We start from the raw sequence: 115,343 nt of genomic DNA on the forward strand, positions 1-115,343 counted from the left end.
TGTATTCACGTTTACAGTGAGCAACTTGGGTGCAAAGTAGTAGAGTTAAATGTTCAGGTAGACCATGTTCATTTAGTTATAAAAGTTCCGCCAAAGTTATCGATATCAAGACTGATGGGAGCGCTCAAAGGCAAAATAGCACTAAAACTATTTAGTAAATATCCATACTTGAGGAAGAACAAAATGTGGGGTAACCATTTTTGGCAGCGAGGATACTTTGTCAATACGGTTGGAATAAATGAAGAGATAATAAGGCGTTATGTCCGGCATCAAGAGAAAGAAGAAAAGCAGGAGCAAACTCAGTTAACGCTGGAGTAAACAACGCCCCCTTTGAGGGGGCATATATAAAGCCACCTTCTTCAGAAGGTGGATTCTTTACTGGTGAATTCAAAGGTTGAGGATACGTTGACCTTATTCCTTGTCAGGTGCTAATCGAATAAGTTCTTCATCGCGTGGTTGATTTCCGGGTAGTTGAATTCAAAACCATCGGCCTGGGCATGAACCGGTAATACAAACTGGCCTTCGGTCAGCAGGGTCGACATCTCACCCATTGCCAGTTGCAGCGCCAATGCCGGTGCCGGCAGACAAGCGGGGCGGTGCAGCGCTTTGCCGAGAGCCTTGCTGAAGTCGCGATTGCTGACAGGCTGCGGCGCGGTGGCATTGTATATGCCGCGGCAGGTTTCATTTTCCAGCAGAAATTCAATAAGGCGCAGCAAGTCTTCGCGCATGATCCAACTCATTCCCTGACGACCATGGCCAATCGGGCCACCAAGGCCCAGTTTGAAGGCCGGCAGCATCTTGGCCAAGGCGCCGCCATCTTTGCCAAGTACTATGCCGATGCGAAAGATACAGACCCGAGTGAGATCGGCAACCGCCAGGGCTTTTTGCTCCCATTGGGCACAGACCCTGTGGCTGAACTCATCATGGGGCGTGGCGTTTTCGTCTATGGGCTCCGGCCCCTGACGGCCGTAAAAACCCACCGCCGAGGCGCTGAGAAAAACTTGGGGTTTCTTTTGGCTGTTGCGGACAAGCCTAGCCAACTGCTCTGTGATGTCCCAGCGGCTGTGGCAGATCCGCTGTTTCTGCTTATTGCTCCAGCGTTTAGAAACTATGGGTTCACCGGCGAGGTTGATGATGGCATCTATCTCCTCAAGCAGTCCTGGTGTTTGCAGCGAATCTATGTACCGGGTCTGTGCCAGCGCCAGCTTTTGCTCTGCCGCCGCGGGGTTGCGGCTCAAAATAGTCAGCCTATGACGTTTTGCCAGCCGCTGCGCCAGTTCTGAACCGACAAATCCGGTTGCACCTGTGAGCAAAATATTCATGCCTTCTCCCTGACTTATTGAATGTTTCTCCAGAGTATAGACTGGCTTACGCCGGTTTACGGTAGTTCAGCTGCAGTGAAACCGAGTCGGCGTACCTCAAGGCGTGAGGCTTGTCGATTTCAACGCTGGCGTACTCTACCCATTCATGTTCGCTGGCTATTTCCAGCACTTTACCAGTGAGGTGCTCCAGCAAGGAGAAACGGTTGTCCTCCACCAGGTTAATGATCGCCTTGGTGATGGTGCGATAATTGAGCGCGTGCTCCATATCATCACTCCTGCGCGCCTTGTCGGCGCAGTAATGGATGCAAACATTGATGATCACATCCTGACGGTTGTTGATTTCCTCTTCCTTGATACCGATAAAAGTGCGCAGGCGCAGGTTTTTAATGCGTATAATAGCTAGTTCGGGTTTCATCATGTCACTACTTTTTGTTGTTGATGCAACGGCTGATTGTGACAGAGAACAACAAGGAATTTCAATTATGTCATCAGCCTACCGTCCGTCCATGGCGCTGAAAGGATTCGCTATCATGGCTTGCCTGGTCATAGTACTGGCTGGAATTAAGGCCGCCAGCGCCATAGTGGTGCCCTTTGTGTTGTCGGCTTTTATTGCGGTTATCTGCAGCCCGGCGATCAATGCCTTGAGCCGTTATCGCGTGCCCCGCGCCCTGGCTGTATTTGTGCTGGTGGCGATTATTTTGTTGCTCGGGCTCTGGCTGGCTTCTGTAGTGGGCAGTTCCATCAATGAGTTTTCCCAGCAATTGCCGCAATACCGCTCACAGCTGGTGGAGCAATTTGCCTGGATATTGGACAAGCTCAAGGAGCTGAATATCCATATCTCCAAAGACAAGGTGTTGACCTATTTGGACCCCGGCATGGCCTTGTCTTTGACCACCAATACGCTCTCCGGCGTGGGCAATGTGATGGCCAACCTGTTTCTGATAGTGCTCACCATAGTCTTTATGCTGTTTGAGGCACAATCTTTGCCGCGTAAGGTGCATCTGGCGCTGGATGACCCTGATATGCGTTTGTCCCAGATTGAGCGTTTCTTGCACTCGGTGAACCAATATATGGTGATCAAGACCCTGGTCAGCCTGGCAACCGGTATTATTGTCGGTGTCGGTCTGGCACTGATGGGGGTGGATTATGCGCTGCTCTGGGGCGTAGTGGCCTTTTTGTTTAACTATATTCCCAATATCGGCTCTATCATCGCCGCCATTCCTGCCGTACTGCTGGCCTTTGTGCAGCTGGGCACCGCGGGTGCCGGTGGGGTTGCCGCCCTGTATCTGGCGACCAACATGGTGATGGGCAATCTGGTAGAGCCCAGATTTATGGGACGTGGCCTCGGGTTATCTACTCTGGTGGTTTTCCTGTCGTTGATCTTCTGGGGCTGGCTCCTGGGCTCGGTCGGCATGTTGCTGTCCGTGCCGCTTACCATGATAGTCAAGATAGCTCTGGAATCGAGCCAGAGTGGCAACTGGTTGGCAATCTTGCTCTCGGACGAGGCCAGTATTGCCGTGCGGGAAAATGCCGATAATGAAGCGGCAGCCGATGCCGAATAAAGGCAGAAATAAGAAGTTGAGGATTTCATGCAGTTATTTTTGGAAGCCATCACCGACCTGACTCCAGGCGATGAGTGTGGCCGTTTGTTTCATGGTCGCGGCGGCCGTTATCCCGGCGCCGAGCACTTATGCCTGGATTGGTTTGAGCCTGTGGTGTTACTGACCGCCTTTAAACCCCTGACGCCGGAAGAGCTGGCCTTGGTTACCGAGCGTCTGCAATTACGCTGGCAAGCTTTGGGATTGGCACTGAATCTGGTCTATCAATACCGCGCCGCCGGGCAGACCCGCACCGAGCTCATTGCCGGCGAGATCCCCGAGCTACATCTGGCCAGCGAGCTTGGTTGCCGTTATCAGTTGCATCTGCTGCGTGGCCAGAATCATGGTTTATTTCTGGATATGCGAAACGGCCGCGAGTGGGTGATGGCCAACAGTGCTCAGCGGAAAGTATTGAATCTGTTTGCCTATACCTGTGCGTTCTCGGTGGCGGCCCTCAAGGGCGGCGCCGATGAGGTGGTCAATATGGATATGAGTAAAGGGGCGCTGGCCATCGGCAAGCAAAACCATTTGCTCAATGGCCTTACTGCCGGTGCCCGCTTTCTGGGGCATGATATCTTCAAGTCCTGGGGCAAACTTAAAAAACTCGGGCCCTATGACTTGCTGATTGTCGATCCGCCCAGCAATCAAAAGGGCAGCTTTGTGGCAACCAAAGACTATCTGCGATTGCTGCGTCATCTGCCGCAACTCTTGAACCCGGGGGCCGAGCTGTTGCTCTGTCTCAATGCACCTGAGCTGGACAGAGCTTTTTTACAGAACCAGGTCAGTGACGCCGCACCAGAACTTGAGTTTGTTAAACAGCTGGATAACCCACCGGCCTTTGCAGACCGGGATCCTGACAGGGCATTGAAGGTGTTGCTGTATCGCTATGAGGGAGAACCGGACTCTAACACTCAATAACCGAGCCGTTCAGAGATCAGGGATTGGCCGCCTTCTTCCAACAGGGCGGCTATGCCTTCGGCATCAAAACTGCTCAAGCAGGATACCTGGTGCAGTAGCCTGTCCTGGACATCCAAGGGCATCTGCATCCTTTCCATAAACATGCGCATTCCCAATATATCGCCACTGGCCAGCAGGGTGGCGAGGGTTCGTGCTTCAAAGTCGACAATATGATTCATGGCGTCGTCCTCTTGCTGATTTACGGGCCGGGGAGGCCTCCTTTAAGCAATAGCAGTTGCAGCGCCCGCCGCTAGACCCAATGTGTTTAAAAAATTTCGCCTCAGAACCCAGGGGCATAAAAAACTGAAAGTCTTTCAGTGCTTCCTACATAACTGGTGGGTATCTGAGCTTTTGAAGGTAGTTTTACCAGTTTGGGGTAACGAAAGTGAAAGTTTTCTGTAACTCCTTCTCTAGCCCTGTTATACTGGCGCCGCCTTAGGGGAAACACCTAAGGCTCCGAAAAGCCGGAATCGGGCATAAAGTGTCGTCGGAACCTGAACTTAACAGGAAACCAAGAAAAAGATACGCCCTGTACCCTACAGAATAGACTGGAGTTGTTATGGAAATTCATGAGTACCAAGATGCTTACTACCAACTGCAGGATGAAGTGATTGAATCACTTCCGGTAGAGAAAGACGAAGAAGCGTTTTTGGATTAGGCCTCAGCCAGGCAGCTCAAATCTTGAAAAAGCGGCAACCTCAGGGGTGCCGCTTTTTTTTTGTTGCCATTGAATTACGTATGAGTCATTCGAGGGTGGAGCCGGGGTAATAATGCTCGACAAGCTGGGTCAATATCCGCTGCTGTTGAGCAAGCTTTTGTCTTTGTGCCTGGCGTAGCAAGCCTTTGAGTGCATGATACTGAGGCTTGATTTCAATTCCCTGGCTCTTGCTCAAGTGCTTGAAGCGACTGACCACTTCAGTCACGCTGAAATCCTCGGCGTAAATATCCAACTGTTGCGAGTGCATCAGCCAGCGAATACCTTGATAGACACCTATGTGAGGCAGGGAGTGGTGATCTTCGTCACTGAAGAACTCACTGTGAAATATAAGTTGCTGAGACGGCAGTGCCGACAGATGTTTGGCCAGCGCCAGATTTCGCTGTTTGTGGTAGTCATTGCGGCCAAGTCCGGGGGTGGTAGCCTGGTTACTTATCGCCATGTACAGGGGCTTGCCTGTTAGCTTGCCCTGAGTGAGTGCCTGCTCGAGCTCATCGGCATAAGTTGGGCTGTCGTACCAGAGACTGGCATCCAGCACCAGGTAAGCATTGAACATAGGCTGTTGTCGGCGCAGCGCCTCCAGTGCCAACAAGCCTCCAAAAGAGTGACCAATAAGCACAGTAGGGCCGGGTTGCCCAAGTCTGGCATTCAGCCAGGGGTTAAGTTCCTGGTCGAGAAAGTCGAGAAAAGCGCCGGCATTCCCCGATTGCTGATAAAGCGATCCTGCGGGTCTACCACCGGGTAGTGTTTCCAGTTTCACCGCAGTGAAGTCCCGAATACGGTTACGGTTGATGATGCCAACTATGACGCCTTCAGGTATCGCAGGATTTACCCCCGAAGCCAGATAATCCAGCATGGGCGCAAGATGCTCAAACTGCTGCTCGGCATCCAGAATCACATAACGGGCAAAGCTCTTGCTCTGCCTGGCGTCCCAGTGTTTGGGAAGGCGCAGTAATACTTCCCGCGATTCCCCTAATATGTTGGAGTTCAGCGTCAATCGCTGTTGTTTCCCGGCGCCTTCTTTGTCCAGGCTTTGGGCGCTGCAGCCTACCAGCATACCGAACAATAGCGTCAGAGGGATAAACAGTGTTTTTTTCATCGAAATATTTACTCGGTAAAGGTGATATTTTCAGCTTGAAATTCAGCCCTGATGGGCTTTTGAGTGGCCTGGCCCACATTCGCACATTATATTGTAAATGATAACTAATATCATTCCTATATTGTAAGAATTATGCTACTTTTTCGCGCTATGGAACCAGGGGCTTTACCTGGATTTACCCAAAAGCAACAAGCTATAGGGCGCAATCTTCGCCGCGATAATCGGGGGAATAGAATGAAACTGGATAAGTGCCGTAAACTGCTTACCTTGAGCCTGATCGCCATGGCTGTCAGTGGTTATACCCAGGCAGATGAAGGTGAAATGGAGCATATGGTCGTTACCGCCAGTGCCAAGGATCAGCAACTCAGTACTGCACCTGCCTCAATCTCGGTGATCGATGCCGAAGCGATTAAGCTGATGCCGGTCAAAGATCTGGGGGATGTGCTGAGAAACAGCGTCGGCGTCAATGTGGTGACCAACGACTCGGGCCGAAATAGCATCTATATCCGTGGTATGGATGAAGACTATATATTGATGTTGATCAACGGCAAACGGGTTTCTTCTTCCAATGGTCTGTGGCGCGGTGGTAACTTTGACTTGACCGCTATCCCCATCGACGCCATCTCCCGGGTGGAGATTGTTCGCGGCCCCATGTCGGCTCTCTATGGTTCAGATGCGGTTGGCGGGGTCATCAACGTGATTACCAAGGCGCCAGATGATGACTGGCAACTGGTACTCGACAGCGAGTACAGTTGGATGCAGGACGGCGAGGGCGGCGATCGCAGCCGTACCAACCTGTTTGGCTCGGGCAAACTCACAGATAATCTGGGGCTGATGTTCACCGCAGAGATGGCTGAGCAGGACGCCTGGCTGATGCCCGAGCTGACCCCGAATCAGGACACCATAGAAGAGCGCAAGACTCGCAAGCTCTATGGCTCGCTCACCTGGCAGTTGGCAGACAATCAATCGCTGGACTTGGATTATCAATACGATAATGACAAGGTGCCCTTAACCACCTTTGCCGCCAATTCAAAACGCGAGCAGAAGATAGAGCGCAACACCTTTGCTCTGACTCACAAAGGCGAGTGGAGCTGGGGTGGCACTGAGCTTTTGGCCAACCTTGAAAAGTCGGATATCTACGACTATAACAGCCGCTATTCGCTGCAGCCCCCTTTGGGACGCGACATCGAAGAGAAAAACACTACCTTCAGAGGCTCGGCCTTCTTTAACCTGTGGCAGCAGGACTGGACAGTCGGCGCCGAGTACTTTGAAACTGAAGTCGACGATCCCGTGCAATATCCGCTTACCGGTGGTGACAGTGTTGAACAATACTCGCTGTTTATTCAGGATCAGTTCGATTTCCTGGATGATTTCACCCTGACCCTCGGCGGCCGCTACGAAGACAACGAAAAGTACGGCAGCCATTTCAGCCCCAGGGCATATCTGGTTTACCGTGCCTCTGATGCACTGGTGCTTAAAGGCGGTGTTGGCACGGCATTCAGGGCGCCGGCACTGTTTGAATCATCTCCGACTTTCTCTTCAGTCAGTTGCCGCGGCGCTTGTACTGTAGTGGGCAATACGGATCTTGAGCCCGAAACCAGTGTCAACTATGAGCTGGCAGCCTTATGGAGTCAGCCTTCCTACGAGCTGTCAGCAACCCTGTTTCATAACAAGGTGGAAGATCTGATCACTGTTTCGGCTTGGGATGGCTCCAGCCCAACCCGTACTTACTACAACGAGTCCAAGGTAACTTTGCAAGGGGTAGAGTTGACCGCCAGCGTGGATATCACAGCAGATCTCGGCCTCAAGGCAAACTACAGTTATCTCGATACCGAGACAGGTGACGGCGGTGAACTCACCGGTCGCCCACGCCAGAGTGCCAATGTGCAACTGGATTGGTATCTCACCGACGATTGGCAGCTGTATGTTGCCGGTAACTATTTCGGTTCATATCTGGATAGCAGTGCCGTGCGTCAGGATGGCTACAGCCGCTTCGATATCGGCAGCAGTTATCGGCTAAACGATCACCTGAAACTACGTGCCGGGGTTACCAACTTTACCGATGAGCAACCGGCTGAGGAAGACACCAACAGTGATATGATACTGCAAGGGCGCGCCTTCTTTGTCGGTGTCAGTTTGAGCCTCTGAATACCTTGAATTATAAAAGATACTCACTATCACAGGTCTTTTAGTTAAAGCCATTATATTACGGCTGTAACTTTAAGCGGACATGAGTTTGCTGCTTGGGTGTTAATTACTTTGTACTGGTCTCATTGTGGTAAGAATTCGGGTTTGCTGTTCATTCATACGGATATGATCTGGTAGGGATAGGTGTTTTTTAGCTAATTCAAGAGAGATTGTCAGCCATATGTTTATTTCACCAAGGTGTTTTGTTGAGTTGGCTCAAAATGATGCCGTTATAGAGTCAACAAAAGGGTGAGTAGGTTAGGCTTAAACTTATAGCAGGAAACGTATTATACTCTGGCGCCGCATTGACGACGGACAGATAGAATGACAGAGAATCGCGATTTACATTGGATGCAATTGGCCATGGAGATGGCGCAAAAGGCGGAAGCTCTCGGTGAAGTACCGGTCGGAGCTGTGTTGGTTAAAGATGACCAGCTTATTGCCTGCGGCTGGAACCAACCTATTGCCGCCAATGATCCCTGTGCCCACGCGGAAATTCTCTGTCTCAGGCAGGCAGGCGGTCAACTGGAAAACTACCGTCTGTTGGATACAACCCTCTATGTGACGCTGGAGCCTTGCGCCATGTGCGCTGGTGCCATGGTACATGCCAGGGTGGGGAGATTGGTATACGGGGCTGCCGATCTTAAAACTGGCGCGGCTGGTTCAGTGTTGGATCTGGTGCGTCATCCCCTGTTCAATCACAAGTTGGCCGTTAGCGGCGGGGTGATGGAACAGGAGTGCAGCGAACAGTTGAGTGCGTTTTTCAGGCGCCGCAGACAGGAGCAAAAAGCGTTGAGGCAAGCAAGAAAGCTTAATCCGCCTGCTGCAGAAAACTGAAGAAGAGTTTGTGACGGTTGAGAATACGCTTGTGACGGGTTTTAACCAGGCTACGACGACGGGCCATTGCATTATTAATAGTCTTTCTTTTCATAAGCTTACCTTAAGGTGTGTTCGTAAGTTTTTTGCAGCAATGACAAGCTAACAGCTTATTTAAGCTTGCGCCAGCCCCAAATGGCGCGTTGTGTATAATAGCCAGACTGTTTGACGCGAAAATGAGTGGTCTGCAGGGTTTTCAGTCGGGCTGGGCGCCACTGAGATCGGTTGCTTCCTCGCTCTGTCGTTGCACCTCAGCCTGGGTTTCTTGCTGGGCCTGTTCTTTAGCCAGCATTTCCTGCTTGGCTTGATTGTCTATCCACACCAGGGTGTCGTAGTAACGGCGGATACTGTCTACATAGTGCACCGCCTCGTTACCTCTGGCATAGCCATAGCGGGTGTGCTGGTAGTATTTGCGCTTTTGCAGCAAGGGTAATACCTGCTTGAGATCTTTCCAGGCGCTGGGATTAAGGCCTCTGGCCTGTGCCAGCTTACGGGCATCCTCCACATGGCCATAGCCTATGTTATATGAGGCGAGGGCAAACCACATCCGCTCCTCCTCAGGAATAGACTTAGGCAGGCGTACCAAAATGTCGCTCAGATAGCGGGCACCGCCACGGATGCTCTGCTCGGGATCGAGGCGATTCTCCACTCCCAACTGTTTGGCGGTTGCCAGGGTCAGCATCATCATACCGCGCACGCCGGTCGGTGAGCGGGCCCTGGGGTTCCAGTGCGACTCCTGATAACTGGTGGCGGCCAGCTTGCGCCAGTCGAGTTCACCGGCATAAGTTTCAAACAGATGGCGGTACTTGGGCAGCTTGCTGTCCACTGCACGGATAAAGGCGCGGGTGTCGACATAGTCGAAACGTTTGACATGGCCGAAGTACTTTTCCACCAGGTGTTCCAGCGTGCCATCTCTTTGTTCCTGATGCCAGAAACGCAGCAGTTGGCTCATCAGTTGATCGCTGCCTCTGGGTGGCAACAGCCAGACCACAGCCTGCTGGCGCTCCAGCACCTGGCCGGATCTCAGCTCAGGCATAAAACGGCGATTGATATTGATGCTGGTGGAGTCAGAGATGGTATAGCTGAGTTCGCCGCTGGCTATCATGCTCAGTAGCTCTTCATTATCTTTATCTGCGACCTGTTGCCACTCCAGGTTGGGATTATCTGTCTTGAGTCGGTTGAGGGTTTCCACAAACGACGAGTCGGCTATTACAGTGACTGGCGCATCCAGGGCGTTGAGATCTCTGGGAACAGGAGTGCCGGCGCGGTAGACCATCACCTGATTGACCCGATAAAGCGGCGGTCCGAGGCGAAATTGCTGTCTGCGACTGCGGGTATCCGACAGCCCGGCGGCAATCAAATCAATTTCGTTTTGCTTCAGCGCCTGGTAAAGCTCACTGATATTGCCGTAGGGCTTCATTTCCAGCGGCTTGCCGAGAAAGTCGGCAAAACGCGCCGCCATCTCATAGTCAAACCCAGTGTTTCCTTGAGTAGAGGAGACAAATATTTGTGGGCCATAAAGGGTACCCACCCTGAGCTCTTTGATTTCTTTCACCGCCGGGCTTACCTGAGCTTCATCCACGACAGGTTGCCGGCAGCCGGCCAGCAAGATGATCAGGGTGAGAGTCGCGGTAATTCGTTTCATTATCTATCGGTAAAAGCCTTTAGCCTATGGTTTGCTGCCGGGATAGGGCTTATCCCTTATGTCTGATATGTTTGTAAACAAATTCAATGAATTGTGTATTGGTTTTCAGCGCTGTTTCCTGCTGATTTAGCCAGAGGTTTTACGCCGGGGGGTATATTACCCCATAGGATTACTTTATATCACAGGAAACACTGTTTTGAGCAAAGTCTGAGGTGATTTGTAGGGCGCATTTACCTATAATAGCGCCACCTCTGACCCTGTAATTATAAATAATAAGGTGATAAGACGTGATGGAGATCATCCGCGGAGCCCCCGCACTCTCGGCATTCAGAGTGCAAAAGCTGATGCAGGCCTGTGAAGCCGCTCAGCTTCCGGTAAAGCAAATCTATGCCGAATACGTTCATTTGGCTTATTTGAGCGAAGCGCTCACCCCCGATGACCAAGCGCAGTTGAGTAAGATTCTCACCTACGGTCCGGCCATCGAATCCCACGAACCCCAAGGCACTCTCCTTTTTGTTACTCCCCGTCCCGGTACTATTTCTCCCTGGTCTTCCAAAGCCACCGACATTGCCCACAACTGCGGCCTCAAGCAGGTAAAACGTTTGGAGCGCGGTCTGGCTTACTATGTGGAATCCGATACTCTGAGCGGCGAACAGCTCAAGAGCCTCAAGGCGCTGCTGCACGACCGCATGATGGAAGTGGTTCTGGACAGCTTTGAAGCGGCCGATATGCTGTTTGCCCGCACTGAGCCCAAGCCTTTTGTCAGCGTCAACATTCTCGGCGAAGGCCGCCGGGCGCTGGAAATCGCCAACCGCGAAATGGGTCTGGCGCTGGCCGATGATGAAATCGACTACCTGGTCACCAATTTCCTGCGCCTTGAGCGCAACCCCAACGATATTGAACTTATGATGTTCGCCCAGGCGAACTCAGAACACTGTCGTCACAAGATCTTCAACGCCGATTGGACCATTGACGGCGAAGTGCAGCCCAAGTCGCTGTTCAAGATGATCAAGAATACCTATGAGAAGACCCCGGACTATGTGTTGTCGGCCTATAAAGACAACGCCGCGGTAATGACAGGTTTTGAAGCCGGGCGTTTCTTCCCCGACAGTGACGGCGTTTATCGCTATCACACAGAGCCGATGCATATTCTGATGAAGGTGGAGACCCACAACCACCCGACCGCCATCAGTCCTTATCCTGGTGCTGCCACAGGCTCGGGCGGTGAAATCCGTGACGAAGGCGCTACCGGCCGCGGCTCCAAGCCCAAGGCGGGTTTGACCGGCTTCAGCGTATCCAACCTCAAGATCCCGGGCTTTGTGCAGCCTTGGGAAGGGGACTACGGCAAGCCGGACCGGATTGTGACCGCTTTTGACATCATGATCGACGGCCCTCTTGGCGGCGCCGCTTTCAACAACGAATTCGGTCGTCCGGCCCTGTTGGGTTACTTCCGCACTTATGAGCAGCAGGTTTGCAGCCACAACGGTGTCGAGGTGCGCGGTTATCACAAGCCTATTATGCTGGCCGGCGGCCTTGGCAACATTCGTGAAGAGCACGTACAGAAAGGGGAGATCTCCTTAGGCGCCAAGCTGATTGTACTGGGTGGTCCGGCGATGAACATTGGCCTTGGCGGCGGCGCGGCTTCCTCCATGGCGTCCGGCCAGTCCAGTGAAGATCTGGACTTTGCCTCGGTGCAGCGGGAAAACCCGGAAATGGAACGCCGCTGTCAGGAGGTTATCGACCGCTGCTGGCAGATGGGTGATGCCAACCCAATTCAGTTTATTCACGATGTGGGCGCCGGTGGTTTGTCCAACGCCTTCCCTGAGCTGGTCAGCGATGCCGGTCGCGGCGGTAAGTTTGAGCTGCGTAATGTACCTTCCGATGAGCCAGGCATGAGCCCGCTGGAGATCTGGTGTAACGAATCCCAGGAGCGTTATGTGCTGTCTGTGGCAGCCGAAAACATCGATACCTTCGCCGCCATTTGTGAGCGCGAGCGTGCGCCATTTGCCGTGGTGGGCGAGGCGGTTGCCGAGCAGCACCTGAGCCTGAGCGACGAGCACTTTGACAACAAGCCTATCGACTTGCCACTGGAAGTTTTGCTGGGCAAGCCGCCGAAGATGAGCCGTGATGTAGTGAGTCAAAAGGCGCAGTCTGCGGCGCTGGATGAAGCGTCCATCGATCTGGCGGAAGCCGTTAAGCGGGTGCTGACTCTGCCAACCGTTGCCGACAAGAGCTTCTTGATCACCATAGGCGATCGCACGGTAACCGGCTTGGTGAACCGCGATCAGATGGTCGGCCCCTGGCAGGTACCTGTGGCGGATTGCGCCGTTACCGCCGCCTCGTTCGACAGCTATGTGGGCGAAGCCATGTCCATGGGGGAGCGCACTCCGCTGGCCTTGCTGGACTTTGGCGCCTCGGCGCGGATGGCCGTGGCCGAATCCTTGTTGAACATGGCCGGTGCCGATATCGGCTCACTGAAGCGCATTAAGCTGTCGGCCAACTGGATGTCTGCAGCCGGTCACCCGGGTGAAGATGCCGGCCTCTATGAGGCGGTCAAGGCAGTGGGCGAAGAGCTGTGCCCTGAGCTTGAACTGACCATTCCCGTGGGTAAAGACTCGATGTCGATGAAGACCGCCTGGGAAGACAAGGGCGAGCAGAAGGCGGTTACCGCACCTATGTCGCTGATCATCACCGCCTTTGGTGCGGTGCGCGACATTCGCAATACCGTGACCCCTGAGCTGCGTACCGACAAAGGCGAAACCGTATTGCTGCTGGCCGATCTGGCCAAGGGCAAGACTCGTCTGGGCGGTTCCTGCCTGGCGCAGGTGTTCGGTGAGCTGGGCGATATCGCGCCGGATCTGGATCAGGCAGCCGTATTGAAAGCTTTCTTCGAGGTGACTCAGCAGTTGGTGGCCGAGCGGAGTTTGCTGGCTTACCACGACAAGAGTGACGGAGGTTTGTTCACCACCTTGGTGGAAATGGCCTTCGCCGGTCACACTGGTCTGAAGGTGGATATTTCTGCGCTGGCCGGCAGCGCCCTGGCGCGCCTGTTCAACGAAGAGTTGGGCGCCGTGCTGCAGGTGAGCAAAGATCAAGCCGCCGAGATTATCAAGGCTTACACTGATGCCGGTGTGGATTGTCATCCGATAGCAGAGCTGAGTGACGATGGCCGCATCCGTATCCAGGATCAAGGTGCTGAAATTTATAGTGCTTCACGTACCGAGCTGCGTAAGCTCTGGTCTGAAACCACCTATAGAATGCAGGCGCTCAGGGACAACCCTGAGTGTGCCCGTGAAGAGTTTGACCTCAAGCTGGATGAAACCGATCCCGGCCTCACGGTCAACTTAAGCTTTGATCCGGCAGAAGATGTTGCCGCGCCTTATATCCTCAAGGGCGCAGCGCCCAAGATGGCGATCTTGCGTGAGCAAGGGGTCAACTCGCATATTGAGATGGCAGCCGCCTTCGAGCGCGCCGGTTTTGAAAGCCGCGATGTGCATATGTCGGATATCCTCAGTGGCCGTATTAGCCTGGAAGAGTTCCAGGGACTGGTGGCCTGTGGTGGCTTCTCTTACGGTGATGTATTGGGCGCCGGTGAAGGTTGGGCCAAGTCCATCCTGTTCAATAGCCGTGCCCGTGAGGACTTCAGCCGCTTCTTCGAGCGCGCCGACAGCTTTGCTCTGGGTGTTTGTAATGGTTGCCAGATGCTCTCCAATCTCAAGGAGATCATTCCGGGTACCGAGCATTGGCCGCACTTTGTCCGTAACCGCTCTGAACGCTTTGAAGCGCGTTTCAGCCTGGTGGAAGTGCAGCCAAGCCCATCGCTGTTCTTCAGCGGTATGGCTGGTTCCAGAATGCCGATTGCTGTTTCCCACGGGGAAGGGCGTGCCGAGTTTGCTTCAGCTGCTGCCATGGCAGCAGCCGAGCAGAGCGGCACTGTGGCGCTGCGTTATGTCAACGGTAAAGGTGAGGTGGCTAGCTTGTATCCACAGAACCCCAACGGCTCGCCCAACGGCTTGTCCGGGATCTGTAGCCTGGATGGCAAAGTCACCATCATGATGCCTCACCCTGAGCGGGTGTTCCGTACAGTCGCCAACTCCTGGCATCCGGAAAACTGGGGTGAAGATAGCCCTTGGATGAGAATGTTCCGTAACGCCAGAGTGAAGCTGGGATAAGGTTGAAAATCATCCTATAAAAGGGAAAAAAAGGCGGGTATTTATAACCCGCCTTTTTTATTTAACTTTTGTTTCATAGTAAAAAGCACAAACCTTCAATAGCTTACATTTTGTTCAGTACATCCTTATGTAATGAAGTGTCAAAATGTAGACTTTACATCACTTAATAGGCTAAAGCCGGACTAAGACGGTAATCTCTTTTTATTAATTGCAGATATGAAAAAGCCCCATAGGGTTACCTACGGGGCTGTTTTGCGCTAACAAAACTTCAAGACAAACAATTGTTCAATTGTGATTAATAAACCAGTTGAGACTTATAAAGTTCAGCAAAAACAGGCTTATACCAGTTAACCAGACGTTCGAAAAATTTTTTCATAGCAATATCTCCACACAAAGTTCAATCATTGTGCGCGGAGGAAGGTCTGCAGATATCGATATCGACCGACCTGAGCGTCTCCTTAACACAGGCTATATAGTAGTCAATTACATCGAACTTATCAAACGAGAAATAATACATAATAAGATTAGTAAAACTAATCCGATTTATGGCTGTGTTTTTCGTTGATTTTTATATGTTTAATTTTGTGTATGTAAAACAGTTATTTATTCCTGGTTGTGTGTGGGGTTTTATTTTTGTTGTTAGTATATTTAACTTTCGAAATTGTTAAAAAGTTTGTTTTATCAGGTTTTTGATTAAATCTTGGTGAAGCTTCCAAAAGTTGTTGTTATATCATATTGAAGTAAAGTGTCTAGCACATATCTGGTGATTGGTCAATGTATTTTATTGGTGCCTGTGTCCCTCACCGCAAAACCCAGCTAAAGGCCGGAGTTTGATTGATTTGCGTCAAATTCAAGTGGTATAAAATCAGGGCAAATCTTAGCTGAACTAATAGCGCAAGTGACTGATATTAAATAATTTGCAAATATTGGAACACTGGCAAATGCTGATGCTGATCGCATAAGTCTGCAAAAGCGTGATTCGCCTCTCGCTCTGGCTGGAAAAAGCCGATTTTTGAGCCTTTGGAAAGCTGGGGAGAGGCAAGGCGGATCATTTGGGTGGTTTATCCGGATATCCGGGTAGATAAGAAATTAATGAACTAAGCTATCCAACTCACCACCCGCTGTCTTTGATGGGGATCTAAAGGCAGTGGGCGGAGCACCATGTAAGGAGTCACAAATGATAGTTGAAGAAGTCGTCGAGCTATCGCGCTTTCAATTTGCGCTGACAGCCATGTATCACTTCTTGTTTGTTCCTTTGACTTTGGGTCTGGCCTTTCTGCTGGCAATCATGGAATCACTTTATGTGATGACTGATAAGCAGATTTATAAGGACATGACCAAATTCTGGGGCAAGCTTTTTGGTATTAACTTTGCCCTGGGGGTTACCACAGGTCTGGCAATGGAGTTCCAGTTTGGTACCAACTGGTCTTATTACTCACACTATGTGGGTGACATTTTTGGTGCTCCTCTCGCCATCGAGGGTTTGATGGCATTCTTCCTGGAATCCACTTTCGTGGGTATGTTCTTCTTCGGTTGGGACAGATTCTCCAAGCGTCAACACCTGGCAGTAACCTGGTTGGTGGCCTTGGGAAGTAACTTGTCTGCGCTGTGGATCCTGGTTGCCAACGGCTGGATGCAAAACCCTGTGGGTAGCGTGTTCAACTATGAAACCATGCGTATGGAAATGACCAGTTTCGCAGACGTGGTACTTAACCCTGTTGCCCAGGTTAAATTTGTTCACACTGTGGCCTCCGGTTATGTGGCCGGTGCCATGTTTGTTCTGGCTATCAGTGCCTACTACATCCTCAAGAAGCGTGACTTACCTTTTGCCCGCCGTTCTTTCGCTATTGCAGCTAGCTTCGGTATGGCTTCTATCCTGTCCGTTATCGTTCTGGGTGACGAATCCGGCTACAAGGTTGGTGAAGCTCAGCGGGTTAAGCTGGCAGCAATCGAAGCTGAATGGCATACAGAACCTGCTCCGGCAGCCTTTACTGCCGTTGGTTTCCCTAATCAGGAAACTATGCATACTGACTATGCCATCAAGATCCCATACGCCATGGGTATTATCGCCACTCGCTCTATTGATGAAGAAGTGACAGGTATCAAGGATCTGGTTGCCGAGCACGAAGTTCGTATCCGTAACGGTATGAAGGCATATGCTCTGCTTGAGCAACTGCGTGCTGCCAAGGCCGACCCTGCTATTGAAGAAGACCCTGCGGTTCGCGCAGCCTTTGAAGAGCAGAAAGTTGACCTGGGTTATGGCCTGCTGCTGAAGCGTTACACAGACAAAGTGGTTGATGCCACCGAAGAGCAAATTAAGGCTGCCGCGCTGGATTCTATCCCAAGTGTTGCACCACTGTTCTGGACTTTCCGTATCATGGTTGCCCTGGGTGTTGTGATGTTGGTGGTGTTTGCTGCCGCATTCTGGCAGAGCACTCGTCACCAGATTGAAGAGAAGAAGTGGGTCCTCAAGGCCGCGCTTTACAGCTTGCCTCTGCCTTGGATTGCCATCGAGTGTGGTTGGTTTGTCGCTGAGTATGGTCGCCAGCCTTGGACCATTTCAGAAGTGTTGCCGACCTTTGTGTCTGCATCCAGTCTGACCGTGAGTGATCTCTGGTTCAGTATCATCAGCATTACTTTGTTCTACACTGTGCTGCTGGTTATCGAACTCTTCCTGATGTTCAAGTTTGCGCGCCTGGGTCCCAGCAGTCTCAAGACCGGCCGTTATCACTTTGAAAAACTAGAAGCCTGAGCAGAGGGATTTCATTATGTTTGATTATGAAATAGTAAGATTTGTCTGGTGGTTGTTGGTTGGCGTTTTGCTTATTGGCTTCGCTGTGACCGATGGCTTTGATATGGGGGTTGGTGCCTTGTTGCCAATCCTCGGTAAAGACGACACTGAACGTCGGATCATGATTAACACGGTTGCTCCTCATTGGGATGGTAACCAAGTATGGTTGATTACCGGTGCCGGTGCTTTGTTCGCCGCTTGGCCAACAGTTTACGCCGTATCATTCTCCGGCTTTTATGTCGCCATGATCTTAGTGTTATTGGCGCTGTATCTACGTCCTGTGGGTTTTGACTATCGCTCCAAGATAGAAGATCCACGCTGGCGCAAGAGCTGGGACTGGGCCTTGTTTGTGGCCGGTTTTGTACCGCCACTCATCATAGGTGTTGCCTTTGGTAACCTGCTGCAAGGTGTACCGTTCAGCTTTGATGAATATATGCGTGCCCATTATGATGGCGGCCTGCTGGGTCTGCTCAATGGCTTTGGCTTGTTGGCCGGTCTGGTCAGTGCCTGTATGTTCATGATGCAGGGTGCTTGCTGGCTGCAGATGAAGACCGAAGGTGAGCTACGCCATCGCGCCGCTGCTGCCGCTCAGTTGACTGCTGTATTGCTGATAGTACTGTTTGGTGCTGCCGGTGTGTGGTTGGCTTATGGCATTGACGGCTATGTGGTGACTTCGGTTCTGGATACTAACGCCGTATCTGATCCAACTCAGAAGACAGTTGAAGTGGTAGCCGGTGCTTGGCTGGCCAACTATGACAAGTATCCAGTGACTATGCTGTTCCCGGCTCTGGGCCTGTTGGCTCCTGCCTTGGTACTGCTGACCAGCCGTTTCGGCCGTAGTGGTTTCGCCTTCCTGTTCAGCTCACTGGCCATTGCCGGTATCATACTGACTTGTGGTGCAGCTATGTTCCCATTCGTGATGCCTTCATCACAGGATCCTAACGTCAGCCTGACCATGTGGGATGCCACTGCCAGTCAGATGGCACTGAACGTTATGACTTGGGTGGCAATTATCTTTGTTCCTATTGTGCTTAGTTATACTTGTTGGACCTACTTCAAGATGTATGGTCGCTTGAATCGCAAGCACATTGAAAACAACAGCGCATCACTGTACTAAGGAGCCTGAATTATGTGGTATTTCACTTGGATACTCGGCATTTTATTGGCTTGTTCTTTCGGCATCATCAATGCTCTCTGGCTGGAAAATACAGAGAACATGGATAGAGATACTGAAGATAAGTGATAGCTTGAGTTAAACTCAAAGGCCTCCGCTCTGCGGGGGCTTTTGTCTTTTTAAGGGGGACTATGGGTGATATACGATGAGTTCGAGCCCAGAGGGTCGCTGCAAGTCAGTGAAACCGAGGCGACTGAGCTGATTGAAAACTGGCTCAGGCAAGACAGGATGCGGATGCAGGCACTTGAGTGTGTTGCAAACCTTGGGCCTATTGATGCCTGGCTGGCGGCGGGGTTTGTTCGTAACCTGGTGTGGGACAAGTTGCACGGCACTGTATCCAGGCTCAGCGATATAGATGTGATCTACTTTGAGCCAAGCGACCACTCGGAAGTCACCGACAGGGCCTATGAGGCCAAGTTGGTCGCCGCGCTCGACTTACCATGGTCGGTAAAGAACCAAGCCAGGATGCACCTTAAAAACAATCATCAGCCCTATGTTTCAGTGTCTGATGCCATGAGTTACTGGCCTGAGCAGCAAACGGCCCTGGCTGTCAGGTTGAGAGCAGGGGAGTTGCAACTGCTTAATCTATTCCCGCTAGGCCCTTTGCTGGCGTTGGAACTCAGCCCTAATCCTAAGAGCACTCCCGGAGTATTCGAGAGTCGGCACAAGGCCAAGAACTGGTTGGCAGACTATCCGTTATTAAAGACTCCGTTATTAAAGACTCCGTTATTAAAAACTCCATTACTCGAAACATTGTTCTAGGCTCACACACTCAAACGCCTGTGGCTCCATTATTTTCGTTGAATCCCTCCTCACTTGAACAATTGGCTTGCCGTTATTGCAGATGAATATCTTCTGTCGAGTGGCCTCCATTTTTGATTTCTGTTCTCAAATATTCGTTGAACTCTCCGATATGTTTTAGTTGAAAATACCGCTTAAATAGTATTTTTCAGCATTTATATCTGACACCAGTTGTTAAGTTTTGGTTGCTTTTCGCTTGGGCGCGTCTGTTCGAAAAATGTACTTTTATTTCACTTTAGGGATAGTGAAGTTTTGAGCTGGCTCACTTAATTTAAAGGTGCAATATCAATAAATCTTTAGTTTGTGTGATCTGTTTCGCGCTTGTGCTATCTCAAACTGGGTATCACTCGAAACGCTTGATGCAGATCAAAAATGTGAAGGGTTAAATCTGGCAGTGTGGCCTCAGTTGTTATGGATGTAATAAAAAACAAAGCGCTGTGTTGTCGCTACGGAGTGAGATGATGAAAAAAAATATCGTATCAGGATTGATTGCCGCCGCCCTTTTTTCTACTGTTGCTGCCCCTGCACTGGCCCACAAGGCCGGTGACTTTATCGTTCGTGCCGGTGCTGTTGTAGTCGCCCCGGATGAATCCAGCCAAAATGTTGTTACCCCGGATCTGGGAAACCTTGGCACCTTTAGTGTGGACAATAACACCCAGTTGGGTCTGAACTTTGGTTATATGCTGACAGATAACTTTGGTATCGAACTGCTGGCCGCGACCCCATTCAGCCATGATGTTTCTCTCGGAGAGCTGGGCAAGATTGCTGAAACCAAACACCTGCCACCTACCTTGGTAGCCCAGTACTATTTCGGTAATGCCGAGTCCAAGCTGCGTCCTTACGTGGGTGTCGGTGTTAACTATACCAACTTCTTCGACAATGAATTTACCAATGATGTCGGTGGCAAACTCTCGGATCTGAGTATGAGTAACTCCTGGGGCTGGGCCGCACAAGTGGGTCTGGATTACCAAATCAATGATAATTGGTTGGTGAACGCTTCAGTTTGGTATGCCGAGATCAGTACTGATGTTAAGTTCAACTATCACTATGGCACCAGCAATAGTGAAGTTGCTGCTGTGACTATCGAAACCGATATCGATCCTTGGGTCTATATGGTCAGCATAGGTTACACTTTCTAACGTCTTCCAAGCCCAAGCTCCCAACCCAAGAGCTCTCAACCATAAAAAAGGCGCCTCCGGCGCCTTTTTTATGGTCAACAATGAGAAGTTTATTTTATCTCTATTGCCCTCTGCGTTTCTTCACCTTCCAGTGGCGGGTATTGTAGATAAACTCAGGCAGTAGTTTGGTGAGCCAGGCAACCGTCGCCCAGCGTTTGGTGACATAGACCCGGCGTTTGCCTTTTTGCAGGGCGCGGATGATTTGCCCGGCTACCACATCTACGGGTGATAACCACAGCTTACTTTGTTGCAGCGCTGCTTTATCCAGCAACCCCAATTGAATATCCGTAATGGTGATCGGTAGCTTGAGCCTTTGAGCATGCATGGACAACCCCTCGAGATAGTTGATTCCAAAGGCTTTGGAGGCATGAAAAGCCACGCTGGGGCCACCGCGAAGACCGGCAATGGAGTTGATGGCAGCGAGTTGGCCATAACCCTGTTCGCGAAACAGCCTGAAAGCTGTGTTGCAGACGGCGGCAAAGCCACGGACATTGACACTGATGATCTCATCTTCAAGCTGCCAGGGCAGATCCGGATGATAGGAGTTGAGTCCGGTATTGACCAACACCAGATGTGCGCCCCCTAACTGTTGCCAAATCTGTTCCAGCTCGGCTATCAAGGTTTGCGGTTTATCTATGTCCAGGCCAAACACTTGAGCCTCGGTTGCCAGGGTGGCGGCAAACTCTTTCAATGAGTCGGGATCCTGTGCCAGCAATGCCAGTTTAGTGCCTTCATCGGCCAGGCGGCGGGCTATTTCACGGCTGAGGAGTGAGCTGGCGCCCACAATAATCGCAGTTGCTTGTGTCATAAGGATATTTGAACTCAAAAATGGAGTCCTATGATAGGATTATCCTCACAGGTTCTCAATGATTAAACTTGGATGTATAGACATCCAGAAGTCTTTGTGTATGATTAGGAGCTAGCAATGAAAATGACAGGCAACTGGCTGCGCATGCCAATGATGGCGGCTGTAGCAGGAATGATGGCACTCACAGGTTGTGCAACCCCGAATGCCACAGTCGAAATTGATGGCGATGTCTGGTACCGCGAGCGCATTGCGCTGCCACCGGAGGCCTTATTGACGGTTCAGGTTCAGGACGTTTCCAAGGCGGATGCTCCGGCAGAAGTGCTGGCGGTTATTCAGCGCGACAGCGTAACCAGTCCAACGCCTTTTAAGTTCATTCTTGCCCGGGATCAGTTCCAGAGTGGCCACAGCTACAGTGTCAGCGCCAGGATCACCCTCAAGGATGACTTACTCTTTATCAATACCCAGGCCTATCCTGTCAATATCGACAAGGTTGAGCCTGTATCAATCATGGTGCAAAAGGTAGGGCGCTAACAGGAATAACGAGCCAAGCGCCTTGCCCTGAAAGTTCAGGAGAGGCGCTTTATGCCCGTAAGAATACCCGATAACCTGCCAGCCGCCGGTGTGCTTGAGTCGGAGAACATTTTTGTTATGTCCGAGAGCCGGGCGGCGATGCAGGATATACGGCCGATGAAGGTGTTGATCCTCAATCTGATGCCCAACAAGATTGAGACAGAAACCCAGTTGCTGCGGCTGTTGGGCAACACTCCGTTGCAGGTGGATATCGATCTGCTCAGGATCCACGACAAAGAGTCGAAACATACGCCGAGCGATCACCTCAATACCTTTTACCGTGACTTTGAAGATGTGCGCCATCGCAACTATGATGGCCTGATCATCACTGGCGCCCCCTTGGGACAGCTCGATTTCGAGGAGGTCACCTATTGGGATCATATCCGCGAGATTATCGATTGGTCACAGGAGCATGTCACCTCGGTACTGTTTCTCTGCTGGGCGGCCCACGCCGGTTTTTATCACCTGTATCAACTTGAGCGCAAGATCCTCACTGAAAAATGCTCCGGGGTATATCAGCATAGGCGTATTCGCGCCCACGTGCCCTTGCTGCGCGGCTTTGATGATGAGTTTTATGCTCCGCACTCCCGTTATGCCCAGATGGATGTGGACGAGCTTAAGGCGCATCCTGAACTGACTGTCCTGGCCGAGTCAGACCAAGCCGGTGCCTATCTGGTGATCAGTAAGGATAATCGCAACCTGTTTGTGATAGGGCATCCGGAGTATCGCAAGTCGACCCTTAAAGATGAGTATCAAAGAGATCTGGCGGCCGGTTTGGCGCCCAAGATCCCGCAAAACTATTTTCGCAACGATGACCCAGAGGCAGAAGCGATTGCCCGTTGGTATAGTCATGGCAGTCTACTGATCAGCAACTGGCTCAACTATTATGTCTACCAGTTGACCCCTTATGACTTATCGGATCTCAGTGCTATTACGCCCTGGGAACAGAGTGGCTGAGCTGTAACATCAAATGTTTTGTTGGCGGGAGTCGCAGTCTTGTGGCTCCTGTCAGGGCTTAGCTCATATCAAGCCAGATGGCGTCAGCCTCTACTGCTTATGCTTCCTTAAACTGATATTTCCTTCTCTAATATTTTCTAAGCCGTAGTGTTTTGGCTTTCTTTCAGGGCACGCGCTGTCATCCTGCTGTAAATCCTCCCTGACAAAAATACCTATAAACAGAGCCTGTATTAGACTAATTATTACTTGCCTTACGTTCGCGTAAACGTCAAAGTGGCAGCAACAGAGTGCAAATTTGCTGCACCTAACACCGCCGGCCTGCTGTTGGGCCGGTGTTTGGGTGCCCAACAAGGGAGTCAACAATGAGTCGTCCTCAGGATATTGTTATCGTCGCCGCCAAACGAACCGCCATGGGCGGTTTTCAGGGCTGTCTTTCCACTGTGCCTTCTCCTCAGCTGGCGGCTTCCAGCATCAAGGCCTTGGTGGAAACTACAGGAGTGAAGGGCGAACAGGTCGATGAAGTGCTGATGGGATGTGTATTGCCGGCCGGCCTCGGTCAGGCCCCTGCCAGACAGGCGGTTTTAGGGGCAGGTTTGCCCCAGTCTGTTGGCGCAACCACAGTCAACAAGGTGTGCGGCTCAGGGATGAAAACCGTGATGCTGGCGCACGATCTTATCAAGGCCGGCAGTGCCAATATCGTGATTGCCGGAGGTATGGAGAGCATGAGTCAGGCGCCATATTTGCTGGATAAGGCTCGCGGCGGCATGCGCATGGGCCACGGCAAGGTGCTGGATCATATGTTCCTCGATGGGCTGGAAGATGCCTATACAGGGGGCGCCATGGGAACCTTCGCCCAGAAAACCGCCGACGATTTTGGCCTGACCCGTGAAGCCATGGACGCCTTTGCCCTGAGCTCACTGGAAAAAGCCAATGCGGCCATTACCTCAGGTGCCTTCAAGGAGGAGATAGTCCCGGTAACCGTAAGCAGCCGCCGCGGCGATACTCTGATTGATACCGATGAGCAGCCCGGCAATGCCCGCCCTGACAAGATCCCGGCGCTACGTCCCGCTTTTGCCAAAGACGGCACCATTACCGCCGCCAACTCCAGTTCGATTTCCGACGGTGCCGCCAGTTTGATGCTGATGAGCCGTGAGCAGGCTGAAAACCTGGGGCTGGCAGTGATGGCTACCATCAAGGGCCATGCTACCCATTCCCAAGAGCCGGCCATGTTTACTACGGCGCCTGTGGGTGCCATGCAAAAACTCTTGGCACAGACCGGCTGGAGCAAGGATGAGGTCGACCTTTTCGAAATCAACGAAGCCTTCGCCATGGTGACCATGTTGGCCATCAGCGAGTTGGGGCTGGATGCCGCCAAGGTCAACGTCAATGGCGGTGCCTGTGCGCTTGGTCATCCGATAGGTTGCTCCGGCGCCCGTCTGCTGGTGACTCTCATTCATGCGCTCAAGGCCCGAGGCCTCAAGCGTGGTATGGCATCGCTGTGCATAGGTGGCGGTGAAGCCACTGCCATGGCGATTGAGATCTGATATCCAGTCGGCCGCGACAGCGGCCGGCAACAAATTAAAGTAATCAACAAGACAGGACACGGCGCCATCAAAAAGCAGCCACAAGAGCTGTAGGTGCGTCGTCCCACTACCTACAAGGAATTCTTATGAGCACACAAGTCAAGCACTACATAGATGGCGAATTCGTCAACGGTTCCGGCAGCAAGCAGATCAATGTTACCAATCCGGCCAACAATGAGACCATCGCCTTTATCAACTGTGCGACCCAGCCGGAAGTTGAGCGCGCCATCGCCAGCGCCAAGGAAGCTTTCAAGAGCTGGAAGGAAGTGGCCGTTTCCGAGCGTGCTCGGGTAATGCTGCGTTATCAGCACCTTTTGAAAGAGCACCATGACGAGCTGGCTACCATTTTGGCCCAGGAAACGGGTAAAACCTTTGAAGATGCCAAGGGCGATGTCTGGCGCGGCATTGAAGTGGCCGAGCATGCCTGCAACATCGCCTCCTTGCTGATGGGTGAAACGGTTGAGAACGTGGCCCGCAGCATAGATACCTACTCCTACACTCAGCCGCTGGGTGTCTGTGCCGGGATTACGCCATTCAACTTCCCGGCGATGATCCCGCTGTGGATGTTCCCGCTGGCTATCGCCTGCGGCAACACCTTCGTTCTCAAGCCGTCTGAGCAGGACCCAATGACGCCGCAGCGTCTGGTGGAGTTGTTTGAACAGGCCGGGGCTCCCAAGGGGGTGCTGCAGCTGGTTCATGGTGATAAAACGGCGGTTGATGTACTGCTGTCTCACCCGGATATCAAGGCGATTTCCTTTGTGGGCTCTGTGGGCGTGGGTCAGTACATCTACAAGACAGGCACTGACAACCTCAAGCGGGTGCAGGCCTTTGCCGGTGCCAAGAACCACTGCGTGATCATGCCTGATGCCAACAAGCAGCAAGTGATCAATAACCTGGTGGGCGCCTCGGTTGGCGCTGCCGGTCAACGCTGTATGGCGCTGTCGGTCGCTGTGTTTGTCGGCGCCGCCAAAGAGTGGATCCCTGAGCTGAAAGAAGCCCTGTCCAAGGTGCGTCCCGGTCTTTGGGATGACAAGGAAGCCGGTTACGGCCCACTCATCAGCCCGGCCGCCAAAGAGCGGGTGCTCAAGCTTATCGCCGAGGGCAAGGCCGAAGGCGCCGAGTGTCTGCTCGATGGTTCCGACTGCACTGTACCTGGTTATGAGTCAGGCAACTGGGTCGGTCCGACCATGTTCGACAAGGTAACCACGGACATGAGCATCTACAAGGAAGAGATCTTCGGCCCTGTGCTCTGCTGTATGGAAGCCGAGTCGCTGGAAGATGCCATTGAGCTGGTTAACGCCAGTCCTTACGGCAACGGCACCTCTATCTTTACTGCCAGCGGCGCCGCGGCGCGTAAGTACCAGCATGAAATCGAAGTGGGTCAGGTGGGTATCAACGTGCCCATTCCAGTGCCGCTGCCATTTTTCTCTTTCACGGGTTGGAAGGGCAGCTTCTACGGCGATCAGCACGCCTACGGCAAGCAGGCGGTGCGTTTTTACACAGAGACCAAAACCATCACCAGCCGTTGGTTCGAGTCTGATATCGCCTCTGGTCCCAACATGACTATCGCCCTCAAATAATAGTGTGAGCCCAAGGGCACCGGCAATGGCCGGTGCCCCTTTTTAATCGCAACAGTAAATAACAAGAGATCCGGCATCACCGGATCACCGCAAGACGCAGAGATCTGCGCACAGGAGTCAAGCATGGATTTCAATCTCAACGAAGATCAGCGCCAATTCGCCGAGCTGGCCCGCCAGTTTGCCGCCGATGAACTGGCCCCATTTGCCGCCAAATGGGATGAGGAGCATCACTTTCCCAAAGACGTGATCCAAAGAGCCGGGGAGCTGGGATTCTGTTCACTCTATTCTCCCGAGTCGGAAGGCGGCATGGGCCTGTCGCGTCTGGATGCCTCGATTATTTTTGAAGAGCTGGCCAAGGGCTGCACTGCCACCACAGCCATGCTGACCATTCACAACATGGCCACCTGGATGGTGACGACCTGGGGCCAGCAAAGTCTGCGGGCCGAGTGGTCTGAAGCACTGACCACAGGCAGCAAGCTGGCTTCTTACTGCCTGACCGAGCCGGGTTCAGGCAGTGACGCCGCTTCACTTGCCACCCGCGCCGAGCGCGACGGCGATGAGTATGTGATTAACGGCTCCAAGATGTTTATCTCGGGCGCCGGCGCCACCGAGCTTTTGGTGGTAATGTGCCGCACCGGTGAGGCCGGCCCCAAGGGAATTTCGGCGATTGCCATCCCGGCTGATGCCAAGGGCGTTATCTACGGCAAGGCCGAGGACAAGATGGGCTGGAACGCCCAGCCAACCAGACTCATTACTTTTGAAAACGTGCGGGTGCCGGTTAATCATCTGTTGGGTGAGGAAGGCCAGGGCTTTACCTTCGCCATGAAGGGCCTGGATGGCGGCCGCATCAATATCGCCACCTGCTCTGTGGGTACTGCTCAGGCTGCGCTTGAGCGCGCCACCGAATATATGCATGAGCGCAAGCAGTTCGGCAAACCACTGGCCGCCTTCCAGGCGCTGCAGTTCAAGCTGGCCGACATGGCCACAGAACTAGTCGCCGCGCGGCAGATGGTGCGTCTGGCGGCATTTAAGCTGGACAGCGGCGATCCCGAAGCCACGGCTTATTGCGCCATGGCCAAGCGTTTTGCCACAGACATAGGGTTTGCCGTGTGTGACAGCGCGCTGCAAATTCACGGCGGTTACGGCTACATCCGCGAATACCCGCTGGAGCGACATTTCCGTGATGTACGGGTACACCAGATCCTGGAAGGAACCAATGAGATTATGCGCCTTATCATCGCCCGCCGTCTGCTGGATGAGCATGCCGGCGAGATCCTCTAAGGCCACACCCATTTAACCGAATTGCAAGGAGTCATTCATGTCTTTTTTGATTGAGCATATCGAAGGCCATACGGCTGTTCTGACCATCAATAACCCACCGGCCAACACCTGGACGGCCGAGAGCCTCAATGAACTGCGCCTCAAGGTGGAAGAGCTCAACAATGATCCCGATATCTATGCCTTGGTACTGACAGGGGAAGGGGAGAAATTCTTCTCGGCCGGCGCCGATCTCAAGCTGTTTGCCGACGGTGATAAAGGCAATGCCGCCACCATGGCACGCTGTTTTGGCGAAGCATTTGAAACCCTGAGCGCCTTTCGTGGTGTGTCTATTGCCGCCATTAACGGCTATGCCATGGGCGGCGGTTTGGAAGTGGCACTGGCCTGTGATATCCGTATCGCCGAAGAGCAGGCGCAGCTGGCATTACCCGAGGCTACAGTTGGCCTGCTGCCTTGCGCCGGCGGCACCCAGAATCTGACCGCTCTGGTCGGTGAGGGCTGGGCCAAGCGGATGATCCTGTGCGGTGAGCGAATCGATGCCGCCAAGGCCCGTGAGATTGGCTTGGTCGAAGAGGTAGTTGGTAAGGGTGAGGCCCTGAGCGCCGCCATTGCGCTGGCGACCAAGGCCGCCAAGCAGAGCCCATCGAGCGTGACCGTTTGCAAGCAGTTGATCCAGGCCGGACGTAATATGCCAAGAGCTCAGGCACTGCCGCTGGAGCGTGAGCTGTTTGTGGCTCTGTTTGACACCCAAGATCAGAAAGAAGGGGTCAATGCCTTCCTGGAGAAGCGCGCAGCCAACTGGAAAAACGCATAAGGAGGCGCTGATATGAGTCATGAAGTGGTATTTCAGACCCTGGGAACCGCCAGCGGCAAGTTGATTGGTGTGGCCACACTTAATGTAGAAAAAGCACTCAATGCACTGAACCTCAACATGGTGCGTTTGCTGGCCAAGCAGTTGGCTGCCTGGAAACAGGATGAACAGATTGCCTGCGTGATCCTCGACGGCAGCGGCGACAAGGCCTTTTGCGCCGGTGGTGATGTGCGGGCGCTGTATCAGGCGCAGCAGGCCAATCCCGGCAGTTACACCCAGGAAGCCCGGGTGTTTTTCGAAGAGGAGTATCGGCTCGACTTTCAGCTGCATACCTTCGGTAAGCCTGTATTGGTTTGGGGTGACGGCATAGTGATGGGTGGTGGTCTGGGGCTGATGATAGGTGCCAGCCACAGGGTATTGACCGAGCGCTCGCGCATCGCCATGCCTGAGGTCACCATTGGCCTTTACCCGGATGTCGGCGGCAGCTATTTTCTCGGCCGCATGCCGGGTAAAACTGGGCTGTTTCTCGGCCTGACCGCCTACAATATGAATGCGGCCGATGCCCGTTATACCGGCATTGGCAATCATTTTCTGGCCTCAACGGATAAAGAGCGCATGCTCGATGCCATGGCGACGGTTAACTGGGGCAATAACACCAGTCTCAACCAGCAGAAGCTGCATGATCTGCTCAATGAATTGGAAACCCAGAGTGAAGAGCGTCCCGGCAGCAGTCGCTTGAAGGGCCATCAGGCTCAGATAGATGAGCTGATGACCGGGGATATGGCGGAAATTCTCGTCAAGATGCAGACCTTGGAAACCGAAGAGGGCTGGTTGCAGCGTGCCCGTGACACCATGCTGAGCGGCAGCCCGCTGAGCTGGGCGCTGGCCTACGAGCAGTCAAGGCTTGGGACTGACATGAGCCTGGCGGATTGTTTCCGCTTCGAGCTGGGTCTCAGCCTCAACTGCTGCGCCATAGGTGATTTTTGTGAGGGTGTCAGGGCGCTGCTTATCGACAAGGACCGTAATCCCAACTGGCGTTACGGCAAGGGCAAGATAGCACCGCAAGAAGCGGTATCTGCCTTGCTCGAGTCGCCATTTGAACATGAACACCCATTGGCCGATCTGTAACAGGCCTAACTGCAAGATTGACCGGTGTCTTTGGTTAAGGCGTCGGCAAACAAGATTCCAACAGGGAGAGCAAACAGATGACAACAGTGGCTTTTATTGGTTTGGGCAACATGGGTGGGCCGATGGCGGTCAACCTGATCAAGGCCGGGATGACTGTTAGGGTATTCGATCTGGTGCCGGCGGCGATGCAGAGCCTGGCAGAGCAGGGGGCTATAACTGCCCAGAGCGCCTGTGGCGCAGCGGCGGGTGCCGATGTGGTGGTAACCATGTTGCCGGCTGGCAAGCATGTGCGTAGTCTGTACCTCGGTAGCGAGCAGCAGCAAGGGCTGCTGGATGTTGTGGCCGAGGGAACCTTGCTTATCGATTCGTCGACCATAGATGCCGACAGTGCCCGCGCAGTGGCGGCTGGGGCGGCCGCCAAAGGGCTTGAGTTTGTTGATGCGCCGGTTTCCGGTGGCACCGCCGGGGCCGCGGCCGGTACGCTGACCTTTATCTGCGGCGGCAGCGACGCAGGTTTTGCCAAGGCTAAACCCGTTCTCGAGTGCATGGGTGCCAATATTTTCCATGCAGGCGGTGCCGGCGCCGGTCAGGTTGCCAAAATCTGCAACAACATGTTGTTGTCTGTCTTGATGGTAGGTACCAGCGAGGCACTGAGTCTGGGGATAGATAATGGTTTGGATCCCAAGGTGCTGTCAGATATCATGAAAGTTTCGAGCGGCGGCAACTGGACCTTGGAGAAATACAACCCCTGTCCCGGGGTGATGCCAAGCGTGCCATCGTCCAATGACTATCAGGGCGGGTTTATGGTGGATCTTATGGTTAAGGACCTCGGTCTGTCCCAGGAAGCAGCGCTGTCCAGTCAGTCGAGCACCCCCATGGGCGCACTGGCGCGCAGCCTCTATGTCAATCATGCCCGCAAGGGTAATGGTCGTCGCGATTTTTCCAGTATTTTTGAACAATTCAAGCAAGAGAAATAAGGATAACCCAATGGATGTAAAAGGTAAGGTAGTCGCCATCACAGGTGGAGCCGGTGGACTGGGTCTGGCGATGGCGCAGGAGCTGGCCGCAGCCGGTGCCCGTCTGGCGCTGATCGATGTGGATCAGGACCGTCTGGAGCAAGCCTGTGCCCTGATGGGCGAGACCGAAGTGCAGGGTTATGCGGTGGACATCACGGATGAAGAAGATGTGATGGCAACCTTTCAGTACATTCTGGAAGATTTTGGTCAGCTTAATGTGCTGGTAAACAACGCGGGTATTTTGCGTGACGGCATGTTGATCAAAGCCAAAGAGGGCCAGGTGACAGACCGTATGTCGCTGGAGCAGTTCCAGTCGGTTATCAATGTAAACCTGAGCGGCAGTTTCCTCTGTGGCCGTGAAGCCGCCGCCGCCATGATAAGCTCTGGTCAGGAAGGGGTGATTATCAATATCTCCAGCCTGGCTCGGGCCGGCAATGTGGGGCAGAGCAACTATGCCGCCTCCAAGGCAGGTGTCGCTGCCATGGCGGTGGGCTGGGCCAAGGAGCTGGCGCGCTACAAGATCCGGGCCGCTGCTGTTGCACCCGGGGTTATTGCCACCGAAATGACCGCCGCCATGAAACCGGAAGCGCTGGAGCGCCTGGAGAAAATGGTACCGGTCGGCCGTCTGGGGGATGCCGCTGAAATCGCCTCGACAGTTAAATTCATCATTGAAAACGACTATGTCAATGGCCGGGTATTTGAAATTGACGGCGGTATCCGCCTGTAATTAAATGCCTTGAGATCAAGGCCAAAATAGATATCATCCCTGTTCTTTACCGGGTTTCAAACAAAGGCAGGGATGATGTTTTCTTCCTCCACCGGGCAGCTTGTTTGTTAATTTTCTTTTGCCATGATGCGCCGCAGCTCTATGTGAACGACGGCGATAAGTTGGTGAATATCTTCTCTGAACTTATGTACTTCTATGAGGATTTGGCCGGTGAGCGGGATGAAACCGGCGAACGCGCCAGGGTCTTGCAAAAGTTATCATTCTGCAATGGTGAGGGGTAGATACTTGTCCGCTTTGTATTACAGACGTTGACAATTCTTGTCTCGGATTGAACAATCCCCCCTAATAAAAGTTAAAAGTACCAGAGGTATCGACACTCACCCATGCATTGGTTGGAGAAACAGATTAAGCGCCTGCTTTTGTTGGTGGGAATTGCGGGTGTCATGGTAATCTATTTCGGATTCTTCTATCTGCTTCTCAGCGGTCGCTCTACTGAACCCATCACCTGGTACTATTTGCTTTCACCTTGGATCTGCATCTTTTTTGGATTATCCAGTTTGCAGCAGTACAGGGTGTTGCAGTGGTTCTGCGCCAAATTTAAATAACAACACAAGACTTAAGTTGTAGTAGTTTCAATCTGCCTGAGGGTGGGTGTTGGGGGGAAACGAAACCATGATTTTCAATCCCGGAAAGCAAATTTTGGCCGTAGCGCTGATGGTGTTCGTGCTGCAGGGTTGCGGTCAACCTGCGCAGGAGCAACAAGCGCCTGCCGACAATGAGCAGAGGATTAGCGCCGCTTATGGCAGCTGGGCCTCGCCTTTGGGGGCCGCCGAAGTCTACGGCAGTGCCTCGGCAATAGGTGAGCTGCAGAGTGTCGGTGATGCGATTTATTTCTCGGAATCCAGCCCGGCCGAAGGCGGCAAGGTGGGGATAAAGCGTCTTGAAAAAGATGGCAGCATTACCAGTGTGGTGGCACCGGCCTTTGGTGTTGGCAGTCGCGTTCACGAGTATGGCGGTGGCGATTTTCTCGGTATAGGTCAGAGCCTGTTTGTCACCAAGGGGCAGGATCAGCTGTTTTACCGGATAGCGCCGAATCAGGAGGCGCTGGCTCTGACTCCCAATGGCACCCGTCACGGGGAATGTATCTCTTACCCCAAGGGCTCACGGATTATTTGTGTTCGGGAAGATCATCGCCAACCGGGTGAGCCCAAGGCCAGTTTGGTGACCATTAACCTGAATTTCTCCGGTGAAGGGGATATCTTTGTCGATGGGCACGATTTTATCAGTTCTCCGGCAATCAATGCCGACAATACTCAGCTTGCCTGGATCACCTGGGAACATCCCAACATGCCTTGGGATAATACTCAGTTGTGGCTTGGGGATCTCAATCGCAAGGGGCAGTTGACTAACATTCGCCAAATCGCACCCGAGCGCAAGGGCGCACTGATGCAACCCCTGTTTAGCCCAAACGGCGTGCTCTACTTTATTGCCGACTATGACAACTGGTGGAACCTCTATCGACTTGATGGCAAAGGCGATATCGAACAGGTTACCCAACTCAAGGCTGAAATTGGCGGCCCTGCCTGGAAGTTGGGGCAGCACGCTTACGCCTTTGAAAATGAAAATACCCTGATAGCCAGCTTCAACAAGGAAGGGGATGCCGGATTGCTGCGACTGGATCTGCAGACCGGGGTTATTGAAGTGCTGGCTGCTGACTTTGCCGATATCAAACAGGTGGTGCAGGGGGCCGACGGGGTTTATTTCGTTGGCAGTAGGCCAACACCCGAGCGCGGCATCTATAAGGTTTCCGGCCGCGGCACAGAACTTGTGTATGCACCTAAAATTTGTGGTCTGGATCCCAGATACATCTCCCGCGCCGTCAATGTTGAGTTCACCACCAAGGGGGGAGGCAAGGCTCACGGCTATTTTTATCCGCCGGTAAATGGTGATTACCAACCTCTGCCGGATACCCGGCCGCCTCTTTTGATGATGTTGCATGGTGGGCCGACCGCCAGCGCAAATAGGGCATACGACAGCGCCATTCAATACTGGACCAGCCGCGGCTTTGCCGTGTTTGAACTCAATTATCGCGGCAGTACCGGCTTTGGCCGCCAATATCGCCAGAGCCTCTATGGCAACTGGGGCAAGGCAGATGTTGAGGATGCTGTCTGGGCTGCAGGTTTTTTAGTTGACCAAGGCTGGGTCAATGCTGAGAAATTGGCGATTCGCGGCGGTAGTGCCGGTGGCTTGAGCGTGCTCTCGGCCTTAGCCTTCCATGATAAGTTTAAGGCCGGGGTGAGCTATTTCGGGATCAGTGATATCGAGGTGCTGGGCAAGGAAACCCATAAGTTTGAGTCAAGATACCTGGATCAACTGATAGGCCCTTACCCCAAAATGAAGGCTGTATATCGTGAACGCTCGCCCCTGTACCACCTGCAGGGCTTCAACGAACCCTTGCTGCTGTTGCAAGGGCTCGAAGATAAGGTGGTGCCACCGAGTCAGTCGCAGCATATCTACAAGGCGCTGAAAGACAAGGGGGTGCCCACAGCATTTATCGGCATAGAGGGAGAAGGACATGGCTTCCGCCAGCCTCACAACAAGATACTGGCGTTGGAATCAGAGCTGGTGTTCTATGGTATGGTGTTTGATTTCACCCCGGCGGGCACACTACCGGCACTGAAGCTGGACAATGCCGCAGCCTTGGCGCGGCCCGGACAACAAGTTGAGTGATAGCTTCAGGCCTGTTTGGCTTCGCTGGACAGGCCATCTATGATGGCGCATTCAGACTGATTGCCGCCGCGGCACTGGGATACCAGTTCGCTCAGTTGGGCATGCAGCGACGCCAGTCTGGCCATTTTGTCTTCCAACGCCTGCAGGTGCCCTTTGGCCAGACGTTTGACATCCTCGGCGCAGCGCTTGGGATTGTGTTTCAGTTGCAACAGATCCCGGCATTCATCCAAGGTAAAGCCCAGCTCGCGGCAGTGCTGCAAAAACTTGAGCGCCTCGATTTCAGCCGCCCGATACTCACGATACCCATTGTCGCCTCTGTGGGCCTCAACCAAGCCTATGTCATGGTAATAGCGGATACTCTTGATACTCAGACCTGTTGCCTTGGCCACTTCGCCTATTTTCATCGCTGAACTCCTGCCCTGTTGGGACTCTTGTGGGCTATTTTGTCGCGCCGCAAGCGCATTGTTGAGAGTCAGAGCACCTTTTCTGTTATGGATAATTATCCGGGCTTGACTCTCCCGTTACTGGAGACTTTAACCTTTATCTCAGTGTTGAGCCAGCCTCGCTTGCGAGGGGCACAGATGGGAGTTTCCAATGGACCAGATACAATTCACCATAGCGAATATGAAGTGCGGCGGCTGCGCCCGCAAGATAAAGGCCCTGTTCGCCGATGATACCGGCGTAGAAGCCGCTACTGAGGTGGCAGATAAGTCGTTGACGCTGACATTCGCCCCGGGCGCTGAGCTTACCCCCGCCGCGGCGTTGGCGAAACTGAAAGACGCAGGTTATGACGCCGAGCAGGCCAAGATTGCTGCTCCCGGTGCCGGTGACAGCGCGCAAGAGCCCAGCCCTGAACCCAGCCCTGAAGCCCCTGCCAGCTTTAACTTCCATGTTGCCGATATGAACTGCGGCCACTGTGAGAGTAAGCTTCGCAAGGCGCTGGCTGATGAGCTTGAGGTAGAAGTCGACCTTAAAGACAAACAGCTACGGGTGAAAAGTCACAAGAGCGCGGCCGAACTGGCCGAATTGATAACCGGCGCAGGCTTTACCCCGCAAACGCTTGCGCCTGGCAATACAAGTGAGCCGGAAAACTTCCGCTTTTATGTTGGCGATATGACCTGTGGCCATTGTGAGGCCAGTATTCGTAAGGCACTCAGCGATGAAGCTGAGGTGACGGTCAATCTGAACCAGAAACAGCTTGCACTGAAAAGCCATAAAACCGCCGCCGAGTTGACCGAACTGTTAAAGGCCGCCGGGTTTACCGCCGAGCCTTGGCGCGATGAGCATGCCGAGACTGATACTGATACTGATACTGATACCGAGACTGAAACAGAAGCTCAGGCTGACGCTTCGAAACCGGCAGTGGCCGCAACTACAACTGAAGCTGAAACTGGCAAGCATGCCGATAAAGCCGTCAAGCACAAGGCCGCCACGGCTTATCCTGCCAACCCCACACTACTGTTTGTGCCGGATATGAGCTGCGCCAGCTGCGTGGCCAAGATAGAAAAAGCCTTTGCCGCCAAAGAGGTCGAGGCCAGAGTCAACTTGGCCGACAAGCAGGTGAGCGTAGCCGCAGGGTTGCCTGTGGCTGAAGCCGTTGCGCTGCTGCTCTCGGCCGGGTATCGCGCCGAGCCAATAACCGACGCCGCCAGTGCCATGGCCGATAAGGCCGAGCATGATGCCAGGGAATATCGCACCCGGATCAGGCAGGCCATTGCCGGTCTTGGGCTGGGGATCCCCTTGATGATCTGGGGCCTGGCCGGTGGTGACATGATGATCCACGATAGCCAAAGCCAACTTATCTGGGGCGCCATGGGGCTGCTGACCTTGTTGTTGCTGGTCACCACAGGGGGGCATTTCTTCAGTGGTATGTGGCGCTCACTCAGGGCCAAGAGTGCCAATATGGATACGTTGATCGCCTTGGGTACGGGCACGGCCTGGCTTTACTCCATGCTGGTGGTGCTTATTCCCGGCTTTTTCCCCGACGGCACCCGTCATGTGTACTTTGAGGCCAGTGTGATGATCCTTGGCTTGATTAACCTTGGGCACGCATTGGAGCTGAGAGCCCGCGGCAAGACCAGTGAAGCGGTGCAGAAGCTTATTGGCCTGCAGAGCAATACGGCTATCAAGATCACCGAAAACGGCGATGAAACCGTGGCCATAGCGGCGCTGGTGGTGGGTGACAAGCTGAGACTGCGCCCGGGTGACAGAGTGGCGCTCGACGGTGAAGTGCTTTCAGGCAATTCGTTGCTCGATGAGTCCATGCTCACAGGCGAACCCATTCCTGTGGCTAAATCCGTGGGCGACAGTCTGAGCGCCGGCACAGTTAATGGTAACGGCAGCCTTATTTACCAAGTTACTGCCGGGCCTGCCGATACCCGCCTGGCGAAGATTATCGCCCTGGTTCAGGAGGCCCAGACCTCCAAGATGCCCATAGGGCGATTGACAGACAAGATAGCCGCCGTGTTTGTGCCTGTGGTGGTGGTTATTGCGCTGCTGGCGGCCATCATCTGGTATTTTGCCGGTCCTGAGCCCGCGCTGTCCCATGCGCTGGTGGTGCTGACCAGTGTACTGATTATCGCCTGTCCCTGCGCCTTGGGGCTGGCGACGCCTATGTCCATCATGGTATCTGTCGGCCGCGCCGCTTCCATGGGGGTGTTGGTGAAAAACGGTGAGGCGCTGCAAACCGCCAGCAAGGTCAGCTGTGTGGTGCTGGATAAAACCGGCACCATCACAGAAGGTAAGCCCGCCGTCACTCAGGTGGATATTTTCGATGATGCCTTTGATGAGCGCGAGCTGCTGCGTGCCGTGGCGAGCCTTGAGCAACACTCAGGCCACCCCTTGGCGGCGGCGCTGCTGGATGCCGCCAAAGCCAAAGAGGTTGTGCTGAGTGAACCGCAGGGGTTTGACTATCGCCAGGGGCAAGGGCTGCTGGGGCAGTTTGAAGGCCGGCAGTGGGCGGTCGGCAACAGCAAGCTAATGGACGCACTGGGCATTAGGCTGACCGAGGCGCACCAGGCAAGGCTGGAGCAGGGGGCGGCGCTTGGACACACCCAGGTGCTGGTGGCCCGAGATAATCAACTGCTGGCGTTGGTGGGGATCAGTGATCCAATCAAAGCCGATGCCAAAGAAGCCATGACCGCGCTCAAGGCCCAGGGCAAGCGTTTGGTATTGCTCAGTGGTGATAACCAGGCCACAGCCGAAGCTGTGGCGCGTCAGGTGGGGATTGAGGAAGTCATCGCCGGGGTGTTGCCGGATGAAAAGCAATCCTGGGTCAGTAAGTTTCAAGCGCAGGGTGAAGTGGTGGCCATGGTCGGTGATGGGATCAATGACGCCCCGGCGCTGATGGCCGCCGATGTCGGCATTGCCATGGGCTCGGGCACAGAGATTGCTATAGAGAGCGCCGACCTGACCTTGCTTAACCCAAGGCTGGGCAGCTTGGCCGGGGCATTTGCCCTGTCGCGGGCGACGCTTGGCAACATCAAGCAGAACCTGTTCGGCGCCTTTATCTATAACACTCTGGGGATCCCGATTGCTGCCGGGGTGCTGTACCCGCTGACAGGGATCTTGCTGAGCCCTGTGGTGGCCGGCGCGGCAATGGCGCTGTCTTCCTTGACTGTGGTGACCAACGCCAACCGCTTGCGGCGTCAGTCTTTGGATTAAGCTTTTTCAGCGTTCGAGCCGGGGAAATTGCCCCGGCTTTTTCTTGTTTTATCGCCTTGTTTTTCCTGTTTAAATAAGGGGTTTGCCTTTGCTCAGCAATAATGCCTGCCGAAAAGAGAGCCTGCGGTCACGGCCTTAGCCAGTTAGAGCCTTTAGTCTAAAGAGCCTTTGGTCAATATAAGCTTGGGGCTGGATATCGCGGGCCAAGCGAGTCACAGCAAGGACAACAGGGAATAAGAAAAGAAATGGGAAAGGAGAAAAGGAATGGGGAAGGAGCCGGAAAATGCAATCCAGAAAATTCACCGCGGCAGCTAAGCTGAGTCTGCTAGGCGGCGCCTTACTGCTTAGTGCCGTCTCTGTACCTGCTCAGGCGGGCTGCGGCGTGAAAAGCACTGAGTGCATAGTGATCAAGGGCGACAGCCAAAAGACCCTGGAGTGTGAAATCACGGTTTGTGCCAATGTGCACTCATTTCTCAGTCGCTGGCAGTTGGCCGATGGCACCACGCTGAGCACGGATTACACCGAGGACAGCGAGAGCATCACTATCAATGGTGAGCCGGGATATGCCTTGCCGGCGGATATTTTGCGCCCCGAACTTGGCTGTTACAGCACTTTTGCAATAAACAAGACGGAAACTACCTTGGTGTGTGGCCGCGATCTGGATTTTTAATCTGCTTGCAGAAGATTTTTAAAGTCTTTTATAAACAGCTGGTTGCACTTTTTTATCTCGATGATCGACCGCGAGTTTGGTTGATAATTCACGCAGGAATGTTATAGTGCCCGGCTTTATTTACCCGGCCAATCATAGGCCTTGGGCTCTTGGACGCGGCTTTACATAGCCCGGTCCCGCATCTGGATATTTTGGAATCATACAGTGATAACGACAGCTAACATCACCATGCAGTTTGGCGCCAAGCCGCTGTTTGAAAACATCTCGGTTAAATTCGGCGAAGGCAACAGATACGGCCTTATCGGCGCCAATGGCTGCGGTAAGTCTACTTTTATGAAGATCCTTTCCGGTGAGTTGGAGCCAACCTCGGGTAATGTTTCGCTGGATCCCAACGAGCGTCTGGGTAAGCTGAACCAGGATCAGTTCGCCTATGAAGAGCACAGCGTTATCGACACAGTGATCATGGGCCACAAAGAGCTGTGGGCGGTGAAGCAGGAGCGCGATCGCATCTACTCCTTACCGGAAATGAGCGAAGAAGACGGCATTAAAGTGGCCGATCTTGAGATGCAGTTTGCCGAAATGGACGGTTATACCGCAGAAAGCCGCGCCGGTGAGTTGCTGCTCGGGGTGGGTATTCCGCTGGAGCAACATTTTGGCCCTATGAGTGAAGTGGCACCGGGTTGGAAACTCAGGGTGCTGCTGGCACAGGCCTTGTTCTCTGATCCCGATGTATTGCTGCTCGACGAACCGACCAACAACTTGGATATCGATACCATTCGCTGGCTGCAGGAGATGCTTAACCAGCGTAACAGCACCATGATCATCATTTCCCACGACAGATACTTCCTCAACTCTGTCTGTACCCATATGGCGGATCTGGACTATGGTGAGCTGCGGGTCTATCCGGGCAACTATGATGAATACATGACAGCCGCCTCACAGGCCCGCGAGCGCCTGGTGGCTGAAAACGCCAAGAAGAAGGCACAGATTGCCGAGCTGCAAACCTTCGTGGCGCGCTTCTCTGCCAACGCTTCCAAGGCCAAGCAGGCCACATCCCGTGCCCGTCAAATCGACAAGATCAAGCTGGATGAGATCAAGGCCTCCAGCCGGGTTAACCCCTACATTCGTTTCGAGCAGGAGAAGAAACTGTTCCGTAACGCTTTGATTGTTGAGAACATGAGCAATGGTTACGATGAGCTGCTGTTCAAGGATGTGAACTTTATCGCAGAAGTGGGCGAGCGTATCGCTATTCTGGGTGAAAACGGTGTGGGTAAGACCACCTTGCTGCGTACTCTGATCCACGAGTTGCCACAAAAGAGCGGTACCATTCAATGGTCTGAAAACCATCGTATCGGCTACTACGCCCAGGATCATGCCAGCGACTTTGAAAATGATATGAACCTGTTCGACTGGATGGGTCAGTGGCGTCTGGAAGGCGATGACGATCAGGCGGTGCGTTCAGTGCTGGGCCGTATGCTGTTCAGCGCCGACGACATCAAGAAATCTGTCAAGGTACTGTCCGGTGGTGAGCAGGGGCGTATGCTGTTTGGCAAGCTGATGCTGCAAAAGCCCAATATTCTGGTGATGGACGAACCAACCAACCACCTGGATATGGAATCGATTGAGTCGCTGAACAACGCCCTCGAGCTCTATGAAGGCACTTTGCTGTTTGTCAGCCATGACCGCGCCTTCGTGTCATCTCTGGCCAACCGTATCATAGAGATAAGCGCTGATGGCGTGAGCGACTTCAAGGGCACTTATGATGAGTTCCTGGCCAGCAAAGGCATTGAAGCCTAAGTCTTTTATGGCGAGCTTGGTTTAACACCAAGTAAAAAAATCACAATAAACAAGGCCGGTTCATTGAACCGGCCTTGCTGTTTTTAAAGGCTTGGATCAGAGGCGCGCTGACTTATTCTTCCGAGGAGTCAAGCTTCTGACTGTGGCCATATTGCTGGTGCAGATCAAAAATCTGCGACCATTGCCTTCCTTAACTAGTAATACCGCAACAATATTGTGTGAACTATATAATCTATTCACTTGAGTTGTCTTTTTTTGCGTTGATTTCCAATAGTTCAATATGAGTCGCTGCCGTTAGCCAAGGTTTAGGTATACAATTGCCGGCTTTCTTGCCTCAAAGGGCGTGTTGTAGGAAATGCTTATATATGTCGGTTGTATTGCCTAAAAAGTTTCGTTATGACATTAACGGACTAAGAGCTTGGGCTGTTGTTGCAGTTATTTTATTTCATTTTAAGGTGCTAGGATTTGCTGGAGGGTTTGTAGGAGTCGATATTTTTTTTGTTATTTCGGGTCTGTTAATGACAAAAATAATAGTGACAGGCTTAGAAAGTAACAGTTTCTCCTATAGCCGTTTTATGTTTGCAAGAGCCAAACGAATTTTTCCCGTATTGGCCGTATTATGTGTAGCATTATTGGTTTTCGGTTGGTTTTGGTTGTCAACGATCGATTATCAAAAATTAGGTACTCATATTGTTGGTGCGGCTTTATTCATTTCTAATCATAAGCTTTACAGTGAGGCTGGTTATTTCGATGCGGCATCTTATGAAAAATGGTTGCTTCATTCTTGGTCGCTGTCAGTTGAGTGGCAGTTTTATTTATTGTTGCCACTGGTATTGATGTTGGCTTGGCGCTGGCGCGGTAAACAAGCTGTATTACTCTCTTTGTTAGCTATTGCGCTGGTTTCCTTTATGTTGTCTGTGTATGCCGTGGAGACTAACCCTAGTGCGGCATTCTATCTTTTACCTTTTAGGGCATGGGAGATGGTAACAGGTGGACTTATTTGGTGGGTGATGAGACATAAGCAACTGGGACAGATGGCCAGTAAAGTCATAGAGTTGCTCGGGTTTACGTTAATTCTAATGGCTATCTTCGGTTTTAATGAGGCAACGCCATGGCCTGGAGGATATGCTTTAGTGCCGGTGCTTGGGGCTGTATTGGTGTTAGCTGCCAACCGTCAAGAGTCTCCTTTGACTGCTAATCCACTTATCGCACGTGTGGGATTGATTTCTTATTCACTTTATTTATGGCACTGGCCTATTGTCGTGTTTCTTGCTTATGCGGGGGAGCAAAATAATCCTACTTGGATTGTTGCTGGTATCTTGCTTACGTTTGCATTCGGAGAACTATCGTATCGATTTATTGAAACTCGCTCTAGTTATTACCTAGGTCAACTTAGCTTTAAAAAGGCTACATGGGTATTATTTTGCGTTTTATTATTGGTTGAGTTATTAGCAGTAACCGCACGACATTTAGAGGTTGAAGGACGGTTACCTAAAAAAGTTGAAAAAGCAAGTCAAGGGTCATTTGATCGTAACCCTAGATTAAATGAATGTCTTCTTGGACCTGGACGAGATATTCCCGAATCTAGCTGTATACATGGCACAGGAAAAGTACAAGCTGTGGTTGTTGGCGATAGCCATGCCAATGCGGTGATATCGAGTGTGGTATTAGCTGCTGAAGACAAAGGAAGTGTTGTGGAGATGACCTATAATGGCTGCTCAACCCTAATTGGAGCCAAGAGTCATATACCTAAATCACAATGTGATCTGTTTAATCAACATGTGCTTGATACCTTATCTACCACCAGTGATATACCTGTAATTTTAATTTCTCGATTAACAGGTAGTGTTTTTGGTTATAACGAACGGCACAAATTCCAAAATAGACCAGTGATCTACTTTGGTGATAATCCTGAACAGACTAGTGACGAGGTATATAAAGACTTTGTGATGAAACAGATCGAAACTGTGTGTCAATTAAGTCAATATCGTCCGGTATACCTGGTTCGTCCGTTGCCTGAAATGGATGTTGATGTACCAACTACTGTTTATCGTAACTTAATGTTTAACAATGGGTTACAAGATGTTTTTATTACTGATCAAGATTATATGCAACGTCATACCCTGATTTGGCAAGCACAGGATAAAGCTGCGGCCGCTTGTGGTGCTAAAGTGCTTAATCCATTGCCTTACCTTTGCGTTAATGGGCGTTGTATGGGAAGTAAGGATGGACTTTCTCTGTATTATGATACTAACCACTTGAGTGAATATGGGAATAAGTTTTTAACACCCATGTTTAAACCTTTATTTCAATAGTAAGACTAATTTTCGCATTGTTCCTAGTATACATGGTAGTGCTCATATGAGCTTGGGGGATTACATCGGATAGATGTAATCCCCTTTTTGATATAATAATGGAACTGTTCGGCATTAGAGGTTTGCAGTATTTTTTAAGCTAATAAGTTAGTGAACTATCGAACTATCCAGATCAATTATCGCTTCATACTGACTAATATAAACTTTGCCTTTGAAGTGTTCAAAGAAGTCCGATTTTTTAATATTATCCATGACCGGGCCTTTAACTTCTGATAAGTGTAGTTGAATATCGGAATCTTTCAGGCGGTCGTGAATTAACGTCAAGCTTTCCAGCGCACTGGCATCGACTGTGTTTACCCCGGATAACATCAATACCAGATGTTGGGTTTTAGGATACTGTTGCAAATATTCCATTATCTGATCTTCCAGATAACGAGCATTGGCAAAATATAAGCTTTCGTCAATCCGCAGGCTGAGTACCGTTTTACTTTGGATTACATTAAAACGAAGAATGTTGCGAAAATGTTGGCTTCCCTCGATTAAACCAACCACTGCAATATGTGGCCGACTGGTGCGCCATAGAAATAGCGCTAGAGATGTAGCCAGTCCCGCTAATACGCCAATCTCAACATTAAATGCCAGTACACCGATAATGGTGAGAAACATGGCGATGGCATCACTCTTGGCACTTTTCCAGGTATGGATAATGGCTTGCACATCAATCAGTGCCGATACAGCAACGATAATAGTTGCCGCTAACACCGCATGTGGCAAATAGGTAAACAGCGGGGTGAAGTAAAGTACGGTAATGCCGATTCCAATTGCGGTAAATGTCCCCGCCATTGGCGTTTCAGCGCCAGCATCATAATTAACGACTGAGCGCGACAGACCACCTGTAACTGGAAATCCCCCATTAATAGCTGATGCGATGTTGGCACCACTTAAGGCAATCAGCTCCTGATTCGGCTCAATTCTCTGGCGACGTTTCGCCGCTAATGTCTGCCCAACTGAAGCTGACTCGACGAAACCGATAACACTCAGCAGAATTGAGGCTGGAAGCAGGTCTCCGATTAGTGCGAGGTCGAGCGAAGGCAGTGAAAAGCTAGGCAAACCGCTTGGGATCTGGCCAACTACGCTGACGCCTTTTTTGTCCAGATCAAATAGGGCTACTAGCACAATACTCAATATCATCACTATCACAGGAGCCAGTTTGATTGCATGACCTGCCAGTTCTGATGAAAGTCCTAGTTTGATTAAATTGGGTTTGAGGCTTTTGCGTGCATAGATAAGGGCAATCAAACTGAATGCCCCAATCATCAGGGTATAGAGATTAGTTTGGGGTAACGCAAGAATCAGATTAGCCACGCGCTGCAGCACATTTTCCCCATGCAGTGGCAAGCCAAAAATATGTTTAAGCTGGCCAATAGAGATAAGAATACCAGAAGCAGTCATAAAGCCAGAAAGCACCGGATGGCTTAAAAATGTGGTCAGAAATCCCAGTCTTAGTACCGACATCAGCAATAGCACGATACCGGAAAGAAATGCCAAGGTTGCAGCGGCGGTGATATAACCCTGGCTACCAGTTTCAAACAGTGGAGCAATGGCCTCTGCGGTCATTAGCGAGATCACCGCTACCGGGCCCACGGCCAGTGTTTTACTGGTGCCAAGCATAGTATAAACAATCAGCGGCAGGATACTGGCGTACAGACCAACAACGGGGGGCAGACCAGCAACCATCGCGTATGCAAGGCTTTGTGGGATAAGCATCAAAGTCACGATAATAGCAGCTAAGCCATCTTTCGTGGCGTCATGACGCGAATAATCAGGCAACCAAGATGATATCGGCAACCATTCCAACCAAGAATTTTTCATGCTTTGGCTATCCTAACCAATGTGTGAATTCGGTTAATCGGGTTGCTTAACCCAACTAAGATCAAAACCCATTTTGGTAGCTTGGGCAATACGTCGATCAAATGAACCCAATTCGGTGCAGCTCATCGACCAGAGTGCGCTGCAACGTGTTCCCGTGCGACAGAAAGCCAAAATAGGTTTAGGGGCGTGCATAAAGAACTGACCAAACTGCTTTCCCTGATCCTGAGTAATATTTCCGGAAATAACCGGCAGGTGAAAATAGGTCATCCCCTGTTCTTTAGCCAGTCGTTCAATTTCTCTATTCAGGGGCTGATCATTTTCTTCCCCATCTGGACGGTTATTGATGATCGACTTAAATCCCATTGATGCCAGACGTGGTATGTCGCTGGGTAAAATTTGTGGTGAAACGGTAATTGATTCCGTTAAATAGATTGGTATTAGCATAATCGCAACTCAGTTTCAGATTTTATTTAATGGTATTTTCAGATAGCGCACACCATTATCTTCTTCCGGTGGTAACTCTCCGGCACGCATATTGACCTGAACCGAAGGCAAAATCAGGGTTGGCATATTCAGTGTGGCATCACGTCCTCTGCGCATCTCAACAAATTGCTGCTCAGAAATATTCTGTTTGACGTGAATATTGTATAGGCGTTCATCACCAATCGTAGTTTCAAACAGGTACTCTTCGCGATTTGGTGCTTTGTAGTCATGACACATAAAGACGCGTGTTTCATCAGGCAGAGCGAACAATTTCTGAATTGAGCGATAGAGGGTTGCTGCATCTCCTCCGGGGAAATCGCAACGGGCGGTGCCGTAATCGGGCATAAATAAAGTGTCGCCAACAAATACGCAGTTACCAATCATATAAGCCATACAGGCAGGAGTGTGGCCCGGAGTATGAATTGCGTGCGCTTCAATATTACCAAGAGTAAAAGTCTCTTGATCGGCAAACAAATGATCAAACTGACTGCCGTCCATCGCGAAATCACTACCGGCATTAAATAGCTTGCCGAACGTATCTTGTATCACAGTGATTTTTTCACCAATACCCAGTTCGCCACCAAGTTTCTGCTTGATATAGGGGGCCGCACTTAGATGATCAGCATGAACATGAGTTTCAAGGATCCACTCGACCTTTAAGCCACTTTTCGTTACAAACTCAATCAGTTTATCTGCTGTTTCGTAAGAAGTCCTGCCTGAAGCGGGGTCGTAGTCTAGTACCGAATCGATAACGGCACATTGCTGGCTGTTTGGATCTACGACTACATAGCTGTAGGTGAATGTTTTCGGATCGAAAAATTCGTAAACGCTGGGGGTCATATTTCCTCCTTGATTCCATAAAAGATGATTAACGTCACGTGGGCCGGATAGCATCCGTTTACATAGCTACTCGCATGGTTTGCGGATTACAGCTTTTTTTACTGAAGTACCAGTCAACCTAGTTATAACCTTGAACTTTAAGTACTTCGGCTTCTTGAGCGGTTGCCGGTGGTGGAACAATCACTTCATTGCCTGGGATCCAGCTTTCTGGAGTTGCACATACGTTTGCATCGCTAGTTTGTAGTGTTTCAGCTAGACCTAAAATTTCTGCCACAGAACGGCCATTGCTCATTGGGTAGTAAAGCATTGCGCGGAGTACGGCTTCAGGGGCGATAACAAAAGTGGCACGAACCGCAGAAGTATTACTCGCACCTGGCTGAATCATGCCGTAAGCACCAGCGATTTTTATATTTAGGTCAGCAATAATCGGGAAGTTAATTTCAACACCCAAGTTATCTTTAATGCTACGAGCCCATGCGATGTGTGCATGAATACTTTCGATAGACAGCCCCATCGGTTCACAATTAAGAGCTGTAAAATCTGCACTTGCCTGAGTAAACGCCATAAATTCAGTGGTACATACCGGGGTAAAGTTTGCCGGATCAGAGAAAAGAACCAACCATTTACCTTTGGAGTCTTCCAGGCTAAGCGTACCCTGGGTGGTTTTTGCGGTGAAAGGCGGAGCTGCTTCATTTAGACCTGGCATCGCAACTACAGTTGTCTGTTCAGTCATATAGCGTTTCTTACTTGTATCAGGATTTTGTCAATAAGATTTTTCTAATAGATATACTATAATAGCATTCGCTACTAAGTACAAATAGAAATTCTCAATTAGTCCGAGAGGGTATAGCGATTAGGGAAGCAGGAATTCAGATAATAAGCACCGGAACAAAAGTGCGTTAAACAGCGCGGCTTCAAACCAAGAACTACGGCTCCGGAGTTACCATAGGGAAGCATATGAAGGATAATTTGCAGCCTAAAGCTGACTTGGCTAAAATTACTGTAATTTTATCCAGTAATACTGTTCAGTGACAGTCAAAGGACGCAGTGGATGATCCTCTATATCGCCGAAAAGCCCAGCCTTGGGCGCGCCATCGCCGAGGTGCTCCCTAAACCCCATCGCAAACATGAGGGCTATATCGAGCTTGGCAATGGTGATTGTGTTTCCTGGTGTATAGGTCATCTGCTGGAGCAAGTTGAGCCGGATGCCTACGATCCCGCCTACAAGTCCTGGCAGTTGGAGCATCTGCCTATTGTCCCGTCCGATTGGCAGGTTAAACCCAAAGCCAGCAGTCGCGGGCAACTTAGTGTCTTGCGTAAATTGGTCAAGCAGGCCAGTGAGTTGGTCAATGCCGGCGATCCGGATCGGGAAGGACAGTTGTTGGTAGATGAAGTGATTGCTCACCTTGGGGTCAAGGGCGATAAGCTGGCGGCGGTCAAACGCTTGTTGATAAGCGACCTCAACCCGCAGGCGGTAAAACGCGCCCTGGGACAGATGCGCAGCAACCGCGAGTTTGTGCCATTGTCGACTTCGGCACTGGCACGCAGCCGAGCAGATTGGCTCTACGGCATGAATATGACCCGTGCCTATACCCTGCAGGGGCGCAAGGTGGGCTATCAGGGCGTGCTTTCGGTCGGTCGGGTGCAAACTCCTGTGCTTGGTTTGGTTGTCCGGCGCGATCAGGAAATCACCGCCTTTGTGCCCAAACCTTTTTATGAAGTGCTGGCCCATTTAAGCACTCAAGAGGGCAGCTGTTTCAGCGCCCGCTGGCAGCCCAGTGAGGCCTGTCAACCTTGGATGGATGAGGAGGGGCGGGTGCTCTCCCGCGGTTTGGCAATGAATGTAGTCGGCAGGATCACCGGCCAACCCGGCCGGGTAGATGAGCTGGAGCGCAAGCAAAGACACCAGGCGCCGCCTTTGCTCTATAGTCTATCGGCGCTGCAGATTGATTGTGCCAAACGCTTCGGCATGAGCGCCAAAGAGGTGCTGGATACGGCGCAGTCTCTGTATGAACGGCATAAATTGATAACCTATCCGCGATCCGATAGCCGCCATTTGCCCAAGGCGCAGTTACAGCTGGCCCCGGTAGTCTTGAATGCTATTACCCAAGGGGCAGCAGAGCTGCTGCAAGGCTGTGAAGCCCCCAATCCCGCCCTTAAGTCCAAGGCCTGGAACGATGCCAAGGTAGATGCCCATCATGCAATAGTGCCTACGGAAAAGACGGCTAACCTCGGTGTGTTGTCACAGCGTGAGCGTCAGGTGTATTTGCAGATTGCCCGTCAGTATTTGGCGCAGTTTTACCCCAATTATGAATACCTTGAAACCCGCGTTGTGATCGACATTGCCGGAGGTTGCTTCGTGGCTAAGGCCAAACAGCCATTAAAACAGGGTTGGAAGCAATTGTTTGGCAAACAAAAAGCCGACGATGAAGCGGAAGATATTCAAACTGTTTTGCCTGAGCTGACTCAGGGGCAGATGCTGGATTGCCTCAAGGGTGAATTAGTGGAGAAGATGACCCAGGCGCCCAAGCATTTTACCGATGCCACACTGCTGGCGGCGATGACAGGCATAAGCCGCTATGTGAAAGACACTGAGATCCGCAAAATTCTCAAGGAAACCGATGGGCTGGGGACAGAAGCAACCCGCGCCGGGATCATTGAACTCTTGTTTAAACGTGGCTTTTTGAAACGTCAGGGCAAGAGTATTTTGGCTACCGAGGCCGGCAGCGGGCTTATTCAAAGCCTGCCCGAAGTGGCCACCACGCCGGATATGACGGCGCTGTGGGAAAGTAGCCTGGATGCGATTTGTCGCCGTGAACTTAAATATCAGGCTTTTATGCAGCCCTTGACGGCTAAATTGGGCGAGCTTATTGAGCAGGCCAAGGCACAACTGCCTACGGCCTTGAGCGGCGTGAAAAGTACAGGCTTTAAAGGACGTAAACGTCGCAGTGGCGCTTATACCGCTAAGGCCGGTGCCTCCAAGGGCGCAAGCACCAAGAAGGGCACTGGCGTTAAGACCGGCACCGCCAAGCGCAACTATCGCTCAGCGACCAAGAGCAAAACCAAAGCCCAGTCCGCAACTTCCTGAGGACTGGCGATTATGTCAAGCGTCGGTATTGGTTGGACAGGGGATGGTACTCGTATCCCAGCGCACTGAGTTTATGCTCGAGCAGGGTAGGTGACAGGTCAAGCTCGTAATAAAGTGCATCTTTGTCCGGACAACTTAGCCTCAGTTTCTCATTGACTATGCCCAACAGTATTTCGGCGGGCAGATGTTGCAGGCTTTCCATATTCCCTCCAAGTGTCAGCTATTGACTGCCCCATAATGCAATAGAGTTGGCTTGGGTTGCAAATCCCGCCTGGGTGCATTTAAAGTTTTAAAAAGATCAACATCTTAATAAAGTAATTTTATTTTCTGTTCAAGGCGGTTTTATCAATCTTTTTACCGGTTCCTGCTAGATCAAATATTCGCAAACACTTTAACTAAATTCAATATAATTGTTTAAAAATCAATCTGTTAATATTTGTTGTCAAGGTACTTGATTCTGCCCTTGTCGATACGCATGCATTCCTTTTGCTGCAGAAAAAGTTCGCTTGTTACAACGATATTTAATTCTTCTCACGGCATTTAACGCTTTCCAATCACGATATTTCACGATTTGTCGATCCAGCGCAGGAAACCAGGGGCTGGAATTGGCTTTTTTACAGCTGGCACGCAAACTGCAGCCCTCGAGTAACACATATAAATATGTCTAATAAATCAGCGTATTAAACGCGTTTTACTTATAAAAGGGTAATGAATATGAACAAGAAGATCCTGGCACTTGTGATCCCGGCTATGCTGGCAAGTGGCGCTTCCCAGGCTGTGGAGCTGTATAAAGATCAGACCAACAGTGTAAACATGATCGGCTGGCTGGGTTTTGCTGCCTTCAATGATGGTCATGAAACCTCTGTTATCGATAATTTCTCTCGCGTAGGTTTCCGTTTTGATCGTCAGGAACGCAATGGCTGGCGCGCCTTTGCCCACACTGAGTGGGGCATCAACATGGTGACCAGTGATGACGGCCTGATCTACACCCAAGGCCAGGGCGGTGGTCAGATGCGCGCCGAGAAGAACAGTGACTTCTTGTTTAACCGCTTGGGTTATGTGGGTATGGCTCACGACAAGTGGGGTACTCTGACTTTCGGTAAGCAGTGGGGTGCATATTATGATGTGGCTTATACCACAGATATCCTGGATGCCTTCACTGGTTGGTCTGTTGGTGCCTACACCTTTGGTGACGGCGGCCTGACAGGTGCCGGTCGTGCCGATGCTGCCTTCCAGTATCGCAACACCTTCTTCGGCAAGCTGCATATCGCCCTGCAGTATGCTTCCAAGCAAAATGACGACGTTGCCCTGTTTGACGAAAACGGCGCCGCTCTGAACGATGGCTCTGAGCTGAGCTTTGACTCCAGCTATGGTGCCAGCGTGACTTACTATGTGACCGATAAGTTCAAGGTTCTGGCCGGTTTCAACCGTGGCGACTTTGAAGGCAACCTGGCCGGTGTTGCCGTTGATGATACCAACCAGATCGTCGGTATCGGTGCCCAGTACGGCAGCTTCTACCAGTATGCTCCAGGCCGTGACGCCGATGGTCTGTACGTGGGCTTCAACGCTCACAAGAGCAAGCAAAACGAACTGGTTGGCGGCAGCCTGTACGACTCCACCGGCGGCGAATTCATCCTTGCTTACCAGTATGACAACGGCTTTGTTCCTTCTCTGTTGCTGAGCTATCAGGAGCTGGACACAGATGCCAACACCGCCATCCAAGGCGATTGGACCCGCCAGTTTGCGGTTCTGGGTCTGCACTACCGTTACAGCCGTGACACTGTGATGTATGCCGAAGCCAAGATTGACTTCAGCACCATGGATGACAAGTCCTGGGAAGATCTGCAGGACAACAACTATGCGGTAGGTATCCGTTACTTCTTCTAAGGGGCTCCCTGTATTTCCCTGCACAGGCCACCTTAGGGTGGCCTTTTTTTTATTCACTTTATTCACGAGCTTATCCATTGCATTGGACAAGGGAAACTAGATGCCATCACGGACATGAGTCCAGGGTGTGAAGGAGACTCTGATTGAACAAGGAAAAGATGAAACTCAATAGTAAAATAGTCGGGTTAGCCGTTACCTTGCTTGGCGGTTTTGGCACGACTGATGCCGGCGCATCGACTCAAATAGAGGCCGGTTATCTGGGGTTTACGAGTGCCACCCGTGACGATAATCCCGGGGCTTTCAACCAAAGCTTTGCGGCGCTCAGTCATTTCAGTCGTGACGAGCGCAATACTTTTTATCAGATGCTCAAGGTGGAAAACCCCGGTAAATGGGTGGCGGATAAACGGGTCGCCTTCAAGTCATTGACAGTTTGGCATTATCGGCTCAACGAAGAGCGTACCGCCCTGTGGCTGCAAAACTTTCTCGGCACCCATAAGCACCTGACCGAGGACAATTTTTATCTCGGCTTGAAGCAGCATTTTGACTGCGGCGCGCTGCGTTTCAACCTGGGGTTGGCGGGGCATTATACTGTGAGTCAGTCCAATCTGACCGATAAAGATTACTCAGGATTATCCGGCGTGGTGCTCAATGGCAACAGTTACTACGATTTGCCAGTGCTCCCCAAGGGCTGGAAACTGAACCTGGATTATACTGCGGCTTTTGGGCGTGACCACGAGCATGCGGCTGTCTTTGGTTATGACGACGATTATGGTCATCAATTGTTTGCCGCTGTTTCCGGCCCATTGGCGCAAGACTTGAGTCTCAAGCTGCAGCTGACGCACTACAAGAGTTGGGGCACTGCACCCAACGATGGCCTTGAGTACAGCTTCTCGCTGCGCTACGCTTTTTAACGCCACTGGTATATGCGCTTTCAAGTCCGTCGATGCGAAAAGATGCAACAGCCAGACCCGGCAGCAAGGTGCAATAAAAAGGCCGAAAGTGATGACTTTCGGCCTTTTATGTTATTTTTCCCCGCCGGAATTAGCTTGCTCCTGCCCAGAGTCGTTTGCTATGTCCTGTTTCTAAACGATCCCCAGTTTTTTCATCTTGCTGCGCAAAGTATTGGGGTTAATATCCAACAGCTCGGCAGCGCCGCCGGGGCCGTAGAGCTTGCCGCCGGTCACTTTAAGGGCGTGCTCTATGTATTTACGGGTCATGGTTTCCAGCGGTACCAGTTGATTGCCCGCATGGCTGGGGTCGACCACTATGGTCTGGCCGCTGGCGGTGGCCACGGCTTCGGTTTGCGGCGCCAGGAAACTGAAGTCCAGTGGTCCGGCCGGGTTTTGAATGATGGCCCGCTCCAGCACATTGATCAGCTCCCTGACATTGCCGGGCCAATTGTACTGACTGAGAATGGCCAACTGCTCAGGGCGGATACAGGGCAGTTTGATCAACTGGAATCGGGCGCTCAGCTGTTCAATAAAATGCTGCACCAACAGAGGGATATCTGTGCGCCGCTGGCGTAAAGAGGGGATGTCTATCGGGAATACCGCCAGCCGATACCAGAGATCCTCGCGAAAATCCCCTTGATGCACCATGGCTTGCAGGTGTCTGTGAGTCGCGGCAATCACCCTGATATCCAAATGCACCTGTTCATGGCCGCCGACCCGGGTAATGGTGCTGTTTTGCAGTACCCGCAGCAGTCTCACTTGAGCCGAGAGTGGCAGTTCACCAATCTCATCGAGGAAGATGGTGCCGCCGTTGGCCTGTTCAAAATAACCGGCCTTGCGCGATTCGGCGCCGGTAAAGGCGCCTTTCTCATAGCCGAACAGCTCTGAGTCGATAAGGGTCTCGGGAATGGCGCCGCAGTTGACTTTGACAAAGGGTTTGCCGGCCCTCGCCGAGAGTTCATGAATGGCGTTGGCAATCACCTCTTTTCCGCAACCGGTTTCCCCCAGCATCAGTACTGTAGTGTTGAGATGGGCGATGGATTGCACTTGTTGCATCACCTGTTTCAGCCCCGAGTTGGCACCGACCACACCGTTTTGCACATCCAGCGTGCGTTTGAGGCTAACGTTTTGTTTGGCCAGCGCCTGATTTTCCAGCAGCAGATTACGACCTCTGAGGTTGAGGGCAGTGATCAGGGCAAAGGTGCTCATCTGCGGCGCCAACATATCTGCGTGTCGGGGGCGGAAGGTACCGGCACTCTTGGAGTAAAAACCTACTATGCCCAAATGGGTATCTTCCATCGACATACGTAAAATGATCAGCGAGCGGATCCCGGGGATCACCTTGGGGGCAACCTGGGATGTCACGGGATCATGATCAATGTCGTTAACAATCCTCACCCTCGGCCTATCGGGATCTTCCAGCGTTTTGGCCAGTCCCTCAGGGAGGGAAACCTGGACATCAAGCGTGCTTGCCTGCGTTTCGCTGGCCTGGGCGATAAATTGTATATCATTGAATTCTTTTCGATAAATATTAATGAACAGGCCATCGAGTGGCACTGAGTCACGTACATAGTCGAAGTAGTGTTTAAGCGAGGTTTCCAACTGCAGGCTACTACAGAGCCGCCTGGTACACTCGTAATAAAAGTGTTTTTCCATTGATATTTCAAATAAACCGCGAAGTTTCGTGATTGTAGATCTTTATATTTCGTGATTCTGTGGCCGTAATCATAAATCTCCCCCTGAGCACCTCTTTTTGGTTAGTTGGCATGGCCAGTGCAACTGGTTGACTGAGTTCTTTCCCTGCATGAAAGGAAAATAAGTACATGACAGAAAAACAGAAAATAGACAGTGGTCGTCGTCAGTTGCTCAAGGGCGGCGCCGCTCTGGCAGTGACCGGGGTGGGGATGGCTGTCAGCAGTGGTGCCATGGCCCAGTGCCGCGAACAGGCGCCGGAATCCTTTGATGAACTGGTAGACGTATTGGTAGTCGGCAGTGGCTTTGCCGGTATGGCTGCAGCCCTGCAGGCCCGTGAAGCCGGTGTCAGCGTAATGGTTATCGACAAGATGCCGGTTTTTGGTGGCAACTCAACCATTAATGGTGGTGCCATGGCGGTTGCCGGTTCTCCGTTGCAAAAGCAGGCCGGTATTGAAGATTCAGTAGATGCCATGGTGGCCGACATGTTGCGCGCAGGTCGTGGCATGAATGATGTTGAAATGCTCAAGCTGGTATGTAACGGCACGGCAGAATCCTGCCAGTGGCTGATTGACTACGGCGTCAAGTGGAAGCCTTTCGTACAGCATTTCGGTGGTCACAGTGTGCAGCGGGTACTGCAGACAGTAGAAAGCTCCGGCGCCGGTATCATACGTCCGCTGGTCAAGGCTGCCCGTGCCAAAGGCGTGATCATGAAAAATCAAACCAAGCTCGAATCTTTTATCCGTGATGCTGAAGGCCGCGTGATCGGGGTCGAGGTTCGTGAAGGTTATTATTTCCCACGGGAGCGGACAGGTAAGATACGCACCATAGGAGCCCGCAAAGGGGTGATCATGGCGACCGGCGGCTTTGGCCGGGATATCGAATATCGCATGATGCAGCTGCCTGAGTTGAACAATGACCTGGACTCAACAAACCATCCGGGGGCGACCTCTGAAGCACTGAAGCAGATGATGCTTCTGGGGGCCAACCCTATCCATCTGGATCAAATTCAGCTGGGCCCATGGGCATCACCCGATGAGAAAGGTTTTGGTACTGCATCCCAGTTCAACACCATTGCCACTTATCCTCACGGCATAGTGGTGGATGTGCGCACCGGTGAGCGTTTCTTCAATGAGCTGGCCGACCGTAAGGCGCGTGCCGATGCCATCATGACCCGCAGAGATGAGCACAACAACCCTGTGTATCCCATTGGCTTTACCAATGCCGAAGGTGCCAAGAATGCCCAGACGCTGGATTGGGGTATCAAGTACAAGGTGATCACCAAGGCCGACACTCTGGATGAACTGGCCAAGGCCTATGGTATGCCGGCCGACAAGCTCAAGGCGCAGGTGGCCCGCTGGAACGAAGCGGTCAAGAGCGGTGAAGACAAAGAGTTTGGTCGTCCAATGCAGGAAGCCATAGTGTTGGATAAGGGCCCATGGTACGCGGTGCGTATGTGGCCGAAAGTTCACTACTGCATGGGTGGTGTCAAGGTTAATACCAATTCTGAAGTCCTGCATCTGGTCAGTAACCAGCCGATTGCAGGCTTGTATGCGGCCGGCGAATCCACCGGCGGTATTCACGGTGCCAGCCGCCTCGGTGCCTGTGCTGTGGCTGAAGGTATTGTCACCGGCCGTAATGCCGGCCGTAACTGTGCCGCTGCCAAGCCGGTAGCACTGAAGCAAGCGTAACAAATTCAATAACAAGGAGTAAGATGATGAACAAATCTCTAATGCTGGCGTCGCTGACGCTGGGCCTGATGTCAGGCAGTGCTCTGGCAATGGAACAAGTGGTTCTGGATGGCAAGCACATGACTCAGGAACAAGCCTGGGCCATTGCCGATGGCGCCAAAGTCAAAGTAGCCTCTCAGGCACGCACCAAACTGGTTAAGTCTCACGAGTTGCTGATGGAAGCTGCGCGTCTGGGTAAGCCTGTCTATGGTCTGACTGTAGGTGTGGGCCTGAACAAAGACCACAAGCTGTTTGATGCCAATGGTGAGCTGAGTGCCGCCGTTATGGATGCTTCCCGTAGCTTCAACTACAGCACGCTGCGCGCTCACAGTGCCGGTGTCGGCGAGCCAATGCCTGTACGTCTGACCCGTGTGGCTCTGGCCGTGCGTCTGAACACCATTTTGGCCGGTCAAACCGGGGTTCAGCCTGTGGTTGCCGACCTTTACGAAGCCTACCTGAACAAGGGTATTACTCCTGTCATTCCTTCACAGGGTACTGTGGGTGAAGCCGACATCCTGCTGGCTTCTCACGTCGGTCTGGCGATGATTGGTGAGTGGGAAGTGTTCTACAAGGGCAAGCGCGTAAGCAGCCGTGAAGCCATGGCTGATGCCGGTGTTCCTTTGCTGGAGCCTATGGGTAAAGATGCCCTGTCTATCCTGTCCAACAACGCAGTGGCTGTAGCCTATGCAATGAAGGGCTATCAGGATGCCAAGCATCTGCTGGAAGTGTCTCCAACCGTATTCGGTTTGAGCCTTGAAGGTTTGAACGGTAACGTGGCGCCTTTCCTGCCACAAACCAATGACATCCGTCCTTTCCCATATATTCAGGCCACGACCAAGGATATTCTGGCGCAGCTGGATGGCAGCTATCTGTGGCAACTGAATGATGAGCGTCCGCTGCAGGATCCTCTGAGCTACCGTACCACAGCCTATACTCTGGCCAGCGCCAAGAAAGCCCTGGTGGATCTGGGTGAAGTGATCGATATCCAGATCAACCACTCAGACGATAACCCAGCCGTAGTACTGGGTGCCTCCAAGGACTACAGCCAATTCCCTCAGGTTGCCAAGTACATGGTTGAAGGCAAGGGCGGTGTGTTCCCAACCACCAACTTCGAGCCTCTGCCTGTCGCCCTGGCGGTACAGAACCTGAGCACTGCTTTGACTCACGTGTCTCACAACAGCGTGATGCGTACTATCCACCTGTCTGATGCTCACTTTACCCGTCTGAGCCGCTTCCTGGCCGGTCCGGAAAATAATGGTCATGCTTTCGGTGCTATCCAGAAAGCCTTCGTTGACATGCAGGTACGTAACAAGCAACTGGCTAGCCCGGTTTCATTCGATGGTGTTCAGATTGCCGGTAATATCGAAGACACTTTCACCAACCTGAAACTGGCTTCTGACAATCTGGTTCAGATTGTTGATAACACCAACACCATCTATGGTCTGGAGCTGCTGCACTCTACTCAAGCTGTTGATCTGCGCAAGATGCACGATAAGAGCTTGAAGCAGGGTAAAGCCACAGGCGCCATGTATGAAGCTTATCGTCAGAAAGTGCCTTTCGTAAGCAAGGATCGTCCTTTCACTCCTGATATTCAGGCGTCACACGACTTTATTGCCAACTACTGATAGAAGAGCGGGGCAGGTCACTGCCCCGCAACAGGAAGCCCAAGATGTTGAAGATGATATCCACTGTTCTTGTAGCCTGCGCCTTGATGCTGCCTGGAGCGGCCAACGCCATGAAGATCAAGGACTACCATAAAGAAGTCATGACGACTGAAAATGGTCGTATTGATTGCGCCGCCTGCCATGGTGACGCTAAGCGCAAGACTATTCCCGATGCGACAGCCTGTGAAGCCTGCCACGGTACTCCTGAAGACGTTGCCAAGCAGACTGCACGTCCGGCCAACGCCGGTCATGATGTTGAACCCAACCCCCATGACAGCCTGCACTATGGCACGGACTTGCCATGTACTTACTGCCATCAGGAGCACAAAGAGAGCAAGGTTTATTGCAATCAGTGCCATGAGTTCACTTATCCAGCAATGAAGCGCTAAGTCGGCGGTTCGAGTCTCCCTGTATTTTTGGATTGGACCCCGTCCGTTTTTTCCACCGCAGCCAAGGCTGCGGTTTTTTTTGGATAAAAAAAGGTCTGCCAAAAGAGCAGACCGGGACGACACCAAAACAAGCGTTTAAGCAAAGCGTCAATGGATGTGGAACCAAGTTCAGTGTGCGCTTTGTAAATTAACCTAAGCTGAAATCACCTGAGTGCCTGGCCACGATTGAGGGCGATAAGCTTATCCAAGATCCGCTCACCATCCATGCGTATGCCATTGTGCTCATACTCAGAGGTCAACCAATACTTGAGGTTGCCCACCTTGGCGGCGGTTTCCAGGCTGTAGGCCTGCTCGACATACATATCTTCGCTGTAGATGGCAGCGGCGACAGGTACGCGGTTGTTGGCGAGAATGTTAGGGTCATAGAGTGAGGGCCAATCGGCTTTGGCGGCCAGCAATTCGGCGCAGGCTTTCAGCGGCTTGAGGTTGGCAAACTGTTCGAACATCCAGGGATAAATCATCTCACCACTGAAAAGCAGCTCTTTGGCGTCCGGGGCAAAAGCCGGATATTCGGCTCGCACCCTGTGGGCAGCCCAGTTGGCGGCTTGCTGCTGGCAGTAGATGGACTCGTGCATGATGGCAAACAGTGGGTTGGTATTGTAATCCAGCATTTGGCAGAACTGCGCCTCAAACAGAGGATTCAGTGCCTTGCCACTTGGGGTATCTATCAAGGCTTGCTCCAGCAGATAGTAGACGGCCTCCGGCCCTTGCTCCATGCCTAAGTTGACCCCTAAAAGTTGCAGCATTTCCTGGGTCAGCCGCTCTCCTGTAGCCAGGCGCGCATCATGGTTATTGATAAAGTCTCTGAGCTCGACCAATAGGGCTTTGGCATCCTTGAAGCGGGCAAAGAAATCCTGGTTTTTGGCCAGCAAGCGCTGATAAGTTGCCCGGTAAACTTCGGCTGCGGTGCGCTCAAGGGAAGGGATACCGCCGGTAATATAGGCTTCCTTGAGTCCTTGCGGTGCGACGCTCAGGTATCTGAGTACGCAAAAACCACCGAAACTCTGACCAAGAATGCTCCAGGGAGTATCAGGACTAAGTTGCGCCCGAATCGCCTCGGCATCGCGGATGATGTTGTCGGCGCGAAAATGGCTCAGATACTCGGCCTGCTCGTCAGGCGTCATGCCGTCCAGCGTCTTGAAGCTGACCGGACTTGAAAGACCAGTACCGCGCTGATCCAACAAGAGTACCCTATACTCCTTGAGTGCTCTTTTAATCCAGCCACCATTGGCAAGGGGGCGGGCGGCACCAAAGCCAGGGCCACCCTGAAAGAACACCAAGAGTGGCAGGGTCGCGGCGTTATCTTGGGTGCCGATAAGCTCCCGGGCAAAAATTTGCAGTTGTTCCCCGGTGGGATGCTGATAATCCAGTGGCAGAGAGAAGAAGTGTTTGCGGCTCAGGATGCCAGCAAGACGGCTGTCTGTTATCATGTAGGGCCTTGGGCTTGACAGTGGATGGCTCAAAATTGTATACAAAAATCCCTGCGCTGCAAACCGGCGCCAGAAAAGCCGCCTATCTGGCGCTTTCCTGCCCGGGATCAATTTTTCTGTTGCAGGGTTGATGGATCATGCACCGAGACGATCTATCGATCATGGAACGATAACAGCCTGCGAGTGTGTGTAATGAAATACCAGATCATCCCAGTGACCCCTTTCCAGCAGAATTGCAGCCTCATCTGGTGTGAGAAGAGTGGCAAAGCCGCTGTGATAGATCCAGGTGGTAACCATGAGCGCATCATGGATGCCCTGGCGCAGCACGGCCTGCAGTTGCAATATATTCTTTTGACTCACGGCCACATAGATCATGTTGGTGCCGCCAAGGCTTTGGCCACCGAATGTGACGTGCAGATTATTGGCCCGCATATCGACGATAAATTTTGGCTGGAGAACCTGCCACGCCAAAGCCAGAACTTTGGTTTCCCGGCCTGCGCCGCCTTCGAGGCTGACCGCTATCTGGAAGATGGCGAAGAGGTTATCTTGGGCGAGCAGGCATTGCAGGTGTTTCACTGTCCGGGGCATACACCCGGGCATGTGATCTTCTTTGACCGCGAAGAGAACCTGGCCTGGGTGGGAGATGTCCTTTTCCGTGGCTCTATAGGCCGTACTGACTTTCCCGGCTCCAACTATCAGCAGCTGATTGACTCCATTCGTTACAAACTCTGGCCTTTGGGCGAGCAGGTCAATTTCATTCCCGGCCACGGCCCAATGTCGAGCTTTGGTGAAGAAAGGCGTAATAACCCCTTTGTTGCCGATCAGCTACTGGCCGATTGAGGCATTCCAGTCGCAACAGACCCGGGCATGCCCGGGTTTTTATTTGGCTAAAATTCACTCCATTATTGTTTTTTTACTACCAAACGTTTGCAAAGTGAGCCGGATCTCGGCATTAATAAGCCCTTTTTTGGTGTAGATCCGGTTTTTGTTATCAAAATCGGGGTAATTTAACCAATGTTTACATTTTGTGGAGATACTCCTATGCAACAGCGTTGGCATGCAGCAATATCTGCCGGTCTCTTGGCCACTGTCTGGTGTGGGATTGCCGACACCTTTGGGCTGATCACCTGGATAGGGTTTCTAGGATGCAGTACTTTCTTTGCTCAAGGACGCAGTGGTTTTGCCGGTCTGCTTCAGGCCTGGTGCACCAATACATCGGGAGTATTCTGGGCTTGGCTTATCATCAGTGGTAGTAGCTTCTTTGTCTCGCCGCTATTTGGCTGGATCTTCACCGGTATAGCCACCAGTGCCATGTGCCTGCAGGCCTGTTTCGGTAAACTTAACTTTATTCCCGGTGCCTTTATTGGTTGTTGCATCACCTTTGCCATGTCGGCGGATATTACAGCTATTATGCCGCCCCTGCTGATTGGCGCCGTATTCGGTTATGCCATGAGTCGCTTGACCGACCTCATGGGCTATTGCCAAACCAGTCGCAGTCGTCAAACTCAAACAAAACCTCTGCCGGTCGAAAGGGCGGTGGAGTAATAGATTATATTGCCAGGATCCTGTCCCGGCTTTTAGCTTCGCGCTGAGGAGCACTGATGAAGCAGATCCAGTTTAGAAAAGTTGATGCCATGCTGATTAAGTTCAGTCTCAACGGTAAATTCTGGCTTGTGTGTTCGCTGGTTAGCGCCATAACCGTCGCTATCGCACTGGCTAACTGGTGGCAGTTGGATGCCAGTGTAACCCAGGGCGCTGAGGCGCGTTTACAAGCCAAAGCCGAGACCCTGCTCCAGTTGGCGCCCAAGCAGGGGCACGATCTTTGGCTACAGCAGCAAGGTCTTAGCCGTAATGAACCGCGCGCTGAGATCAAAGTTATGCTCAGTAGCCATGATGGTAACTACTGGCTCGGTGACAGCTTAACACTGCAAGAGCAAGAGATGCTCAGCAGGGCGAACTGGTTGCTGCTGTGGGCCTTTGTCGGGCTGTTGCCGCTGTTTCAACTCAGCTATTGGATCTCCACCTCTCTCGGCGGCGGACTCTGGGATATGTATATGGCGATCAAACGCCTGGCTGACGGCGATTTGAGCTTTAGGCTCAATTTCTTCGGTACAGATGATTTCAGCCTGATAGCCCGTGAGATTGACCGCTGCGCCGATAACATGAGCGAAATGGTCACCGCCATCAGCAGTAATGCTGAAACCTTGTCGATGGCGGCTTCCGAATTTGCCGAGCAAGCCGCTGCCGGTGATGAGATGGGCAAAATTCAGTGGCAGTTTCTCGATACTGTGGCCACGGCGATGGAGCAGATGAGCAATGCCATTACCGAAGTGTCCCACAACGCCGCCGAAACCTCTTCCCAGACCCGGGACAATGCCTCTCAGATGGGCCTGGGTGCCAGACATATAGCAGAAACGGTTGCCAGCATAGGTGAGTTGTCGAGCCGGATTGCCGAGGCGTTCTCTTCGGTATCGCAACTGTCGCGGGAGGCTACCGAGATTGGCGCTGTGGTGACCACTATTGATGGCATTTCCGAGCAGACCAATCTGCTGGCGCTCAATGCCGCTATTGAGGCGGCCAGAGCCGGTGAACAGGGGCGTGGCTTTGCCGTGGTTGCCGACGAGGTGCGGACCCTGGCGGGACGAACCCAGGAAGCGACAGTGGAAATTCAACGTATGATAGAGGGGTTACAGGCGGGCAGCCGCAATTTGTCTCAGCTGACTGAGGCGATAGTGTCGCAGGCCGATGAAAGCCGCCAGGCGATCATTCAGGTGGGTACGGATGTTGAGGGGATGCGTGGCTCAGTGGATGCGGTGTTTGATCGCAGCAGCCAAATCGCAGCCTCGGCCGAAGAGCAAAGCGTGTCGGCCCGGGAGATCAGCTCGCAGCTTGGCGATATCCGCAGCCACTCGGATCAGATGCGCCAGGCCAGCGAAAGGGCGATAGAGCTGAGTCAAAAACTGGCCCAGGCTTCAGCCTCTCTGACTCGGCTGTTGGCACAATATAAAACCAGTTAAACGGGTAGACAGTAGCGCCATAAAAAAACGCCGGCATCATCAGATGTCGGCGTTTTGCGTTATAGCGTTTCCTGAGCTTTGTTTTTGCCTCAAGCGCGCCGCTTGCTGTGGTCAGCATCAGCAGCGCCATCAGCGCTCACAACAAGGTCAGCGAAAACAGCTCCAGATAGGCGCGTGATCCGAGGGCTTGTCGATGCCGCGAAGCGCGTAATCCACGTCGGCCTCACTCAAGCGGCTTGCCAGCGACTCGGTTGCCAGGATCACATCGATACGCAGGCCGCGGTTATCATCAAAGCCACGGCTGCGATAATCAAACCAGGAGTAGCGTTCGCTGCGCTGCGGGTGCAACTGGCGGAAGGTATCCACCAAACCCCAATCCAGCAGGGTTTGCAACCATTCACGCTCTTCCGGCTGGAAGCTGCATTTACCCGTCTTCAGCCAACGTTTGGCATTGGCGTCGCCGATGCCGATATCCAGATCCAGCGGCGAGATATTGATATCCCCTATGATGGCAATATCCTGATCCGGGCTGAATGAGTTTTGCAGATACTGCATCAGATCGGCATAAAACTTACGCTTGGCCGGGTACTTGGTCTCGTGATTGATATTCTCCCCCTGGGGGAAGTAGCCGTTGATCACTGTCAGTACACGGCCGTTGTCCTGGATGAACTTGCCGGCGATAAGCCGGCGCTGGGCATCTTCATCGTCGGTGGGAAAGCCTTTTTGAACCTCAATGGGGGCCTGTTTGGATAACAGAGCCACACCATAGTGGGCCTTGCCACCGTGGAAATGTACCTGATAACCCATGGCTTCCACTTCGGCCAGAGGGAAGGCCTCGTCGTGCACCTTGGTTTCCTGCAGCCCTATGATGTCCGGTTGGTGGCTGTCTATCAACTGTTGCAGCTGATGCAGACGGGCTCTCAATCCGTTGATGTTGAAGGAAACGATTTTCATCAGGGCAGCACTCGTTTGAAGGGTTTAACGATAACACTCAGATAAACGCCGGCGGCAACATAAGGATCGGCATTGGCCCAGGCCTGGGCGGCTTCCAGCGATTCAAACTCGGCCACCACCAAAGAGCCGCTGAATCCTGCGTCCCCCGGGTTTTCACTGTCCACGGCGGGATGTGGGCCGGCCAGCATCAATCGTCCTTCATCGGCCAGCAGTTGCAGGCGCTGTAGATGGGCCGGACGAGCGGCAAGACGTTTTTCCAGGCTGTTTTCAACATCTTGGGATGAGATCATATACCACATTATTTGAGTTCCTTGCGTTGCTCTTCGGGGATGTGTTTAAAGAGATAAACCACGGTTGCTATGGTGTTCAGCAGCGTCACTGCGGTCAGGCCAAAGACCTTGAAGTTGACCCAGGTTTCCTGACTCAGACTGAAGGCGACATAGATATTGATAATGCCGCAGACAATAAAGAAACTGACCCAGTACCAGGTGACTTGGGCCCATATCTTGTCGGCGACCTTGAGTTCTTGCCCCAGCATGCCCTTGAGTACAGGCTTATTCAGCAATTGGCTGACACCCAGACCCAAGGCGAACAGGGCATAGACTATGGTGACTTTCCATTTGATAAAGGTATCGTCGTGAAACACCAGAGTCAGGGTGCCGAATACGGCCACCATGGCAAAGGTGATGAGATGCATTTTCTCAAGCTTGCGGTACAAGAGATAGGTCACCACGAGTTGCAGCGCCGTTGCGGCTATCAGGGCGCCACTGGCGACGTAGATATCGTAAAACTTATAAACGGCGAAGAAGATGACCAGCGGCAGGAAATCCAGCAGTTGTTTCATAGTAATCAGACTGAGTGAAAATTGCCTGTGAGTTTAGCACGGCGGGCTTTGAGGGATAAACCTCTTCGGCCCTTGCGTGGGTCAGTGCACAATTATTACAGGGAACCTGAGTTGATCTTGCCGGTCTCCGGGATAATTTCCACTATCACCCAGGCCCGGCCCCGTTTATGCAGGCGAATGGTTCTGTCATCGACCCAGGGACGACCACCTCTACGACCGGTAAATTTGACCACGACAGTCACGTCATCGGTGAACTTGCGAAAGAAGTCGATATCTATCTCCTCAATCTCCAGGGTGACATCTGTCATCTGTAGATTGAGCATATGGCGCTGCACAGAGGCGGCGATATAGTAACTTTTCAGCACCTCCTTCATAGGGTCGTCGACATACAGGCTCGCCTTCTCGACATCCTTATCTACGTAGATGGCCTGAAAGAATCCCAGGGCGACTTGCTCTGGGGTATCTATGGTGGCTTGACTCGGGTCATCATTGCAGCCAAATAGGCCGAGCAGACAAAGAAAAAGCAGATATCTCATAGTGTTGACCCTGGTGATTGGTGCCAAACAGTATCGTTTTTTTTAGCATTTATCGCAAGCCGCTGCCTCGGGCTTGACGGGATCGGCGATCCTGTGGCATATAGAAAGGGTAGTATAAAGATTCTTATCCACAGAATCTGTGGACAAGTGTGTTGAAGACTCAATAGATACTTCCTAAGCGATTGATATCGTCGTTAAATTGTCGCTGGTCAATTTTTGACGCTTGGCGTTTTCCCCTATCAATTTCTTCCCTGATTACTTATTTCTGACTTAATCATCCCTGGCGTAAATGATCCTTTGCGTCGAATTTGTACAGCATTTGCTGATAAAAGCCGCAGTCAGTCCATAATACCGTTTAAATAACAAAATCAAACTGCTGAAGCGAATGGGCTATGGCTACCGGATATCAAATACTTCCTTTTGACTGTCAGAGTGGCATTCCCCGGAGAGCCGCGATGAACCAAAAAAAAGCGCCTGCAGTAGCAGACGCTTTTGAATTGGCTATAGGCCGTTAATCGTTCTGGGTGGCCTGAATGGCGGTCAGGGCGATGGTGTAAACAATATCATCCACCAGGGCGCCGCGGGACAGATCGTTCACCGGCTTACGCATACCTTGCAGCATAGGACCTATGCTGATCAGATCGGCGCTTCGTTGAACGGCCTTATAAGTGGTGTTACCCGTGTTGAGATCCGGGAACACAAACACAGTCGCCTTACCGGCAACCGGGCTGTCCGGCGCCTTGGAGCGAGCCACGTTGGGCATTACCGCAGCGTCGTATTGCAGTGGGCCGTCAATCACCAGATCCGGACGCTTCTCTTTGGCAATCCGGGTGGCTTCACGCACCTTATCCACATCCGAGCCTGTACCTGAGTCACCGGTAGAATAGCTGATCATCGCCACTCTGGGCTCAATGCCGAAGGCTTTGGCCGACTCGGCCGATTGGATGGCGATATCGGCCAACTGCTCGGCATTGGGATCCGGGTTGATGGCGCAGTCACCATATACCAGCACTTGATCCGGCATCAGCATGAAGAAGATGGAAGAGACCAGGCTGGAGCCGGGCGCTGTCTTAATCAACTGCAGTGGTGGACGAATGGTGTTGGCCGTGGTGTTGACCGCACCGGAAACGATACCATCCACTTCATTCTGGGCCAGCATCATGGTGCCCAGCACCATGTTGTCTTCCAACTGTTCACGGGCAACTACTTCGGTCAGGCCCTTGTGACGGCGAAGATCCAGCATAGGTTCGACATAGCGATCACGCACTTCATCGGGATCGATAATCTCGACACCTTCTCCCAGAACAACGTCCTGCTGGGCTGCGATACGCAGAATTTCATCGCGTTTGCCAAGCAGTACGCAGCGGGCAATGCCACGCTCGGCGCAGATGGCGGCGGCTTTGATGGTGCGCGGCTCATCGCCTTCAGGCAGTACCACTGTCTTGTGCGCTGCGCGGGCCAGCTCGGTAAGCTTGTAGCGGAAAGCCGGTGGCGACAGGCGGTGCTCGCGAGGCGAGTTTTCGGTGACGCTTTCTATCCAGCTCTGATCGATATGACCGGCAACGTATTCCTGTACCAGTTCAATACGCACTGCATCGTCCACAGGGACTTCGTGGTCAAAGCGTTGAATATTGAGTGAGGTCTGCCAGGTATTGGTGTCGATAAGGAACACAGGCAGGCCGGTTTCAAAAGCTTGTTCACACAAAGCCATGATCTCGGGCTCAGGTTCATAACCGCCACTCAGCAGCAAGGCACCAATTTTGACGCCGTTCATCGCCGCCAGACAGGCTGAAACGATAACGTCGGAGCGATCGCCAGAGGTGACCAGCAGCGAGTCTGTCTTGATGTGCTGCACCATGTTAGGAATCGAGCGGGCACAGAAGGTTACCTTGCGCAGACGGCGAGTGTTCATCTCACCGGCATTGATGATGCGGGCGCGCAGGTGCTTGGCTAAATCAGAGGCCCTGGGGGACACCAGATCCAGGTTATAAGGCACGCTGCCGAGGATCCTCAGTGGACTCTTGCCCGGCAACTGGAACATACCGGCAGTATCGCTGCGCTGAACACCCTGATGGTCGAATACTTCAGACAGATCCGGACGGGCACGGCCTTCGTCGTCCACCGGCGCACCAATCTTGTTGATGATGGCACCGATAAGACGTTTGTTCTTGTTGCCACCCCAGGAATTAAAGGCGATTTCGAGGCGGTTCATCAGTCCGGTCGGGCTGTCGTTGCCTGGGGTTGCCACAAAGATCACATCGGCGTCGAGCGCCTTGGCAATGGCATAATTGACATCATCGGCAAACGGATGGCTACGGGTGTGCACCAGGCCTTCGATGATCAGGGTTTCAGTGTTGTCGGCAATTTCACTGGCGCGGGCGATGATTTGCTCCATCAGCACATCTGTCTGATCGGCACGGATCAGCGCTTCGGCGTGGATCATCTCAAACGGTTCAAGCGGGTTGACCGTAGGGGATTTGCTGAGGATGGTGGTTGAACGCTCAGGGCCGTGGTCCTGCGGGCGCAACTGGGAAATGGGTTTAAAGAATTGCACTTTAACGCCGTGGCGTTCCAATGCGCGAACCATCCCCAGGCTGATAGACGTCAGGCCGACGCCTGTGCCTATGGGGATCAACATAATGTTACGGGACATAAAAACCTCTTCGGAGTCGATGGTTTTCCGGTGAATCTTGTAAAGTCAAAAACATGAAAGCCGCCAGGTTAACCCGGCGGCTGATTGGTCATATTATTCTTCTATCAAACTAATAGCGTCTTCGGCGATGACCCACTCTTCATTGGTGGGAATGACCATGGCCAGAGTGCCTTCATCTTTAGTGATAATTCCGCCATTGCCGAAGCGGGCGGCCAGGTTGCGTTCATCATCGACCTGGAAGTTGAAGATGGACAGTAGTTCCAGCACTTTCTTGCGGATAATGTCGGAGTTTTCACCTATGCCGCCGGTAAAGACCACGGCATCCAGACGGCCCAATGGCACAGTGTAGGAGGCGATGTATTTTGCCAGACGATAGCAGAAGATTTCCAGTGCCAGTGTCGCACCTTTGTGACCTTCGGCATATCCTTCTTCGATACCACGGCAATCATTGGTCAGTTCGCTGATCCCCAAAAGGCCACTTTGCTTGTTCAGCAGGTTGTTGACCTCTTCCAGGGTGTAGCCCAACTGGTGTACCAAGTGATAGATGATGGAGGGGTCGATATCGCCGCAGCGGGTTCCCATCACCAAGCCTTCCAGTGGTGTCAGCCCCATGGAAGTATCCATGCTCTTGCCACCTTTAACTGCCGTAACCGAAGCGCCGTTGCCCAGGTGAGCACAGATCACATTGGTATCAGCCAGCTCTTTACCCAGCACCTTGGCCGCTTCGCGGCTGACAAACAGATGGCTGGTGCCGTGCATACCGTAACGACGAATGCCGTGTTCACGGTAAAGTTTATAGGGCAAGGCGTAGACAAAGGCGTGCTCAGGCATACTTTGGTGGAAGGCGGTGTCAAACACGGCAACCTGAGGCAGGCTTGGGAACGAGGCCATGGCAGCACGAATACCTATCAGGTGCGCCGGGTTGTGCAGCGGTGCCAGTGAGGCACAGTCTTCGATACCTTTAATCACCTGATCGTCAATGATAACCGAGCGGGTGAATTTTTCGCCGCCGTGCACGATACGGTGACCCACCGCCAGGATCTGTGACGCCAGTTCAGGCAGGGGAGCCAAAATCTGGTTTACAATAAACTCCACGGCTTCACGGTGCGCGGTAAATGCGCCCAGTGCGGCTTCATGCTTTTCGCCATTGTGTTTCCATTTGATGCGGGAGTTTTCCAGACCAAAGCACTCGGCCAGACCTGAGATCTGATCATCGCCCGTGAGTGCATCCATGACTGCAAATTTCAAAGAAGAGCTGCCGCAATTTAGAACCAATACCAGTTTTTTAGACATGTTAAAAACCTTTCGCCGTTTTTAATTAATGAGTTACGGGTGAACTGGACTCGCCTGTAACCTGTTTCACTGTGTTCCTGCCGTCAAGCCGTTGTTGGGGCCGAATAGGGAACTGTGCTAAGGTAAAAGCAATATTATGCTTGTTTTCAGGTGCCTTGATTGAGCCTTAACTTTCTCAAAACCGTGAGGGAAGGTCATCGTTATATGAAGACCTGGCCCATGGTCAGACAACTGGGTTTCTTTTTTCCTGAGTTTCGCGTTATTCGTGCCACTCAGTTGGCGTTGCAATTGATGCCTGTGTTGGCCATGCTATCGGCTGCCGCGCCACTCTATTTCTATGGTTGGGACTATCTGCCCCAGGCCATTGCTATCTTTCTGTTCTTTCTCAGCCTGCCTTTGCAGGGCTATTTGTGGCTGGGTTGGCGTGCTCGCCATCCCTTGCCGCTGTCCTTGCTCGATTGGGGTAATCAACTCAATGCCAAGCTTTCCGGGCTTGGGGTAAGCAGCCGCCCTTTAGGGGCCAAGGCCTGCTATATGGATATGGCGCAGATCCTCAAATTGGCCTTTGAACGTCTCGACGCCGGATTTTGGGAAGAGCTCTGAATCAGTAGTCGGCGTTGATCCCTTTCTGAATAAATATAGCCTTTATTCGCTCCATGGTTTCGCGATTCGGTGGCGACACGCCGTCGAGTTCATAGTGCTCACCCATAGCTTCCCACTTGTGTTTGCCCAGTTCGTGGTAGGGCAGCAACTCTACTTTTTCCACATTGGTCATTGGCTTGATGAACTCTGCCAGTTTTTCGGCCGAGGCTTCATCGTCTGTATAGCCACCGACAACCACGTAACGGATCCAGGTTTTCTGGCCTCGTTGTGCCAGATATTCGGCAAACTGCAATGTTCGCTGATTACTGACCTTGGTGAGATCTATGTGCTTGGCATCATCCATCTGTTTGATGTCCAGCAGCACCAGATCTGTGTTATCCAGCAACTGGTCAATTACTTCTGTGTACTTACGAACAAAGCCGTTGGTATCCAGACAGGTGTGTATGCCTTCGGCCTTACAGGCTTTGAATAGCTCGGCAACGAATTCTGCCTGTAACACGGCTTCACCACCGCTGGCGGTCACGCCACCACCGCTGGCTTCCAAAAAAGGTCGGTAGCTGACTATCTGTTCCATCAGCTCCTCGACCGTCACTTCCTTGCCGCCATCCAGATCCCAGGTGTCGCGATTGTGACAGTATTTACAGCGCATCAGGCAACCCTGCATAAAGGCGATAAAGCGAATGCCGGGACCATCTACTGTGCCAAAGGATTCCACCGAGTGGATCCGTCCTTTTACTGTCATGTGCTCTCCTTGGAATGGCTGCAGCGGCGGCCGCTGCAGCCTGGTTTCAAACGTGAATTACAGTGCTTTGGTGAAAGTACGGGTAATCACGTCTTGCTGCTGCTCAGGGGTCAGTGAGTTGAAGCGCACTGCGTAGCCTGAAACGCGTATGGTCAGCTGTGGATACTTGTCAGGGTTGACGACAGCATCTTCCAGCATTTCACGGTTCATCACGTTGACGTTCAGGTGCTGACCACCTTCATGACCTGGCTTGTGGGCGAAGTATCCGTCCATCAGCGCGGCCAGGTTGGTGCGGCGGGCATCTTCATCTTTACCCAGTGCATTGGGCACAATGGAGAAGGTGTAAGAGATACCGTCCTGAGCGTGAGCGAAGGGCAGCTTGGCCACTGAGGTCAGTGAAGCGATAGCGCCTTTTTCGTCACGGCCGTGCATTGGGTTGGCTCCCGGGGCAAATGGTGCACCAGCGCGGCGACCATCCGGAGTGTTACCTGTCTTCTTACCATACACCACGTTGGAAGTAATGGTCAGGATTGACTGGGTTGGGATGGCGTTGCGGTACATCTTTTTGTCACGAATTTTGGCCATAAAGCCTTCGACCAGCATGCAGGCGATGTCATCAACACGGGCGTCGTTGTTACCGAACTTGGGATAATCACCCTCGATTTCGAAGTCTACGGCAATACCGTTTTCATCGCGAACCGGTTTCACCTTGGCATACTTGATGGCAGACAGGGAGTCGGCAGCAATAGACAGACCGGCGATACCACAGGCCATGGTGCGACGTACGTCTCTGTCATGCAGCGCCATCAGCGCGGCTTCGTAGGAGTACTTGTCGTGCATGTAGTGGATGGTGTTCAGCGCAGTGACATACTGAGTTGCCAACCAGTCCATCAGACCGTCGAGGCGACTCATGACGTCATCATAGTTGAGCACTTCGTCTGTGATAGGATCTGCCTTGGGAGCGACCTGAATTTTCAGCTTTTCATCCACACCGCCGTTGATGGCGTACAGCATGGTCTTGGCCAGGTTGGCACGGGCACCAAAGAACTGCATGTGTTTGCCGACAACCATGGGGCTCACGCAGCAGGCGATGGCGTAGTCATCGGACTCGAAGTCAGGGCGCATCAGGTCATCGTTTTCATACTGGATAGAGCTGGTGTCGATAGACACTTTGGCGCAGTATTTTTTGAATGGCTGAGGCAGCTGCTCGGACCAAAGCACAGTGATGTTTGGCTCTGGGCTTGGGCCCATGTTGTACAGGGTGTGCAGGAAGCGGAAGCTGGTCTTGCTCACCAGTGGACGACCGTCCAGACCCATACCACCGATAGATTCGGTAGCCCAGATTGGGTCGCCGGAGAACAGCTCATCGTATTCAGGAGTACGCAGGAAGCGCACCATACGCAGTTTCATCACGAAATGGTCGATCATCTCCTGAGCCTGCTCTTCGGTGAGCACGCCGTTTTTCAGATCGCGTTCGATATAAACGTCGATGAAGGTTGAAGTACGGCCCAGAGACATGGCGGCGCCGTTTTGGCTCTTCACCGCAGCCAGATAGCCGAAGTAGGTCCACTGGATGGCTTCTTTGGCATTCTTGGCAGGGCCGGAGATGTCATAACCGTATTTGGCTGCCATCTTTTTCATCTTGCCCAGCGCTCTGTGCTGCTCGGCAATCTCTTCACGCAACTGGATAACGTTGCTCAGATCTTCACCGGCTTCCATTTGAGCCTGCAGTGAAGTGAACTGGGCAACCTTGTCTTTCATCAGGTAGTCGATACCGTAGAGGGCTACGCGGCGGTAGTCACCAATGATACGGCCACGACCGTAGGCATCGGGCAAACCTGTCAGTACACCTGACTTACGGCAAGCGAGGATTTCCGGAGTGTAAACATCGAACACGCCCTGGTTGTGGGTCTTACGCAGTTCGGAGTAGACATATTTGATTTCAGGATCCAACTCGCGATCATAGGCGGCGCAGGAGCCTTCAACCATGCGGATACCACCGTTGGGCAGCATGGCGCGTTTGAGTGGCGCATCAGTCTGCAAACCAACAATGGTTTCCAGTTCTTGATTGATGTAGCCGGCATCATGGGAATCTATGGTAGAGACTTTGTCTGTATCAAAGTCGACCGGAGCGTGGGTGCGGTTTTCCTGCTTGATGCCTTCCATGACTTTGTCCCACAGGGCTGTGGTCGCAGTGGTGGGGCCAGCCAGGAAAGACTCATCACCTTCATAGGGGGTGTAGTTCTTCTGGATAAAGTCACGTACATTGACTTCGGTCTTCCAATCGCCGGGAACAAAGCCTTCCCATGCGCTTGCAAACAGCTCAGTTTTCTCGGTCATAGTACTCATACCTTCTAGTTGAGATAAAGTTACTTGCTGGTTTCGCTGCCTTGCTTGGCCAGCAAAGGACGGCGATACACAAACCAGTAAGTCAACCCTACAAATAAAGCTCCCCCCACGATATTACCCAGAGTGACGGGAACCAGATTATGGAACACGAATTGGCTCCATGTGAGATCGGCAAACTGCTCGGGGCTGACCCCGGCGCTTGTCCAGAATTCAGTGCCGGCCATATTTTTGCTGATAATGGCCATAGGAATAAGGAACATGTTGGCGATGCAGTGCTCAAAGCCCGCGGCGACAAACATAGCAACCGGTAGCACCACGGCCAGCAGCTTGTCAGTGACCGAGCGACCGGCATAGGCCATCCATACCGCCAGACACACCATGATGTTACACATGATCCCGAGGGCGATAGCCTGGGTAAAGTCATGGTGCAGTTTCGCCTGGGCGGTTTTCATATAACCTAGGCCTATTAAACCGTGGCCGGCATCATAGTGTTTGGCGGTGATCATCAGGCCTACCAGTAGCATGGCGCCGATAAAGTTGCCCAGATAGACCAGCCCCCAGTTACGCAGTAAGGCTTTGGTGGTGACCCGTTTGCTGGCTCTGGCAGTAATGGTTAATACTGTTGAGGTGAAGAGTTCGCCGCCCAGTACCACCACCAACATCAGGCCCAGGCTGAAGCACAGACCGCCGATGAGTTTGTTGAGACCGTAGGGAAGGGTGCTGCCGCCAGCAGTGGCGACGACATAGAAGATAAACGCGAGGCCAATAAACACCCCCGCAGTCATGGCCAGCAACAAGGTCGATTGGGTATCACGGCCGATTTTTACGACGGCCGCATCCTCGACCTTCTGCGCAGTATTGGCAGGGGTTGATGCATCAAATGGGCTAGGACTGTTGTTCATAGTTGCCTTCTTTCGCTCATTTGGTGGCTGGCCACCGGTTTAGGTTATAAAGTTCATTTATCGCTTATTCTATAGTGATGGCTTGCGAGCCATCGAGTTCATCAACTATAAGCAAGTTGTAATTAAATTACGTGATTCAGATCAATTTAACCGCTGATTAATCTAAATTATGAAATTAAACTACGTTTTGCTACTCTTTTTTGTCTAAAATTTCCTTGAAATAATTCACCGAAATTCGAGTTGTCTTCCAGTGTCATCTACCAAGGTTTGTGCTTTTAATTGGTTTTTGGTCCAAGTATAAGCTTGTAACACGTTATAAAAGTCCAGTCTGTGCTCTTGCTCGCGGTGAATGGCTGCAAACAGAAATGTTGGCCTTTCCCGTGTAGTCGCAATCCTCGCCTTCTTTGACTTACAGAGCCTTGATGAGGTTTTAGTGACCTCTGGGGAACAGTGTAAAGAATCGCCTCACATGTATTGAACCTTAAAATTGGTCTTACCAATTTACCATAAAAATATTAACACAGAGCCGTGCTGTCGGCATCTGATATCGGCCTTTACCCATAGGGAAAAGCTAAATTTTGCGAGCAGGTTAACAATTGTATGTCATTGCGTCGACGCGGGGGGAGCTGGCGCCAGTTTATTTCAGCAAAGGCTTATGCCTGTGGCCTCACAAACCCATATCAAAACTTGATTCGGGTCTTGATTTTTGGGCTGTTGTGACCCGCCTGGGAGCAGGCTCAGGGCTGTGAGTCCTGTCATGGTTCATTAGGCATGCAGTCAAAAAGTTAACGGAATATCATCAGGTAACCGGGTGGTAACTTTATCCAACAACCAAAGCGTAACTTGCGTCATGCCTTGGCACTCGAGGGAAGAGTTGATTAGAATCAAGGCTTTCTTTTGCTGTCACGCTCCATTTCAAGGAGCTATCCAAGGAGGCCGTTATGCCATCCATGGCACGTCTGGCCATCATACTTACCCTGATTTATGCCCTGTTTTGGGCTCTTGGGCCCTTGTTGACCGATATAGGGATCTGGGGAGCACAAGCTGATTATTACGGCCTGCCTTTGTGGTTTTGGCTGTCCTGTATTCTGACTCCATTATGTTTCATTCTGGGGCTCTTCTACCTGTTTGGCCGGGGAGGGCATAAAGAGTGACCACCCTTATCCCCGTATTGGTTTATCTGTTGCTCAGCCTGGTGTTGACCCGCTTTATTGCCGCCAGACAAGACAAGGCCAGCCTCTATCAGGATAAGGCGGCGCGCTTTTTTATCGGTGGCCGTTTTCTCAATGGCCCCATGTTGGCCTTGACGCTGGTGGCCACCTATACCAGCGCCAGCTCTTTTATCGGTGGTCCGGGCGCCGCTTACAAGATAGGTTTGGGCTGGGTATGGCTTGCCTTGATCCAGGTGCCGGTTGCCATGCTGACCCTGGGAGTGTTGGGGCCGAAAATTCTCGCGGCCAAGGCGCCTTACGCCACTTTGATTGAGTGGTTGGATGCTCGCTTTGAGCATAAAGGAGTCACCATGTTGGCGCTGGGCTCCTTGGTGCTTGGATTTGTCGCCATGATTACGGTGCAGTTTATCGGTGGCGCCAGGTTGTTTGCCGGCGTCAGCGGTATCGACTACAGCTTGGGACTGGCTCTGTTTGTGGTGACTGTGCTGGCTTACACCCTGAGCGGAGGTTTTCGGGCGGTGACCATCACTGATGCCTTTCAGGGGATAGTGATGCTGCTGGGGCTATTGCTGCTGTTTTTCACCCTGCTTGGCCATGGGGGGATGACAGAGTTGATGTCCAAGGTGGTCAGTGAAGACCCGGCATTGTTGCAACCCCACGGCAATGAAGGACAACTGGGCTGGCCCATGATGCTGTCGTTTTGGGTGCTTATCTGTTTTGGCACGCTTGGGTTGCCACATACTGTGGTGCGTTTGCTGGCGGTTAAAAATACCCAGGCGCTCAAGAAAGGTATTATTTGGGGCACCCTTATCAGTGTCTTGATGACACTGTTACCGCATCTCATTGGATTGATGGGGCGGGCGCTTTATCCCGATTTGCAGGTACCGGATGAGATCATGCCAACTTTGATCTCCGGACTGTTTTCGCCACTTTTGGCCGGGGTGCTGCTGGCGGCGCCCATTGCCGCCGTGATGTCGTCGGTGGACTCTATGTTGCTGCAGGCGGCGGTCAGTCTGGTGCGGGATGCCTGGGTTAAAGTCAGGCCACAAACCTCGGCGCAAAGCCAGCTGCGTTTGAGTCGCATTGCCATGTTGATGATTGCTGCGCTCGCCTGCTACTGGGCGCTGGAGCCTCCGGCCATGATAGTCTGGCTCAATCTGGCGGCTTTCGGTGCGCTGCAGGCGGTGTTTCTCTGGCCAATTTTAGCGGCGGTATTCTGGCCTTCATTGACTGGCAACGCCGTATTTGCCGCGATGATTTCCGGATTGCTGAGCTATGGAATGCTGCAATGGCAGGCCTTGCCTTTACCATTTCATATTCACCCTGTGGTCCCGGCCTTGCTGGTTTCACTCTTGGCCATGTTGGGTTGCCATGCATGGTTGTCTGCGCGAGCGGTTTTGGCGGTAGCGCCGGATAAGGCAGAGTAAAGAGCTATGCTTGATTGTTGAGTAAGGGATGAAACAAAAAAAGCGCAGTCATTGACTGCGCTTTTGGCTATTAAAGCGCTTATCAGAAACGGATCTGATAACCCGCGTAGACTACGCGGCCGATAATGTTGTGGGTATCGGCGTCATAACCTGGGTAGGACAGCTCATAGTTAACCGTAGGCATGGCATCGAACAGGTTACGGGCACCGACCGTGACTTTACCGAACTGGTCAAAGTCATAGTTCATGGCCAGATCCCAAGTGGTGAAGGAACCAAAGTCCTGCTTGTCGATGTTGGCAGCTTGCTGCTGTGGTGTTTCACCGGCATAGGAGTCGATGTACTTGGCGATCAGCGAGGCGCTGAAGGCATCGTACTCATAGCTAAAGGTGGAGTTGAAACGCAGCTCAGGATATCCCTTGGTACCCAGCACGTCGTAACGTGGATCGACCGGACTGGCTTGCTCTGTGTACTCCAGTGCATAGGTGCCGTCCAGGGCAAATTTCAGACTGCCGTAGTTACCCAGCTCGAAGCGCGAGCTGAAAGAGACGTCCAGACCCGAGGTTTGCACCCCGTCCATGTTGATGTAACCGGCGCCAATCTCTTCAATCTTGCCGTCGGTATCACGCTTCACATAGACATATTTAGGATCGTAGGCACCGAGACCTGTAGTGGCTTCCAGATCCAGGATAGTCTGGGCACCGACATAGCTGACCTGGTTGCTGATCTCAATGTTGTAGTAGTCCACAACCAGAGAGATATCATCTGTGATGTTCCACACAGCACCGAAGGCATACTGATCAGACTCTTCAGGTTTCAGCTCCGGATTACCTGAGCTCTTGCGCAGATACTGAGTTGACTCACACACATCGGCGCCTTCGCGTTGGTCAGGCGGTAGCATCTGACAACCTTTGGTGTCGATCACTCGGTCATAACTGGTAGCTGCTTCGCCCAGCAGATCATCCAGTGACGGAGCACGGAAGCCCTGGCCGTAAGAGGCGCGCAGGACCAGGTTATCCAACAACTGGTAACGCAGGTTGATAGAGCTGGACAGCTGGCCTTCATCCGGCAGGCTGTATTGGTCATAACGGCTGGCCAGTTTAACGTTCAGATCGTCGGTGACCGGCAGTTCCAACTCAACGAAGGCAGCCTTGTAGTTACGCTCACCGGCAGAGTCGCCACCGTAAGTACCCAGTACTTTGCCGGCAGCTTGCTGCGCATCGCGGCGATCGCTGAATTCCATCTTCTGGTACTCGGCGCCCACAGCGTAACCTATGTCACCGCCTGGCAGGGCGATAGGTGCCAGGGCTGCCCAGGAAATGGCTGTTGCTGTGGTCTTGGAATCCGCCTGACGGGTGGCTGTGTGCAGGAAGCTGTCCAGGGTTGCCTGAGTGGCATTACCGCCCAGAACAAATGGGTTATAAAGCCCGGCATCGACGGCTTGCTGCAGGTTGTCTTCAAACACATAAGAGTCTGTGCTTATATCCACCTGTTGATCAGAGTACTGTACGTACCAGTTCAGTGAACCGGCATCCAGCTCCAGGTTCAGCCCTGTCACCACGTCAACAACATCGGATTTGAACGTCGTGCTGCGATCGGCCACGCCTGTCAGACGGTGGTAAGCCTGTACTTCAGTTGCACCGGCTGTGCCATAAGTTGGGTTCAGTGGGTTGTCGGCTGCGATAAACAGGTTAGGGGTCCACAGTGCGGTTGAAGAAGTGGTGGACTTGTCACGCATCACAATCGCCTGACCGAACCACTCCAGATTATCGGTGATCTTGTAAGTCAGGTTGCTGAACAAGGAGTCTTTGGTCTGATCCGGCAGGTAATCGGTACCATCAAACATGCTGTAGCCACAACGTGGACCATCTTTACTCTGAACGATTTGATCGGCGGGGCAGTCTTTACCTGGAACATAGTCACCAGTGTAGCTTGGCGTCTCAAAGGTTCCATCTTCTTTTTTGCCTGGGCGAGCAGCTACTGGGCGCCAGGTGCCTTCCGGTGCATACAGAGAACTGCGACCATAAGCTTTATCCCAGTTGGCAGTGAGATGTTCACGCTGGCCACCCTTGAGAGGATCAAACTTCTTATGCTCTATGATAACCAGACTGCTGCTCTTGTCGCTGGTGTTACCAAAGGTCATCGACGCCGACATTTCATCACGGCCACCCTGAGTCGGGTTGGCGAATTTCAGATCAAATCCGAGGCCATCATAATTCTTCTTCAGAATGATGTTGATTACACCGCCAATGGCATCGGAACCATAGATGGCTGATGCACCGTCACGAAGAATTTCAATACGCTCGATGGCGTCCATGGGGATTAGGTTAAGGTTGGTTGCATCGGCACCGAAGGTGGCTGATGGTGCGATACGGCGGCCATTGATCAGGGTCAGGGTACGGTTTGAACCCAGGCCTCGCATGCCTGAGCTGGCGTGGTTACTGGCAGAGCTACCAGCGTCGCTGATAAAGCTGCCCGCCGTATTGTATGGCATTTGTGCCAGTACCGCAGAAACATCTGTCAGACCGGTTTTGGCTATGTCTTCAGAACTCATTACCGTCACCGGCAGTGCCGATTCCATGTCGGTACGCTTAATGCGCGAGCCGGTAACTTCGATGCGCTCCAGTTGTTGTTCGTTTTCGTTGGCTTGAACAGCGGGTAAGCTAAGAGAGGCTGCTGCAGCGCCGCCAAACAAGGCGAAGCGCACAGCTTTGCTGACACTGAGATTCATCATTTATATCCTTTTATGATATTTGTTTTATCTTTTTGTATTTATCAGGGCCGATAAAGAACAATTCGGCGATAAAATGTAACCATTAAGATACAAATAATACAAGTGGTTAAATGCTTATTGACTATCTTTTTGTTGTAATAAAGATGTAACCAAGTATTTTTAAATATTATTGATACAAAGGTTATTAAAATAAAACACACAAAGAAAACAATATTGCAACAATTGATAGGGAGTTAAGATGAGCAAATAATAAGCGGCGCGAATGCGCCGCTTATTTACAGGATTAAGTTCTGTTTAATCCAGTTTAGAAGGAATAGTTCAAACTAGTGTAGTAGAAGCGGCCGATGTTATCGTATGCAGCAGATCCTGCACTGGTTCCGGTTGAACCATAAGGCAAGTCCTTATCGAATAAGTTATCGATACCAAACTTGAGGGTTATGCCGGAATCAAATTGATAACCCAAAGCAACATCACTGATGAAGTAATCGTCGTACTGCATGTTGGAACTTGGGTTGGCATTAAGGGCCAGATCCTTATCTGTGTACAAGCTGACATCATTGACGAAACGGGTACGCCAGTAGCTGAGCCAGTTTTCATACTTGTAATTCAGAGTCAAGTTAGCCTGCCAATCGGCATATCCCAAAGTACCCGCCAACTCTTCATAATCACTGGGATCATCTTGGAAGGAGAAGTTACGACGTTTTATCAGGTGGGTCGCGATCAGGTTAGCACTGAAATCACCGCCGAGAATATCAGCCTTATAGGCCAGATCCAGATCCACCCCGGCTGCTTCCAGTGATGCCACGTTCAGCGCATGGCTTTGGATCAAGGTTATTTGGTGGGTTGAAGGATCGCGGGTGATCAAGTCACAGTACTGATTATTTATACCACTGGCCGAATCCAGGCATCGGTCAACTATGGTCTGTGCTCCGATGGAGCTGATGGCATCGTCGATCTTGATGTTCCAGTAATCGAGTGTCAAAGATAGACCTTCGATAAACTCAGGCTGGTAGATAAGCCCAACAGTGTAGCTGGTGGACTCTTCTGGCTTCAGTTCCCGGTTACCACTGCTCTTACCTTCTATCCTTTTGGCATCGTACTCATCATTGAAATCGGCAGGTACACCCATTGCAGCACAGTTCTTACGGCGGGTGGCTGAATCAGCCAATGTATTGAGGTTATCGATACGGCAGCTGTCTTTAACACTAAAGTATGTTTGACTCGGTGCACCAAACAGTTCGCTGATATTTGGAGCTCTGATGGCTTCGGCATAGGTACTGCGCATTCTCAGCTCATCGTTGATTTCCCAGCTTAGACCGGCTTTCCAGGTGGTCGCATTGCCTATGGTGCTGTAATCGGCGAACCGGACTGCCAGATCCATATCCAGCTGGCGGATCAGCGGTAAGTCGGCCAACAGCGGGATTGATACTTCCGCAAATACTTCCTTAACATCGAAATCACCTTTGTCTTCGCCCAAGGCATTGAAGAATGTACCTCCGGCATTCTCAGGCTCTTTAGTCTCACTTTCTTCTTTGCGGTACTCAACCCCGGTAGACAAGCCTACATAGCCCGCCGGTAATTCAAATAGCCCGGAATTGGTGATGGTGCCACCCAAAACAGTTTGCTTAATTACTGCATTGCCAACAGAAGTGGTATTGATATAGTCAATGGCTTCCTGGCTTGGATTACCGGCACCAAAAATGTTGACCGGTACACAACCTTCAGCGCGGGCGGTTTCGCTGCGACAGACTATGTTACCGTCGAGCATAACGGCATCGAGGGCATTTTGGTAGTTGGCATAGATCAGGTTGTTTTTGTTTACCCGCTCCAGATCTGTCTGACCATAGATGGCGTACAGATCATAGTCCCAATCGTCGGCCAAGACGCCTTCAAGGCCCAATACATAGCGCTGGGTTTCACGGGTGTCATCTTCTATACGTTGGCCCAGGTCAGCCATGAAACGGTTGATGACGATTGAATCCAGTGGTTGAGGAGTACCGTCCGCATTCTTGTTGTTCTTCATCAGAGCAACCAGGTTGGGATCCAGATAAGGGTTGTCAATCTTCACTGAGTTAAGCTTATTGCCAAAGAAGAAGGCCGGTTGGCTATAATTACTGGCCTGGCTGTTGACATATTTTGCCTCAAAGTAGAGGTTCATATCGTCATTCAACTGATAATTGCTTTTCAAGTTGAGGTTATAGCGTTTGAACTCGGGCTGCAGATCTTCAAACTGTCTCAAGTTGGTAAAGTCGCAGTCGACACAGTAGTTACCGTCGACTTTTGGGCCTATGTAAACATCACCTATGGTTCCGTCTGGATTGAAGGTTTTCCAACCATCCAAAAAGAAGGTACCGGCGTTGCTGATCCTGTAATGTCCACCGTTTGGCAGGAAATACTTGTCCGGGTCAGACGGATTGTTGGAGTCAATGTAATTACCGTTAGCATCCTTGGGTCTATCGGTATTTTTCAGACTGGTAAATGAGGTTCTGGTTTGATCACGATCGAAAGCTCTGAGTCTATCCTGAGCGCTGTATTCCGCAGCGAAGGCGATATTACCGCGACCATCATTAATATCTTTGCCGTAAGAAAGCGAAATTCTGTCTTTACCAAAGTTACTGTCATCAGCCCGACCTTTAATAGCCGAGATATCCAAGCCGACAATATCTTTTTTCAGAATAAAGTTAACCACACCAGTGACCGCATCGGCACCATAAATGGCAGATGCTCCGCCGGTAATGACTTCTACTTTTTCGACCCAGGCACTTGGAATCGTGTTGACGTCAACCGAAGAGCTTCCCGCTGAGCTGGCAACATGACGTTTGCCGTTTACCAGCACCAAGGTTCTGTCGGTACCCATGGTACGCAGATCCAACAGGTTGGCACCGGCAGTACCAATGTAACGCCCGGAGTTGGCAAGGGAATAAGTGTTACCCAGCGCAGGCAACTGGTTGAGGGCTTCACCTATGTTGGTCACACCGGTAGACAGGAGTTCTTCACCTGAGATTACAGTCACTGGCGTTGGCGCCACGGCACCTTCACGAATGATACGTGAGCCTGTGATAGAGATTCGCTCAACGGCTGAATTTGCCGTTTGTTGTTCTTGTTCTGCCGACAATGCTGGTGCGGAATAGGCTGCAGTTGCAACACCACCAATTAACGCAAAGCGCACCGCTTTGGCTAATTTAGAATTAACTTGCATTATATCTCCCTGATACTTATGTATGATTTTTTATTTTTACACCCGAATTAATTAATAGATGTTTACGGATGTATCAAGAATATAACCTTGCAGAAATAAAAAGTGCAACATAGATGAAACAGATATAAATTGTTTGAATTAATAACAAATAAAGCTCTTTTGGTAACAAAGATATAACGTACGGTGTTTATTTTTTTAATTGCTTGATAATGTCGTGTTGTGTTTTGTTTTTGTTTTTCCAGGGTGTGTTGTTTGTGGTGGTTTTGTTTTTATGGTGTGGTATTTTTGTTTTTTTACTTTTTTATTTAAGAGATGTTTTTATTTGTCTAGATACTTGAGTGAATATTTGTTGGCCATTGAAGATCTATTAATTTGCCAAAAGCGTGACAAGCGTCACACTTTTGGCGTTGTTGTAACTCGGTTTCATTATACAGATGACCAGGGGCGGTAGTGTCTGAGGTAACTGATAGCAACGAAGCCGACGATAGCACTGGCTATCACAAGCTCAATATTTCCAAGTAGCGCCAGTGGCCGGTGCAGTGATTGCAGCATGGGTTGGCTGTTGCACCAGGCGGCTGTTTTCAGTAGAGCTGTGGCGCCTATCACCATGGGGAAGGTGTAAGCAGCAAACCCAGGGCTGAAAGGGAGGCGCAGCAAGTGCAGGAAGGCCAGATAGATGACCAGGGTCATCAGCAGGGCCAGACTCAGCAGCAGGGCGACCAACCAAAGCTCAGGCTCAGGAGTCAGGGTCAGATAGCCGGCCAAAGACAAGCTGGCCGGTGCTGCCAGAATCGCTATGGTAGGTTTGGCTGCATCCGCGACCGGATTACAGAAAATCAAGCGATAGAGCATCACAGGCAGCATCACCAAGTAACTCACCAGGCCGAACATCAGAATGATGTGAGCGATTTGAGCGCCTACCTCGCCGGCTTCGGCGCCGGGAAAGGTCACAGCTGCCACCACCATGCCGATAGGGGGCACAAACCAACTTGGCACCATATGCTCCAGGTTGAAGTCCATTGCTCTATGCAGCACAAAGGCAGCCAGTAAACAGCAGTGAATGGCGATAGCTGCCAGCCAGATCAGGAAACCACACAAAGGAAGATGGATCCCTACGGCTTTGGAGATCACCATCAGTGCCATGGCAAAGGTGGGCAGCACACTGCCGACCACAGGGTGGCGCAGTTCTTCATTCAGTAATTCAGGATGCAGAATGAATTTGACTGTCAGCAGAGACAGTAATATGCCGGCAACCACCGCGCCCAATGCCAGACCGGGAAATTCTGCTGACACGTTTTCCCAGGCCCAGCCCAGGCTAGCGATAGCCAGCGCCAATCCGGCCAATGGGCTTGGCAGTCGCTTGAAAGCGGCTTTACTAAACTTGGACTCGCGAGTGCTGAGTTCTTCAGTGGTAGTGGCAACGAGTTTCATACTGTGACCTCTAGATTCTAATTTGATGGTCCTAGTCTAAAATCGGTCTTTGGTTAATAAAATTGAAATTAAATTATTCATTGATTCAAATTTATTTAAGCTTGCAGCGCAGCAGAGTATGTCCAAGTCCTATGTCATCGATATCTTCATCGACATAAAAACCCGCTTGTTGCAGTAGTTTCAGCAGTACCTTGGAGTGATACATACGACTGTTGCCGTTGGCCATGGCGGTGAAGTAGAGCGAGGTGGCATTGACACAATAGGCGGAGGCGGCATTGGGTTGTCTGTCCCAGAAGGTTTCCAGAATGCAGAGCTCGGCTGTCGCCGGCATGGCTTTGGCACAAGCCTGCAGGATGGCCAGGATTTGTGCCTCGCTGAAACAGTCGAGGAATTGGCTCATCCAATAGAGATCGCCGTCGCTAACAAAGGGGCCGTCAGGAGCAAGCAGATCGCACGCCAGACCGGATATCCGCTCGCTTAAACCTGCAGCTTTTGCGGCCTCTGCGGCCAGTTCAAGCTGGGGAGCGAGATCCATTATGGTTACCCGGCACTGTGTGTTGTATTCGGCACACTTCAAGGCCCACTTGCCGGTATTGCCGCCGATATCCACCAAATGAGTCGGCCCATTGGCAAATATGCGCGGCATCAGGCTGTCAAAGGCATGATCTGAATAATAGTGGTCAAAGGCGAACCAGCTGTGTTTGGCTTCTGTCGGTAACTGGCTCAGAGCCGGGTAAATAGTGGGCCAATCGCCGAAAACTTTCAGTCCCTCGGGAGCGCCTTGTTCCAGCGCCTGTTGCAGATGAAACAGGCCTTGGTAGCAAATGTCGTGGATAAAATTGAGATTGGTGGCGGCCATATCGTCATGCAGCAGAAACCAGCCTGTCTTGTCGAGAATGTAATTGTCTCCCTTGTGCCAAACTAGTCCCATGGAGAGCGCCATATCGAGTAAAACGCCCAGAGCATATTCTGTCAGCCCGGTTTTTTCTTTGAGTATCTCAAGGCTGGTACCTTCATCGCCTGCGGCATCTATATGCTTGAGGATGTCGAACTGCAGCAGGCAGCGGGTCACCTGAAAACTGACCGGAGCGAAGGCGATTTTTTGTGCTTCAAATTTGGCCTCGAAGGCACTGAGTTTGGCGGGTTCACTAAAAAAGGGCATTGTCTTAGCCGTGGAAAAGGTTCAAAAAGAGTCTTTATGGCGCAAAGCACAAGGCAAGTACAGGCCAGCTGAATGAAACTTTGATCAAGAGGGCAAATATGTGGTTAATGCCGCTTTTGATTTCGGGATCAAACGGGATATTTTGAGCGATAGAGTTCAGGACGAGAGACTGGCATAAAAAAGCCCCATCATTAGACAGGGCTTTCAAGTTGCGATTTTACTTACTGCACGTTTTCCTGATCGCCGAATTGGCCGACAAACAGGGCTGAGGACAGATAACGCTCGGCAGCCGATGGCAGGATCACCACTATGTTTTTGTCTGCAAATTCCGGTAGGGCGGCGATGCGGTTGGCGGCAACGACGGCAGCACCGGAGGAGATACCCACTAAAATGCCTTCCTCTTTCATCAGCCTGTGAGCCATCTCTATCGCTTCGTCATTGGTGACCAGTTCTACCTTGTCAATCAGTTCCAGATCCAGGTTACCCGGAATAAAGCCAGCGCCTATGCCCTGGATCTTGTGCGGACCCGGCTGCACGGGTTGGCCCGCCAGAGTTTGGCTGATCACCGGCGAGTCGGTTGGTTCAACGGCCACAGCTGTGATTGCCTTGCCTTGGGTGTTTTTGATATAGCGGCTCACACCTGTGATGGTGCCGCCGGTACCGACACCGGCAACAAATACATCGATTTGACCATCGGTATCGTTCCAGATCTCTGGACCTGTGGTTTTTTCGTGGATTTCAGGGTTGGCCGGGTTGTCAAACTGCTGCAGCAGCAGATATTTATCCGGCGCCGATTGGCGGATTTCCTCGGCCTTTTCGATGGCCCCTTTCATGCCCTTGGCACCATCAGTCAGTACCAGGTTGGCGCCCAGAGCCTTGAGCAGCTTACGGCGCTCGAGACTCATGGTGTTGGGCATGGTTAAAGTCAATTTGTAACCTCTGGCCGCGGCAACATAGGCCAGCGCAATACCCGTATTTCCTGAGGTGGGTTCAATCAGCTCTATGTCTTTGGTCAACAGGCCTTTTTTCTCGGCGTCCCAAATCATATTGGCACCAATACGGCATTTGACACTGAAGCTTGGGTTACGGGCTTCTACCTTGGCCAGCACCTTGCCGTTGCTGACGCGGTTAAGACGAACCAGTGGGGTGTTACCAATGGTATAGGAATTGTCTTCGAAAATTTTGCTCATGGCTTGCTGGCCTCCTTTGATTGCATCCCTAAAGCATAATCCTCATGAGATCAAAGAGAAGTGAATCTTTGTTCTTCTTTATTCTTTTTAGTTATTACATGAATCTCTGTTATTCGTAACTTCGGAGTAAGCCAGTTTCGCTTTATGTTAATCTCAACGCCGAATTGATGTTAACCAAAAAACAACATTCTATTTCAAATAGGAGAATAGCCTTGGATTACAAGGGTAATGCCCAGGAGTCAAATCCGAATAGCACCGGGGAACAGGGCGGTCGTAAACGGTATCCGGGTAAAGATCCCCGCAGCATAGTGACGCCGGCCGCATTCAGCGTGGCGCCGGAGCTGCTCTACACCCCCTTGGCAAAACCTTGGAAACGGGCGCTGGCTATCATGATAGATGGTTTATTGGTGGCTATACTGGCAGAACAGGCCGGCCCCTTGTTTGTGCTTTTGATGTGCTTGCTGGCTTACTATATACACAATCATGCCAACAGGATCTCCACTTGGGCCAAGGGGCTTTTGTATCTGTTTATGGCGGCGGTTTTGCTTTGGTCTGCGGTACCACAGATGATTAAGGTCAACGGCCTGCAACAGAGTCGCGATAATGAGATTCAGGGGCAGACACTGCTGACCTTGACGCCGCAACTACTGCGTTTGAGTCTGTGTGAGAACAAGGCCTGCGCTCAACATGAAGCGGGTTTGCTGGTTCATGCTGCGGCTGAGACTGAGATGTCACGCACCCAGCTCGAGGCCATGCTGCAAGGTGCATTGGATGAGTTGCCGCTTGCTTCAGCCGATATTGCGGCGATAAATGCAGACTTGATGCCGCAGTTGGCTTCAATAAAAACTGAGTCTGTAGCGACACTCAATGCACAAACCAACTTACCAGCCAATGCAAAGAACGATGCACAAGCCAAGCCAGCACCTACCGAGGATGATTCAAGACCGGAAGCAGAAGAGGACGAACAGCAGGAAGAGGCACAATACAGCTTGCTCGCTTGGGCCAAGGGGATGCTCAATGACCTCGGGCTTGGATTTGGCTGGGCGGCATTCTATTTTACCTTGTTCACTGCCTGGTTCGATGGTCAGACTTTGGGCAAAAAAATCATGCGGGTGCGGGTGATCGCCCTCGGAGGTGGTAAGCTTTCCCTATGGGACGCCTTTGGCCGTTACGGGGGATACGGCGCAGGCTTTGCCACTGGACTGCTGGGTTTCTTGCAGATTTTTTGGGATGCCAACAGGCAAGCCATCCAGGATAAGATCTCAGCAACAGTTGTCATTGATCTGAGTAAGCCACGCGTGAGTCCAACAGAGACGATGCTGCAGGCAGAACAGGTCACAAAACAATAAGAAGGTAGTTTATGAAGGATGCGATTGTCATTTCCGGTACCGGGCTGTTTACCCCACCGGAAGGAATAACCAATCAAGAATTGGTGGACAGCTTCAATCAGTATGTTGACCTATTCAATACCGAGAACCGCGCCCAGATAGATCTTGGCCATGTGGCGGCGCTGAATTACTCATCGAGTGAGTTTATCGAGAAGGCTTCAGGCATCAAACACAGATTTGTGATGGTCAAAGAGGGGATCTTGGATCCTGAAGTCATGATGCCGTTGATCCCTGAGCGTGCCAGCGACAACCTGTCACTGCAGGCTGAAATGGGCGTGCATGCGGCCAAGCAAGCGCTTGATAACGCCGGCCTCAAGGCGGATGACATTGACTTGGTGATAGTTGCCTGTGCCTACACCCAGCGGGCCTATCCGGCGATGGCGATTGAAATTCAGCAGGCTCTTGGTACCCGGGGTTATGGCTTTGATATGCAGGTCGCCTGTTCCTCGGCGACTTTTGCTCTGGTGACAGCGGCCAATGCCATTCGCAGTGGTAGTGCCAGGCGTGTGTTGGTCATCAATCCTGAGATATGTTCGGCTCAGGTCAATTATCGTGACCGCGACAGCCACTTTATTTTCGGTGATGTGGCTACGGCTTTGGTATTGGAGCCGGCTGCGACTTGCCGCGCCCAGCAAGCCTTTGAAATTCTGTCGAGCCGCTGTTTTACCCATTACTCAAACAATATCCGCAGCAACTTTGGTTTCCTTAACCGTTGTGATCCGGCCACGTCCGGCGAGGCCGATAAGCTGTTTCATCAACAGGGACGCAAGGTCTTTAAAGAGCTGCTGCCCATGATATACAAGCATTTGGATGTACAGCTCGAAGAAGCTGGTATCACGCCGGAACAGTTTAAGCGTCTGTGGCTGCATCAGGCCAATATCAATATGAATCAGTTTGTGGTGAAAAAGCTCCTGGGTGAAACGCCTGAGCCTTTGAAGGCGCCTGTGGTGCTGGATCAATACGCCAATACGGCATCGGCCGGTTCTGTAATCGCTTTCCATAAATATCACCAGGACTTCAAACCGGGGGACTTGGGCCTGTTGAGCTCCTTCGGCGCAGGTTACTCCATCGGCAGTTTAATTCTGCGAGCTTGTTAAGACCTGGCTTTCCTCTACCATGAAGCATAAAAAATGCCTGCAACAGCAGGCATTTTTGTGTCTCAATCGACCTACGGCGCTTAATCTGGCGCTATGGCCGGGTTGCGATAAGCTTCGCGATACTTGTCGACCCACATTGAAGTGGCACCGCAAATGGCAACCGGCATCACGATAAAGTTGACTATAGGGATCATGGAAAACAGGGTGACGGCGGCGCCGAAGCTCATACTGCTGCCCTTGGTATTTTTCAGGGCAAACTTCATCTCTTTGAACGCCACCTTGTGGTTATCGAAAGGATAGTCACAGTATTGGATACTCATCATCCAGGCACTGAAAATAAACCAGACCACAGGGAAAACGGTTTGGCCAATCACAGGGATAAAAAACAGCAGTAAGATCAATATGGCCCGCGGCAGGTAATACACCAGCTTTTGCCATTCGCGGCCGAGGATCCGCGGCAGATCCTTGATTAAATCCAAGGTGCCGCCGGTATTGAGCGGCTTGCCGGTCAGCAGTTGCTCTACCTTTTCGGCCAACAGGCCGTTAAATGGCGCTGCCAGCCAGTTCATCACGGAACTGAAGATAAACGACAGCAGCACCAGCAAGGTGATAATCGCCAGTGGCCAGAGGATCACATTAAGCCAACTGAGATAGTCCGGCAGTTGGCCTTCGAGCCAGGCAAACACATTTCCCAGTTGGCCTATGGCAAAATAGATGACGCCGGCAAACAACAGCAGGTTGATCATCAGCGGAATAAACACAAAGCTGCGCAAGCCCGGTTGCTTGATCAGGCTAAAGCCTTGGAGAAAATAGTTGACGCCGCTCTTGGCGGGTCTTGAAGATGCGGACATGTACCACTTACTCTCAATAAAAGAATACTTAGGCCGATTTTGAGCAACCAAGGCCACGAAAACAAGGGAAAAACGCAGCCAAGGGAATAAAAAGCGTTACAAAATGCGGCCCGCTTTGCTAAAGTGACAGCGCTTATACAGCTTCTTGGGCCAGGACGGCGGCGTTTCAATCAGGCTATTGAATTTCCTTCAGGATTGGCCCGTAAAACAAAAACAATCGGCACTGACATCCAACGGCAAATATGAGACTCAAACAGATAAAACTCGCTGGCTTCAAGTCATTTGTCGATGCTACCAAAATCCCTTTTCTCAATCCGCTGACGGCCATTATCGGCCCCAATGGCTGCGGTAAATCCAATGTGATTGATGCCGTGCGCTGGGTGCTGGGTGAAAGCTCGGCCAAACACCTGCGCGGTGACTCCATGGCCGATGTTATCTTTAACGGCTCCAGTGCCCGTAAGCCTGTTTCTGTCGCCGGCGTTGAGCTGGTATTCGACAACGCCCTTGGACGTATCGGCGGCCAGTATGCCAACTACGGTGAAATTTCCGTCAAGCGCCAGGTCTCCCGCGATGGCGAAGCCCTTTATTTTCTCAACGGTCAAAAATGCCGCCGCAAGGATATTACGGATATCTTTATGGGCACCGGCCTTGGGCCGCGCAGCTACGCCATCATAGGCCAGGGCACCATCTCCCGCTTGATAGAATGTAAACCCCAGGAACTCAGGGTCTTTATCGAAGAGGCCGCGGGCATCTCCCGTTATAAAGAGCGGCGCAAGGACACGGAAAACCGTATTCGCCATACCCGTGAAAACCTTGAGCGCCTGGGGGATATTCGCTCCGAGCTGGGTAAGCAACTGGATAAGTTGACGATTCAGGCTCAGGCCGCCAAACGCTATCGGGAATACAAGCAAAGCGAGCGGCGTTTGCATGCCGAACTCTTGGTGATGCGTTTCCTGGAGCTCAATGAGCAGGCCGAGGCGCAAAACAGCGAGATAGAAAGACTGGAGACCGAGCTGGCCCAGCAGCAGGCGCTGAAACAAGAGTTGGAGTTGAGTTTGACTCAGCAAAAGCTGGCTCTGGATGAACTCAGTGAAAAGGAGCAGCGCCAGGTTGCCGATTTTTATCATAACAACACTGAAATCGCCCGTATCGAGCAGCAACTCAAGTATCTCAAAGAGCGGGATAAACAGCAGGCATCTGAATTGGGTGCGCTGCAACAGCAAATCGCCACATTGAATGAACAGCTGGCTCAGGCCAAGCAGCAGGAGCAAACCCTGGATGACAGTTTGCAGCAACATTTGCCGCGCCAGCAGGTGCTGGAAGAACAGCAGTTTGAACTGAGCCAACAGTATGAAGCGGCGCTCTGGCAAAGTGAAAGTCTTGCCGGTGAGTTGCAACAAGCGGTGACTGCGGTCAGAGATATCAAGCATCAGCAGGAACTCGCCGCCACCCGGGAGCAGCATCTTAAGCAGCAACATGCACAGCGCAGCGAGCAGCTTGAGAAGCTCAGTGCAAGATTGCAGCAACCTGAGACCGATAACGGGGCAAACCCGGCTGAGCTTCAGCAGCAGGTCAGCTTATGTAAGTCACAATTGGCGGCAGCTAAAGCCGATGTCGAACGGCATGGCGCAGAGTTGATTAAGGCCCAGGAGGCGTTGGAGCTGGCAAGACAAGCGGAGCAACAGTTGGTGCAGCGCCGCTCGGGGCTAACTGGGCGCCTGGAGCTGATAAGTCAGTGGCTCGAAGGTGCCGCTCAAGCAACGCAAGAGACACAAACTGCCTTGATTCCGCTTTGGCAGGACATTCAGGTTGAGGCCGGTTGGGAGCAGGTGGTTGAGGCCTGGCTTGGCCCCTTGATGCGCGCCGCTGTCTATCCTGACTGCAAACCATTTGATGGCAAAGGTTTTGCTCAGACTCGTCGCCAAAGTTGGGGGCCGGTCAGCGCCGGCGTCAACTTAAGCCCCTGGCTTAACAGGGTGCGCTGGGCCGAGTCGGCGCAGCAGGCATCCAGCTTGCTCGAGCAGGGGCTGGCAGAGGGGGAGCTGATCCTCTGCCGTGATGGCGACCTTTTTGCGCAAGATGTAAAGCTGACGCTTGCCGAGGATGGTCAGTCACTGGTGAAGTTGACCGCCGAGCAGGGCGCCATTCAGGCTGAGCTCGATAAGCTTGCGAGCGAGAGCCGGCAGGCGCAGCAGCAAACTACAGCGGCCCAGGATAGGTTCAACGAATTAAGGCAGGCTCAGCAGCTCAAGTCCGAGGCGCTACAGCAACAGCAACTGGCATTGACCCGCGCAGTGATGGCTTGTGAGGCGGCCACCGAGCAGGCGGCACGCGAACTTAGACAAAAGCAACAGATAGAAGCGGAAATTACCGAGCTGAAAGAGCGCCTCGAGCAGGAGCAGTTTGAGCTGGAGACGCTGATTGAGAGTCAGTTTGCTGCCGATGATACTCTTTATGAGCGTCAGCGGCAGGAGCGATTGCTGAGTGAGCGTCACAACGAGACCAATCAGCAAAAAAACAGCCTTAAAGTCAGCCTGAGTGAACTTGAGCGCCAGTTAAAAACCTTGAACGGAACTCTGGCGGAGCAGAAAACCGCCTTGGCGTTGGCCGTGCAGCGGCGCAAACAGTTGACCGAGCAATTGCAGCAGGCCGAGCACAAACGCAGTGAGTTGCTGGATAAACCGCAGCAGGGTGCAGATAGTGCCGAGCTGCAACCGCTTGAGCAACGCCTGGAAGGATTGCTTACGCAGCAACACAGGATGCAGACGGAGCTTGAGCATACCCGGGCCAAACTTGCCGAGCAGCAACAGCAGTTGGATAGTACAGCTTTAAAGCAAAAACAACAGCTTGGACAACTGGAGCACTTGACTCAGACAATCAGCACGTTAAAGTTACGTCGCGAGGGCTTAAAAGGTCAGGCCGACAGCCAATTGGCGCAGCTCAGTGAGCAGCAGATCAAGCTGCATGAAGTGGCGGCAAACCTGCCTGATGAAGCAAAAATCGCGCCCTGGCAGGACCAACTGGAATCGGTTCGGCGCAAGATAAGTCGCCTCGGCGCCATTAACCTGGCGGCCATTGAAGAGTATGAGCAGCAAAAAGAGCGTAAGGCTTATCTCGATGCCCAGGATGAAGATCTCAACAAGGCGCTGGCCAGTCTCGAAGAGGCGATCCGCAAGATAGACAGAGAGACCCGCAGTCGCTTCAAGGCGACTTTTGAGCAGGTCAATGCCGGACTGGGAGAGTTGTTTCCCAAGGTATTTGGTGGCGGCAGTGCCTATCTGGCGCTGACAGATGATGATTTACTCGATACCGGAGTGACCATCATGGCCCGGCCACCGGGCAAAAAGAACAGCACGATTCATCTACTTTCGGGTGGAGAAAAGGCGCTGACGGCTTTATCATTGGTGTTTGCGATTTTCAGGCTCAACCCGGCGCCTTTTTGTATGCTGGATGAGGTCGATGCACCTTTGGATGACGCCAACGTCGACAGATTCTGCCGTCTTTTGCAGGAGATGTCGGACAGCGTACAGTTTATCTATATCAGCCACAATAAACTCACTATGGAGATGGCTGATCAACTGATAGGTGTCACTATGCATGAGCCGGGTGTCTCTCGCATAGTCGCAGTCGATATTGAAGAAGCGGTGGCTATGGCCGACGCCGGATAACCATAGGAAAACAGGTAACCAATGGAAGATTTGCAACTGGTATTGTCTGTGTTGGGCGCGATTGCCATTATTGCCGTGCTGGTTCACGGTTTCTGGTCTATCCGCAAACAACAGCCCAAGTCGCTGAAAGAAAATCCGCTGACAGGTTTCTACAAGGACCAGGCCCGGCGTGACAGTGAAGGTTTCGATGCCGATGGAATTGGAGAGGTGAGGGTGCGTAAAGTCTCACCGGATGAAAAGCCACCCAAGCTCAAGAGCAGCAAGTTGCGTAAACCTGGCTTTCAGTCGCCTCAAGCAGATGAGAGCGAAAGTGAACAGGCGTTTTCCCTCTCAGGGGCCAAACCCGAGCCCAGAGTGAACAGCAAGTCGCAACGGCAGGAGCCTGTGTTGCATCTCGATGATGACCAAGATACCGCCGAAATGCAGATGGAGTTGGGGCTGGGTGCCGATGCACAGACAGACAATGCCCATTCCACAGTTGAAGCCGAATATCAGGAAAACAGCCAGCCAGAGCCACAACTTGCCACTGAGCAACAGACCCGCGAGCAGGCCAAGGAAGAGTCGCGCCACGATGAGTTGCCCGATCCCACAGATGTTTTGGTTCTGCATGTGGTTGCCAAAGAGGGCGAGAGTCTCAGCGGTGCTGAGCTGCTGCCTTGCCTGTTGGCACTGAACTTCAAGTTCGGTGATATGAATATTTTCCATCGCCATGAAGACAACGCCGGTACGGGGCGGGTGCTGTTTTCCCTGGCCAACATGGTTAAGCCCGGGGTGTTTGACCCGGACAATATGGAGCAGTTCAGCACTCAGGGGGTAGTCCTGTTTATGACCTTGCCTTGTCATGGCGAGCCGCTGATGAACTTTTCCATCATGCTCAACTCCGCCCATCAATTGGCGGATGACCTCGGTGCCGAACTGCTGGACGGCCAGCGTCAGCCATGGCATCAGGATACCAAACAAGCCTACCTGGGCCGTATTCGGGCTCAGGGCTGATATTCATCAGGGAGCCAGTGTGAGTCTCTCTATCCAAGGCCGCCTCTGCGGCCTTTGTTTTGTGCGGAATTTTTATGCAAGCCATTGAAAACGAAATTGATCAGCTGATAAGCGCCATTAATGAGCACAACATTCGCTACTATGTGGATGACAACCCCAGCATTCCCGATGCCGAATATGACCGCCTGATGCAGCGGCTCAAGGCGCTGGAGACCGAGCACCCTGAGTTGCAACGTAGCGACTCGCCAAGCCTCAGAGTCGGTGGGCTGGCGTTGGCCAAGTTTGAACAGGTAACTCACCTCAAACCTATGCTTAGTCTGGACAACGCCTTCAGCGAAGAAGATTTTGCCGCCTTCCATAAGCGGGTGACTGACAGAGTAGGCGAGTTCAGCTATTGCTGCGAGCCCAAGCTCGATGGGCTGGCTGTCAGTATCCTCTATCGCGATGGCGTGCTGGAGCGTGCCGCCACCCGTGGTGATGGTGCGGTCGGCGAAGATATTACTGAAAACGTTCGCACCATTCGGGCGGTGCCGCTGAAACTCAGGGGCGATGACTATCCGCCGCTGTTGGAAGTGCGTGGTGAAGTATTCATGCCCAAGGCGGCCTTCGAGGCACTCAACGAGCGCAACCGGGTCAAGGGAGACAAGCTGTTTGTCAATCCGCGTAATGCCGCCGCCGGCAGTTTGCGGCAGCTGGATTCCAGGATAACCGCCTCTCGGGCACTGGCGTTTTACGCTTATGCATTGGGCGTGGTTGAGCCGGAATCCTTCCCGCTGGCGGACACCCATCTTGGGCAACTGCAGCAGCTTAAAACCTGGGGATTGCCGATCAGCAGTGAAATCCGCCTTGCTAAAGACCTCAGCGAAGTGGATGACTACTACCGGGATATTATGGCGCGCCGCAGTGCTTTGGCCTATGAAATCGATGGTGTGGTATTCAAGGTCAACAGCATAGAAGCGCAGCAGACACTGGGATTTGTCTCCCGTGCACCGCGCTGGGCCATCGCCTATAAGTTTCCGGCCCAGGAAGAGATGACTCTGCTCGAAGGGGTCGATTTTCAGGTAGGCCGCACCGGCGCCGTGACACCGGTTGCCAGGCTTAAGCCTGTGTTTGTCGGTGGGGTGACAGTTTCCAACGCCACTTTGCACAACGCCGACGAAATCGCCCGCCTTGGGGTCAAAGTTGGCGATACCGTGATCATTCGCCGCGCCGGTGATGTTATCCCGCAAGTGGTTGCCGTGGTGCCGGAAAAAAGACCTGAGGATGCCACAGAGATCCGTTTCCCGGAGCAATGCCCGGTTTGTGGCTCTCAGGTGGAACGTCTTGAGGGGGAAGCCGTGGCCCGCTGCACCGGTGGCTTGTTCTGCGAAGCGCAGCGTAAGGAAGCCATCAAACACTTTGCTTCCCGCAAGGCGTTGGATATAGACGGCATGGGCGACAAGATAGTCGAGCAGCTGATCGATAAGGAGCTGGTACAGAGCCCGGCGGATCTGTTCTCACTTACGGCTTCGGCCCTGACCATGCTGGAGCGGATGGGGCTTAAGTCGGCCACCAATCTGGTGCAGGCCATAGAGGCGGCCAAGCAAACAACCCTGGCCAAGTTTCTTTACGCCTTGGGGATCCGTGAGGTGGGTGAATCCACCGCCGCCAACCTGGCACGGCACTTCAAAGAGCTGGATGCCCTCAAGCAGGCGAGTGTCGAGCAGCTTATCGAAGTGGAAGATGTTGGTGCCATAGTGGCTCAGCATGTGGCGCACTTCTTTGCTCAGCCCCACAACCTTGAAGTTATTGATAAACTGCTGGCTGCCGGGGTGACTTGGCCGGCCATAGAAGCGCCGTCTGAAGACAAGCAACCGCTCAAGGGCCAGACCTGGGTATTGACCGGCACTTTGAGCCAGATGAGCCGCACTGACGCCAAGGCGCAGCTTGAGGCGCTTGGCGCCAAAGTGTCCGGCAGTGTCTCCAAGAAGACAGACTGCGTGGTGGCCGGCGAGGCCGCTGGCTCTAAATTGACCAAGGCCAATGAGCTTGGGGTCAAGGTGTTGGATGAAGCCGGCCTGCTGGCGCTGCTGCAATCCTGAGCTTAATCTATCTGCTTGAGCCCCGGCAGGCAGCGGGGCTTTTTTATCTTCACTCAGTGGCAACCAATCCGGGGGATATGGGACTCTTGAGATTGTAGAGTCAAAATAGCCAAACAGCTTGTACCTGGCTTCTATTTATTGCGCCACATAACTTGAATTGTGTTGCCACAGGACCCACCTCATTATTTCGTCAGATGGCTGGCCGAGACTCGCTCTCAGATCGCCTCATTGAGGCTGCTTATGGAAGAGGCGTATCCCGCTGCTTAAAAAAAGAGTCAGTCATACGGGTGAACGCGGTCAGTTATTTTTATCATGGCTATGCCAGGCCTTGCCGGGTGGAGTCACAATGATGGGATTATGTCCTTGCTTAAATTTGAACATGTGCGCTGGCTTGACAATGACGGCCATATTAAGCCGCCGTTACTGCTTTACATCATAGTGCTGTTTCTGGCCCGCGGCTGGTGTGTGTTTGTTGCATCCCTGACCCAAGCCAGCGACAGGGCCGCTCTGGTGCGACTGTTTTATCCGGAAAAGAGTGACTTTCTATCATCTCTGGCCGCCGGCGCCGGCGCCTTGTTGATCTATGGTTTGATCCTGGCCGAGCGTAAACGGGTATTTGAGGCATTGATCCCACTGTTTCGGCAAATTCGCGGGTGGTTGGTGCTGTTGCTAGGGATAGACGGCGTGCTGCTTATTCAGCGTCTTGGTCACAACGATTGGTTGTTTAGCTGGAATCTGGCGTTGGATGCCTTATTGCTGTTCTGGTCCTTGCTCTACCTCGTTAAGTCGGTTCATTTGCGCCATTATCTCAACGACTGGCAAAAACAGGAGAAATTGGAGTGAGATAAGGAGCGATCCAATAAGGCAAGGTCGACAAATTTTTACTATATAAAACAGAGAGTGGCTGGCAGATTTCGGCTTGAAAAGTTATCACTAGCGACTTTTGGGATGAAATCTGAACAGAAAATTGTATGTATGGTGGATTAACGACTAAAACACTGTCAAACAAGCGATTTTTGTCATAAATTTGTCATTTCATTCTTACGTTTGGTTTCCAATGGTCTATAGTTAAGATTCTTGGATTTCATTTTTTAAAACCTTGTTTTATCAAGTTGTTCTCTGGAGAAACTTTGAGTGGCCAAAGCTGAAAGGATCCATCTCCCTCTGTCACGCCTGCAAACCGGCATCACAGTCAAACTGCCGCTGTCCTGGACAGATCATCCTTTTTTGTTCAATCGCATTGAAATCAAAGATGCCGGTCAGATAGAAATGATCCGTAATCTTGGGGTGCCCTATGTCATTTTAATCTCTGACGAAGACCTACTTAATGATGTGATTGAAGAGGAAAACGAGGCGCAGCAAGCAACAGAGCGAACAAAGGACAACCAACCGGATCCCAAAGCCTCTGCCCGCAAGGCGATACGCAAGAGTCAGGGACGCTTTTTGAATGCCATTAATGACTGTCGTACCGTAGTCAGTAAGTTAGTGTCTGATCCTGAAGGCGCCATTCGTGAAGCCTCTGCTTTAGTTGAGCAAATGCTGGACCACCTATTGGAGTCTGGTAATCCCAAGTTGGCCTTGGTGTCCAGTGGTGAAGGGGCTCCCAGCGTGACACAGCACGGGATATCAGTTGCGGTACTGGCCTTGATGATCGGCCATTCACTTGAGTTGTCCAAGGACAAGCTGAGGGATATAGCATTGGGTGCGTTGCTGCATGATATCGGCAAACTCAAGGTGCCAGATGCCATCAGGCGGAAGCGCAATCCCTTGAGTCAGCATGAAAGCAACTTTCTCTCCATGCATCCCAATTTTGGTTATGACATGCTCAAACGCAGTGGCTTGTTTGGTAATGAGGTGTTGCATATTGTGAAGCATCACCATGAGTTTATCGATGGCTCAGGTTATCCCGATAGGCTTAAGCTGGCCAAGCTGCCATTGACCACTCAGATAGTCGCGCTGGCCAATGATTATGACAGTCAATTGGCTCGTCAAGAGATAGTCTCGCCGCAAATTGCTTTGGGATATCTGTTTAAGAATCGGGTTGGCAAGCATCAGGAGCAGCTGATTTCGGCGCTGGTGAAGGTCTTGGGGATTTACCCGCCAGGCACCTTGGTGAGCTTGTCTGATAATAATGTTGGTAAGGTGATGATGACCACATCGGAGGTGCGCCAACCTCAGGTATGGGCTTGTAAAAACGATGGCAGCGAGCCTAAGTTACGTTTTTTGATGGACGAAGAGGTTAGCGTGGAAGCCGTACTCAAGTCTGAAGAGCTGACTGAAGGTGCTTCAAGAACCCTGCAGGCCGGTGCTGGCATCAGTTTCTATTTCAGCGCGTTGGAGTAGCTTGCAACCCGCGTTCTCTTGCCGTGAGCGGCCAAACTTTGGCCATTCATATAACCACCTCTGGTTTTTATTCTCATTTGTCTTATGCTTGAGCTCGGTATACAGCGGAGTAGGTCGATGAAACATGTTGCGGTTTGGGGCTGCGGTTGGTTCGGTTTGCCATTGGCAAGGGAACTGGTCACCAGAGGAGTTAAGGTATGCGGCAGTAAGCGTACCGAGGAGGGGGCGGAGCTGTTAAGAAAAGAAGGGATGGATGCCGTGACCCTCAACCTTGCTGAGCCCGCACCTTTACCTTCGTTGCCGGATGACTGTGATGCTCTGGTACTCAATATTCCCCCCGGTCTCAGGCGCGGCGACAATGATTATCTAGCTTCTCTCGAGCGTTTATTGCCAGTGATTGCAGTAAGCGGTATCAAACGTCTGTTGTTTATCAGTAGTTCAGGGGTTTACCCTCAATCCCAAGGTGTAGTCACTGAGGTGACTCCTGTTGATGCATCGCCGGACAGTTATTCCGGCACCTTGGCGATGGCTGAGCGGAAGATACTGGCGCTTGCCAGTGAAGGTCTCAAAGTCACTGTCATTCGCTTTGCCGGTTTAGTCGGCCCAGGGCGCCACCCCGGGCGCTTCCTCGCAGGGAAGACCGGGTTGCCCGGCGCAAACGCCGTGGTGAATCTGGTGCATCTCGATGACTGCATAAATGCTTGCCTGCAGTTATTGACCGTCGCTAACCCCGGGGCCATCTATAACCTTTGCACGCCCTGTCATCCAACCAGGAAAGAGTTTTATCCGGCAGCTGCCAAAGCGATCGGTTTGGCGGTGCCCGAATTTGCTACTGATAATGGAACGGGTAAGTGGGTGGATGGTTCTCTCATCTGCCGCGAGCTTGAGTTTGAATACTGTTATCCCGAGGCAGAGAGTCTTATTGCTGCTTGCCAATAAAAAGCGTGACTAAAAAAGAACATGAGGAAAACCTATGTCTTTGTTATCCAAAATGGTTAGAGTCTTACCTTTGATACTCCTGGCCCTCAGTAGTGTAAGTGTCAGTGCGGCCGATTTTCAGGAAGGGCGAGACTATATCAAGGTGCCTGGGATCCCTGAAGCAAAGAGCGGTATAGTCAGAGAGTTTTTCTCCTATAACTGCCCCCATTGCTACTACAAAGATCCCTTGATGCAGCAGACTGCTGAACTGCTCAAGGGTAAGCTGGATTTTGAGCGCACTCCGGTCGGTGCGGGGCGCCCTTCCTGGATCCTCAGTCAGGAAGCCTATTATCTGGCGCAAAAATTCAGGATTACCAATCAGGTGCACGGCAATATTTTTAACCGGATCCATGAGAAGCATCAGGCCTTCGAACGACCTCAGCAGTTGAAGGACTTCTTTTTGGCGCAGGGGGTCAATGAGCAAGAACTCAACCAGACTTTGGGCTCGGCCGACAGCAAGCTGGCACTGGCCAATTATGATACTCAAACTCAGCTCTCCGGGATCCGGGGAGTGCCTTCTCTCTTGGTCAATGGCAAATATTTGATCACCTCGAAAAGTTCAGACCCCAAGGAACTGGCGGCGCTTATCCTCTACCTGAACCAGGAAGCGCCATAGATACAACACTGTTTTAAATACAATCAAGAGGCCAAAAGGCCTCTTTTTTTATCTCGTTTCTAATGCTTAGAGTTAATTCTGTACGGGTTAGTGGCTGGGTTTGGTTAGCCCTAACTCCATCTTGCCCACTTTTCATTAAGGAGATTGGACTCTTGCTCTATTCACTAAATGGGGGAATAGAGCAGCTTTTTTATCAAAATATCCTGAAAATCACTTCGACATTGGTCTAATAATTCGTAGCAAATAAACGAGCGTTTAACTGATGATTTTTATCTTAACTTTATGATTGTATTTGCTTTACTTTGATTGTTAATAGTGTGTGAATTTTAGCTTAGACTAAGGTCTTGATTGTAGCGCTCCCGGCGGTTGCTAGATTAACTGTGACTTAATAATTATTACCACAGGGGAGTCGCTATGGGTTTTGAAAACAATGACAAGGCAAAGGGGTACTGGCGCGAAAATTTGCGCTTGGTACTGGGACTGCTGGCCATCTGGTTTGCTGTTTCCTACGGTTGTGGGATTTTACTGGTGGACGTTCTCAATGAAATTCATTTTATGGGATTCAAGCTTGGCTTCTGGTTCGCCCAGCAAGGTTCCATGTATGTGTTCGTAGTGCTGATTTTCGTTTATGCGGCCAAAGCGAATGCCTTAGATAAAAAATATAACGTACACGAAGACTAAGGAGCTGGCCGATGGATGTTCAAACACTAACATTTTTAATTGTGGGGCTCTCGTTTGCCCTTTATATCGGGATTGCCATCTGGTCAAGAGCCGGTTCTACCAAAGATTTTTATGTTGCAGGTGGTGGGGTGCACCCTGTGATGAATGGGATGGCGACGGCGGCAGACTGGATGTCGGCAGCTTCCTTTATCTCGCTGGCAGGTATCGTCTCCTTTGTGGGGTTTGACGGCAGCGTGTACCTGATGGGCTGGACCGGCGGCTATGTGTTGCTGGCTTTGTGTATGGCACCTTACCTTCGTAAGTTCGGCAAGTTTACTGTGCCTGACTTTATTGGTGAGCGTTATTACTCCCAGGCGGCTCGAGTCGTGGCTGTGATCTGTGCCATTTTCATCTGTTTTACCTATATTGCCGGACAGATGCGTGGTGTTGGTGTGGTGTTCTCTCGCTTCCTGGAAGTGGATGTCGATACCGGGGTGTATATAGGTATGGCAGTAGTGTTCTTCTACGCGGTACTCGGAGGCATGAAGGGGATCACCTACACTCAGGTGGCGCAATACTGTGTGCTGATCTTCGCTTTTATGGTTCCGGCCATCTTTATCTCTGTGATGATGACAGGTCATGTCATTCCGCAAATCGGTTTTGGCGCTGAGCTGATAGATGCCGCCGGGAATGATACCGGGGTGTATCTGTTGCAAAAGCTCGACGGCCTGCAAACCCAGCTGGGGTTCTCTGAATATACCGAAGGCGCTAAAAGCACCATAGATGTATTTGCTATCACGGCAGCGCTTATGGTGGGGACTGCCGGTCTGCCCCACGTGATTGTGCGCTTTTTTACCGTACCCAAGGTAAAAGATGCCCGTATTAGCGCCGGTTGGGCACTGGTATTTATTTCCATCATGTATACCACTGTGCCGGCCTTGTCAGCATTCTCCCGGGTAAACATGATAGAAACCATCAATGGCCCTGAATCTACCGGTGTCGCCTATGAGTCTGCGCCGCAGTGGATTAAAAACTGGGAAAGTACCGGGCTTATCAAGTGGAACGATAAGAACGGTGACGGCAAGATGTACTATGCCAAGGGTAACCTCACCGACGACAGCAATAATGAAATGGATATCGATCGCGATATCATGGTGCTGGCGACCCCTGAAATCGCCGATCTGCCGGCTTGGGTGATTGCCTTGGTGGCGGCCGGTGGTCTGGCGGCAGCGCTGTCTACTTCTGCGGGCTTGTTGCTGGTGATCTCAACTTCGGTATCCCATGACTTATTGAAGAAAAACTTAATGCCGGACATTTCAGACAAGAAGGAGCTGTTCTATGCGCGAACCGCGGCGGCTGTAGGCGTTGTTATCGCAGGCTACTTCGGGATCAACCCACCCGGTTTTGTGGCGGCAGTGGTGGCTTTGGCATTCGGGTTGGCGGCATCGTCACTGTTCCCGGCAATTGTGATGGGGATTTTCTCCAAGTCGATGAACAAGGAAGGGGCCATTGCCGGTATGGTGATGGGGCTTGGTTTTACTGCGGGCTATATCATCTACTTCAAGTTTATCAATCCGGCTGGCAATAATGCCGATAACTGGTTGTTTGGTATTTCGCCGGAAGGTATCGGCATGGTTGGCATGATAATCAACTTTGTTGTAGCGATTATCGTTGCCAAGATGACAGCCGCTGTTCCTGAACATGTGCAGGAAATGGTTGAGTCTATTCGCTTCCCTAAAGGGGCAGGCACGGCGCAGGATCATTGATCTGCAGTCGCATAAATAGAAGATCCCCCGCTTAGCCGGGGGATTTTTTATCAATCTCGCTTGGGTTGGATGCTCACCTTGCTATTTTTCTTTGGTTTGGGCTTTCTGTTTCGGGCCTTCTGTTTCAGAGCCGGCGATATTCGACTAAAGCCAGATAGTCAGTACTCTTCAGAGTGGGCAATACTGTGATGAGTCAATTCAACTTTAAAGGCCGCCCATGGATGAGAGTGAACTGCTGCCCATTCGCAACTTTCTGCAACAGACGGTTCCTTTCGATGAACTGCCGCAACCCATGCTGGAGCAATGTTGCCGCGCCATCAGCATAGGGTATTACAGCAAGTCGATGAAAGCCGTGCCGCTGGATTCAGCCAATCCCATGCTCTATATCGTTCGCAGTGGCGCCTTTGAAGTACGTGATGCCGAGGACGAACTACTTGACCGCCTGGGAGAGGGCGATTATTTCGGCTTTCCCTCTCTGCTGTCGGGTGAAGATAGTTGTAACAAGGTACTGATCCTTGAAGATGGCTTGGTCTATCATGTGCCGCCGGCGCTGTTTGATACTCTGCGTCTGGAATGCCGCAGCTTCGATCGTTTTTTTAACCGAGCCTATGCCAAGAGGTTGCGCCATCAAGGGCGTTTTCGGGCCAGGGATCTGACCACTACCAGCCGGATCAGCACTCTGATGACCCATGATCCCATTGGCGTCGATCACCGCTTTTCCATCACAGACGCGGCCAAGCTGATGCGTAAGCACAGGGTGTCGTCTGTACTGGTACTGGATAATCACAAACTGGTGGGGATACTCACCGACAGGGACCTGCGTAATCGGGTGCTGGCCGAGGGGCTTACCGGCAATGAAGCCGTGTTTCAGGCCATGACCGGTCAGCCTGTGCATATAGAGGCTCAGGCTTTGGTATTTGAAGCCATGCTGCTGATGAGCGAGCACAATATTCACCATCTGCCGGTCATGGAGCAAGGGCAGCCGGTGGGGATGATCACCAGTACAGACATATTGCGCAGTCAGGCATCCCAACCTTTGCTGCTGATTGGCGAGATAGAACGGCAAAAAGATTTACAAAGCCTCATCAGTGTCAGTCGGCAGATCCCACTTTTGCTGCAAAATCTTATCAGCGCCGATGCCCGCGCCGAGGAGATTGGCCGGGTACTGACCTCAGTTACCGATGCGCTTACCCGCAGGCTTATCCAGCTCAATCAGGCGCTGCTTGGGGAGGCGCCGATGGCGTTTTGTTGGTTGGCATTTGGCTCACAGGGACGGCAGGATCAGGCCGCCTGCTCGGATCAGGACAATGGTTTATTGCTGGCCGAAGAGCCGGATGAGCATGCCAGAGGTTACTTTCAGGCCTTGGCAAAGGGGGTGTGCGCCGGGCTCAATGAATGCGGTTATGTATACTGCCCCGGGGATATCATGGCGCAAAACCCCAACTGGTGTTTGTCGCTGGCAAGCTGGCAGCAGAAGTTCGCCTCCTGGGTTAACACCCCTGAGCCCAAGGCCTTGATGCATGCCAGCATCTTTTTTGATATGCGCTCCGTATATGGGCCGGACAGCCTGTTTGCTGCGCTGCAGGACAAGGTGCTGGCGCAGACCAAAGATAACGATATCTTTCTGGCGGCCTTGACCGGCAACGCCTTAAGTGAGTCGCCGCCATTGGGGTTCTTCCGTAAATTCGTGCTTGACAGGGATGGCAGTGAGATCAAGGGGATGGACCTTAAACACAGGGGCAGCGCCCTTATCAATGATATCGCCCGGGTATATGCCCTGGCCGCCGGCGTTAAAGAGGTTAATACCGCCAAACGGATCCGCGCCTTGATGGAGAGCAAGCTGTTGAGCCGCAAAGATGCCCTAAATCTTGCCGATGCCCATGAATTTATTGCCCATATGCGGCTGGCCAATCAGGGGCGTCAGTTTGACCAGGGCCAGAAGATAAGCAATTTTCTGATGCCGCAGGCGCTCTCTTCGCTGATGCGCCACCAACTCAGGGATGCCTTCAAAGTGGTGCATGATGCCCAGGCGGCGCTGAAACTCAAATTTACCCGGAGTTTCTAGGATGCATTTGCTGCATAGAACCCGTCTGGCCTGGCATTGCTGGCAGGCAAGAGAGCCACTCAAGTCTTTTTATCAGGCCTTGAGCCTTGTGTTATCTAAGCCTGTGGCAGAGGCACCCCTGATGGCGCTGGACCTGGAAATGACCGGCCTTAAGCCGGGTTGCGATCAGATCCTTTCCATAGGTGTGGTGCCGATCAACAAAGGCAGACTGGAGCTCAGCGGCGCGCGCCACAAATTGGTGAGTATTGACGGCAGTGTCGGTCAGAGCGCCACGATTCACGGCATTATGGATCGCCATCTTGAACAGGGGGCGCTGGCGCCCGAACAGCTCTTGCCTTGGCTGCTACGGCAAAGTCAGGGGCGCATTTTACTGATGCATCATGCTCCGTTGGACTGCGCTTTTCTCAGCAGGCTTTGTCAGCAGGCGTATGGTACTAAGCTGCATCTTCCTGTGATAGATACGCTATTGTTGGAAAAGACGCGCCTGCAGCGACAGCAGGAGGTGTTGTCAAGCGGTAGTCTGCGCCTCGGTGCCTGTCGCAGCCGCTATCATTTGCCGCCGTACTCGGCCCACAACGCGCTGACCGATGCGCTGGCTTGTGGCGAGCTGTTTCTGGCTCAAAGTAGTGATGCCGCCAAAGAGCCCGTGGCCGATTTCCTATCCTGGATATGACAAGGTACTGAAAAATTATATTAAAAAACTGCATTTAAGACCGAGGATTAAGTCGGTTTAATCCGATAAACTTTTCAAGGCCAACCTTCCCCAAGGCTTTTCATGCTTACCTATGAGTCAACTACTAGGCAATACTGCCTCATATTTGGTACTGCAAAGCCTGATTCTTCAAATAAAGCTCTGTTTTATTTCTTCTTTAACAGCGTCCAGGTCTTGAGGATATTCGGCTACCAACACCAGGTAAGCTGAGTCGGTTTTTATCGCCTCTCCCCGGTATTCGCTATCGGCAAAGGCTTCGGCCAGCATTACCCTGTGTTCAGGGGGCACAATAAACACTGTTACCTTGCCTTGTTCACCGGCCAATACCAGGTGAATACTCTCAATTCCCTGAAAATCGCAGAAAGTGCTGTAAAACACCCGTCCTGGTTGGCTGTTGAATCTGGCATTGCCCAATCCCTTAAGTGATGCCAGTTCGGCATTGATCGCTTGATAAGAGATATCGGCATTACTGGTCATGGCCATGGTTTCATGGCGCACATGGGCAAGTGCGTGTTGTCCTAAGTCCACCGGTCCCTGACGCCAGAGACTGAAACTGACTCCGGCAACAAATGCGATGGATGCGGCCATCGCCAGCATCCAGCCTGTACGTTTGCGTTGATGATGGTGCACGGCCAACTGTTGTTTCAGCAGCAGTTTTTCGCTCAGGTCTTCGGCCACAGGAATTCTGAGCGCCTGACTTATCTTGCCATCGAGTGCCTTGAGTTCGGCGACAAACGCCTGATTGTCTTCGTTTTGGCTTAGGGCCTCGAGAAACTCGGGATCCTGATTATTGGGGTCGCCATAGGCCTGGCGGCGAAACTTCAGCTCATCCATTGGATTGACCTCTGACCTTGGAGTGTTCCAGTGCTTCTTTTAACTGATTTCTGGCCCGAAACAAGCGGGTCATGACAGTATTTCGGTTTAGATCCAGTAATTGGGCAATTTCATCGCCACTGAATCCGGCTATCAGCTGTAATAACAAAGGCTCCCGATACTCGGGTTCCAATTGGGCTATTTGACGCCTGAGCAGGTAGTGATCGGCATGTTCTTCCTGGCTCTGGGAACCGGGATCCTGCCAATGCTCTTCGCCGATATCGGCATAATCAAACTGCTTACGCTCAAAGCGGCGGGCATTTTCCCGCCGTAAAATAGTGATTAACCACGCCTTGGCCGCCTTGTCATCTTTCAATGAATCCAGCGAGCGCCAGGCCCGGAGAAACGTTTCCTGGGTAATATCTTCGGCTATATGGCGATCGCCGCAAAGCCAGAAGGCGTAGCGGTAGATATCGGCATGCAGCGCCCTGACCAGGCTATCGTAACGTCTTTGTTTATTCAGCATGTCAGAAATGACCGCATCATCAGACTTTTTCTTTCGCCAGCTATCGAACATTTTCATGCTTGTTTTATTTTTGTTGCCGCTAAGCTTAATGGCGTTGCAGGTGTTCTGGCAAATGGCGGTGGCATAAAGTGTGTCTAAACCATGAATTGGACTGGGTTTTGCAATATTAACGGATAAAACTCTAAGGCTATTAACGATATTTTTTGTTCATCTCGCAACTTTTTGATGACAATCGCGAGGCCGATAGCATGACTATGGTGCTAGTTTATGTTGCAACTCCATTGTTATCTTTAACGAATGCTCAATAGCGGACGAATGAGCTGATATTAATGGATAAGCATCTCCTCCAATGGGTATGCCGCCTAACCATAACATTAGCCATAACTTTAGCTATAACCATGGCGCGGATTCGCGGCGGTGGATCAGACACTGAAGTTCATTGGGATTACCCCGGGCTTAACAAGCTAGTAGCTTGATGAGCCCGGGGCCTGCTGTTAAGGGTTTAGCGGCGCCAGCGCCGAGGCCGAATCAGCCGCCTTGGAGTATTGGCTCTTGAAGCGCTCAAAGGTTTGCAGCAGCGCCGGGAAATACTGAGCGGGATCGCTGCCTCGTCTGCCATAGCGACTGGCCTGAATCTTGGCGACCACGACGGCCAACTCAGGTGCCAGTTTAGGCAGTTCATCGAGTGTGACGCTATGGCCCGTGATATCACTGAGTTCCTGTAGCAATGCCTTGAATACCCGGCTCAAGTCCCCTTGCTGACAAGCCTGAGCCAACCCCGGCCGGGTTTCGCTTGTTTGAGCTTGCGCCACTGTTGCCGGAGCGGCTATCGCTTGTTGTTTGCGCGCCTTTAGCCACAACACACAGGTGGCCAGCCACAGCAACGCAAACAGAGCGGTCAACCAAGGCCAGAAGCCGGCACTGAGGTTTGATTCTTCCTGCGGCGGGTTGATGACGGGCTGTGGCATATCGGCGGCGGGGGCTACCTGGATAGTGCGCGCCGGCAGCAGGGCGAACTCCTGCTGCTTTAAATGCGGATTCCACCAAGGCACCTTGATCTCCGGCAGGGTATAACTCCCCGGTTTGGAGGGCACTATGGCAATGGTTTGGGTCAGTTGAGACACAAGTTGGTTGTCGCGAACGAAGGTCTTGCGCTGCGCCTTTTCCGGATAGCTCTTGAGATTGTCCGGCAAGCTCAGTTTCAGCTCCGGCAGGCTGGTTTCATCGGCATTGGATGCCAGCAGTGTCAGGTTGCGGGTAATAGGGCGACCCACTTCAAAAGTCTGCTTGTCGTCCCATTCCTCTTTGAGCATCACCAGATCCGATACCAGCCAGTCGCCGTGATATTCGGCCGGGATCGGCTTGATGCTGACCAGCATGCTGTCACTCTGGGCCTGCATGGGGCGACTTTCCTGAAAGGCGAACATGCCGCGTCTTGGGGTATCGACCAGCACATCGCCAGAGAAGTTGGCACCGGAAATCGCCAGCTCGCCGGGTTCATCGGCTATGATGCCGTAGCTGCGCTCTATCACCCGAAAACGGCGGCCGTTGACTATTTCACTGCTTTCTTTATCCTCGCCGAGCTGTTTTATCTGGGCGCCGCTGATAGAGGGGGCCGACAACACTCCACGCTGCAGCTCAACGGCCAGAAAGAGTTTTACCTTGTAGGTGAGCAACTGGCCGACATAGGCCTCCTTGGCCGAGATACTGGTACGCAGGAACAGGTTTTTTTGCGCCTCCGGGCGGCTACCGGCCGGCATCACCTTCAATTCGATGGCATCGCTGCTGACGCCATCGATACTCAGGGCCGGAATAGTGACCTGACCTGTGGTTTTGGGGGTCAGCATCACTTGCCAACGGGTTTCCTTGCGGGCATCAAAATTGATGATCTGGGTACTGCGACTGACGCTGGTGCGGCCGACGATAAAGTCTTTCAACAGGGCCGAGGTGTCCAGTGCCTGGGCTTCGAGTTCATCATCTGCCACCACGGACAGCATAAAGTACTCGCTCTCGGTCACGGGATTGCGATCGACCGAGGCCTGAAGCTGTGTCAGTGCCAGTGCCTTGAGCGGCAGCAGGCACAGAAGCAATAGAGGAATAAGTCTAGTTACCACTGTTCATTGTCCTTGGGTGTCTCGCCGCGCTGGCGGCGTTTTTGATACTCGAGTTGCATCTTGTTGCGCAGCAAAGTGGCCGGGTCATCCACCAATGCCTTCAGCGCCCGCTCCATTTCGGGGGGCAGGGGCTCGGTGTCATCGAGTGACGAGGCGGCAACTTGTGCCTTAACCTGATCATCGCTTTGCTCATCGTTTGGCCCCTGTTGTTGTTCGGCAAGACTCGCCGAGTTGGCCTTGTCGGCATCAGACTCAGAGCCATCCTGCTTAGCTGCACCGTTTTGACCTGCAGCTGTGCTTGACTCATTTTGCGGCTCTTGCTCTTGTGGCAATGAAGCCTGCATCTCAGGCTCAGAGTCTGCGCCGGTGTTATCCTCGGCATTTTGCGGGTTCTGAGCGCCTTCGGCATCCTTATCGGCGGCATTGTCAGCAGCATTTTGCTGCGAGTCGGCAGTGGAAGGAGCGCTATTCTCTTTGTTAGCGTCTTTATCTGAGCCCTGGTGCGAGTCCTTGCTTGAGCCTTGGTCGGCTTGGCTGTTTTGACCTTGCTCTTTGCTTGGATTTTGGCCCTGGCTGTTGTCACCCTGGGCGCTGTCCTGACTGTCCTGACTCTGATCCTTGCCGGACTGAGAACTCTGTTGTTGATCCTGCTGGCTTTGATCCTCTTGCTTATCCTGGCTCTGTTGATCTTGTTGCTGCTCTCGCTGCTTTAGCAAGGATTCCGCCAACGCCTTATTGTCAATGGCATCCTGCATATCGGGCACTTGTGTCAGGGCGTCACTGTAGCGCTTGATGGCTTCTTCATATTGGCCAAGCTGCATCAGGGCATTGCCTTGGTTGTATAAGCCTGTGGCACTGCCATCTTGCTCGAAGGCTTGCAGCGCACCCTGATAATCGCCTGCGCGGTAGCGGGCGCTGCCTTGCCAGGCGGGGTCAACAAACTTGTCGGCAGCAGTGGCAAAATCCTCCTGCTTGAATGCCTGCATTCCCTGCTGATCTCGGGTTTGCCAAAGGTCATCCCAGCCGCTTGCCTGGCTAGATGGGCTGACAAGCAGGCCAAGGCTCAAGGGCAGCAATAGCACCGGCAGGCCGCTGCGAAAGCTTAAAAGCAGCGGCAACAACAGCAAGAATGCCAGATAGGGGCCAAGGTCGACCCAGGTATCGCCGGCAAGATCTGTTTCTGTGGCATCCGAGCTGGTGGCGAGCCACTGCACCAGCGTTTGCAGATCCTTGCCGTCGTTGCTGTAGGGCACCAAAATGCCGTTCCCGGCACTCGCCAGCTCGCTGAGCATGCCAAAGTCGGTGGCCGGTACTACCACTTCATTTCGGCTGTCCTTGAGCAGTTGCCCATCCGGCAGCCTTATCGGTGCACCCTGGGATGAACCTATCGCCAGAATGCCCAAGCGGTAGTGACTGCCCTCAATCGCCTGTCTGGCGGCGTTGAGCTGACGGCTGCCGACGCCATCTGTTATCAAGATGATATCGCCCTGCAGGTGGCCGCCCTGGCTGAGCAGCTCCTTGGCTTTCTCCAGCGCCGCGGTTAAATTGGAGCCGCGCACTGGCATGATGGCCGGGCTCAGGGTTGGCAACAGATTGAGCAGGGTGTTGCGATCCCGGGTCAAGGGGCTGATGATAAAGGCATCACCCGCGTAGGCCAGCAGCGCGGTTTCCCCCTCATTGAGTTGCCCCAGCAGATCCGTGGCGCGGAACCTGGCCTGGGTCAAACGGTTGGGGGCGGCGTCTGTGGCATACATGGACAAAGACATATCCATCACCAGCACCCGTCCTGTGCTGCTGGCAAATACCGGCAGGGGTTTCTTGTAAAGCGCCGGGCCGCTTAAGGCCAGTACCGCTACCAACCAGGCCAGACCAAGCCAGGGCAGGCGGTTTTGGCGGCTTTTACTGCCTTGGGTCAACAGCAGTGGCGCCAGATGCGGCGCAATATAACGATCCCAGTCAGATTGGCCCGCTTGGCGGCGACTTTGCAGCACTAACAGCAATGCCAGTGGCAGTATGGCCCACAGCCATTCGGGACGGATAAAGTGCAAACTCATGATTTCCTCCCCCAAGGCCCTGGCCAGACGCTGAGCAACAGGCTCTGCAGCTGCAACAATACGCTCAGCACCAGCGCCAGCCCCAGCGGCCAGTAAAACAGCTCGGATTGCGGCCGGTAACTGAGGGCGTCACGGCTGACGGGCTCCAGCTTGTCGATTTCCTGATAGATCTGCTCCAGTTCTTCGGTATTCCGGGCACGGAAATAGCGCCCCTTGGTGGCATCGCTTATCCGTTGCAGCTGGGCTTCATCCAGATCCATCGAGGGGTTGACCCGCTCACGGCCAAATAGGGTGCGACGCTCCATCACATCGGCGCCTACACCTATGGTGTAGATGGTGATGCCGCGCTTGGCGGCAATGGCGGCGGCCTGATCCGGCACTATGCTGCCGGCATTGTTGGAGCCGTCGGTCAAGAGCACCAACACCCGGTTGCTGTCTTTCACCTTATCGAAGCGTTTTACCGCCAGGGCAATGGCATCGCCAATGGCGGTCTGTTTGCCCACCAGGCCGATTTGGGCTTCCTTGAGATACTGAGCCACAGAGCGCCTGTCCTGAGTCAGTGGCGCCTGCAGATAGGCGGCATCGGCAAACAATATCAGGCCGATACGATCGCCGGCGCGGCGCTCGATAAAGTCGCTGACCACTTTCTGGATCAGGGTGAATCTGTCTACCGCTTTGCCATCGAGCACCATGTCTTCAATCTGCATACTGCCGGAGAGATCCACCGCCAGCATCAGGTCCCGCCCCTCTGTGGGCAGCTCTATGGGCTCGCCGAGCCACTGTGGCCGGGCGATCGCCAGTAATAACAGGCACCACAACAGCCAGAGACTCAAGGGCGCTCTGCGTTTGCTTTGTTGCTGCTCGCGGGCATGGGCATCGACGCCGGGCAGTTGCAGTTGACCACCGCTGTTGACGGCGGGGCGATAGGCAAGCAGCAGCGGCAATGGAATAAGCAGCAGTAACCAGGGCCAATGGAGGGTCAGCATCTTGGTTTACCTCCCTTGGCAAAGTGTTTCGGTGCGCACTTGAGCCAGCAAACACAAAGCGCCCGCAACTCGGCAGGGGCTGCGCTCGGTTGACCACTGTATTGATTTTCGAGCAAAGAGGCGAAGCGCCCACGCAGCTTGGCTGGCAGTGCGTTATCCAGATACTCGGCCCAGGGTTTACCGCTGAGTCCGGCCACCTGGGCACGCTCACCATAGCTGATGGCGGTGCGTTTCAATAATGCACTCATCTTGGATAGCAGCTCCGGGTCCTGGTCCTGCAACTGCATCAGTTCAGTCGTGGCGGCTTGAGCCACCGCCTTGTGAGCCTTGGCTGTCTGCAGGCGCCGATAGCCAAAGAATGCCGCGGCGCCAAGCAGTAACAAGGCCAGCAGCATCAGCAGCCAAATACCGGGAGCCGGAGGCCAAAAGGGCACCTCGGCCGGTAGTTGAATATCCTTGAGCGCACTCAGCGCCGGATTGGCTTGATTGGGATTCATCTTAACAGTGTCAATTGTTGATTGAGGCGCCGGCCGGCATCCAGAGTGCGAACCGGGACCTTGAGTTGTTGCATCAGGGTATCAAACTGCGTCAGGTTGGCGCGCTGACGACCGAGCCAGGCATCATAACCGCTGCGATCCAGGATCAGGCTGCGGCCCGACTCCCGTACCGGCAGGGCAAACTGCCGCGGCAGCTCGAGTGTGCCTTGGCGCATGGGATCTGTTACCACAAAGGCCGCCAGCTCGCAGTGGCGTTTGAGTTCCGACAGCGCCTGCTGACATTCGCTGCCAAAACCGTTGCCGTCTGTGATTATCCAGATAAGGGAGCCGGGTTTGGCCAGTCGTGCCAGACGTTGACAGGCCTGGAGCATTAACGCCTGACCATCTTCATGGGGGCTGTCCAGCGCTTCGAGCTGCGACTTGTGTACCGCCACCAGCGCCGATATCAGTGCCAGGATCCCCTGGTTGCGTGCTCTTGGCTTAAGCTCTCTGTGGGCGCTATCGCCCACCACCAGCGCGCCGAGACGGTCGCCCTGCATGATGGCATTCCAGCCCAAGGTCGCCGCCAGATGCGCCGCCTGTACCGACTGTAATAATAGTTGGGAGCCGAAATAGAGGCTGTGCTTCATATCCACCAACAGCAGAATAGGGCGCTCACGCTCCTCGACAAACAGCTTGGTATGCGCCTTGCCGGTGCGGGCTGTGACCCGCCAATCTATGGTGCGGACATCATCGCCCTGTTGATAGTGGCGCACTTCGGCAAATTCCATGCCGCGGCCCTTGACCAGGCTGGCTCTGTGACCGGCCATGGCTGCGCGGGCTTTTCCCTGCCGGTCACCCAGAGCGCGGGCGATATTCTGGCAGGCAAGCAGCTCGGCCTCACACAGGTGGAGGCCGTCGGCAAACAGTGGCAGTGAAGAGTCTGTTGCTGCGGCTTTCATCAGGGAACGGCCACCTGATTGAGCACATGGTCAATCACCTGATCGCGGCTGACGCCTTCGGCCTGCGCCTGATAACTCAGCAGCAAGCGGTGGCGCAGTACATTGGGCACCACGGCTTGAATATCTTCAGGGGAGACAAAGTCACGCTGATACAACCAGGCACGGGCGCGGGCGCAGCGCTCGATGGATTGGGTCGCCCGCGGGCTGACGCCGTATTCCAGCCACTTGGCAAGCTGGTCGCTGTAGCGCTGAGGCTGACGGGTCGCCATCACCAAGTCAACAATATAACGCTCCAGCGGCTCGGCCAGATACAGCTCCAGCGCCTGCTCCCGGGCGAGGAATACTTCCTGCTGGCCTATGGGAGTGACTTTCTCCATGCCGTGGGTCTTGGCTTCGCTGCGGGACAAACGCAGGATCTCAAGCTCAGTGTCTGCTTCCGGGTAATCCAGGTTCAGGTGCATCAGGAAGCGGTCAAGCTGGGCTTCCGGTAGCGGGTAGGTGCCCTCGTTTTCCAGCGGGTTTTGGGTCGCCATCACTAAAAACAGCGGCGGTAACTTGTAGGAGTGTTTGCCCACTGTCACCTGGCCTTCGGCCATGGCTTCCAAAAGGGCCGACTGCACCTTGGCCGGGGCACGGTTGATTTCATCCGCCAGAATAAGGTTGTGAAATATCGGCCCCGCCTCAAATTCAAAGGTTGCGGTTTGGGCGCGATAGATGTCGGTGCCGGTCAAATCGGCCGGCAGCAGGTCCGGGGTAAACTGAATGCGGTGAAAGTCGCCCTCAATGCCATCACACAGCGCTTTAACGGCCCGGGTCTTGGCCAGCCCCGGTGGTCCTTCCACTAACAGGTGGCCATCGGCTATCAGAGCGATAAGCAGGTTTTCGGTCAAAATTGGCTGACCTATGATCACTTGATCCAGATAGGTCCGCAGTGCATGAAATCGACTCAAAGGCATGATGCTACTCGTTTTATTTTAAGGCCCAACTATAGACAGCGGTTATGGTAAAGAATTCCCTGCGCCCTTGGCTAGTGTTAAAAAAACAAACAAGTGTTTAAAACCGGCCAACAAGAAGTTAGAATCAGATCACATTTTTAATGGTCAGACCTGTTTAGGGCAGTACGGGTCTCTTATGGAAAAACAATAAAGCGCAGTGTCAGGGCCATTTTCGGCGTGCGCTGCTTAATAAGAGGGTGACAAATGAGTGACAGACAACAGGTAACCAATGCCAGGGGCGAGCGGATTGCCATAGTGGCCGGTCTGCGTACCCCGTTTGCCAAACAGGCGACGGCGTTTCACGGCGTGTCGGCGCTGGATATGGGCAAGATGGTGGTCAATGAGCTGCTCAGTCGCAGTGAATTGGACCCCAAGCTGATTGAGCAGCTTGTCTACGGCCAGGTCGTACAGATGCCGGCAGCGCCCAATATTGCCCGTGAAATTGTCCTGGGTACCGGCATGAATTTGCACACAGATGCCTATAGTGTTACCCGTGCCTGTGCCACCAGTTTTCAGTCCACTGTCAATATTGCCGAGTCGATCATGACGGGCAATATCGAAATAGGCATAGCCGGGGGCTCGGATTCCTCCTCTGTGCTGCCTATCGGGGTGTCCCGCAAGTTGGCCCATGCCTTGGTCGATCTCAATAAGGCCCGTACCCTGGGACAGAAGTGGAACATAGTTCGCCGTCTGGGGTTTAAAGATCTCTTGCCTGTGCCGCCTGCTGTGGCCGAATATTCCACCGGCCTGTCCATGGGGCAAACCGCCGAGCAGATGGCCAAGAGCCACGGCATCAGCCGCGCCGATCAGGACGCGCTGGCCCACCGCTCTCATACCCTGGCGAGCCAGAGCTGGAACGAAGGCAAGCTCAAGGATGAAGTCATGGTGGCTCATGTGCCGCCCTACAAAAGTTTTATCGAGCGTGACAACAATATCCGCGACAACTCGTCCCTTGAGTCTTACGCCAAACTCAGACCCGTATTCGACCGCAAGCACGGCAGTGTCACTGCCGCCAACAGTACCCCGTTGACCGATGGCGCCTCTGCGGTGATCCTGATGAGTGAAGGCCGAGCCAAGGCACTGGGTTACACCCCCATTGGCTATATCAAGAGCTATGCTTTCAGCGCCATAGATGTCTGGCAAGACATGCTGATGGGGCCATCCTACGCCACGCCACTGGCGCTGAAACGCGCCGGTATGCAGCTCGAAGATCTGACCCTGATAGAGATGCACGAAGCCTTTGCCGCCCAGACTTTGGCCAATATGAAAATGTTTGCCTCGAAGAAGTTTGCCGAGGAAAAACTCGGTCAGAGCCGCGCCATTGGTGAAATCGATATGAGCAAGTTCAACGTGCTCGGTGGCTCGCTGGCCTATGGCCATCCGTTTGCGGCCACGGGTACTCGCTTGATCACCCAAGTGTGTAATGAACTGAAGCGCCGCGGTGGCGGTACGGGTCTGACAACCGCCTGTGCGGCCGGTGGTCTGGGTGTGGCAATGATAGTGGAAGTGGAGTAATTGCAGATGGAAAACAGCAACAAGAGTTTTAGCCTCAGCCGCCGCGACGACGGCATTGCCATTCTTTCCATGGATGTACCCGGCGAAAGCATGAATACCCTCAAGGCCGAATTCGGCCCTGAGATCAGTGCCTTGCTGAGCGAAATCAAAGCGGACAGCAGTATCAAGGGCTTGGTGATCATTTCAGGCAAGCCCGACTCCTTCGTGGCCGGCGCCGATATCTCCATGCTCGATGCCTGTCAAAGCGCCGCCGATGCCCGCGAGCTGTCGAGCTCAGGGCATAAGGTGTTTGCCGAACTGGAAGGGCTGAAAATTCCTGTAGTCGCAGCCATTCACGGCGCCTGTCTCGGTGGCGGCCTCGAGCTGGCACTGGCTTGTCATCTGCGGGTGTGCAGTGACGACAAGAAAACCATGTTGGGGGTGCCGGAGGTTCAGCTCGGTCTGCTGCCGGGCGGTGGTGGAACCCAGCGTCTGCCACGCCTGGTGGGGATCACCACAGCGCTGGATATGATGCTTACCGGTAAGCAGGTTCGCCCCAAGCAGGCGCTGAAGATGGGGCTGGTGGACGATGTGGTGCCCAAGTCGATTCTGCTGGAGGCGGCGGTTGAACTGGCATTTGCCGGCAAAGCCAAGCGCGGTAAAGGCAAAAATAATCAACCTATGATGAACAAGCTGCTCGAAAGCAACGGCTTTGGGCAGAAAATCATCTTTGATCAGGCCCGTAAACAGGTTGCCAGAAAAACCCAGGGTAACTATCCGGCGCCGGACAAGATCATCGACTGTGTGCGGGTGGGGATGAGCCAGGGGATAGAGGCAGGTTTGGCCACAGAGGCGCGCCATTTCGGCGAGCTGGTGATGACGCCCGAGTCGGCGGCGCTGCGCTCCATCTTCTTTGCCACCACAGAAATGAAAAAGGAAACCGGCGCCGAAGGTGCTGAGCCCAGTCCGGTTCACAAGGCCGTAGTGCTCGGCGGTGGCCTGATGGGCGGCGGTATCGCCTCAGTGACCACCACCAAGGCCAAAATCCCGGTGCGGGTCAAGGATATCAGTGAGCAGGGACTCAGCAATGCGCTGGGCTATGCCTATAAGTTGCTGGATAAGGGCGTCAAGCGTCGGCATATGACCCCGGCGGTGCGCGATAAGCAGATGGCCTTGATGACGACGACTACAGACTATGTTGGGGTCAAGGATGCCGACATAGTGGTCGAGGCGGTATTTGAGGATCTCAATCTCAAGCATCAAATGG

At 52.4% G+C, this 115,343-nt stretch carries 91 protein-coding genes and 1 pseudogene (1 of these 92 running past the window's edge); 55 read left to right on the forward strand and 37 right to left on the reverse strand.

Features of this window, described 5'->3' with window-relative positions:
* On the forward strand, nt 1-318 hold a 318-nt coding region (gene tnpA / locus AYI96_RS00005; protein ID WP_144360736.1), incomplete at its 5' end, for an IS200/IS605 family transposase.
* Between the two features lie 110 nt (nt 319-428).
* On the opposite strand, the gene AYI96_RS00010 is transcribed toward tnpA, so the two are convergent.
* Entirely contained in the window at nt 429-1,322 is an 894-nt protein-coding gene (locus AYI96_RS00010) for a TIGR01777 family oxidoreductase (RefSeq protein ID WP_144360737.1), read from the reverse strand.
* Nucleotides 1,323-1,368: 46 nt separating this feature from the next.
* Nucleotides 1,369-1,737, reverse strand: a complete 369-nt coding sequence (folX, locus tag AYI96_RS00015; RefSeq protein ID WP_039032879.1) for a dihydroneopterin triphosphate 2'-epimerase — start codon at nt 1,735-1,737, stop codon at nt 1,369-1,371.
* 67 nt (nt 1,738-1,804) lie between these two features.
* Here folX and AYI96_RS00020 point away from each other — a divergent pair, with 67 nt between their 5' ends.
* The gene (locus AYI96_RS00020) at nt 1,805-2,884 is read left to right on the forward strand and encodes an AI-2E family transporter (protein ID WP_039032762.1); all 1,080 of its coding nucleotides are present in this window, start codon (nt 1,805-1,807) and stop codon (nt 2,882-2,884) included.
* A gap of 27 nt (nt 2,885-2,911) precedes the next feature.
* On the forward strand, nt 2,912-3,838 hold the full coding sequence (locus AYI96_RS00025; protein WP_144360738.1) for a class I SAM-dependent methyltransferase: 927 nt from the start codon (nt 2,912-2,914) through the stop codon (nt 3,836-3,838).
* Here the strand turns inward: AYI96_RS00025 and AYI96_RS00030 are convergent.
* Both AYI96_RS00030 and AYI96_RS00035 read right to left on the reverse strand, forming a co-directional pair.
* Nucleotides 3,832-4,056: a hypothetical protein gene (locus AYI96_RS00030; RefSeq protein ID WP_071475964.1), complete on the reverse strand. Its 225-nt coding sequence runs from the start codon at nt 4,054-4,056 to the stop codon at nt 3,832-3,834. The two genes, AYI96_RS00025 and AYI96_RS00030, sit on opposite strands and share 7 nt — an antisense overlap.
* Before the next feature lie 564 nt (nt 4,057-4,620).
* Nucleotides 4,621-5,691 carry an alpha/beta hydrolase gene (locus tag AYI96_RS00035; protein WP_144360739.1) on the reverse strand — a complete coding sequence of 357 codons (1,071 nt, stop codon included), beginning with the start codon at nt 5,689-5,691 and terminating at the stop codon, nt 4,621-4,623.
* A 234-nt stretch (nt 5,692-5,925) separates the two neighbouring features.
* Between AYI96_RS00035 and AYI96_RS00040 the strand changes: the two genes are divergently transcribed.
* Nucleotides 5,926-7,839 (forward strand): TonB-dependent receptor domain-containing protein, encoded by a 1,914-nt coding sequence (locus AYI96_RS00040; protein ID WP_186299977.1) that lies wholly within the window; start codon nt 5,926-5,928, stop codon nt 7,837-7,839.
* 363 nt (nt 7,840-8,202) lie between these two features.
* On the forward strand, nt 8,203-8,715 hold the full coding sequence (gene tadA / locus AYI96_RS00045; protein ID WP_039032766.1) for a tRNA adenosine(34) deaminase TadA: 513 nt from the start codon (nt 8,203-8,205) through the stop codon (nt 8,713-8,715).
* Between the two features lie 235 nt (nt 8,716-8,950).
* Here the strand turns inward: tadA and mltF are convergent, their stop codons facing one another.
* Nucleotides 8,951-10,399: a membrane-bound lytic murein transglycosylase MltF gene (gene mltF / locus AYI96_RS00050; RefSeq protein ID WP_144360741.1), complete on the reverse strand. Its 1,449-nt coding sequence runs from the start codon at nt 10,397-10,399 to the stop codon at nt 8,951-8,953.
* A 290-nt stretch (nt 10,400-10,689) separates the two neighbouring features.
* On the opposite strand from mltF, the gene purL reads away from it, so the two are divergent.
* The 6 genes from purL (at nt 10,690) to ompW (ending at nt 20,476) form a co-directional block, all read left to right on the forward strand.
* Nucleotides 10,690-14,571, forward strand: a complete 3,882-nt coding sequence (gene purL / locus AYI96_RS00055; protein ID WP_144360855.1) for a phosphoribosylformylglycinamidine synthase — start codon at nt 10,690-10,692, stop codon at nt 14,569-14,571.
* Nucleotides 14,572-15,748: 1,177 nt separating this feature from the next.
* On the forward strand, nt 15,749-17,323 hold the full coding sequence (locus AYI96_RS00060) for a cytochrome ubiquinol oxidase subunit I (RefSeq protein ID WP_039032769.1): 1,575 nt from the start codon (nt 15,749-15,751) through the stop codon (nt 17,321-17,323).
* 16 nt (nt 17,324-17,339) lie between these two features.
* Complete coding sequence (cydB, locus tag AYI96_RS00065) at nt 17,340-18,479, forward strand: cytochrome d ubiquinol oxidase subunit II (protein ID WP_039032770.1); 1,140 nt, start codon at nt 17,340-17,342, stop codon at nt 18,477-18,479.
* Between the two features lie 12 nt (nt 18,480-18,491).
* Nucleotides 18,492-18,605, forward strand: coding sequence for a cytochrome bd-I oxidase subunit CydX (gene cydX / locus AYI96_RS00070; protein ID WP_039032771.1), 114 nt, complete (start codon nt 18,492-18,494; stop codon nt 18,603-18,605).
* Nucleotides 18,606-18,671: 66 nt separating this feature from the next.
* A complete protein-coding gene (locus tag AYI96_RS00075; RefSeq protein WP_256213879.1) occupies nt 18,672-19,298 on the forward strand; it encodes a nucleotidyltransferase family protein in 627 nt (208 codons plus the stop codon).
* 497 nt (nt 19,299-19,795) lie between these two features.
* Complete coding sequence (gene ompW / locus AYI96_RS00080; RefSeq protein WP_071475960.1) at nt 19,796-20,476, forward strand: outer membrane protein OmpW; 681 nt, start codon at nt 19,796-19,798, stop codon at nt 20,474-20,476.
* 100 nt (nt 20,477-20,576) lie between these two features.
* Here ompW and AYI96_RS00085 read toward each other — a convergent pair whose 3' ends face one another.
* Entirely contained in the window at nt 20,577-21,323 is a 747-nt protein-coding gene (locus tag AYI96_RS00085) for an SDR family NAD(P)-dependent oxidoreductase (RefSeq protein ID WP_039032773.1), read from the reverse strand.
* A 117-nt stretch (nt 21,324-21,440) separates the two neighbouring features.
* Here AYI96_RS00085 and AYI96_RS00090 point away from each other — a divergent pair, with 117 nt between their 5' ends.
* The 12 genes from AYI96_RS00090 to AYI96_RS00140 all read left to right on the forward strand — a co-directional run bounded on the left by AYI96_RS00090 (nt 21,441) and on the right by AYI96_RS00140 (nt 33,703).
* A complete protein-coding gene (locus AYI96_RS00090) occupies nt 21,441-21,854 on the forward strand; it encodes a YbaY family lipoprotein (RefSeq protein WP_071475959.1) in 414 nt (137 codons plus the stop codon).
* A 51-nt stretch (nt 21,855-21,905) separates the two neighbouring features.
* Nucleotides 21,906-22,850: a homoserine O-succinyltransferase gene (gene metA / locus AYI96_RS00095; protein WP_071475958.1), complete on the forward strand. Its 945-nt coding sequence runs from the start codon at nt 21,906-21,908 to the stop codon at nt 22,848-22,850.
* A gap of 362 nt (nt 22,851-23,212) precedes the next feature.
* The gene (locus AYI96_RS00100; protein WP_144360742.1) at nt 23,213-24,394 is read left to right on the forward strand and encodes a thiolase family protein; all 1,182 of its coding nucleotides are present in this window, start codon (nt 23,213-23,215) and stop codon (nt 24,392-24,394) included.
* Between the two features lie 125 nt (nt 24,395-24,519).
* Nucleotides 24,520-26,013, forward strand: a complete 1,494-nt coding sequence (locus AYI96_RS00105) for a CoA-acylating methylmalonate-semialdehyde dehydrogenase (RefSeq protein ID WP_025009786.1) — start codon at nt 24,520-24,522, stop codon at nt 26,011-26,013.
* A 123-nt stretch (nt 26,014-26,136) separates the two neighbouring features.
* Entirely contained in the window at nt 26,137-27,294 is a 1,158-nt protein-coding gene (locus AYI96_RS00110; RefSeq protein WP_025009787.1) for an acyl-CoA dehydrogenase family protein, read from the forward strand.
* Between the two features lie 37 nt (nt 27,295-27,331).
* The gene (locus AYI96_RS00115) at nt 27,332-28,105 is read left to right on the forward strand and encodes an enoyl-CoA hydratase (RefSeq protein ID WP_039032778.1); all 774 of its coding nucleotides are present in this window, start codon (nt 27,332-27,334) and stop codon (nt 28,103-28,105) included.
* 12 nt (nt 28,106-28,117) lie between these two features.
* Complete coding sequence (locus AYI96_RS00120) at nt 28,118-29,230, forward strand: enoyl-CoA hydratase/isomerase family protein (protein WP_039032779.1); 1,113 nt, start codon at nt 28,118-28,120, stop codon at nt 29,228-29,230.
* Between the two features lie 77 nt (nt 29,231-29,307).
* The gene (gene mmsB, locus AYI96_RS00125; RefSeq protein ID WP_144360743.1) at nt 29,308-30,207 is read left to right on the forward strand and encodes a 3-hydroxyisobutyrate dehydrogenase; all 900 of its coding nucleotides are present in this window, start codon (nt 29,308-29,310) and stop codon (nt 30,205-30,207) included.
* A gap of 10 nt (nt 30,208-30,217) precedes the next feature.
* Nucleotides 30,218-30,973, forward strand: a complete 756-nt coding sequence (locus AYI96_RS00130) for an SDR family oxidoreductase (protein WP_025009790.1) — start codon at nt 30,218-30,220, stop codon at nt 30,971-30,973.
* 104 nt (nt 30,974-31,077) lie between these two features.
* Nucleotides 31,078-31,254 (forward strand): hypothetical protein, encoded by a 177-nt coding sequence (locus AYI96_RS20220; RefSeq protein ID WP_160289552.1) that lies wholly within the window; start codon nt 31,078-31,080, stop codon nt 31,252-31,254.
* A 102-nt stretch (nt 31,255-31,356) separates the two neighbouring features.
* Nucleotides 31,357-31,578 carry a hypothetical protein gene (locus AYI96_RS20425; RefSeq protein ID WP_039032782.1) on the forward strand — a complete coding sequence of 74 codons (222 nt, stop codon included), beginning with the start codon at nt 31,357-31,359 and terminating at the stop codon, nt 31,576-31,578.
* 67 nt (nt 31,579-31,645) lie between these two features.
* Nucleotides 31,646-33,703, forward strand: coding sequence for an alpha/beta hydrolase family protein (locus AYI96_RS00140; protein ID WP_144360744.1), 2,058 nt, complete (start codon nt 31,646-31,648; stop codon nt 33,701-33,703).
* A 5-nt stretch (nt 33,704-33,708) separates the two neighbouring features.
* On the opposite strand, the gene AYI96_RS00145 is transcribed toward AYI96_RS00140, so the two are convergent.
* Nucleotides 33,709-34,107 (reverse strand): MerR family DNA-binding protein, encoded by a 399-nt coding sequence (locus tag AYI96_RS00145; RefSeq protein ID WP_144360745.1) that lies wholly within the window; start codon nt 34,105-34,107, stop codon nt 33,709-33,711.
* A 190-nt stretch (nt 34,108-34,297) separates the two neighbouring features.
* On the opposite strand from AYI96_RS00145, the pseudogene AYI96_RS20430 reads away from it, so the two are divergent.
* The 5 genes and pseudogenes from AYI96_RS20430 to AYI96_RS00165 form a co-directional block, all read left to right on the forward strand.
* Nucleotides 34,298-34,951, forward strand: a pseudogene (locus AYI96_RS20430) (heavy-metal-associated domain-containing protein); the annotation flags it as partial.
* Between the two features lie 210 nt (nt 34,952-35,161).
* The gene (locus tag AYI96_RS00150) at nt 35,162-37,366 is read left to right on the forward strand and encodes a heavy metal translocating P-type ATPase (protein WP_335923927.1); all 2,205 of its coding nucleotides are present in this window, start codon (nt 35,162-35,164) and stop codon (nt 37,364-37,366) included.
* A gap of 283 nt (nt 37,367-37,649) precedes the next feature.
* Nucleotides 37,650-38,036, forward strand: coding sequence for a hypothetical protein (locus tag AYI96_RS00155; protein ID WP_144360747.1), 387 nt, complete (start codon nt 37,650-37,652; stop codon nt 38,034-38,036).
* Nucleotides 38,037-38,240: 204 nt separating this feature from the next.
* Nucleotides 38,241-39,833 carry an ABC-F family ATPase gene (locus AYI96_RS00160; RefSeq protein WP_025009796.1) on the forward strand — a complete coding sequence of 531 codons (1,593 nt, stop codon included), beginning with the start codon at nt 38,241-38,243 and terminating at the stop codon, nt 39,831-39,833.
* A gap of 365 nt (nt 39,834-40,198) precedes the next feature.
* A complete protein-coding gene (locus AYI96_RS00165) occupies nt 40,199-42,148 on the forward strand; it encodes an acyltransferase family protein (RefSeq protein WP_039032784.1) in 1,950 nt (649 codons plus the stop codon).
* 147 nt (nt 42,149-42,295) lie between these two features.
* On the opposite strand, the gene AYI96_RS00170 is transcribed toward AYI96_RS00165, so the two are convergent.
* From AYI96_RS00170 to AYI96_RS00185, 4 genes are all read right to left on the reverse strand, one after another.
* The gene (locus AYI96_RS00170) at nt 42,296-44,020 is read right to left on the reverse strand and encodes a SulP family inorganic anion transporter (protein ID WP_039032785.1); all 1,725 of its coding nucleotides are present in this window, start codon (nt 44,018-44,020) and stop codon (nt 42,296-42,298) included.
* Between the two features lie 33 nt (nt 44,021-44,053).
* A complete protein-coding gene (locus tag AYI96_RS00175; protein ID WP_039032786.1) occupies nt 44,054-44,464 on the reverse strand; it encodes a TIGR01244 family sulfur transferase in 411 nt (136 codons plus the stop codon).
* A gap of 15 nt (nt 44,465-44,479) precedes the next feature.
* The gene (locus AYI96_RS00180; RefSeq protein ID WP_144360748.1) at nt 44,480-45,343 is read right to left on the reverse strand and encodes an MBL fold metallo-hydrolase; all 864 of its coding nucleotides are present in this window, start codon (nt 45,341-45,343) and stop codon (nt 44,480-44,482) included.
* A 118-nt stretch (nt 45,344-45,461) separates the two neighbouring features.
* A complete protein-coding gene (locus AYI96_RS00185) occupies nt 45,462-46,076 on the reverse strand; it encodes a peroxiredoxin (protein ID WP_144360749.1) in 615 nt (204 codons plus the stop codon).
* A 318-nt stretch (nt 46,077-46,394) separates the two neighbouring features.
* Between AYI96_RS00185 and AYI96_RS00190 the strand changes: the two genes are divergently transcribed.
* A complete protein-coding gene (locus tag AYI96_RS00190) occupies nt 46,395-48,431 on the forward strand; it encodes a DNA topoisomerase III (RefSeq protein ID WP_144360750.1) in 2,037 nt (678 codons plus the stop codon).
* A 10-nt stretch (nt 48,432-48,441) separates the two neighbouring features.
* Here AYI96_RS00190 and AYI96_RS00195 read toward each other — a convergent pair whose 3' ends face one another.
* A complete protein-coding gene (locus tag AYI96_RS00195) occupies nt 48,442-48,633 on the reverse strand; it encodes a DUF4250 domain-containing protein (protein ID WP_071475951.1) in 192 nt (63 codons plus the stop codon).
* 512 nt (nt 48,634-49,145) lie between these two features.
* Here AYI96_RS00195 and AYI96_RS00200 point away from each other — a divergent pair.
* Complete coding sequence (locus tag AYI96_RS00200) at nt 49,146-50,318, forward strand: porin (protein WP_144360751.1); 1,173 nt, start codon at nt 49,146-49,148, stop codon at nt 50,316-50,318.
* A 158-nt stretch (nt 50,319-50,476) separates the two neighbouring features.
* Nucleotides 50,477-51,229 (forward strand): hypothetical protein, encoded by a 753-nt coding sequence (locus tag AYI96_RS00205; RefSeq protein ID WP_141250882.1) that lies wholly within the window; start codon nt 50,477-50,479, stop codon nt 51,227-51,229.
* Between the two features lie 171 nt (nt 51,230-51,400).
* Here AYI96_RS00205 and AYI96_RS00210 read toward each other — a convergent pair whose 3' ends face one another.
* Complete coding sequence (locus tag AYI96_RS00210) at nt 51,401-52,924, reverse strand: sigma-54-dependent Fis family transcriptional regulator (protein WP_144132045.1); 1,524 nt, start codon at nt 52,922-52,924, stop codon at nt 51,401-51,403.
* 167 nt (nt 52,925-53,091) lie between these two features.
* On the opposite strand from AYI96_RS00210, the gene AYI96_RS00215 reads away from it, so the two are divergent.
* Genes AYI96_RS00215 through AYI96_RS00225 form a run of 3 tightly spaced genes read left to right on the forward strand, consistent with a single transcriptional unit; the run spans nt 53,092 to nt 56,743 of the window.
* Nucleotides 53,092-54,651 (forward strand): flavocytochrome c, encoded by a 1,560-nt coding sequence (locus AYI96_RS00215; protein ID WP_025010507.1) that lies wholly within the window; start codon nt 53,092-53,094, stop codon nt 54,649-54,651.
* 26 nt (nt 54,652-54,677) lie between these two features.
* Nucleotides 54,678-56,315, forward strand: coding sequence for a histidine ammonia-lyase (hutH, locus tag AYI96_RS00220; RefSeq protein WP_144360856.1), 1,638 nt, complete (start codon nt 54,678-54,680; stop codon nt 56,313-56,315).
* 44 nt (nt 56,316-56,359) lie between these two features.
* Nucleotides 56,360-56,743, forward strand: coding sequence for a cytochrome c3 family protein (locus AYI96_RS00225; RefSeq protein WP_039032795.1), 384 nt, complete (start codon nt 56,360-56,362; stop codon nt 56,741-56,743).
* Nucleotides 56,744-56,946: 203 nt separating this feature from the next.
* On the opposite strand, the gene AYI96_RS00230 is transcribed toward AYI96_RS00225, so the two are convergent.
* Nucleotides 56,947-58,233, reverse strand: a complete 1,287-nt coding sequence (locus tag AYI96_RS00230) for an alpha/beta fold hydrolase (RefSeq protein WP_144360752.1) — start codon at nt 58,231-58,233, stop codon at nt 56,947-56,949.
* 192 nt (nt 58,234-58,425) lie between these two features.
* On the opposite strand from AYI96_RS00230, the gene AYI96_RS00235 reads away from it, so the two are divergent.
* The 3 genes from AYI96_RS00235 (at nt 58,426) to AYI96_RS00245 (ending at nt 61,250) form a co-directional block, all read left to right on the forward strand.
* Nucleotides 58,426-59,073: an MBL fold metallo-hydrolase gene (locus AYI96_RS00235; RefSeq protein WP_028781082.1), complete on the forward strand. Its 648-nt coding sequence runs from the start codon at nt 58,426-58,428 to the stop codon at nt 59,071-59,073.
* A gap of 201 nt (nt 59,074-59,274) precedes the next feature.
* Complete coding sequence (locus tag AYI96_RS00240) at nt 59,275-59,778, forward strand: DUF1097 domain-containing protein (protein ID WP_028779378.1); 504 nt, start codon at nt 59,275-59,277, stop codon at nt 59,776-59,778.
* A 56-nt stretch (nt 59,779-59,834) separates the two neighbouring features.
* Nucleotides 59,835-61,250: a methyl-accepting chemotaxis protein gene (locus tag AYI96_RS00245; protein WP_071475946.1), complete on the forward strand. Its 1,416-nt coding sequence runs from the start codon at nt 59,835-59,837 to the stop codon at nt 61,248-61,250.
* 147 nt (nt 61,251-61,397) lie between these two features.
* Here AYI96_RS00245 and xthA read toward each other — a convergent pair whose 3' ends face one another.
* From xthA to ackA, 6 genes are all read right to left on the reverse strand, one after another.
* Nucleotides 61,398-62,204: an exodeoxyribonuclease III gene (gene xthA / locus AYI96_RS00250; protein WP_025011773.1), complete on the reverse strand. Its 807-nt coding sequence runs from the start codon at nt 62,202-62,204 to the stop codon at nt 61,398-61,400.
* Nucleotides 62,204-62,503, reverse strand: coding sequence for a YciI family protein (locus tag AYI96_RS00255; RefSeq protein WP_025011774.1), 300 nt, complete (start codon nt 62,501-62,503; stop codon nt 62,204-62,206). The genes xthA and AYI96_RS00255 overlap by 1 nt, the downstream gene beginning before the upstream one ends.
* The gene (locus AYI96_RS00260) at nt 62,503-63,048 is read right to left on the reverse strand and encodes a septation protein A (RefSeq protein WP_039032799.1); all 546 of its coding nucleotides are present in this window, start codon (nt 63,046-63,048) and stop codon (nt 62,503-62,505) included. Before AYI96_RS00260 ends, AYI96_RS00255 begins: the two co-directional genes overlap by 1 nt.
* Before the next feature lie 95 nt (nt 63,049-63,143).
* On the reverse strand, nt 63,144-63,584 hold the full coding sequence (locus tag AYI96_RS00265) for a hypothetical protein (RefSeq protein WP_039032800.1): 441 nt from the start codon (nt 63,582-63,584) through the stop codon (nt 63,144-63,146).
* Nucleotides 63,585-64,095: 511 nt separating this feature from the next.
* Nucleotides 64,096-66,237, reverse strand: coding sequence for a phosphate acetyltransferase (pta, locus tag AYI96_RS00270; RefSeq protein ID WP_144360753.1), 2,142 nt, complete (start codon nt 66,235-66,237; stop codon nt 64,096-64,098).
* A 93-nt stretch (nt 66,238-66,330) separates the two neighbouring features.
* Nucleotides 66,331-67,530, reverse strand: a complete 1,200-nt coding sequence (ackA, locus tag AYI96_RS00275; protein WP_025011777.1) for an acetate kinase — start codon at nt 67,528-67,530, stop codon at nt 66,331-66,333.
* 159 nt (nt 67,531-67,689) lie between these two features.
* Here ackA and yfbV point away from each other — a divergent pair, with 159 nt between their 5' ends.
* Complete coding sequence (yfbV, locus tag AYI96_RS00280) at nt 67,690-68,133, forward strand: terminus macrodomain insulation protein YfbV (protein ID WP_028779375.1); 444 nt, start codon at nt 67,690-67,692, stop codon at nt 68,131-68,133.
* Between the two features lies 1 nt (nt 68,134).
* Here the strand turns inward: yfbV and pflA are convergent, their stop codons facing one another.
* Genes pflA through focA form a run of 3 tightly spaced genes read right to left on the reverse strand, consistent with a single transcriptional unit; the run spans nt 68,135 to nt 72,126 of the window.
* The gene (pflA, locus tag AYI96_RS00285; RefSeq protein ID WP_039032802.1) at nt 68,135-68,875 is read right to left on the reverse strand and encodes a pyruvate formate lyase 1-activating protein; all 741 of its coding nucleotides are present in this window, start codon (nt 68,873-68,875) and stop codon (nt 68,135-68,137) included.
* A gap of 57 nt (nt 68,876-68,932) precedes the next feature.
* Complete coding sequence (gene pflB, locus AYI96_RS00290) at nt 68,933-71,215, reverse strand: formate C-acetyltransferase (RefSeq protein WP_039032803.1); 2,283 nt, start codon at nt 71,213-71,215, stop codon at nt 68,933-68,935.
* A gap of 29 nt (nt 71,216-71,244) precedes the next feature.
* The gene (gene focA / locus AYI96_RS00295; RefSeq protein WP_144360754.1) at nt 71,245-72,126 is read right to left on the reverse strand and encodes a formate transporter FocA; all 882 of its coding nucleotides are present in this window, start codon (nt 72,124-72,126) and stop codon (nt 71,245-71,247) included.
* Between the two features lie 941 nt (nt 72,127-73,067).
* Between focA and AYI96_RS00300 the strand changes: the two genes are divergently transcribed.
* Both AYI96_RS00300 and panF read left to right on the forward strand, forming a co-directional pair.
* Entirely contained in the window at nt 73,068-73,280 is a 213-nt protein-coding gene (locus AYI96_RS00300; RefSeq protein ID WP_039032805.1) for a DUF997 family protein, read from the forward strand.
* Nucleotides 73,277-74,725, forward strand: a complete 1,449-nt coding sequence (gene panF, locus AYI96_RS00305; protein ID WP_144360755.1) for a sodium/pantothenate symporter — start codon at nt 73,277-73,279, stop codon at nt 74,723-74,725. The genes AYI96_RS00300 and panF overlap by 4 nt, the downstream gene beginning before the upstream one ends.
* An 82-nt stretch (nt 74,726-74,807) precedes the next feature.
* On the opposite strand, the gene AYI96_RS00310 is transcribed toward panF, so the two are convergent.
* The 5 genes from AYI96_RS00310 to cysK form a co-directional block, all read right to left on the reverse strand.
* Nucleotides 74,808-77,456, reverse strand: coding sequence for a TonB-dependent receptor plug domain-containing protein (locus AYI96_RS00310; protein WP_039032807.1), 2,649 nt, complete (start codon nt 77,454-77,456; stop codon nt 74,808-74,810).
* 304 nt (nt 77,457-77,760) lie between these two features.
* The gene (locus AYI96_RS00315; protein ID WP_039032808.1) at nt 77,761-80,655 is read right to left on the reverse strand and encodes a TonB-dependent receptor domain-containing protein; all 2,895 of its coding nucleotides are present in this window, start codon (nt 80,653-80,655) and stop codon (nt 77,761-77,763) included.
* A 426-nt stretch (nt 80,656-81,081) separates the two neighbouring features.
* The gene (locus AYI96_RS00320) at nt 81,082-82,086 is read right to left on the reverse strand and encodes a TDT family transporter (protein WP_039032809.1); all 1,005 of its coding nucleotides are present in this window, start codon (nt 82,084-82,086) and stop codon (nt 81,082-81,084) included.
* 91 nt (nt 82,087-82,177) lie between these two features.
* Entirely contained in the window at nt 82,178-83,248 is a 1,071-nt protein-coding gene (locus tag AYI96_RS00325) for a methyltransferase (protein ID WP_039032810.1), read from the reverse strand.
* 221 nt (nt 83,249-83,469) lie between these two features.
* Nucleotides 83,470-84,438, reverse strand: a complete 969-nt coding sequence (gene cysK / locus AYI96_RS00330) for a cysteine synthase A (protein WP_039032811.1) — start codon at nt 84,436-84,438, stop codon at nt 83,470-83,472.
* Between the two features lie 212 nt (nt 84,439-84,650).
* Here cysK and AYI96_RS00335 point away from each other — a divergent pair, with 212 nt between their 5' ends.
* Both AYI96_RS00335 and AYI96_RS00340 read left to right on the forward strand, forming a co-directional pair.
* Nucleotides 84,651-85,787 carry an RDD family protein gene (locus AYI96_RS00335; protein ID WP_260852919.1) on the forward strand — a complete coding sequence of 379 codons (1,137 nt, stop codon included), beginning with the start codon at nt 84,651-84,653 and terminating at the stop codon, nt 85,785-85,787.
* A gap of 11 nt (nt 85,788-85,798) precedes the next feature.
* A complete protein-coding gene (locus tag AYI96_RS00340) occupies nt 85,799-86,923 on the forward strand; it encodes a beta-ketoacyl-ACP synthase III (protein WP_039032812.1) in 1,125 nt (374 codons plus the stop codon).
* An 80-nt stretch (nt 86,924-87,003) separates the two neighbouring features.
* Here AYI96_RS00340 and cysZ read toward each other — a convergent pair whose 3' ends face one another.
* Complete coding sequence (gene cysZ / locus AYI96_RS00345; RefSeq protein ID WP_071475941.1) at nt 87,004-87,774, reverse strand: sulfate transporter CysZ; 771 nt, start codon at nt 87,772-87,774, stop codon at nt 87,004-87,006.
* A 242-nt stretch (nt 87,775-88,016) separates the two neighbouring features.
* Here cysZ and AYI96_RS00350 point away from each other — a divergent pair, with 242 nt between their 5' ends.
* The 11 genes from AYI96_RS00350 to AYI96_RS00400 all read left to right on the forward strand — a co-directional run bounded on the left by AYI96_RS00350 (nt 88,017) and on the right by AYI96_RS00400 (nt 103,617).
* A complete protein-coding gene (locus tag AYI96_RS00350; protein WP_071475940.1) occupies nt 88,017-91,442 on the forward strand; it encodes a chromosome segregation protein SMC in 3,426 nt (1,141 codons plus the stop codon).
* 21 nt (nt 91,443-91,463) lie between these two features.
* Nucleotides 91,464-92,435: a cell division protein ZipA gene (gene zipA, locus AYI96_RS00355; RefSeq protein ID WP_144360757.1), complete on the forward strand. Its 972-nt coding sequence runs from the start codon at nt 91,464-91,466 to the stop codon at nt 92,433-92,435.
* 74 nt (nt 92,436-92,509) lie between these two features.
* Nucleotides 92,510-94,516, forward strand: coding sequence for an NAD-dependent DNA ligase LigA (ligA, locus tag AYI96_RS00360; RefSeq protein ID WP_144360758.1), 2,007 nt, complete (start codon nt 92,510-92,512; stop codon nt 94,514-94,516).
* A gap of 357 nt (nt 94,517-94,873) precedes the next feature.
* The gene (locus AYI96_RS00365) at nt 94,874-95,359 is read left to right on the forward strand and encodes a DUF2919 domain-containing protein (protein WP_101094802.1); all 486 of its coding nucleotides are present in this window, start codon (nt 94,874-94,876) and stop codon (nt 95,357-95,359) included.
* Between the two features lie 291 nt (nt 95,360-95,650).
* The gene (locus tag AYI96_RS00370; protein WP_071475937.1) at nt 95,651-96,859 is read left to right on the forward strand and encodes an HD-GYP domain-containing protein; all 1,209 of its coding nucleotides are present in this window, start codon (nt 95,651-95,653) and stop codon (nt 96,857-96,859) included.
* Between the two features lie 117 nt (nt 96,860-96,976).
* Nucleotides 96,977-97,798 (forward strand): SDR family oxidoreductase, encoded by an 822-nt coding sequence (locus AYI96_RS00375; RefSeq protein WP_186299979.1) that lies wholly within the window; start codon nt 96,977-96,979, stop codon nt 97,796-97,798.
* Between the two features lie 34 nt (nt 97,799-97,832).
* Entirely contained in the window at nt 97,833-98,453 is a 621-nt protein-coding gene (locus AYI96_RS00380; protein WP_039032819.1) for a thiol:disulfide interchange protein DsbA/DsbL, read from the forward strand.
* 414 nt (nt 98,454-98,867) lie between these two features.
* The gene (locus tag AYI96_RS00385; RefSeq protein WP_039032820.1) at nt 98,868-99,134 is read left to right on the forward strand and encodes a DUF4212 domain-containing protein; all 267 of its coding nucleotides are present in this window, start codon (nt 98,868-98,870) and stop codon (nt 99,132-99,134) included.
* Between the two features lie 11 nt (nt 99,135-99,145).
* On the forward strand, nt 99,146-100,879 hold the full coding sequence (locus AYI96_RS00390) for a sodium:solute symporter family protein (protein WP_039032821.1): 1,734 nt from the start codon (nt 99,146-99,148) through the stop codon (nt 100,877-100,879).
* Nucleotides 100,880-101,096: 217 nt separating this feature from the next.
* The gene (locus AYI96_RS00395) at nt 101,097-102,944 is read left to right on the forward strand and encodes a DUF294 nucleotidyltransferase-like domain-containing protein (protein ID WP_144360760.1); all 1,848 of its coding nucleotides are present in this window, start codon (nt 101,097-101,099) and stop codon (nt 102,942-102,944) included.
* A 1-nt stretch (nt 102,945) separates the two neighbouring features.
* Nucleotides 102,946-103,617 (forward strand): exonuclease domain-containing protein, encoded by a 672-nt coding sequence (locus AYI96_RS00400; protein ID WP_039032823.1) that lies wholly within the window; start codon nt 102,946-102,948, stop codon nt 103,615-103,617.
* Between the two features lie 168 nt (nt 103,618-103,785).
* Here the strand turns inward: AYI96_RS00400 and AYI96_RS00405 are convergent, their stop codons facing one another.
* From AYI96_RS00405 to AYI96_RS00440, 8 genes are all read right to left on the reverse strand, one after another.
* Nucleotides 103,786-104,490 (reverse strand): DUF3379 domain-containing protein, encoded by a 705-nt coding sequence (locus AYI96_RS00405; RefSeq protein ID WP_039032824.1) that lies wholly within the window; start codon nt 104,488-104,490, stop codon nt 103,786-103,788.
* Nucleotides 104,483-105,046, reverse strand: coding sequence for a sigma-70 family RNA polymerase sigma factor (locus AYI96_RS00410; RefSeq protein WP_101094807.1), 564 nt, complete (start codon nt 105,044-105,046; stop codon nt 104,483-104,485). The genes AYI96_RS00405 and AYI96_RS00410 overlap by 8 nt, the downstream gene beginning before the upstream one ends.
* A 443-nt stretch (nt 105,047-105,489) precedes the next feature.
* Nucleotides 105,490-107,109, reverse strand: a complete 1,620-nt coding sequence (locus AYI96_RS00415; protein WP_144360761.1) for a BatD family protein — start codon at nt 107,107-107,109, stop codon at nt 105,490-105,492.
* Nucleotides 107,103-109,163, reverse strand: a complete 2,061-nt coding sequence (locus AYI96_RS00420; RefSeq protein WP_144360762.1) for a vWA domain-containing protein — start codon at nt 109,161-109,163, stop codon at nt 107,103-107,105. Before AYI96_RS00420 ends, AYI96_RS00415 begins: the two co-directional genes overlap by 7 nt.
* The gene (locus AYI96_RS00425; protein WP_144360763.1) at nt 109,160-110,149 is read right to left on the reverse strand and encodes a vWA domain-containing protein; all 990 of its coding nucleotides are present in this window, start codon (nt 110,147-110,149) and stop codon (nt 109,160-109,162) included. The genes AYI96_RS00420 and AYI96_RS00425 overlap by 4 nt, the downstream gene beginning before the upstream one ends.
* On the reverse strand, nt 110,143-110,646 hold the full coding sequence (locus tag AYI96_RS00430; RefSeq protein ID WP_144360764.1) for a DUF4381 domain-containing protein: 504 nt from the start codon (nt 110,644-110,646) through the stop codon (nt 110,143-110,145). The genes AYI96_RS00425 and AYI96_RS00430 overlap by 7 nt, the downstream gene beginning before the upstream one ends.
* Nucleotides 110,643-111,587, reverse strand: a complete 945-nt coding sequence (locus AYI96_RS00435; protein WP_144360765.1) for a DUF58 domain-containing protein — start codon at nt 111,585-111,587, stop codon at nt 110,643-110,645. The genes AYI96_RS00430 and AYI96_RS00435 overlap by 4 nt, the downstream gene beginning before the upstream one ends.
* The gene (locus tag AYI96_RS00440; RefSeq protein WP_100145617.1) at nt 111,587-112,543 is read right to left on the reverse strand and encodes an AAA family ATPase; all 957 of its coding nucleotides are present in this window, start codon (nt 112,541-112,543) and stop codon (nt 111,587-111,589) included. The genes AYI96_RS00435 and AYI96_RS00440 overlap by 1 nt, the downstream gene beginning before the upstream one ends.
* A gap of 243 nt (nt 112,544-112,786) precedes the next feature.
* Here AYI96_RS00440 and fadI point away from each other — a divergent pair, with 243 nt between their 5' ends.
* Nucleotides 112,787-114,097 (forward strand): acetyl-CoA C-acyltransferase FadI, encoded by a 1,311-nt coding sequence (fadI, locus tag AYI96_RS00445; RefSeq protein ID WP_044734713.1) that lies wholly within the window; start codon nt 112,787-112,789, stop codon nt 114,095-114,097.
* A 6-nt stretch (nt 114,098-114,103) separates the two neighbouring features.
* On the forward strand, nt 114,104-115,343 hold the 5' portion of the coding sequence (gene fadJ / locus AYI96_RS00450; RefSeq protein ID WP_144360766.1) for a fatty acid oxidation complex subunit alpha FadJ. The gene runs 899 nt beyond the window's last position; the window shows 1,240 of its 2,139 coding nt (coding positions 1-1,240); it begins with the start codon at nt 114,104-114,106; its stop codon lies off the right edge, out of view.

The sequence above is a fragment of the Shewanella sp. MSW genome (genome assembly GCF_007636515.1).
GTDB classification, from domain to species: Bacteria; Pseudomonadota; Gammaproteobacteria; order Enterobacterales; family Shewanellaceae; genus Shewanella; species Shewanella indica.

What these genes read in the sequence shown, in the direction of transcription:
- AYI96_RS00010 (WP_144360737.1), bottom strand. Translation starts at nt 1,322, where the DNA reads ATGAATATTTTGCTCACAGGTGCAACCGGATTTGTCGGTTCAGAACTG.
- folX (WP_039032879.1), bottom strand. Translation starts at nt 1,737, where the DNA reads ATGAAACCCGAACTAGCTATTATACGCATTAAAAACCTGCGCCTGCGC.
- AYI96_RS00020 (WP_039032762.1), top strand. Translation starts at nt 1,805, where the DNA reads ATGTCATCAGCCTACCGTCCGTCCATGGCGCTGAAAGGATTCGCTATC.
- AYI96_RS00025 (WP_144360738.1), top strand. Translation starts at nt 2,912, where the DNA reads ATGCAGTTATTTTTGGAAGCCATCACCGACCTGACTCCAGGCGATGAG.
- AYI96_RS00030 (WP_071475964.1), bottom strand. Translation starts at nt 4,056, where the DNA reads ATGAATCATATTGTCGACTTTGAAGCACGAACCCTCGCCACCCTGCTG.
- AYI96_RS00035 (WP_144360739.1), bottom strand. Translation starts at nt 5,691, where the DNA reads ATGAAAAAAACACTGTTTATCCCTCTGACGCTATTGTTCGGTATGCTG.
- AYI96_RS00040 (WP_186299977.1), top strand. Translation starts at nt 5,926, where the DNA reads ATGAAACTGGATAAGTGCCGTAAACTGCTTACCTTGAGCCTGATCGCC.
- tadA (WP_039032766.1), top strand. Translation starts at nt 8,203, where the DNA reads ATGACAGAGAATCGCGATTTACATTGGATGCAATTGGCCATGGAGATG.
- mltF (WP_144360741.1), bottom strand. Translation starts at nt 10,399, where the DNA reads ATGAAACGAATTACCGCGACTCTCACCCTGATCATCTTGCTGGCCGGC.
- purL (WP_144360855.1), top strand. Translation starts at nt 10,690, where the DNA reads ATGGAGATCATCCGCGGAGCCCCCGCACTCTCGGCATTCAGAGTGCAA.
- AYI96_RS00060 (WP_039032769.1), top strand. Translation starts at nt 15,749, where the DNA reads ATGATAGTTGAAGAAGTCGTCGAGCTATCGCGCTTTCAATTTGCGCTG.
- cydB (WP_039032770.1), top strand. Translation starts at nt 17,340, where the DNA reads ATGTTTGATTATGAAATAGTAAGATTTGTCTGGTGGTTGTTGGTTGGC.
- cydX (WP_039032771.1), top strand. Translation starts at nt 18,492, where the DNA reads ATGTGGTATTTCACTTGGATACTCGGCATTTTATTGGCTTGTTCTTTC.
- ompW (WP_071475960.1), top strand. Translation starts at nt 19,796, where the DNA reads ATGATGAAAAAAAATATCGTATCAGGATTGATTGCCGCCGCCCTTTTT.
- AYI96_RS00085 (WP_039032773.1), bottom strand. Translation starts at nt 21,323, where the DNA reads ATGACACAAGCAACTGCGATTATTGTGGGCGCCAGCTCACTCCTCAGC.
- AYI96_RS00090 (WP_071475959.1), top strand. Translation starts at nt 21,441, where the DNA reads ATGAAAATGACAGGCAACTGGCTGCGCATGCCAATGATGGCGGCTGTA.
- metA (WP_071475958.1), top strand. Translation starts at nt 21,906, where the DNA reads ATGCCCGTAAGAATACCCGATAACCTGCCAGCCGCCGGTGTGCTTGAG.
- AYI96_RS00100 (WP_144360742.1), top strand. Translation starts at nt 23,213, where the DNA reads ATGAGTCGTCCTCAGGATATTGTTATCGTCGCCGCCAAACGAACCGCC.
- AYI96_RS00105 (WP_025009786.1), top strand. Translation starts at nt 24,520, where the DNA reads ATGAGCACACAAGTCAAGCACTACATAGATGGCGAATTCGTCAACGGT.
- AYI96_RS00110 (WP_025009787.1), top strand. Translation starts at nt 26,137, where the DNA reads ATGGATTTCAATCTCAACGAAGATCAGCGCCAATTCGCCGAGCTGGCC.
- AYI96_RS00115 (WP_039032778.1), top strand. Translation starts at nt 27,332, where the DNA reads ATGTCTTTTTTGATTGAGCATATCGAAGGCCATACGGCTGTTCTGACC.
- AYI96_RS00120 (WP_039032779.1), top strand. Translation starts at nt 28,118, where the DNA reads ATGAGTCATGAAGTGGTATTTCAGACCCTGGGAACCGCCAGCGGCAAG.
- mmsB (WP_144360743.1), top strand. Translation starts at nt 29,308, where the DNA reads ATGACAACAGTGGCTTTTATTGGTTTGGGCAACATGGGTGGGCCGATG.
- AYI96_RS00130 (WP_025009790.1), top strand. Translation starts at nt 30,218, where the DNA reads ATGGATGTAAAAGGTAAGGTAGTCGCCATCACAGGTGGAGCCGGTGGA.
- AYI96_RS20425 (WP_039032782.1), top strand. Translation starts at nt 31,357, where the DNA reads ATGCATTGGTTGGAGAAACAGATTAAGCGCCTGCTTTTGTTGGTGGGA.
- AYI96_RS00140 (WP_144360744.1), top strand. Translation starts at nt 31,646, where the DNA reads ATGATTTTCAATCCCGGAAAGCAAATTTTGGCCGTAGCGCTGATGGTG.
- AYI96_RS00145 (WP_144360745.1), bottom strand. Translation starts at nt 34,107, where the DNA reads ATGAAAATAGGCGAAGTGGCCAAGGCAACAGGTCTGAGTATCAAGAGT.
- AYI96_RS00155 (WP_144360747.1), top strand. Translation starts at nt 37,650, where the DNA reads ATGCAATCCAGAAAATTCACCGCGGCAGCTAAGCTGAGTCTGCTAGGC.
- AYI96_RS00165 (WP_039032784.1), top strand. Translation starts at nt 40,199, where the DNA reads ATGTCGGTTGTATTGCCTAAAAAGTTTCGTTATGACATTAACGGACTA.
- AYI96_RS00170 (WP_039032785.1), bottom strand. Translation starts at nt 44,020, where the DNA reads ATGAAAAATTCTTGGTTGGAATGGTTGCCGATATCATCTTGGTTGCCT.
- AYI96_RS00175 (WP_039032786.1), bottom strand. Translation starts at nt 44,464, where the DNA reads ATGCTAATACCAATCTATTTAACGGAATCAATTACCGTTTCACCACAA.
- AYI96_RS00180 (WP_144360748.1), bottom strand. Translation starts at nt 45,343, where the DNA reads ATGACCCCCAGCGTTTACGAATTTTTCGATCCGAAAACATTCACCTAC.
- AYI96_RS00185 (WP_144360749.1), bottom strand. Translation starts at nt 46,076, where the DNA reads ATGACTGAACAGACAACTGTAGTTGCGATGCCAGGTCTAAATGAAGCA.
- AYI96_RS00190 (WP_144360750.1), top strand. Translation starts at nt 46,395, where the DNA reads ATGATCCTCTATATCGCCGAAAAGCCCAGCCTTGGGCGCGCCATCGCC.
- AYI96_RS00195 (WP_071475951.1), bottom strand. Translation starts at nt 48,633, where the DNA reads ATGGAAAGCCTGCAACATCTGCCCGCCGAAATACTGTTGGGCATAGTC.
- AYI96_RS00200 (WP_144360751.1), top strand. Translation starts at nt 49,146, where the DNA reads ATGAACAAGAAGATCCTGGCACTTGTGATCCCGGCTATGCTGGCAAGT.
- AYI96_RS00205 (WP_141250882.1), top strand. Translation starts at nt 50,477, where the DNA reads ATGAAACTCAATAGTAAAATAGTCGGGTTAGCCGTTACCTTGCTTGGC.
- AYI96_RS00210 (WP_144132045.1), bottom strand. Translation starts at nt 52,924, where the DNA reads ATGGAAAAACACTTTTATTACGAGTGTACCAGGCGGCTCTGTAGTAGC.
- AYI96_RS00215 (WP_025010507.1), top strand. Translation starts at nt 53,092, where the DNA reads ATGACAGAAAAACAGAAAATAGACAGTGGTCGTCGTCAGTTGCTCAAG.
- hutH (WP_144360856.1), top strand. Translation starts at nt 54,678, where the DNA reads ATGAACAAATCTCTAATGCTGGCGTCGCTGACGCTGGGCCTGATGTCA.
- AYI96_RS00225 (WP_039032795.1), top strand. Translation starts at nt 56,360, where the DNA reads ATGTTGAAGATGATATCCACTGTTCTTGTAGCCTGCGCCTTGATGCTG.
- AYI96_RS00230 (WP_144360752.1), bottom strand. Translation starts at nt 58,233, where the DNA reads ATGATAACAGACAGCCGTCTTGCTGGCATCCTGAGCCGCAAACACTTC.
- AYI96_RS00235 (WP_028781082.1), top strand. Translation starts at nt 58,426, where the DNA reads ATGAAATACCAGATCATCCCAGTGACCCCTTTCCAGCAGAATTGCAGC.
- AYI96_RS00240 (WP_028779378.1), top strand. Translation starts at nt 59,275, where the DNA reads ATGCAACAGCGTTGGCATGCAGCAATATCTGCCGGTCTCTTGGCCACT.
- AYI96_RS00245 (WP_071475946.1), top strand. Translation starts at nt 59,835, where the DNA reads ATGAAGCAGATCCAGTTTAGAAAAGTTGATGCCATGCTGATTAAGTTC.
- xthA (WP_025011773.1), bottom strand. Translation starts at nt 62,204, where the DNA reads ATGAAAATCGTTTCCTTCAACATCAACGGATTGAGAGCCCGTCTGCAT.
- AYI96_RS00255 (WP_025011774.1), bottom strand. Translation starts at nt 62,503, where the DNA reads ATGTGGTATATGATCTCATCCCAAGATGTTGAAAACAGCCTGGAAAAA.
- AYI96_RS00260 (WP_039032799.1), bottom strand. Translation starts at nt 63,048, where the DNA reads ATGAAACAACTGCTGGATTTCCTGCCGCTGGTCATCTTCTTCGCCGTT.
- AYI96_RS00265 (WP_039032800.1), bottom strand. Translation starts at nt 63,584, where the DNA reads ATGAGATATCTGCTTTTTCTTTGTCTGCTCGGCCTATTTGGCTGCAAT.
- pta (WP_144360753.1), bottom strand. Translation starts at nt 66,237, where the DNA reads ATGTCCCGTAACATTATGTTGATCCCCATAGGCACAGGCGTCGGCCTG.
- ackA (WP_025011777.1), bottom strand. Translation starts at nt 67,530, where the DNA reads ATGTCTAAAAAACTGGTATTGGTTCTAAATTGCGGCAGCTCTTCTTTG.
- pflA (WP_039032802.1), bottom strand. Translation starts at nt 68,875, where the DNA reads ATGACAGTAAAAGGACGGATCCACTCGGTGGAATCCTTTGGCACAGTA.
- pflB (WP_039032803.1), bottom strand. Translation starts at nt 71,215, where the DNA reads ATGACCGAGAAAACTGAGCTGTTTGCAAGCGCATGGGAAGGCTTTGTT.
- focA (WP_144360754.1), bottom strand. Translation starts at nt 72,126, where the DNA reads ATGAACAACAGTCCTAGCCCATTTGATGCATCAACCCCTGCCAATACT.
- AYI96_RS00300 (WP_039032805.1), top strand. Translation starts at nt 73,068, where the DNA reads ATGCCATCCATGGCACGTCTGGCCATCATACTTACCCTGATTTATGCC.
- AYI96_RS00310 (WP_039032807.1), bottom strand. Translation starts at nt 77,456, where the DNA reads ATGATGAATCTCAGTGTCAGCAAAGCTGTGCGCTTCGCCTTGTTTGGC.
- AYI96_RS00315 (WP_039032808.1), bottom strand. Translation starts at nt 80,655, where the DNA reads ATGCAAGTTAATTCTAAATTAGCCAAAGCGGTGCGCTTTGCGTTAATT.
- AYI96_RS00320 (WP_039032809.1), bottom strand. Translation starts at nt 82,086, where the DNA reads ATGAAACTCGTTGCCACTACCACTGAAGAACTCAGCACTCGCGAGTCC.
- AYI96_RS00325 (WP_039032810.1), bottom strand. Translation starts at nt 83,248, where the DNA reads ATGCCCTTTTTTAGTGAACCCGCCAAACTCAGTGCCTTCGAGGCCAAA.
- cysK (WP_039032811.1), bottom strand. Translation starts at nt 84,438, where the DNA reads ATGAGCAAAATTTTCGAAGACAATTCCTATACCATTGGTAACACCCCA.
- AYI96_RS00340 (WP_039032812.1), top strand. Translation starts at nt 85,799, where the DNA reads ATGAAGGATGCGATTGTCATTTCCGGTACCGGGCTGTTTACCCCACCG.
- cysZ (WP_071475941.1), bottom strand. Translation starts at nt 87,774, where the DNA reads ATGTCCGCATCTTCAAGACCCGCCAAGAGCGGCGTCAACTATTTTCTC.
- AYI96_RS00350 (WP_071475940.1), top strand. Translation starts at nt 88,017, where the DNA reads ATGAGACTCAAACAGATAAAACTCGCTGGCTTCAAGTCATTTGTCGAT.
- zipA (WP_144360757.1), top strand. Translation starts at nt 91,464, where the DNA reads ATGGAAGATTTGCAACTGGTATTGTCTGTGTTGGGCGCGATTGCCATT.
- ligA (WP_144360758.1), top strand. Translation starts at nt 92,510, where the DNA reads ATGCAAGCCATTGAAAACGAAATTGATCAGCTGATAAGCGCCATTAAT.
- AYI96_RS00365 (WP_101094802.1), top strand. Translation starts at nt 94,874, where the DNA reads ATGTCCTTGCTTAAATTTGAACATGTGCGCTGGCTTGACAATGACGGC.
- AYI96_RS00375 (WP_186299979.1), top strand. Translation starts at nt 96,977, where the DNA reads ATGAAACATGTTGCGGTTTGGGGCTGCGGTTGGTTCGGTTTGCCATTG.
- AYI96_RS00380 (WP_039032819.1), top strand. Translation starts at nt 97,833, where the DNA reads ATGTCTTTGTTATCCAAAATGGTTAGAGTCTTACCTTTGATACTCCTG.
- AYI96_RS00385 (WP_039032820.1), top strand. Translation starts at nt 98,868, where the DNA reads ATGGGTTTTGAAAACAATGACAAGGCAAAGGGGTACTGGCGCGAAAAT.
- AYI96_RS00390 (WP_039032821.1), top strand. Translation starts at nt 99,146, where the DNA reads ATGGATGTTCAAACACTAACATTTTTAATTGTGGGGCTCTCGTTTGCC.
- AYI96_RS00395 (WP_144360760.1), top strand. Translation starts at nt 101,097, where the DNA reads ATGGATGAGAGTGAACTGCTGCCCATTCGCAACTTTCTGCAACAGACG.
- AYI96_RS00400 (WP_039032823.1), top strand. Translation starts at nt 102,946, where the DNA reads ATGCATTTGCTGCATAGAACCCGTCTGGCCTGGCATTGCTGGCAGGCA.
- AYI96_RS00405 (WP_039032824.1), bottom strand. Translation starts at nt 104,490, where the DNA reads ATGGATGAGCTGAAGTTTCGCCGCCAGGCCTATGGCGACCCCAATAAT.
- AYI96_RS00410 (WP_101094807.1), bottom strand. Translation starts at nt 105,046, where the DNA reads ATGTTCGATAGCTGGCGAAAGAAAAAGTCTGATGATGCGGTCATTTCT.
- AYI96_RS00420 (WP_144360762.1), bottom strand. Translation starts at nt 109,163, where the DNA reads ATGAGTTTGCACTTTATCCGTCCCGAATGGCTGTGGGCCATACTGCCA.
- AYI96_RS00425 (WP_144360763.1), bottom strand. Translation starts at nt 110,149, where the DNA reads ATGCTGACCCTCCATTGGCCCTGGTTACTGCTGCTTATTCCATTGCCG.
- AYI96_RS00430 (WP_144360764.1), bottom strand. Translation starts at nt 110,646, where the DNA reads ATGAATCCCAATCAAGCCAATCCGGCGCTGAGTGCGCTCAAGGATATT.
- AYI96_RS00435 (WP_144360765.1), bottom strand. Translation starts at nt 111,587, where the DNA reads ATGAAAGCCGCAGCAACAGACTCTTCACTGCCACTGTTTGCCGACGGC.
- AYI96_RS00440 (WP_100145617.1), bottom strand. Translation starts at nt 112,543, where the DNA reads ATGCCTTTGAGTCGATTTCATGCACTGCGGACCTATCTGGATCAAGTG.
- fadI (WP_044734713.1), top strand. Translation starts at nt 112,787, where the DNA reads ATGAGTGACAGACAACAGGTAACCAATGCCAGGGGCGAGCGGATTGCC.